This window comes from Micromonospora sp. ATCC 39149 (assembly GCF_000158815.1).
Classification (GTDB): Bacteria; Actinomycetota; Actinomycetes; order Mycobacteriales; family Micromonosporaceae; genus Micromonospora.
On the sequence record NZ_GG657738.1, the window covers coordinates 5,191,300 to 5,272,755 of the forward strand.

General features: G+C 73.1%; 63 protein-coding genes and 3 pseudogenes. 46 read left to right on the forward strand and 20 right to left on the reverse strand.

The window, feature by feature from the left end:
* Both MCAG_RS33845 and MCAG_RS22730 read right to left on the reverse strand, forming a co-directional pair.
* Positions 1 to 3,609: multicopper oxidase domain-containing protein (locus tag MCAG_RS33845; protein WP_007075324.1), on the reverse strand; the 3,609-nt coding region annotated here is incomplete at its 3' end.
* A gap of 173 nt (positions 3,610 to 3,782) precedes the next feature.
* Entirely contained in the window at positions 3,783 to 4,604 is an 822-nt protein-coding gene (locus MCAG_RS22730; RefSeq protein WP_007075325.1) for a DNA-formamidopyrimidine glycosylase family protein, read from the reverse strand.
* A 108-nt stretch (positions 4,605 to 4,712) separates the two neighbouring features.
* On the opposite strand from MCAG_RS22730, the gene MCAG_RS22735 reads away from it, so the two are divergent.
* Positions 4,713 to 6,020 (forward strand): hypothetical protein, encoded by a 1,308-nt coding sequence (locus tag MCAG_RS22735; protein ID WP_036374798.1) that lies wholly within the window; start codon positions 4,713 to 4,715, stop codon positions 6,018 to 6,020.
* 52 nt (positions 6,021 to 6,072) lie between these two features.
* Here MCAG_RS22735 and MCAG_RS22740 read toward each other — a convergent pair whose 3' ends face one another.
* Together MCAG_RS22740 and MCAG_RS22745 are read right to left on the reverse strand one after the other, a co-directional pair.
* Positions 6,073 to 6,315, reverse strand: coding sequence for a CPCC family cysteine-rich protein (locus MCAG_RS22740; RefSeq protein ID WP_007075327.1), 243 nt, complete (start codon positions 6,313 to 6,315; stop codon positions 6,073 to 6,075).
* Positions 6,316 to 6,413: 98 nt separating this feature from the next.
* Positions 6,414 to 7,190, reverse strand: coding sequence for an S-adenosyl-l-methionine hydroxide adenosyltransferase family protein (locus MCAG_RS22745; protein ID WP_007075328.1), 777 nt, complete (start codon positions 7,188 to 7,190; stop codon positions 6,414 to 6,416).
* Between MCAG_RS22745 and MCAG_RS22750 the strand changes: the two genes are divergently transcribed.
* From MCAG_RS22750 to MCAG_RS22785, 8 genes are all read left to right on the forward strand, one after another.
* Positions 7,168 to 8,052 carry a hypothetical protein gene (locus tag MCAG_RS22750; RefSeq protein ID WP_232290249.1) on the forward strand — a complete coding sequence of 295 codons (885 nt, stop codon included), beginning with the start codon at positions 7,168 to 7,170 and terminating at the stop codon, positions 8,050 to 8,052. The genes MCAG_RS22745 and MCAG_RS22750 overlap by 23 nt on opposite strands.
* A gap of 226 nt (positions 8,053 to 8,278) precedes the next feature.
* Positions 8,279 to 9,490 (forward strand): helix-turn-helix domain-containing protein, encoded by a 1,212-nt coding sequence (locus MCAG_RS22755; RefSeq protein WP_036374802.1) that lies wholly within the window; start codon positions 8,279 to 8,281, stop codon positions 9,488 to 9,490.
* 21 nt (positions 9,491 to 9,511) lie between these two features.
* On the forward strand, positions 9,512 to 9,880 hold the full coding sequence (locus MCAG_RS22760) for a hypothetical protein (RefSeq protein ID WP_007075330.1): 369 nt from the start codon (positions 9,512 to 9,514) through the stop codon (positions 9,878 to 9,880).
* A gap of 622 nt (positions 9,881 to 10,502) precedes the next feature.
* Complete coding sequence (locus MCAG_RS22765) at positions 10,503 to 11,573, forward strand: sugar ABC transporter substrate-binding protein (RefSeq protein WP_007075331.1); 1,071 nt, start codon at positions 10,503 to 10,505, stop codon at positions 11,571 to 11,573.
* Positions 11,570 to 13,111: a sugar ABC transporter ATP-binding protein gene (locus MCAG_RS22770; protein ID WP_036374804.1), complete on the forward strand. Its 1,542-nt coding sequence runs from the start codon at positions 11,570 to 11,572 to the stop codon at positions 13,109 to 13,111. The genes MCAG_RS22765 and MCAG_RS22770 overlap by 4 nt, the downstream gene beginning before the upstream one ends.
* Positions 13,104 to 14,144, forward strand: a complete 1,041-nt coding sequence (locus MCAG_RS22775; protein WP_007075333.1) for an ABC transporter permease — start codon at positions 13,104 to 13,106, stop codon at positions 14,142 to 14,144. The genes MCAG_RS22770 and MCAG_RS22775 overlap by 8 nt, the downstream gene beginning before the upstream one ends.
* 88 nt (positions 14,145 to 14,232) lie before the next feature.
* Complete coding sequence (locus MCAG_RS22780) at positions 14,233 to 15,561, forward strand: enolase C-terminal domain-like protein (protein WP_007075334.1); 1,329 nt, start codon at positions 14,233 to 14,235, stop codon at positions 15,559 to 15,561.
* Complete coding sequence (locus MCAG_RS22785; protein ID WP_007075335.1) at positions 15,558 to 16,439, forward strand: amidohydrolase; 882 nt, start codon at positions 15,558 to 15,560, stop codon at positions 16,437 to 16,439. Before MCAG_RS22780 ends, MCAG_RS22785 begins: the two co-directional genes overlap by 4 nt.
* 17 nt (positions 16,440 to 16,456) lie before the next feature.
* Here MCAG_RS22785 and MCAG_RS22790 read toward each other — a convergent pair whose 3' ends face one another.
* Positions 16,457 to 17,152, reverse strand: a complete 696-nt coding sequence (locus MCAG_RS22790) for a FadR/GntR family transcriptional regulator (RefSeq protein WP_007075336.1) — start codon at positions 17,150 to 17,152, stop codon at positions 16,457 to 16,459.
* Positions 17,153 to 17,420: 268 nt separating this feature from the next.
* On the opposite strand from MCAG_RS22790, the gene MCAG_RS22795 reads away from it, so the two are divergent.
* The 3 genes from MCAG_RS22795 (at position 17,421) to MCAG_RS22805 (ending at position 21,114) form a co-directional block, all read left to right on the forward strand.
* Positions 17,421 to 18,446 carry a zinc-binding dehydrogenase gene (locus tag MCAG_RS22795; RefSeq protein WP_007075337.1) on the forward strand — a complete coding sequence of 342 codons (1,026 nt, stop codon included), beginning with the start codon at positions 17,421 to 17,423 and terminating at the stop codon, positions 18,444 to 18,446.
* Positions 18,443 to 19,204 carry an SDR family oxidoreductase gene (locus MCAG_RS22800; protein WP_036374807.1) on the forward strand — a complete coding sequence of 254 codons (762 nt, stop codon included), beginning with the start codon at positions 18,443 to 18,445 and terminating at the stop codon, positions 19,202 to 19,204. The genes MCAG_RS22795 and MCAG_RS22800 overlap by 4 nt, the downstream gene beginning before the upstream one ends.
* A gap of 536 nt (positions 19,205 to 19,740) precedes the next feature.
* Positions 19,741 to 21,114, forward strand: a complete 1,374-nt coding sequence (locus MCAG_RS22805; protein ID WP_007075339.1) for a ricin-type beta-trefoil lectin domain protein — start codon at positions 19,741 to 19,743, stop codon at positions 21,112 to 21,114.
* 141 nt (positions 21,115 to 21,255) lie between these two features.
* Here MCAG_RS22805 and MCAG_RS22810 read toward each other — a convergent pair.
* Positions 21,256 to 25,926: pseudogene (locus MCAG_RS22810) on the reverse strand (ATP-dependent helicase).
* Positions 25,927 to 26,101: 175 nt separating this feature from the next.
* On the opposite strand from MCAG_RS22810, the gene MCAG_RS22815 reads away from it, so the two are divergent.
* Positions 26,102 to 26,449, forward strand: coding sequence for a hypothetical protein (locus MCAG_RS22815; protein WP_007075341.1), 348 nt, complete (start codon positions 26,102 to 26,104; stop codon positions 26,447 to 26,449).
* Positions 26,450 to 26,454: 5 nt separating this feature from the next.
* On the opposite strand, the gene MCAG_RS22820 is transcribed toward MCAG_RS22815, so the two are convergent.
* Positions 26,455 to 28,038, reverse strand: a complete 1,584-nt coding sequence (locus MCAG_RS22820; RefSeq protein WP_007075342.1) for a DUF4139 domain-containing protein — start codon at positions 28,036 to 28,038, stop codon at positions 26,455 to 26,457.
* 328 nt (positions 28,039 to 28,366) lie between these two features.
* Between MCAG_RS22820 and MCAG_RS22825 the strand changes: the two genes are divergently transcribed.
* The 12 genes and pseudogenes from MCAG_RS22825 (at position 28,367) to MCAG_RS22880 (ending at position 41,839) form a co-directional block, all read left to right on the forward strand.
* Complete coding sequence (locus MCAG_RS22825) at positions 28,367 to 29,491, forward strand: Rab family GTPase (RefSeq protein ID WP_036374813.1); 1,125 nt, start codon at positions 28,367 to 28,369, stop codon at positions 29,489 to 29,491.
* Positions 29,488 to 30,309, forward strand: coding sequence for a hypothetical protein (locus MCAG_RS22830; RefSeq protein ID WP_036374816.1), 822 nt, complete (start codon positions 29,488 to 29,490; stop codon positions 30,307 to 30,309). The genes MCAG_RS22825 and MCAG_RS22830 overlap by 4 nt, the downstream gene beginning before the upstream one ends.
* Positions 30,310 to 30,460: 151 nt before the next feature.
* Positions 30,461 to 33,304 carry a Na+/H+ antiporter subunit A gene (locus MCAG_RS22835; RefSeq protein WP_157548186.1) on the forward strand — a complete coding sequence of 948 codons (2,844 nt, stop codon included), beginning with the start codon at positions 30,461 to 30,463 and terminating at the stop codon, positions 33,302 to 33,304.
* A 16-nt stretch (positions 33,305 to 33,320) separates the two neighbouring features.
* Complete coding sequence (locus MCAG_RS22840) at positions 33,321 to 33,803, forward strand: Na(+)/H(+) antiporter subunit C (RefSeq protein WP_050778043.1); 483 nt, start codon at positions 33,321 to 33,323, stop codon at positions 33,801 to 33,803.
* Entirely contained in the window at positions 33,800 to 35,314 is a 1,515-nt protein-coding gene (locus tag MCAG_RS22845) for a Na+/H+ antiporter subunit D (RefSeq protein WP_036374819.1), read from the forward strand. The genes MCAG_RS22840 and MCAG_RS22845 overlap by 4 nt, the downstream gene beginning before the upstream one ends.
* Before the next feature lie 102 nt (positions 35,315 to 35,416).
* Positions 35,417 to 36,112, forward strand: coding sequence for a Na+/H+ antiporter subunit E (locus MCAG_RS22850; RefSeq protein ID WP_007075348.1), 696 nt, complete (start codon positions 35,417 to 35,419; stop codon positions 36,110 to 36,112).
* Positions 36,109 to 36,372, forward strand: coding sequence for a monovalent cation/H+ antiporter complex subunit F (locus MCAG_RS22855; RefSeq protein WP_007075349.1), 264 nt, complete (start codon positions 36,109 to 36,111; stop codon positions 36,370 to 36,372). Before MCAG_RS22850 ends, MCAG_RS22855 begins: the two co-directional genes overlap by 4 nt.
* A gap of 125 nt (positions 36,373 to 36,497) precedes the next feature.
* Positions 36,498 to 36,857 carry a monovalent cation/H(+) antiporter subunit G gene (gene mnhG / locus MCAG_RS22860; protein ID WP_036377850.1) on the forward strand — a complete coding sequence of 120 codons (360 nt, stop codon included), beginning with the start codon at positions 36,498 to 36,500 and terminating at the stop codon, positions 36,855 to 36,857.
* Positions 36,858 to 37,108: 251 nt separating this feature from the next.
* On the forward strand, positions 37,109 to 38,152 hold the full coding sequence (locus MCAG_RS22865; protein WP_157548073.1) for an IS630 family transposase: 1,044 nt from the start codon (positions 37,109 to 37,111) through the stop codon (positions 38,150 to 38,152).
* Between the two features lie 169 nt (positions 38,153 to 38,321).
* Positions 38,322 to 39,718, forward strand: a pseudogene (locus MCAG_RS22870) (hemolysin family protein).
* Positions 39,715 to 40,782 carry a hemolysin family protein gene (locus MCAG_RS22875; RefSeq protein WP_007075352.1) on the forward strand — a complete coding sequence of 356 codons (1,068 nt, stop codon included), beginning with the start codon at positions 39,715 to 39,717 and terminating at the stop codon, positions 40,780 to 40,782. The pseudogene MCAG_RS22870 and the gene MCAG_RS22875 overlap by 4 nt, the downstream one beginning before the upstream one ends.
* 121 nt (positions 40,783 to 40,903) lie before the next feature.
* Positions 40,904 to 41,839, forward strand: a complete 936-nt coding sequence (locus tag MCAG_RS22880) for a sporulation protein (protein ID WP_036374822.1) — start codon at positions 40,904 to 40,906, stop codon at positions 41,837 to 41,839.
* Positions 41,840 to 41,919: 80 nt separating this feature from the next.
* Here the strand turns inward: MCAG_RS22880 and leuE are convergent, their stop codons facing one another.
* Together leuE and MCAG_RS22890 are read right to left on the reverse strand one after the other, a co-directional pair.
* On the reverse strand, positions 41,920 to 42,621 hold the full coding sequence (gene leuE / locus MCAG_RS22885; protein ID WP_050778221.1) for a leucine efflux protein LeuE: 702 nt from the start codon (positions 42,619 to 42,621) through the stop codon (positions 41,920 to 41,922).
* Complete coding sequence (locus MCAG_RS22890) at positions 42,618 to 43,862, reverse strand: bifunctional pyridoxamine 5'-phosphate oxidase family protein/GNAT family N-acetyltransferase (protein ID WP_036374825.1); 1,245 nt, start codon at positions 43,860 to 43,862, stop codon at positions 42,618 to 42,620. The genes leuE and MCAG_RS22890 overlap by 4 nt, the downstream gene beginning before the upstream one ends.
* A gap of 38 nt (positions 43,863 to 43,900) precedes the next feature.
* On the opposite strand from MCAG_RS22890, the gene MCAG_RS22895 reads away from it, so the two are divergent.
* The 7 genes from MCAG_RS22895 to rny all read left to right on the forward strand — a co-directional run bounded on the left by MCAG_RS22895 (position 43,901) and on the right by rny (position 52,315).
* Entirely contained in the window at positions 43,901 to 45,238 is a 1,338-nt protein-coding gene (locus MCAG_RS22895) for an aminotransferase class I/II-fold pyridoxal phosphate-dependent enzyme (protein ID WP_007075355.1), read from the forward strand.
* Positions 45,239 to 45,412: 174 nt separating this feature from the next.
* The gene (locus MCAG_RS22900) at positions 45,413 to 46,117 is read left to right on the forward strand and encodes a UdgX family uracil-DNA binding protein (RefSeq protein ID WP_007075357.1); all 705 of its coding nucleotides are present in this window, start codon (positions 45,413 to 45,415) and stop codon (positions 46,115 to 46,117) included.
* A 252-nt stretch (positions 46,118 to 46,369) separates the two neighbouring features.
* On the forward strand, positions 46,370 to 47,695 hold the full coding sequence (locus MCAG_RS22905) for an MFS transporter (protein WP_036374829.1): 1,326 nt from the start codon (positions 46,370 to 46,372) through the stop codon (positions 47,693 to 47,695).
* Positions 47,696 to 47,698: 3 nt separating this feature from the next.
* Entirely contained in the window at positions 47,699 to 47,899 is a 201-nt protein-coding gene (locus MCAG_RS22910) for a DUF3046 domain-containing protein (protein ID WP_007075359.1), read from the forward strand.
* Between the two features lie 184 nt (positions 47,900 to 48,083).
* A complete protein-coding gene (gene recA / locus MCAG_RS22915; RefSeq protein WP_007075360.1) occupies positions 48,084 to 49,130 on the forward strand; it encodes a recombinase RecA in 1,047 nt (348 codons plus the stop codon).
* Between the two features lie 14 nt (positions 49,131 to 49,144).
* Entirely contained in the window at positions 49,145 to 49,873 is a 729-nt protein-coding gene (locus tag MCAG_RS22920; protein ID WP_007075361.1) for a regulatory protein RecX, read from the forward strand.
* Between the two features lie 675 nt (positions 49,874 to 50,548).
* Positions 50,549 to 52,315 carry a ribonuclease Y gene (gene rny, locus MCAG_RS22925; protein ID WP_036374832.1) on the forward strand — a complete coding sequence of 589 codons (1,767 nt, stop codon included), beginning with the start codon at positions 50,549 to 50,551 and terminating at the stop codon, positions 52,313 to 52,315.
* A gap of 79 nt (positions 52,316 to 52,394) precedes the next feature.
* On the opposite strand, the gene MCAG_RS22930 is transcribed toward rny, so the two are convergent.
* The 4 genes from MCAG_RS22930 to MCAG_RS22945 form a co-directional block, all read right to left on the reverse strand.
* Positions 52,395 to 53,267 carry an amino acid ABC transporter permease gene (locus tag MCAG_RS22930; protein ID WP_007075363.1) on the reverse strand — a complete coding sequence of 291 codons (873 nt, stop codon included), beginning with the start codon at positions 53,265 to 53,267 and terminating at the stop codon, positions 52,395 to 52,397.
* Positions 53,264 to 53,920, reverse strand: coding sequence for an amino acid ABC transporter permease (locus MCAG_RS22935; RefSeq protein WP_007075364.1), 657 nt, complete (start codon positions 53,918 to 53,920; stop codon positions 53,264 to 53,266). The genes MCAG_RS22930 and MCAG_RS22935 overlap by 4 nt, the downstream gene beginning before the upstream one ends.
* Before the next feature lie 77 nt (positions 53,921 to 53,997).
* Positions 53,998 to 54,930 (reverse strand): glutamate ABC transporter substrate-binding protein, encoded by a 933-nt coding sequence (locus tag MCAG_RS22940; protein ID WP_036374835.1) that lies wholly within the window; start codon positions 54,928 to 54,930, stop codon positions 53,998 to 54,000.
* Between the two features lie 58 nt (positions 54,931 to 54,988).
* Positions 54,989 to 55,744: an amino acid ABC transporter ATP-binding protein gene (locus MCAG_RS22945; RefSeq protein ID WP_007075366.1), complete on the reverse strand. Its 756-nt coding sequence runs from the start codon at positions 55,742 to 55,744 to the stop codon at positions 54,989 to 54,991.
* 161 nt (positions 55,745 to 55,905) lie between these two features.
* Between MCAG_RS22945 and selD the strand changes: the two genes are divergently transcribed.
* Positions 55,906 to 56,931: a selenide, water dikinase SelD gene (selD, locus tag MCAG_RS22950; protein ID WP_050778044.1), complete on the forward strand. Its 1,026-nt coding sequence runs from the start codon at positions 55,906 to 55,908 to the stop codon at positions 56,929 to 56,931.
* A 232-nt stretch (positions 56,932 to 57,163) separates the two neighbouring features.
* A complete protein-coding gene (locus MCAG_RS22955) occupies positions 57,164 to 57,643 on the forward strand; it encodes a hypothetical protein (protein ID WP_007075368.1) in 480 nt (159 codons plus the stop codon).
* 44 nt (positions 57,644 to 57,687) lie between these two features.
* Here the strand turns inward: MCAG_RS22955 and MCAG_RS22960 are convergent, their stop codons facing one another.
* Complete coding sequence (locus MCAG_RS22960; protein WP_036374838.1) at positions 57,688 to 57,924, reverse strand: DUF2277 family protein; 237 nt, start codon at positions 57,922 to 57,924, stop codon at positions 57,688 to 57,690.
* A 52-nt stretch (positions 57,925 to 57,976) separates the two neighbouring features.
* Here MCAG_RS22960 and miaB point away from each other — a divergent pair, with 52 nt between their 5' ends.
* Positions 57,977 to 59,512 carry a tRNA (N6-isopentenyl adenosine(37)-C2)-methylthiotransferase MiaB gene (gene miaB / locus MCAG_RS22965; protein ID WP_007075369.1) on the forward strand — a complete coding sequence of 512 codons (1,536 nt, stop codon included), beginning with the start codon at positions 57,977 to 57,979 and terminating at the stop codon, positions 59,510 to 59,512.
* Between the two features lie 49 nt (positions 59,513 to 59,561).
* Here miaB and MCAG_RS22970 read toward each other — a convergent pair whose 3' ends face one another.
* The 3 genes from MCAG_RS22970 to MCAG_RS22980 form a co-directional block, all read right to left on the reverse strand.
* Positions 59,562 to 60,527 (reverse strand): polysaccharide lyase family 1 protein, encoded by a 966-nt coding sequence (locus MCAG_RS22970; RefSeq protein WP_007075370.1) that lies wholly within the window; start codon positions 60,525 to 60,527, stop codon positions 59,562 to 59,564.
* A gap of 339 nt (positions 60,528 to 60,866) precedes the next feature.
* Positions 60,867 to 62,483, reverse strand: a complete 1,617-nt coding sequence (locus tag MCAG_RS22975) for a cellulase family glycosylhydrolase (RefSeq protein ID WP_007075371.1) — start codon at positions 62,481 to 62,483, stop codon at positions 60,867 to 60,869.
* 411 nt (positions 62,484 to 62,894) lie between these two features.
* A complete protein-coding gene (locus tag MCAG_RS22980) occupies positions 62,895 to 64,103 on the reverse strand; it encodes a DUF349 domain-containing protein (protein WP_007075372.1) in 1,209 nt (402 codons plus the stop codon).
* A 203-nt stretch (positions 64,104 to 64,306) separates the two neighbouring features.
* On the opposite strand from MCAG_RS22980, the gene MCAG_RS22985 reads away from it, so the two are divergent.
* The 3 genes from MCAG_RS22985 (at position 64,307) to dapF (ending at position 66,851) form a co-directional block, all read left to right on the forward strand.
* On the forward strand, positions 64,307 to 65,062 hold the full coding sequence (locus MCAG_RS22985; protein ID WP_036374841.1) for a hypothetical protein: 756 nt from the start codon (positions 64,307 to 64,309) through the stop codon (positions 65,060 to 65,062).
* A 72-nt stretch (positions 65,063 to 65,134) separates the two neighbouring features.
* On the forward strand, positions 65,135 to 65,992 hold the full coding sequence (miaA, locus tag MCAG_RS22990; protein WP_050778045.1) for a tRNA (adenosine(37)-N6)-dimethylallyltransferase MiaA: 858 nt from the start codon (positions 65,135 to 65,137) through the stop codon (positions 65,990 to 65,992).
* 7 nt (positions 65,993 to 65,999) lie between these two features.
* Entirely contained in the window at positions 66,000 to 66,851 is an 852-nt protein-coding gene (gene dapF, locus MCAG_RS22995; protein WP_007075375.1) for a diaminopimelate epimerase, read from the forward strand.
* Here dapF and MCAG_RS23000 read toward each other — a convergent pair.
* On the reverse strand, positions 66,848 to 68,371 hold the full coding sequence (locus MCAG_RS23000; RefSeq protein ID WP_198141608.1) for an NAD-dependent malic enzyme: 1,524 nt from the start codon (positions 68,369 to 68,371) through the stop codon (positions 66,848 to 66,850). The two genes, dapF and MCAG_RS23000, sit on opposite strands and share 4 nt — an antisense overlap.
* Before the next feature lie 156 nt (positions 68,372 to 68,527).
* Between MCAG_RS23000 and hflX the strand changes: the two genes are divergently transcribed.
* Both hflX and MCAG_RS23010 read left to right on the forward strand, forming a co-directional pair.
* Positions 68,528 to 69,979 carry a GTPase HflX gene (hflX, locus tag MCAG_RS23005; RefSeq protein WP_036374844.1) on the forward strand — a complete coding sequence of 484 codons (1,452 nt, stop codon included), beginning with the start codon at positions 68,528 to 68,530 and terminating at the stop codon, positions 69,977 to 69,979.
* Positions 69,980 to 70,086: 107 nt separating this feature from the next.
* Positions 70,087 to 71,967 carry a hypothetical protein gene (locus MCAG_RS23010; protein WP_007075378.1) on the forward strand — a complete coding sequence of 627 codons (1,881 nt, stop codon included), beginning with the start codon at positions 70,087 to 70,089 and terminating at the stop codon, positions 71,965 to 71,967.
* On the opposite strand, the gene lexA is transcribed toward MCAG_RS23010, so the two are convergent.
* Positions 71,850 to 72,632 carry a transcriptional repressor LexA gene (lexA, locus tag MCAG_RS23015; protein ID WP_007075379.1) on the reverse strand — a complete coding sequence of 261 codons (783 nt, stop codon included), beginning with the start codon at positions 72,630 to 72,632 and terminating at the stop codon, positions 71,850 to 71,852. The genes MCAG_RS23010 and lexA overlap by 118 nt on opposite strands.
* 614 nt (positions 72,633 to 73,246) lie before the next feature.
* Between lexA and nrdR the strand changes: the two genes are divergently transcribed.
* The 4 genes from nrdR to MCAG_RS23035 all read left to right on the forward strand — a co-directional run bounded on the left by nrdR (position 73,247) and on the right by MCAG_RS23035 (position 79,410).
* Complete coding sequence (gene nrdR / locus MCAG_RS23020) at positions 73,247 to 73,759, forward strand: transcriptional regulator NrdR (RefSeq protein ID WP_007075380.1); 513 nt, start codon at positions 73,247 to 73,249, stop codon at positions 73,757 to 73,759.
* A gap of 63 nt (positions 73,760 to 73,822) precedes the next feature.
* Positions 73,823 to 76,741, forward strand: coding sequence for a vitamin B12-dependent ribonucleotide reductase (locus MCAG_RS23025; protein ID WP_007075381.1), 2,919 nt, complete (start codon positions 73,823 to 73,825; stop codon positions 76,739 to 76,741).
* A gap of 132 nt (positions 76,742 to 76,873) precedes the next feature.
* Complete coding sequence (locus MCAG_RS23030) at positions 76,874 to 77,824, forward strand: DUF2332 domain-containing protein (RefSeq protein ID WP_050778046.1); 951 nt, start codon at positions 76,874 to 76,876, stop codon at positions 77,822 to 77,824.
* A gap of 164 nt (positions 77,825 to 77,988) precedes the next feature.
* Positions 77,989 to 79,410, forward strand: a complete 1,422-nt coding sequence (locus tag MCAG_RS23035; RefSeq protein ID WP_232290250.1) for an alpha/beta fold hydrolase — start codon at positions 77,989 to 77,991, stop codon at positions 79,408 to 79,410.
* Between the two features lie 193 nt (positions 79,411 to 79,603).
* On the opposite strand, the gene MCAG_RS23040 is transcribed toward MCAG_RS23035, so the two are convergent.
* Positions 79,604 to 80,647 (reverse strand): IS630 family transposase, encoded by a 1,044-nt coding sequence (locus MCAG_RS23040; protein WP_157548073.1) that lies wholly within the window; start codon positions 80,645 to 80,647, stop codon positions 79,604 to 79,606.
* Positions 80,648 to 80,799: 152 nt separating this feature from the next.
* On the opposite strand from MCAG_RS23040, the gene MCAG_RS23045 reads away from it, so the two are divergent.
* Both MCAG_RS23045 and MCAG_RS33850 read left to right on the forward strand, forming a co-directional pair.
* Positions 80,800 to 81,042, forward strand: a complete 243-nt coding sequence (locus MCAG_RS23045) for a DUF5522 domain-containing protein (protein WP_007075384.1) — start codon at positions 80,800 to 80,802, stop codon at positions 81,040 to 81,042.
* A gap of 147 nt (positions 81,043 to 81,189) precedes the next feature.
* Positions 81,190 to 81,456: pseudogene (locus MCAG_RS33850) on the forward strand (hypothetical protein); the annotation flags it as partial.

Genomic DNA, 81,456 nt, shown 5'->3' on the forward strand with positions numbered 1-81,456 from the left:
CCGCACCCGGTAGTGGTAGGTCACGCCCCGGGCCAGGCCGGTGTTGACGAACTCCCGCCCGTGCACCGTGAACGCGGCCACCTCCCGCTCGAACGCCGGGTCGACCGCACGCTGCACTAGGAATCCGGCCCCCGGCCCGCCTGGCGGGCCTGCCGCCCAGGTCAGGGTCACCGTCGCGGTGTCAGGTCCGGGCGCGCTCGCGACGGCGGCCAGGTCCGTGGGTGGGGCCGGCCGGGGTGGGCTGGTGACGGCGGCGACCGTCGACCACGGCGACGCGACCCCGAGGTACGTCGTGCGCACCCGGTAGTAGTACGTGGTGTCCGGGGCCACCACGTCGTCCACGTGCTGCTCCTGCACGCCGATCGCCGTGGTGGTCGGACCGCTGGTGAACGTCGGGTTGGTGGCCCGCTGCACGTCGACGCCGGTGGCGAAGGAGCGGTTCGCCCAGCGCAGCGCCACCCGCAGCGGGGCGGCCGGCGGGATCGCCGCGACCAGCCCGGCGGGCGCGGCGATGCGCACCGACGCCGGCACCCCGTTGGACCAGGCCGAGCAGCTCACCTCGTTCTCCGCCCGGATCCGGTAGTGGTAGGTGACCCCGGGGGTGACGGTCGCGTCGGTGTACCGGGTCGCGGCGGCGGCCACGGTGATCGCGGTGAGCCCCTCGGTGAACGCGACGTCGGTGGCCCGCTGGAGCAGGTGGCTGCTGGCCGGCGGCCGGCCGCCGTTGCCGGTCCAGGTCAGCGTGATCGCCGGCAGGACGGTCGCCGAGCCGGGCACCGGCGTGGCGGTCAGCCCGGTCGGGGCCAGCGGGGCGACCCGCAGCACCAGCGGTCGGCTCATGCCCTGGTCCCGGTGGCCGGCGAGCTGGCTGTGCCAGCGGTACTCCCACCCCATGTTGACGAGCTGGTTGACCACCGACGCGGGCCGCCCGTCCACCGGGCTCACCGCCGTCGAGTCGATCCGCGCGCCCGCCGGGCGGGTCGGGTCGAGCAGCCGCACGCTGTCGCCGATCTTGAACGGCAGGGCGGGGGCCACCGGCCGCAGCGCCACGATCACGTCCTCGCGGGGGTTGACCCGGATGGTCTCCTTCCAGCCCAGCTCGTTCGGCTCGGGCTGGCGGATCGCGCCGCCCCAGCCCACCCGGTTGACCACCTGCACGTCGCAGCCGCCGACGTGCACCGGGTGCGTGTGCAACGCGTTGCCGCTGATCCGCCAGAGCTGGGTGCCGTCGGCGGGCGTGCCGACCTGCACCGTCGGGTCGGCGATCACCAGGGTTTCGGTGGCCGGGTCGGCCGGGCCCAGCGGCAGGGTGGCCGAGCCCAGCGGCCCGGCGTGCGGGTGGGCCACCCCCAGCCGGCCGGTCACCCGCCCGTGCGCGGGCTCGAAGACGTGCTGCACCGCCTTCACGGTCAGCGGGAGGGTCACCGGCGCGGCGGACCCGGCCGGGGTGAAGGTGACCGTGATGGCGTGCGCCGGCACCACCGTGTCCCGGGACGTTCGGGTGCCGAACGCGCGGTCGTACGCCGGCTGGGGCACGATCGGCGGGCGCTGGCTGGCCGCGTACGCGCCGGGCAGCCGCTCGGCCAGCCGGTGGAGGTCGTACGGCTCGGCCGGCTCGCCGGCCACCCGGAACTGCAACAGGGTGCGGGTGTTCGGCCCGTACCCGGGCAGCGGCGCGGGCCCGCCGCCGACGCCGGTGCGGTCCGGTGCGCCGGTGTGGTGGTCGTAGCGGGGGTCGAAGCGGGGCAGCGGAGCCGGGCAGTCGTTGTACAGGATCAGGTTGGCCCCGGGCGGGACGGCGGAGAAGTCGACGACCACGTCGGCCCGCTCCCCGGGGGCGAGCAGCAGGGCGTGCCCGTCCACGTTGAGCACCGTCGGGTCCTGCCGGTCGTACCGGTAGCCGACCGGCCGGTTGGGCAGCACCGCCGGGGCCGGGAGCAGGCCGCACTCGTTGCCGACCTGGATCAGCGCCGGCCCATTGGCTGCCGGGTCGGGCACCCCGCCCTCGCGACCGTCCACGGGCCAGTGCGGCGGGCGGCCGGGGGCGCGGGCGGCCTCCACCATCGGCACCTCGCCCGCGTCGGCGTCGAGCAGCCCGCCGTCCGGGCCCCACATCGGGCCGTCGGAGCGGGCCCGGTAGAGCTGGAGGTTGAGGGCGCGGTCCGCGCAGGCGTTCAGGATCCGGAACCGGTACGCCTTCGGCGCGACCGTCAGGTGCGGGTACGCGACGCCGTTGACCAGCGGGGTGTCCCCGTACGCCTCGGGCACCGCCGACGGGTGCGGCACGCCCGGGGCCAGTGGTGGCTCGTCGGGGTCGGCGACGGGGTCGTGGTGCGGGTTCGGCACGGGCCCGCCCTCGGGCACCGGTGGCCGGTCGTCGGGCCCCGACCCGCCCGGCCTCGCGCCGGCCGGGCCACCCGCCGGCGTGGGACGCGTCCACGGGCCGTAGTCCCAGCGGCCGGTCGGGTTCGTCCCGGACGGCCGGTACGGGTGCTGCCGGGGCTGGTAGACGTGCGGGTGCCACAGGCTGCCCCGGGCTCCCCAGCGGTCCCGGTCCCAGGTCGGGTCCTGGCCGGCGAGTTGCGTGTCGTCCGGCACGAACGTGCGGTCGGTGATCACCAGCGGGAGCTGCTCGGCGGGGAGCACCCCGTCGGCGACGAGGTCCTCCTCGGCCTGGTCGGTGAGCAGGTAGAGGGCGAGCTGCCCGGAGCAGACGGTGAGCCGGGACAGGCCGAGGGTGTTGTCGTGCAGCCACATCAACCGGCCGCTCTGCTCGTTCGGGTAGTACAGGGTGGTCGCCCCGGGGCCGGGCGGCGGCATGTCCGGCACGTGGGTCAACCCCACCCCCGTCGGGTACGGGGTGATCTCCCCGGCCGGCGTCACCCACTGCCACGGGTTGCCGGCGCTGATCCAGCCGGTCTGCCCGCCGTACAGGTGCAGCACCGCCCGGTTCTGCGGGTACGGGGCCGGTCCGCCCAGCGGGCCCGCGCCGGCCCCGTCGACGGTCGCGTCCACGGGCAGGAACAGCTCGCCGGCCCGGCCGGTGGGTAGCTGGTTGATGAACTTGATCCGCACCGGCCGGCCGCGCCGGGCGACGATCACCGGCCCGCACAGGTACGGCCGGTCGGGCGGGACGACCGTGTTGTGCCCGGAGCCGTCGGTGCCGAGGTTGAGCTGCCGGTAGCCGCGCAGCCGGGTGGCGGGCAGGTCGCGGTGCAGCCGCTGCGTGTACTCCTGGAGGCCGATCTCGTAGTAGTCGCAGCCCGGCCAGGTGATCGTGTCCGGGGTCGCCACCGGCAACCACCCGCCCAGCTCGGTGCGGCCCCCCTCGCCGGGGCGGGGCAGGGCGTCAACGAACTTGCGCAGGCCGGTGCCGGGGACGACCCCGCCGCGCCCGTCCGGCACCGGCAGCGGGCTGGCGGCGAAGTTGGGCACCGGGCCGAAGCAGCGCGGGACGGCGGCCGGGTCGAGGCTGGCCGGGGCGGTTTCGGTCGCGTCGGCGTCGGTCGCCTCGGCGGTCCGGGCCGACGGCACGGTCGGCGCCGGTTCCGCGCCGGTACGCGCGGGCCGGTCGGTGAAGCTGGAGCGCAGTCTGCGGAACAGCACCATGGCTCTCCCCGGATCGTGGCGCGGCGACCGCCACCCCCTCGGGACGACCGCGCGCACCCGTTGACGCTCGGTGAGTACTCAACCGCAGCATGCGACGTCGGGTGCCTGGTGCGGAACTACCCATTCGTCCGTATCTGGGGGCGTCCCGGACGCTGGGAGGGTGTCGGCGCAGGTCAGGGCGCGGATGCGGGCGGCTCGGGCTGGCAGATTGGGCACCAGTAGGTGACCCGCTCGCCCAGCTCCTGTTTGCGGATCGCGGTGCCGCAACGCCGGCACGGCTGGGCCCGCCGGCCGTACACGTAGCTCGTCTCGCCCCGGCGTAGCGACCCGGTGGTGCTCTGGGTCCACCGCCCCCGGTTGGCCGCCAGCAGCCGCTGGGCGAGCGCCACCGTGCCGGCCAGGTCGGACACCGCGCCCACCGGGGTCCACGGCGACACGCCGCGCAGGAACAGCACCTCGCACTTGTAGAGGTTGCCCACCCCGGCCAGGTTGCGCTGGTCGAGCAGCGCCTCGCCGATCGTCGCCTCGGGATGGGCGGCGAGCCGGCGGACCGCCTCGGTCGGGTCCCAGTCCGCGCCGAGCAGGTCCGGCCCGAGGTGTCCCACCAGCGCGCCTTCCTCGGCGGTCGGCACCAGCGCCAGCTCGTGCAGGTGGTAGCCCACGGCGACCGCGTCGGGGGCGCGCAGCACCGCCCGGATCAGGTGTGCGGGCCGGGCCGTCCAGCGTTCCCCCGGCGCGTACGCCCGCCACGCCCCGTCCATCCGCAGGTGCGAGTGCAGCGTCCAGCCGGTGACCCCGCCCGAGCCGACCGGCGCGGGCGCGGCGAGCCGCAGCAGCAGGTGCTTGCCCCGGCTCGCCGACTCGCGCACCGTCCAGCCGGCCAGGTCGGTGCCGGCCAGCCGGGGCACCCGGAAGTCCGAGGCGGTCAACCGGGCCCCGCCGAGCGCCCGCCCCAGGACGCGGGCGGTATTCCAGACGGTGTCGCCTTCGGGCATCCCGCCATTCTCCCTCCCCTGAGCGGAACTCGCATGTATCGCCATTTGTGCTGCTATTCCCATCAATTGCTGCTGGCCGCACTATCAAGGAGTTCTGAGGAGAAATGCATGCGAGATGCCCGACGCACCGTCCGTCCGACCGTCCTCACCGGCGCCCTCGCCGCCCTGACCGTCGCCCTCGTCTCCCCCTTTGCCCCCGCGCCTGCCGGCGCTTCCGTGCCGTCGCCGGTGGCCCGGACCGTGGCCGTGCCGTCCGCTGCCACCCCTGCCGACCCGGTCGGTTCAATCGGTCCGGTGGCGCAGCGGTGGAGCCCTGACCTCTCCGCCGTCGACGCCGACGACGTGAACGTCCGCTTCACCGGCGGCCGGCTCCGGCTCGCCGACCGGGCGCCGCGCGCCGTCACCTCGGCGGCACTCGACCGGCATCCCGCGTTCGCCGAGGGCACGTACCTCAGCCGGGCGCACGACCTGGTCAGGCCCGTCACCCGGGTCCGCGCCGACGTCGTCGCGGAAACCGGCCAGGGCGGCGCGGTCGAGGTCCAGGTGCGCGGCCGGGGGGCCGCCGGCTGGACCGAGTGGCGGCGGGCCGTCCCGGCCGCCGTCTTCGACCGGCCGGTCACCCGGGTCCAGGCCCGGGTGCAGCTCACCGCCCGCACCCCCGCCGTCACCCCGGCGGTACGCGGCGTCCGGCTCACCGCCGACCGGCTAGCCGTCGCCGCCGCCACGCCGGGGCTCACCTACCGGGTCTTCGCCACCCGGATCGGCCTGGTCGGCGAGACCACCGCCAACGGGCACGTCGTCCAGCCCCGGGACCACTTCGCGGCCCTGCCCTCGCGGCGCTCGCTCGCCCCACCGGACACCGGCGACTACACCGTCCGGGTCTGCACCACCAGCGGCAGCCGGTGCGAGTACGCGCCGGTCTGGGACGTGGGACCGTGGAACACCCGGGACGACTACTGGAACCTGAGCGCCGTCCGCGAGAACTGGAAGGACCTGCCCCAGGGCCTGCCCGAGGCGCAGGCGGCGTACCAGCACGGCTACAACGGCGGGCGGGACCAGTTCGGCCGCACCGTGCTCAACCCGGCCGGCATCGACCTCGCCGACGGCACCTTCTGGGACGGCCTACAGCTCAGCACCAACGCCTGGGTCGACGTGGCCTACCTGTGGACCGGCACCGGGGTACGCGCCGTCGTCGGCGACGGGCCGCTCAACGTCCGCTCCGGCCCCGGGACGGGCTACGCCTCCCGTGGCCTGGCCGCCCGGTACGCCAACGTGCCGGTCCAGTGCTACGTCACGGGCCAGACCGTCAGCGGCCCGTTCCGCACCACGAACCGGTGGCAGCGCCTCGCCGCCGGGCAGTACATCAGCTACGCGTACGTCTCGGCGGTGTACGGCGGAAGCGTGCCGCCCTGCTGACCGGCGCGCGGCACCGGGCCAGGCGACCCCGGGCCGGTGCCGCGTGGCGGGTTCAGGGACGCTCCTCCGGGCGGGCCGGGCGCACCATGTCCTGGTAGCGGGGGTGACTGGCGCCGTAGACGGCGAAGTTGAGCCGGGCGAGGGTCAGGCTCAGGTCGCCGTTGGGCCCGCCGCGCACCACGTCGGCGTCGGCGTCGTTCTGACCGTCATCGGTCCAGAAGCAGACCGGGCAGGTGCCGCCCCCGGTCCGCGAGGCGCAACATGGACATGCCGAAGGAACCCACTGAACACCCACCGGGAGAGCATTCCACAACCGAGGATCCGGCATCACTCCGATGGTGGGCCGATTTCACCTTCTGCCCAGCCGGGGTCCGCCGCAGGTCCACCCGCCGCTCAGCCGGCGGTGACGGCCACCAGGTCGCCCGCGCCGACGCCTAGCACGTCAGCCGCCCGGCCGCCGTTCACGGCGGCGGCGACCAGACCGGCCGAGTCGACGTACACCACCAGCGCGCCGGGCGGGGCGTCGCCGAACGTACGCCCGTGCGCCGCCGCCCGCCCGGCCACCCGCAGCCGCGCCGGAAGCGGGGCGAGCCGGTCGCCCGGCGCGGCGAGCTGCACGTTGCCGAAGTGGTCCACCGTCAGCACCTCGGCGGCGAACCCGCCCGGCTCTGCGCGGACCACCGGCTCGGGCAGCCGGACCAGGGTGGCCGGGTCGACCGCCGGCCCGGCGTCGGCCAGCGGCGCGCCCAGCGCCAACCGGGCGGCCACCGGGGCGAACACGTCCCGGCCGTGGAAGGTGCGCGACACCTGCGGGGCCAGCCACCCGGGGTTGGTCAGCTCCACGGCGGCCGTCACCCCGCCGAGCGCGGCGGCGGCGTCGGGCAGCAGGCCGTTGTCCGGCCCGACCAGCGTCCCGCCCGGCGTGGCCAGGGCGACTCCGCGTCGACGGGTGCCCACCCCCGGGTCGACCACCGCGACGTGTACCCCCGCCGGCAGGTACGGCACCGTCTGAGCGAGCACGGCCGCGCCCCGCCGCACGTCGGCCGGCGGGACGAGGTGGGTCACGTCGATCACCCGGGCGGCTGGCGCGATCCGCGCGATCACCCCGTGGCAGGCGGCCACGAAACCGTCGGCCAGACCGTAGTCGGTGGTCAACGAGATCCACGCCATCGGGTCCCCCCTCGTGCTCGCTCCGCTGTGCCGCTGCGCCCTTGTGTCGCTGTCCGCCCGCTGCGCCCTTGTGTCGCTGTGCCGCTGTCCGCCCGCCGCGCGAGGCGCCGGGCTGCCGGCCGCTTCGCCGCGAGGGGGACAAGCCGTGCGACTGGCGACCCTGGTGGCGATGCTGACCCACGCCGTCATGGTCACCGCCAGTATCGCCATCACACTGTGGCTCTCCGGCGAGATCGCCTGGTTGCCGGCTCCAGCACCCGAATTGGTGCTCACTCCACCGTCGAGCATGTGGCGCACCACGTGGAACCTCGCCGGTTATGCCTGGTTGCCGGCCTACATCGAGCTCGTCCTCGGGAGCCGGCGCGTGGCCCAGGCAGTCGCCCTGCTTGCCATCGTGCCTTCCGCTATCACCACCGCGGTGGAACAAGCCGCCCGTGACGTACCGTTGTCCGCGTCGCCCTGGGCGATGTTGCTCATCGACGTCTTCCTGCCAGTAGCCATGGCGGCCTTTCACCACGACGCCCCGCCTGTACAGCGCCGGCCCTGGCTCCTCGCGCTGCCGATCGGCATTCTCCTCGTTCCCGTGCCGCTGTTCACCATCCAGGCAATCGAACCGGCGCTGAGGCTGCTGGACTGGCCGGGCCTGTCATGCGTGGCGGTCACTGTCGCCATAATGGTCCACCTGACCGTTCGAGGATCCCGTCGCCCATCCGGCACACTGCCATGGTCACTGGCGTTCACCCTGCTCGCCGTAACCGCGCTCGCCCTGCGAACCGTAACCCTGCCCGACGTCAACAACCAGGCACAGCGCACAACACTCGCCACGATGGCATCCGTGGAGATGTCGCTGTTCTCGCGGTAGGCGTACCGCTCGCGGTGCTGGCCATTCGAGCGCTGCGCCGGCTTCCACCGATCCCCGCCCCCGCCCCAAGACCCACCACACCGCCGTAGGAACTGGATGCCGCCTTCATGGTGCGCGCCGCCTGCTGTCGCTACCAGCAGGCCGAGCAAGGGTTACGAGCCGCCGTGCTCATGAGTACCGTGGGAAGGCGACCCTGGGTGGGTAGCGCGTCACGCTGGGAGGTCGGATGGACGCCATGCCGGAGCTGACCTTCGGGCAGCGGTTGAAGCTCTACCGTGAGCGGGCGGGCAAGACCCGCGCGGTGCTCGGCGGGCTGGTGGGCCGCAGTGCCGAGTGGGTGAAGGCCGTGGAGAACGATCGCATCCTGCCGCCGCGCGTGCACATGCTGGATCGGATCGCCCGCGCGCTCAAGGTCGACGTTTCCGCCCTGGTCGGGGAGCTGAGCGACCGGTCCGCCGTTGTCAACGGGCCGGAGCATCCCGCGCTCGCCTCGGTGCGCGCCGCCGTCAACCGTGTCGCGTTGCCCGGTGCCGCGACCGCGCCGCCGTTGGTGCAGCTCAGCGAGCGCCTTGCCGCAGCCTGGCGGGCACGACACGAGTCGTCGGACCACCGGACGGTGTTGGCAACCGTGTTGCCGAACCTGGTCCGGGACGCGCAGTTCGCCGCGCTGACGTACGAGGGAGACGACCGCCGTCGGGCACACGCGCTGCTGGCCGAAACCCTCGGGCTGGCCCAGATGTACCTCGCCTACCAACCTGCCGCCGAGCTGATCTGGCGCGTCGCCGACCGGTCGATGCTGGCGGCGCAGGAGTCCGGCGATCCGGAGGCGGTGGCCGGCGCGGGCTGGTTCCTGTGCCAGCTTCACCGGGACTCCGGGGACTGGGACACGGCTACGACGGTGGCCCTGGATCTGATCTCTGCGCTGGAAGCACGAACGGCCGATGCGAACCCGAACCTGCTCGCCCTGTGGGGCGCTCTGCACTTCGAGGCCGCCTACATCGCCGCACGGGCGGGGGAAGAGGGCCGCGCCTGGCGGTACTGGGATCGTGCCGACGAGGTGTCCCGGCGGCTGCCGCAGGGCTTCTACCAGCAACAGACGTCGTTCTCCCGGATCATCATGGCCGCGCACGCGGTGACCCTCGCCGTCGAGTTGCAGAAGCCCGGTGAGGCGCTGCGGCAGGCCAACGGCCTCGACCCGGCTGTCGTCCCGTCGAGGCCGCGGCGTGCCCGCCACCTGATCGAGGTGGCTCGCGCGCACCTTGCCAACAGAGACACCGAATCCACCGTGGAGACTCTCCGTCAGGCGTACGACGCGGCACCGGAGACGATCCGCTTCAACGGCTACGCCCGTCAGATCACCCTCGATCTCCTCGACGGGCCCAGGTCCGCGCGAAACGGCGTGCGCGATCTCGCGCTGAAGGTCGGCCTCGCCTCCTGACCCGGCGACCTGGCGCTACGGGTGGGTGACGGCCACGATCACCACCGGACGGCGTTCGGGCCGACGGCGGTCAACCTGGCCCGCGCCGCCGCCCTGGAGCTGGGCGCGGCCCGTGACGCGGTCGCCTGGCACGAGAGGACCACCCGCCGGGACGCCTGGCGGTGGCTGCCAGCCGAGCACCGCGCCGCCCACCTGCTCGACGCCGCGTGGGCGTACCTCCAGATCGACGACCCGCGCAACGCCGGCCGGGCCCTGCTCGACGCCGAACGTACCGCGCCGGCCGAGCTGCGCCACCGCCCTGCCGCCCGGGACGTGATCGCCTGGGTGGCCCGCGACCGACACGCCTCGGCCACCGTCATCCAGCTCGCCCTCACCCTCAACCTGACCTGACCTGAACCCGGCCGGACCGCTTCCGTCTCATCCCATCCACCCGCAGCCCTGACCCGGTCGGCTGTCCTCGCCTGCCGTCAGGGGCCTGCGAAAGACCTAGCAATGTCAGTGTTATCGATGTTAGCGTCCACGCAGTCGCTGGGTCGTGGGGCGATCCGCCTGTCGCGCCACACGCGGCTTCCTCGGGGCGCAGGTCGCCGCGACTCGCAGTCATAGGATGTATCGGATGCTCGCCGGGCGCATGCGGTTTATCTGCCAGGGCAATCTCGGTCTTCACCGGACATTCAAGCATTGACGTTACGCGTTGGAAACCTTTAACGTCTGATGTCTGAGTCGCCTCTCCGCGTCACCCCTGCTCTGGAGGGATCCCCATGTCCCACCCCCTTTCACCCGTCGTTCGCTGCTGGCCGGCCTCCGTGCGGGCGGTGTCGCAGGCGTGGCCGGTGGGTTGATCCGCGCGCTCCCCGCCCAAGCAGTGGACCTGGGACGGCAGCACCAACCTGCTGTGGCCATCGCGGCCGTCTGATCCTCGCAGTCTCCGTCCGACGTATGCGTCGCCGCGATCCGCAGGGGGTTGCGGCGACGCCGACAGCGGGGACGCCCCGGATATGGAGGAACCACAATGAACCGGAGAATTCTGCTGAGCGCGGGGCTGACCCTGCTGCTCAGTGCGACGGCTGCCGTCACCGCCGGCTGCGGCGACAACGCGGGCGACGAAACCGGCTCGGGCGGCGGCAAACCGCTCGTCGGGGTGGATTACCCCCGCTCCGACACGGACTTCTGGAACTCGTACATCAAGTACGTGCCGCAGTACGCGGGCGAACTGGGTGTCGAACTCAAGGCCACCAACTCGCAGAACGACATCGCGAACCTCATCTCCAACGCGCAGACCTTCATGAGCCAGGGCGTGAAGGGCGTGGTGATGGCCCCGCAGGACACCGCCGCCATCGCGCCGACACTGTCCCAGCTCGACAGCAAGAAGATCCCGGTGGTCACCATCGACACCCGGCCGGACACCGGCAAGGTGTTCATGGTCGTGCGCGCCGACAACCGCGCCTACGGCATCAAGGCGTGCCAGTTCCTGGGCACCAAGCTGGGCGGCCGGGGCAAGGTCGTCATGCTCCAGGGTGGCCTGGACTCGATCAACGGCCGCGACCGCACCGAGGCGTTCAACGAGTGCATGCGCAAGGAGTTCCCCGGGGTCACCGTGTTCGGTGAGGCCACCGACTGGAAGGCGGACGTGGCGGCGTCGAAGTTGCAGACCCGCTTCGCGTCGGATCCGGACATCAAGGGCATCTACATGCAGTCCTCGTTCGCGCTGTCGGGCACCCTCCAGATCCTCAAGCAGCGAGGGCTCCAGGTGCCGCCGACCGATCCCAAGCACGTCTTCGTCGTCTCCAACGACGGCATCCCGGAGGAGCTGAAGAACATCGGTAATGGCCTGATCGACGCCACCGTCAGCCAGCCGGCCGACCTGTACGCCAAGTACGGGCTGGAGTACGTGCAGGCGGCGATCGAGGGCAAGACGTTCCAGCCCGGCCCGACCGCGCACGGCAGCACCATCATCCAGGTGCGCGACGGCCTGCTCGAAGACCAGCTTCCGGCACCGCTGGTGACGCTGGACGGCGCGCCGATCGCGGGGCAACCCACCCTGAAGTTCGACGACGCGTCGCTGTGGGGCAACAACGCATGAGTGCCGCCCCGCCCCGCCCGACCGACGGGCCGTCCGGCGACGGCCGGCCCGTCGTCGAGGCGGTGAGCATCACCAAGCGGTTCGGGTCGACGGTCGCCCTGTCCGACGCGAGCATCGTGGTCCGCCGGGGTGAGACGCACGCCCTGGTAGGCCGCAACGGTGCCGGCAAGTCGACCTTGGTCAGCATTCTCACCGGCCTTCAGGCCGCCGATGACGGCGCGGTGGCCTTCGACGGGCGTCCGGCGCCGCCACTGGCCGACCGCGACGCCTGGCGACAGCGGGTGGCGTGCGTCTACCAGAAGTCGACGATCATCCCCACCCTCACGGTGGCGGAGAACCTGTTCCTCAACCGGCACGCCCGGGGGCCGGGCGGGCTGATCCACTGGTCGCGCCTGCGGCGTGCGGCAGAGCAGTTGCTGGCGGCCTGGTCGGTCGACGTCGACGTACGCCAGCCCGCCTCGACGCTCTCCGTCGAGCAGCGGCAGTTCGTCGAGATCGCCCGGGCGCTGTCCTTCGGTGCCCGGTTCATCATCCTCGACGAGCCGACCGCCCAGCTCGACGCGGCGGGCATCAACCGCCTGTTCACCCGGATCCGTGACCTGCGGGCCCACGGCGTGACGTTTTTGTTCATCAGTCACCACCTCCAGGAGATCTACGAGCTCTGCGACCGGGTGACGGTCTTCCGCGACGCCCGGCACATCGTCACCGCCCCGGTGGCGGAGCTGAGCCGGCAGGAGTTGGTCGCCGCGATGACCGGCGAGGACGTGACGATGCCGGAGGCCGACCACCCGCCCCTGCCGCCGGACGCGCCGGTGCTGCTGTCGGTGCGGGACCTGGTCACTTCGTCCGGCGCGCAGGTGTCGATGGAGGCCAGGGCGGGCGAGGTCGTCGGCATCGCGGGTGGCGGCGGCAGCGGCAAGGTCGAGGTCGCCGAGGCGATCGTCGGGCTGACCCGTCGGGCGGGCGGAACCGTCACCCTCGACGGCCGCGTGCTGCGTCCGGGCAGCGTGCCCGACGCCCTCGACGCCGGAGTCGGGCTGGTGCCCCAGGACCGGCACCGGGAGGGTCTCGTGCCGTTGCTGTCCATCGCGGAGAACGTCACGATGACCGTGCCGGACCGTGTCGGGCGGTACGGCCTCATCTCGTCGGCCCGGCGGGACGCCCTGGCGCGGGGGACCATCGCCGACCTGGCAATCAAGGCGTCCGGGCCGCAGGTGCCGGTCTCCGACCTGTCCGGGGGCAACCAACAGAAGGTCGTGATGGGCCGGGCGCTGGCCAGCGATCCGAAGCTGCTGGTTCTCATCACGCCGACCGCCGGTGTCGACGTGCGCTCCAAGCAGACCCTGCTCGGTGTCGTCGAGGACGTGCGCCGTCGCGGCACCGCCGTGCTCGTGGTCTCCGACGAGCTGGACGACCTGCGGATCTGTGACCGCGTGCTGGTGATGTTCCAGGGCCGGATCGTCGGCGAGATGGCCCACGGCTGGAGCGACAACGATCTGGTAGCCGCCATGGAAGGGGTGGATCTCCACCATGTCTGAGACGCTGTCCACCGCCACGGCGTCCTCGTCGTCGCCGCCGTCGCCCCCGTCGTCGCCGTCGCGGAGCCTGGCCATCGCCCGGCTGCGTGACCTCGCGCTGGTGCCGGCGATCATCGCCGTGGCGATCGTCGGGTCGATCGTCAACCCGGTCTTCCTCAGCTCCGACAACATCATCAACGTGTTGCAGAGCATGTCGGAGATCGCCATCCTGGTCCTCGCCCAGACCATCGTGCTGATCACCGGCAAGATGGACCTGTCGCTGGAATCCACCTTCGGCCTCGCGCCCGGCATCGCGGCCTGGCTGGTCGTCGACCCCGCGCTCACCCGGGGTCTCGGTCTCGACGCGCTACCGGACGCCTGGGCGGTCCCGGTCGTCCTGCTCGTCGGTGCCCTCGTCGGTGCATTCAACGGGCTGCTCATCGTCCGGTTCGGCCTCAACGGCTTCATCGTCACGCTGGGCATGCTCATCATCCTGCGCGGGCTGCTCACCGGCATCTCCGGCGGGCAGACCTTCTTCGCCCTGCCGGAGTCGATGACGTATCTCGGCTCCGCGACCTGGTTCGGGGTGCCGGCGTCGATCTGGTTGTCGCTGCTGCTGTTCGCCGCCGGGATCGTGGTGCTCGGCTACACCCGATCCGGCCGGGCGCTCTACGCGATCGGCGGCAACGTCGACGCCGCCCGCGCGGCGGGCATCCGCACCGACCGGGTGCTGTGGATCGCGCTCGTCGTGGCCAGCGTGCTCGCGGCCCTCGCCGGCCTGCTGATCAGCGGCCGGCTCGCGGCGGTGCCGGCGGCTCAGGGCAGCGGTGCCATCTTCCAGGTCTTCGCGGCGGCGGTGATCGGCGGCGTCAGCCTCAACGGCGGCAGGGGCAGCGTCTTCGGCGCGTTCACCGGCGTCCTACTGCTCTTTATGATCATCAATGTGTTGACCCTGGCCGGGGTGCCCGCGCAGTGGACGAACTTCCTCAACGGCGCGGTCATCCTGGTGGCCCTGGTGGTCTCCCGCATCACCGGGGGCAAGGCGCAGACATGAGGCGGACCGGCCCGCCGGTCGGGCCCACCGCCGAGGCAGATCCACGAGTCGGGGCACAAGGCGGCCGACGTTCTACTCCCCAGGAGTTCTGGTGACTGAGCTCATCTCGTCCGTAGCAACCATCGACGTACGGTTCCCCACCTCCCGGCACCGCGACGGGTCCGACGCGATGAACCCGTTCCCGGACTACTCCGCCGCCTACGTCATCCTGCGGACCTCGGCGGGCGCCACCGGGTACGGTCTGGTCTTCACCGTGGGCCGGGGCACCGAGATCCAGGTCGCGGCCGTGCAGTCGCTCGCCCCGATGGTGGTCGGCCAGCCGGTCGACGAGCTGGTCGCCGACCCGGGCGCCCTGGCCCGCAGGCTCGTCGGTGACAGCCAGATCCGCTGGCTGGGCCCGGAGAAGGGCGTCGTGCACATGGCCGCCGGCGGCCTCGTCAACGCGGTGTGGGATCTCGCCGCGCGGCGGGCGGGCAAGCCGCTGTGGAAGCTGCTCGCCGACCTCACCCCTGAGCAGCTCGTGGCGCAGGTCGACTTCCGCTACCTGCGCGACGCCCTCACCGAGGACGAGGCGCTCGGGCTGCTGCGGGGCGCCGTAGCCGGCCGGTCCGAGCGCGAGCGCCTGCTGCGGGCCGAGGGCTACCCGGCGTACACGACCACCCCCGGCTGGCTGGGCTACGACGACGAGAAGCTGGCCCGGCTCTGCGCGGAGGCGGTGCGCGAGGGGTATCGGCTGATCAAGCTCAAGGTCGGCGGGAACCTCACCGACGACGTACGCCGGTTGGGCATCGCCCGGCAGGCCGTGGGGCCGGACATCCGCATCGCGGTCGACGCCAACCAGATCTGGGGCGTGCCGGAGGCGATCCGGTGGATGCGCGAGCTGGCCGCGTTCGACCCGTACTGGATCGAGGAGCCGACGTCGCCGGACGACGTGCTCGGGCACGCCGCCGTGCGCAAGGCCCTCGCCCCGGTCAAGGTGGCCACCGGCGAGCACGTGCACAACGCGGTGATGTTCAAGCAGTTGTTGCAGGCCGACGCCGTCGACGTGGTGCAGATCGACGCCTGCCGGGTCGCCGGTGTCAACGAGAACCTGGCCATTCTGCTGCTCGCCGCGAAGTTCGGGGTGCCGGTCTGCCCGCACGCCGGCGGGGTGGGGCTGTGCGAGCTGGTGCAGCACCTGGCCATGTTCGACTTCGTCGCGCTCAGCGGCAGCACCGACGACCGGGCCATCGAGTACGTCGACCACCTGCACGAGCACTTCGTGGACCCGGTCCGGCTCAGCGGCGGGCGGTACCTCGCGCCCACCGCCCCGGGGATGAGCGCGGAGATCGTCGCCACCTCCGTGGCCGACTACCGGTACCCGGACGGCCCGCAGTGGACGACCACGCCCGCCACGGTGGGAGGGCAGACGGCGTGATCATCGACGCGCATCACCACCTGTGGCGGCCGGAACGCGGCTACGACTGGCTCGACGCGCCCGGGCTGGAAGTCATCCGCCGGCCGTTCACCCCACAGGATCTGACCACCGAGCTCGCCGCGGCCGGCGTGCACGGCACCGTGCTGGTGGAGGGCGGTCGCTGCCACCCCGACGAGGCGGCCGAGTTCCTCGGCTACGCCGCCGACACCCCGGCGATCCTCGCGGTGGTGGCCTGGCTCGACGTCGCGGCCGGCGACGTGGCCGCCACCATCGAGCGGTACCGCCGGCTGCGCGGGGGCGAGTTTCTGGTCGGGGTGCGCTCGCAGGTGCAGGGGGAGGCGGACCCCGACTACCTCGACCGGCCCGACGTGCGGCGTGGGCTCGCCGAGATCGGTGCCGCCGGGCTCGTGTTCGACCTGGTGATCCGCGCCGACCAGCTACCCGCGGCGGCCCGGGCGGCTCGGGCGGTGCCGCAGCTCCGGTTCGTCCTCGACCACCTGGGCAAGCCCCGCATCGACGAGGGCGAGGCGGGCCTGCGGAGCTGGCGCGGCCCGCTGGCCGCCCTGGCCGCCAACCCCAACGTCACCGGCAAGCTGTCCGGTCTGGTCACCGAGGCCGGGCCGGACTGGTCGCCGGACGAGCTGCGTCCGTTCGTCGAGGCGGCGATCGAGGAGTTCGGGCCGGAGCGTCTGATGTTTGGCTCGGACTGGCCGGTCTGCCTACTCAGATTGGACTATCCCGGGGTGCGCCGGGCGTTGACGGCCGCGCTGCCCCCACTGTCGGCCCGGGACCGACACGAGATCTTCGCCGGGACCGCCGTGCGCGCCTACGATCTGGCGCGGCGGGTCGAGCAGCTCGCCCCGGCGCCGCCCGCATGACCCCGGCCGGCGGCGGCTCACGCCTTCGCCGCCTGGGCCGCGAGCACCGTACGCAGCCACGCCTCGGAGGTGTTGACGTGTATCAGCGCGCTGGCCTGGGCCAGCAGTTGGTCACGCGAGCGCAGCGCGAGGTAGATCGCGTGGTGCTCGTCGATCGTCTTGTGTGCCGAGTTGCCCTCTATCAACCCGCGCCACACCCGGGCCCGCACCGTACGGCTGGACAGCCCGTCCAGCAGCGATGCGAGGGTCTCGTTGCCGGTCGCGGCGATGACGGTCTGGTGGAAGGCGATGTCGAACCGGATCAGCTTCTCGGCGTCGTCGGCCGCCGCCCGCATCTCCTCCAGGAGCCGGCTCAGCTCGGCGAGCTGAGCGTCGGTCATCCGCAGCGCTGCCAGGCCGGTCGCCACCGGCTCCAGCATCCGGCGTACCTCCACGACCTCCAGCAGCGTGTCGTCGCGCAGCAGCTCCACCGCCACGCCCAGCCCCTCCAGCAGCAGCCGGGGGGCGAGACTGGTGACGTACGTTCCGTCGCCGCGCCGTACGTCGAGCACGCGGGCCGATTCGAGCACCTTCACCGCCTCCCGCACCCCACTGCGCGACAGCCCCATCTGCGCAGCCAGTTGCGGCTCCGGCGGCAGCCGCGCGCCCGGCGGCAGCTCGCCGCTCTGGATCATGCTCCGGATCCGCGCGATCGCGTCGTCGGTCAGTGCCATCCACGTCTCCTTCCGACCGGGCCGTCGATCGCCGTCCTGATGGGCCCGCCGTCGGCGGCGGGCGGCGGCAGCCCCACCAATATAGAGACATCGGACGTTTGCCGCCGTCGTGGTTCCCGCGCCGTCGCGGCCCCGCGACCCGGGTCGACCGGAACCCGATCCGGGCGTGCGCACGGTCCTGTCCGGGCACCTGCCCACGGGAAGGCATCAGCGCCGTCCGCGCCAACGCCCCGGGGGCATGATGTTCGCACCTGACCGAGGAGATCGCGTGAACCGAAGCGCACACTACGTCGGCAAGCATACCTTCGTCGTCGAGGAGACCACAGCGGTGCCGCCCGGTCCCGGCGAGGTACGCATCGACGTCGCGTACACCGGCATCTGCGGCACCGACCTGCACATCGCGCACGGGGCGATGGATCAGCGGGTCCGCGTGCCGGCGGTGATCGGCCACGAGATGTCCGGCCGCGTCGCCGAGGTCGGCGCGGGCGTCGACGGTCACCGCGTGGGCGAACCGGTGACCGTCATGCCGCTGGACTGGTGCGGCGAGTGCCCCGCCTGCCGCGCCGGCCACACCCACATCTGCCACCGGCTCAACTTCGTCGGCATCGATTCGCCCGGCTCGATGCAGCGCTCCTGGACGGTGCCCGCGCGGATCCTGGTGCCGCTGCCTGAGGAGCTGCCCCTGGCACACGCCGCGTTGGTCGAGCCGACGGCGGTGGCCGTGCACGACGTGCGGCGCTCCCGGCTCGTCGCCGGCGAACACGCGGTGGTCATCGGCGCGGGCCCGGTCGGCCTGCTCATCGGCACGGTCGCCCAGGCGGCCGGCGCCGTGGTGACCGTGCTCGAACTCGACCCCCGCCGCCGTCAGCTCGCCGCCGACCTCGGGCTCTGCACCGTGGACCCGGCGGTGGTCGAGGTCACGTCGTTCGTCCGGGACGCCACCGGGGGAGCGGGCGCCGACGTGGTGTTCGAGGTGTCCGGCTCGGCCGCGGGGGTCCGCACCGCGACCGACCTGCTCGCCGTACGTGGGCGGCTCGTCATGGTGGCGATCCATTCCACCCCGCGCGAGGTGGACCTGCACCGGATCTTCTGGCGCGAGCTGGAGATGATCGGCGTGCGGGTGTACGAGCACCAGGACTACGCCGAGGCGGTCCGCCTGGTGCACGGCGGGCAGGTGCCCGCCGAGCGGCTCATCACCCGGATCGTGCCGCTGACCGAGGTGGCGCGGGCGTTTGAGGCGCTCGCCGCCGGCGGTGACGTGAAGGTGCTCGTCGACTGTGGAGGGGACGCGTGAACCCGTTCGACCTGAGCGGCCGGCTGGCCGTGGTGACCGGCTGCCGGCGTGGCATCGGCCTGGCGATGGCCGAGGCCCTGGCGGCGGCGGGCGCCGACGTGATCGGCGTGAGCGCCGCGCTGGAGGACACCGGCAGCGAGGTCGCGGAGCGGGTGGCGGCCCACGGCCGCTCCTTCGTCCCGTACCGGGCGGACCTGTCCGACCGGGCCGCCGTCCGCGCGCTGGCCGGGTGGCTCGGCGAGCGCGAACGGCCCGTCGACATCCTCGTCAACAATGCCGGCACGATCCGCCGCGCCCCGGCCGCCGAGCACACCGACGAGGACTGGGACCACGTGCTGGAGGTCGATCTCACCGCCCCGTTCGTGCTCGCCCGCGAGATCGGCCGGGACATGGTCCGGCGGGGCAGCGGGAAAATCATCTTCACCGCGTCGATGCTGAGCTTCCAGGGCGGCGTGACCGTGCCCGGCTACGCCGCCGCGAAGTCCGGCGTCGCCGGGCTGACCCGGGCGCTGGCCAACGAGTGGGCGCGGCACGGTGTCAACGTCAACGCGATCGCGCCGGGCTACATCGGCACGGACAACACCCAGGCGCTGCGGGAGCAGCCGGAGCGGAACCGGGCCATCCTGGAGCGGATCCCGGCCGGCCGCTGGGGTCGACCCGACGACCTCGCCGGGGTCACCGTCTTCCTCGCCTCCGATGCGGCGGCCTACGTGCACGGCACGATCATCCCGGTCGACGGTGGTTGGCTCGGCCGCTGAGTAGCGGGGCCGAACCAGGCGGGCAGCGCGCGGACCGGATCCCACCTGCCGGTGCGCATTCCGGCCCGCTGCACGTGGGCGAGCCGGGCGCGGGGTGCCCGTGGCGGTGGACCGTGGCGCCGTGGTTCGCGGGGCGCACGCGTTTCGGCGTGTGCGCGGCCGAGGCGGCGTGGGACGGCGCGCGGTGACCGCCGAACCGGCGAGCCAGCCCCTCGTTGACAGCAAACATCACACGTATTACGTTAACGTTAATCGATGTAAAGAGACTGCCTTCCCGGGTGGCGGGGGCCAACCAGCAGCGGGGATCGGGAGCTGACCCGCTGACCGGGGCCCATTCGGTCCGGACGCAAACCGGAGGGCGGGCCCGGCAGGCAACGAATCGGTCCGGTGGCGGGCAGCCGGCCAGTCGGCACACTGCCCGTCGGCGACGGTACCTGGTGACTCCGCGTCGCCTGCGCCGTTCTCATCCGTACCGCGGGTCGGTCGCATCCCCGGGGCCTACCCGCCGCATGCCTGATCCCAGAAGGAGATGCCCCATGTTGAGACATCGGCTCGTCGTCGGTGCTGTGGCGGGCGCGGCAGCGCTCGTCCTCGCGGTCGGCGGCGCGGCGATCGCCGCCGGAGCCGGCCCGGTCGCGTACGCGAAGGATGTCACTCCTCTCGCGGCGACCGCCGGGTGCGGCCAGGCCCCGACGTTGACCAGCGGCACGCGCACGATCTCCAGCGGCGGCCAGAACCGTTCGTTCATCCTGCGGATCCCCGACAACTACGACCGCAACCGCCCCTACCGGTTGATCTTCGCGTTCCACTGGAACGGCGGCACCGCCAACGAGGTCGACTCGGGCGGCACCAGCGGATACCCCTGGTCCTACTACGGGCTCCGGGCGCTGTCGAACAACTCGGCGATCTTCGTCGCGCCCCAGGGCATCGGCAACGGCTGGGCGAACACCAGCGGCCGGGACCTCACCTTCGTCGACGACATGATGAGGCAGATCGAAGCAGGTCTGTGCGTCGACACCACGCAACGCTTCGCCATGGGCTTCAGCTACGGCGGCGGCATGAGCTACGCCATCGCCTGCGCCCGGGCGACGGTCTTCCGCGCGGTCGCGGTCTACGCCGGCGCGGAGCTGAGCGGTTGCAGCGGCGGCACCCAACCCATCGCGTACATCGGCATCCACGGTCTCCGGGACAACGTCATCCCGATCTCGACCGGACGGTCGCTGCGCGATCGGTTCGTCAGGAACAACGGCTGCACCCCGCAGAACCCGCCGGAGCCGGCGCCGGGCAGCCTCACGCACACCCTCACCTACTACTCGGGATGCCGGGCCGGCTACCCGGTGGCCTGGGCGCCGTTCGACGGCCCGCACGCCCCCAACGCCGTGGACGGCTCCGCCGACCCCTTCGCGCCCGGCGAGAACTCCTGGACCAGGCCCGTGGTGTGGAGCTTCTTCACCCAGTTCGACGGCACCACCCCGCCGACCCCCACGCCGACCCCCACGGTGACCCCCACCGGCGGGCCCCAGCAGGGCAAGCAGATCGTGGGCGGCCAGTCCGGGCGCTGCGTCGACGTGCCCAACGGCAGCACCACCAACGGCGTCCAGACGCAGCTGTGGGACTGCACCGGCGTCACCGCCCAACGCTGGACCCTCACCGCGAGCAGGCAACTCCAGGTGTACGGCAGCAAGTGCCTCGACGCCAGCGGCGCGGGCACCAGCAACGGCACCCAGGTGATCATCTGGGACTGCCACGGCGGTGCCAACCAGCAGTGGAACGTCAACGCCAACGGCACCATCACCAACGCCCAGTCCGGGCTCTGCCTGGACGCCAACGCCGCAGGCACCGCCAACGGCACCAAGCTCATTCTCTGGTCCTGCAACGGCGGCGCCAACCAGCAGTGGAGCCTGCGCTGATCCGCGACCTTCTCCGTCACCGTCCCGCCGGGACGCCCCTCGGGCGTATCCCCCGTTGACGGCGGTCGGCCCGGCGTCTCGACCCGCCGGGCCGGCCGCGTCAGCTTCCCGGTTGCTCGCGTCGCCACCGCCGGGCAGCGGTCAGCCGCGCAGGCGCAGGCCGCGTGGGGTGGCCCGGAACCCGGCGGCGGTCAGCGCGTCGCGCAGCGGGGACGCCGAGACGGCCTCCCCGTCGGCCCGCTCCACCGAGATCGCGCCGAGCGCGCCGGTGTGCACCGCGCCGGCGAGCGCCTTGCCGGCCGCCGCGAGGGCGTCGGGATCGTCGGCGAAGGAGAGGATCGTCCGGCCGCCCCGCTCGACGTAGAGCACCAGCTCGCCGCCGACCAGCACCACCAGGGCACCCGCCTTGCGGCCGGCCCGGTGCCCGGTGGCCGTGGCCGCCCCGTCGCCGGAGTCGACCGCCCGCTCGGGCCAGGGCAGCGCCGCCCCGTACGGGTTGGCCGGGTCCGTGGCCGCCAGGACGAGCGTCGCCCCGCCCCCGCGACCGACACCCGCCCCGCCCGCACGGTCGGCGGCCGGGTCGGCGAGGGCGCGGATCCGGTCCACTGCCCCCGGCACCGCGAACTGGGCCGCGCCCAGCCCTTCCACGAAGTAGCCCCGCCGGGCCGCCCCGCGCTCCTCCAGCGCCGACAGCACCGGATAGACGGCCGCGAAGCCGCCGGTCACCTGCTCGGCGACGACCGCGCCCCGGGTGACGACGCCGTGCCGCTCCAGCAGCACGTCGGCGAGGGCGGCGGCCCGCCGGGTCGGGTCGAGGTCCCTCTCCGGCAGCCGGGACCAGCGGCCCGCCACGGTGGGTGGGCCGCTGCGGCTGGGCAGCGCCACCCGGCCGGGACGGCGGAACCGGGTGCGCGGCGCGGCCGGCCGGGACCGGTGCGCCCCGCCGCCGCCGAGCGCCGCCCGCAGTGGGGCGAGGGTGTCGTTGGTGAGGTGCCCGGCCCACACCAGGTCCCAGATCGCCGCGGCCAGCGCGGCGTCGTCGGCCGAGCCGACCCGGTCGGCCAGCGACCGGAAGAACAGCGCCTGCCCGTCGCCGAGCGCGTCGAGCACAGCGTCGTGCATCGGGGTACGGGTCAACGCGTCGTCGGGCGGGGGAAGCAGCAGCGGCGCGGCGTCGGCGTACGCCAGGGTGACCCAGCCGTCGCCGCCGGAGATCGCCCCGGACCCGGCCCACAACACCTCGCCGCCGGCGCACAGCTCGTCGAGTTGGGCGGGGGAGTAGTCGGCGACCCGGCCGGGCAGCACGAGCCGCTCCAGCGCCGACGCCGGCACGGCCGCCCCCTGCAACTGCTCGACGGCGGCGGCGACGGCCTCCACCCCCCGGGCTGACGAGCCGACCTGCTGCCAGCGGGGCAGGAACGCCGCGAGCGCGCTCGGCGGCACCGGCTCGATCTCCCGGCGCAGCGCGGCCAGGGAACGGCGGCGTAGCAGCCGCAGCACCTCGGCGTCGCACCACTGGGTGCCCACGGTGTCGGGGGCGAACTCGCCGGAGACCACCCGCCCGGCGGCGGCGAGCCGGCGCAACTCCTGCTCCACGACGGCCACGCCGAGGCCGAAGCGGGCGGCGCAGGTGGCGGCGGCGAACGGGCCGTGGCTGCGGGCGTACCGGGCGACCAGGTCGCCGAGCGGGTCGGCCACCGGCGCGAGGTACGCCTCGGCCACCCCGACCGGCAGCGCCACGCCGAGCGCGTCGCGCAGCCGGGCGGCGTCCTCGACGACGACCCAGCGTTCCTCGCCGGCGACCCGCACCCTCTGCACCTGGCGGGTCGCCGCCAGCTCGGCGAGCCAGTCGGCGTTTCGCCCTGCTCGGCCAGCTCCGCCTCCGACAGGTCGCCGACCGTGCGGAGCAGCTCGACGGCGTCCTCCGCGTCGCGGGGGCGGCGCTGCTCGGTCAGCCAGCGCAACTGCCGATCGGTCTCGGCGAGCACCGCCGGGTCGAGCAGCTCCCGCAGGTCGACCCGGCCGAGCAACTCGCCGAGCAGCGCCGAGTCCAGGGCCAGCGCGGCGGCCCGCCGCTCCGCGAGGGGGGCGTCGCCCTCGTAGAGGAACGCGCCCACGTATCCGAACAGCAGCGAGCGGGCGAACGGTGACGGGCGGTCCGTCTCCACCTCGACCAGGCGGACCTTCCGGGCAGCCAGGTCGCGCATCAGCCCGGCGAGCGCCGGCTGGTCGAACACGTCCTTGAGGCACTCCCGGGCGGCCTCCAGGGTGACCGGGAAGTCGGCGTACTCGCGGGCCACGTCGAGCAGCTGGGCGGCCCGCTGGCGCTGCTGCCACAGCGGCTGGCGGCGGCGCGGGTCGCGGCGGGGCAGCAGCAGCGACCGGGCCGCGCACTCCCGGAACCGGGACGCGAACAGCGCGGACGTGCCGACGGACTCCTCGACGAGCTGGGCGATCTCGTCGGGCTCGAAGACCACCACGTCGGCGCCGGGCGGTTCCTCGGCGGTGTCGGGCAGCCGCACCACGATTCCGTCATCGGACGGCATGACCTGCGCGTCGACGCCGTACCGCTCGGCGAGGCGGCGGCCGATGGCCAGGGCCCAGGGGCCGTTGACGCGGGCACCGAGCAGGCTGTGCACGGCGAGCCGCCAGTCGCCCAGCTCGTCGCGGAACCGCTCGACCAGCACGGTGCGGTCGTCGGGCAGGGACCGGGTCGCGGCCTGCTGCTCCCGCAGGTACGCCACCAGGTTGCCGGCGGCCCAGTCGTCGAGCCCGCCGGCGCGCAGCGCGGCCACCGCCGCCTCGTCGCCCTGCCGCAGCAGGGCCCGCACCCGGGTGCCGATGGCCCGACCCAGCTCCACCGGGCGGCCGAGCTGGTCGCCCTTCCAGAACGGCATCCGGGCGGCCTGGCCGGGGGCGGGGGAGACCAGCACCCGGTCGGGGGTGATCTCCTCGATCCGCCAGGACGACGAACCGAGCAGGAAGACATCGCCGATTCGCGACTCGTAGACCATCTCCTCGTCCAGTTCGCCGACCCGGGCGGCCCGCTCCGCCCCGGCGAGGAAGACACCGAACAGGCCCCGGTCGGGGATGGTGCCGCCGCTGGTGACGGCGAGCCGCTGTGCGCCGGGCCGGCCGGTGAGCACGTCGGCGGCGCGGTCCCAGACCAGCCGGGGCCGCAGCTCCGCGAACGCGGTCGACGGGTACCGGCCGGAGAGCATGTCCAGCACGGCGTGCAGCGCGGAGTCGGGCAGCTCGGCGAAGGGGGCGGCCCGGCGGACCACCACGGCCAGGTCGCCGACCCGCCACGGTTCGAGGGCCACCATCGCGACGATCTGCTGGGCAAGCACGTCGAGGGGGTTGCGCGGGTAGTGCAGCTCCTCGATGGCCCCGGCGGCCATCCGCTCGGCGACGACGGCGCAGGAGAGCAGGTCGCCCCGGTGCTTGGGGAACACCACGCCCCGGGAGACCGCGCCGACCTGGTGCCCGGCGCGGCCGACGCGTTGCAGGCCGGCGGCGACGCTGGGCGGGGCCGCGATCTGCACCACCAGGTCGACCGCGCCCATGTCGATGCCCAGCTCCAGGCTGGAGGTGGCCACCACGGCGGGGAGCTGGCCGGATTTTAGGGCCTCCTCGATGTGCTTGCGTTCTTCTCGCGAGACGCTGCCGTGGTGGGCGCGGGCGATCACCGGGGCCGCCCCGGCCGCCGTACCGGCCTGGGCCATCACCTCGGCCGGCGGTCGGGCGGGGGAGCGGCCCGGGGGCGCGGTGCCCGGCTCCTCGGCGGCCGGCCCCGCGCCGGCCAGCTCCTCGGCAGCCGGCCCCGCGCCGGCCAGTTCCTCGGCGGCCAGCTCGTTGAGCCGGGCGCAGAGCCGCTCGGCGCTGCGCCGGGAGTTGGTGAAGACGATTGTCGACCGGTGCGCCCGGACCAACGCGAACACGCGCTCCTCGACGGCGGGCCAGATCGAGGCCCCGGCGCCGGGCCGGGGCCCGCCCAGGTTCGTCGGGGGGTGGCTCCTGCTCGTCGAGGCGGGTCATGTCCTCCACCGGCACCTCGACGCCGACCTCGATGGTCTTGGCGCTGGGCGGCTGCACCACGTCGACGGGCCGGGCCCCGCCGAGGAACCGAGCGCACGCGTCGATCGGCCGGACGGTGGCGGACAGGCCGATGCGCTGGGCCGGGGCGGGCAGCAACTCGTCCAGGCGTTCCAGGGAGAGCGCCAGGTGCGCGCCGCGCTTCGTCCCGGCGACCGCGTGCACCTCGTCGACGATGACCGTCTCCACGCCGCGCAGCGAATCCCGCGCGGCGGAGGTGAGCAGCAGGAACAGCGACTCGGGGGTGGTGATGAGGATGTCCGGCGGGGTGCGCGCGAAGGCCCGCCGCTCGTCGGCGGGGGTGTCGCCGGTGCGCATCCCGACGGTGATCTCCGGCGGGGCGACGCCGAGCCGGGTGGCGGCCTGCCGGATGCCGGCCAGGGGCGCGCGCAGGTTGCGCTCGACGTCGACGGCGAGGGCCTTGAGCGGGCTGACGTAGAGCACCCGGCAACGCTGCCGGGGCTCGGCCGGCGGTGGTGCCCCGGCCAGCCGGTCCAGCGACCAGAGGAACGCCGCGAGGGTCTTGCCGGAGCCGGTGGGCGCGACGACCAGCGCGTTGCGCCGGGCCGCCACCGACCGCCAGGCACCGACCTGGGCGGGGGTGGGCGTCGCGAAGGCCGCCGAGAACCACTCCCGGGTCGCCGGGCCGAACCCCGCCAGCACCCGGGCCGCCTCCGCCGCGCCGAAGCCGGCCGTCACCTCCGCCACGGCATCCATCCTGCCTCGGGGGTGGGACATCCGCGTGGGCCGGACCGCCGGGCCGGTCCGGAGCCGTCCCGCTGGTCGGGTTAGGGATGAAATGAGAGCTTGCTCCGTTAAGCCTTACTTAACTGCTTGCTTCCATGCCGCAACCTAAAGTAACTTCACCGCAGCGAGTTGTGAAGGAGGTCGGATGGCCGTCGAGGAGCAAGGCGCCGGGCCGGGCACCGACGTGCTCATCCGCAAGGTCGACAGCCATCTTGCCGCACTCCGCGCCGGGCTGCACGGCCCCGAGCTGGAGCTCGCCGAACGGCTCGCGGCCTGCCTGCGCGAGCTGGTCCGCGAGACCGCCCAGTCCAGCGCCGCCGACCGGGGGCAGGTCCGCGCCGCCGTGCACTTCTTCGTCCTGCGCCGGGAGAGCCGGGGGCGACTGCTCTCCGTGCGTTCCCTCGCCGCCGCCCAGCGCGTGGTCAACAAGGTCGTCCTCCAGCTCGACCGCCCCGACCTGCTCGTGGAGAACCGCCGCGACCTGTTGGTGTGAAACCGTCACTCCCGCCAGCCGGCCAGCTCGACCCCCTTGGCGAGTTCGACCCGGAAGCCCATGGTGATCTCGCCGCTCGCCCCCGGTTCGAGCCGCAACCGCCAGGTCAGCTCGCCCAGCTCGGTGCGCTCGTCCGGCGGCGGGGCGAGGGTGGCCTCCCGGACGACCACCGACTCGTCGCGGGACACCGGCAGTTGGTCGCGTACCTCCACGGTCGCGGGCCGGGGCGTGTGGTTGGCCACGCTGATCCGGTACTCCACGTCCCGCCGTCGGGTCGAGCCGAGCGTGGCCCGGGCGTCGGCACGGCGGCCCAGCTTCCGTTCCACCCGTACCCGATCGTCCACCCCGAGCGCCAGCTCGGTCTCCTCGCCGGGCGCCCATGTCGGCAGCCGGGTCGCGGCGACGAAATCGGCGCCGTGGAAGACCGCCGCCGGGCCGGGGAGCAGCGTGTGTGCCGAGGTGTTGCGGACCGTGGCCCGCAGGTGCGCCTCGGCCGCGCGGACCGGCACGGTCACGTGGTCCAGCCGGGCGGGCAGCTCCAGCACGGCGATGGTGGCCCGGTACGCGCTGCCGTCAGCCGGCACCGCGACCGGGCGGGCCGGCCGGTAGGTGGCCGCGCTGACCCCCTGCTCGACCCTGGCCACGCTCTGCCGCACCTTGGGCTGAGGCACGCCGGTCCGGGCCGACCCACCGACCGCGTCGGCCGCCGCCCCGGAAGGCGGCGCGGGCGCCGGCACCGCGCCGAAGCTCGCCGCCGGCATGGCCGCCCGCGGCATCGGCCGGACCCGGTCGAGATACCAGGTCGACAGCTCGGGTACGCCGGTCGCCGCCGCCGGACGGGCCGTCGAGAGCTGGAGTACGCACTCCGGCCAGTCCTCGCCGGTGTCCTGACTGACCAGGCCGAACCAGGTCACGGTCACGGTGTCGTCGACCAGCCGCAGGTCGTAGGAAGGCTGCCAGCGGGCCCCGTCGACCAGGTAGGTCAGCTCCAGGTCCAGCTCGGCGTCGTCGACGTCCACCGACACGGTCACCTCGGCGGCCAACCGGTCCGGCTCCCGCTTGCCGCTCGCGGCCTCAAGCTGCCGTTGCACGACCGCCAGTTCCTCGGTCAGCTCCGTCCGCCGCCGGGTCAACCCGCGTCGGCGGCCGTGCGAGTCGGCGAGCTGGCCGGCCACCGAGTCGGTGAAGGTGACCACGTCGGCCGGCTCGGCGTCACCGGCGGCGAGCGCGCGGGCGTACGTGCCGCCGGCCCGCTCGGCGAGCCCGGCGAGGAACTGCCCCCGCTGCGCCTCGATCCCGTACGCGTCGTCGACCTCGGCCAGCTCGTCGGCCAGTTCCCGGCTCCGCTGCTCCCACTCGCGGATCTGCCCGTCGGCGCTGCGTGCCTGCCGCCACGTGGTCACGTCCACGCCGAGCACGGTGGCCGCGCCCCGGCCGCCGACCCGCAGCGAGTCCCGCCGCAGCCCCAGCGGCAACGGCGCGACGCGTACCCGGTGCTCACCGGCGGCCAGTCGGGCGCTGCCGCGGCGGGTGACCCGGGCCCGGTCCGGATAGACGGTGACGCCGACGACGGGTGCTTCGATCTCCACTGCCCTCACGGCGGCGACGATAGCCGGACCGTGCTCGTGCTCCCGACCCTTTGGACCGGCTGCGGGGCGGGCGGTCCGGTGCAGCGAGTCGACCCGCGATGTCGTCGGAGGAGTCGTTCTCCGGACACTGTTATTGCTAGAAAAGCCCATAGAGCCCACCAATCGGACGGGCGCTGACCGTCCTGCTTGTCCACCGCCGCCATGATGCTTACGTCACCCGGCGCCGTCCTGACAGGTCGTGACGACACGCGGTGAAGACCGGTTCGCGTTCCACGGGGTACGCCAGGAAAGAGCGGGGCTACGTCAAGTGCGGGCACTGAAGCGCGGAATGGCCTTACTCGTCGTCATCGCGGCCCTGCCGATTGCGGCATGCGACAGCCCGCAAGCCGATTCGGGGGATTCCACTCCAGAGCCGCGGGGCGCCTACGTCGTCACGACCGACTGGTCGCAGGAGGGGGCGACCCTGAAGGGCGTCTCCGTCGGCGCGGTCGTCGCGGTCACGGTCGACGTCTCGGGCCTCGATGTCGATCTCGACTGCGCCCGGAGGTTGGCGTACCGGAAAGTGGAGGAGGTGCGCTGGCAACTGCTGCGGCAGGGCTGTGCCGAGATCACCGGTCCGGCCGGGGACGAGGAGGAGAAGGCGGCGCAGGAGGCCGCCGTCCGGGACGGACTGGGCCGGTGGGACCCCGGCCTCTGGGCGCGGACGACTCGTTGGTTCACGGAGCACTGGCAGGTCGTCAAGGACGTCTTTGGATTCGTCGTCAGCATCCTCGGGCTGGGCTTCGTCACCGCCTTCATCGGCAGGATGTGGGCCAAGCGCTACGAGAAGCGCATCCACGTCGTGCTGTTGGGCTCGCCGGGTTCCGGCAAGACGCAGCTCTGGCGGAAGTGGAAGGACGACAGCGCTCCCTTCGCGGACTCCCGACCGACCGTCGGGGTGGCGCGGACCCCGGCCTTGGAGCCGGTTCCGTACGGGAAGTACACGCTGATCCCGCGCATCACCGACACGGCCGGAAGTGAGCCGTGGGAGATCCGGAACCAGCTGAACCAGTCGCCGCGCCGAGCCAAGCGCGTCCTCGTCTTCGTGCTGGCTCCCCGCGCGGACAACGCGGCCGGGGTCGGGGCGGGCTTCGATCCCCGCTACGTTGCCGAACAGAAGGGGTACGCCAGCGTGCCGCGTGCGGTGCTCGGAGATCGCAGGCTGAACCGAAAGCTGGACCTGGTGATCGTCTTCGGTACCAAGTTCGACCTACTGTCGAACAGTTCCCCGGAGGATTCCAGCGCCAAGGGCATCCGGGATCAGTTCGACAGCCAGTTCCAGGAGCACCGCAACCTGATCGAGGGCATCTGCAAGAAGAACAGGATTCCCTTCGTCTGGATCGTGGGGAGCGCCAAGACCGGGTGGGGCGTGCAGCAAATCCGCGAGAGCATCCGGAAGGTGGTCATGTCGTGAGCGTTCGGACGCTGTTCGCCGGCTCAGCCGGCGGGACGGGCGGCGGGCCGCCGTCGGTCGCGCCGCTCGTCTTCGGATTCATGCCCGGGGTCCAGCACGGGCTGGTGATCGGCGAGCTGGGCACCCTCTCCGAGGCCCAGAACCACCGGGTCCATGAGCTGGCGGGATTCCTCGCCGGCGAGGTGGGCGCGACGCGCCTGCCGGCCGGCGTCTCGTGCGGACTGGGAGGAGCCAGGCTCCTTCTGGTCAGCATCCCGGTCGAGGCGGTGGAGAGCGGCTCCGGCCGGGCGGGCCTCTGCGTGACCCTCGGCTTCGTCGTCTCGAGCCGGGCCGAGCCGGAGCTGTGGGTGCACATTCTCGCTGCCATGGTCGCGGCCGTCGCCCGGTCGTGCGCGGTGACGCGGCCCGGTACTCGGAGGGCCGCCGACGCGCTGGCTAACCGGCTACAGGGCCCGGACGGCGACGCGGTCCGACGCGAGCTGGCACCGGCGCTGGCGGGGCTGGGCACGTTCTTCTCCGGTCTGATCGGCAAGCGGGTGGTCGGCGACGCCGCGCCCGCCCTCGGGGAATCGGGCCACGACCCCGCCTACCTGCTGGCGGAGCTCCTGGCGGCAGCCTTCCGGCACGGGGAGGGTGAGGTCGTCGCCAGGTACCTGCCATTCGGTGGCCTGCCGGGCCCTGGCTCGACGCAGTTCGCCGATGCCTCCCTGCTGCGCTTCTTCGCCGGCGGGGCGGTGGTGGGCGAGTACCTGCCCCCGGGATCTGGCGGTTCCGCCTCGGGTGGGATCAGGGGTGTGATCGGGAAGCTTCTCAGGTGACCACGGGGCGTGGCCGGCGGACGCCAGCCGCGCACTGCCGCCAACTCCCGCGAATTCCGGTAAAACCGCCCGTCGGGCCGGAAACTGGCGTCTGATCGCTGTTAGGCGTCTCCCCTCGGGCGCGCTGCTGCCACCTCGACCGGGAGCGCGGGTGCTCGTACTGCTGATCCTTCACCTGGTGGCGGCGCTCGTCGCGCCGCTGCTGGTCCGGTGGTGGGGTCCGCGCGCCTGCTACCCCCTCGCCCTCGCGCCGGCCGCCGCGTTCGGCTGGGCCGTGGCCCGTACGCCGGCGGTACGCAACGGCGGCGCACTCGTCGAGACGTACCCCTGGGTGCCGCAACTGCGGCTGGAGCTGGCCTTCCGGCTCACCACCCTGTCCTGGCTGATGACCCTGCTGGTCGGCGGTGTCGGCGCGCTGGTGCTGGTCTACTGCGCGCGGTACTTCGCCGCCGGATCGGTCGGGCTGGCCCGGTTCGCGGCCGTGCTCGTCGCCTTCGCCGGCGCGATGCTCGGCCTCGTGCTCGCCGACGACCTGCTGCTGCTCTACGTCTTCTGGGAGCTGACCACCATCTTCTCCTACCTGCTGATCGGGCACAGCACCGAGCGGCGGGCCAGCCGGTGGGCCGCGGCGCAGGCGCTCACCGTGACCACGTTCGGCGGGCTGGTGATGCTGGTCGGGTTCCTGATGCTCGGCCGGCACGCCGGCGGGTACCGCTGGTCGGAGCTCGCCGGGGCCGGGCTGCCGGCCGACGGCTACCTGGCCACCGCCGTGCTGCTGGTGCTGGCCGGGGCACTGGCCAAGTCGGCGGTGCTGCCGTTCAGCGGCTGGCTGCCGCAGGCGATGGCCGCGCCGACGCCGGTCAGCGCGTACCTGCACGCCGCGGCGATGGTGAAGGCCGGTGTCTACCTGCTCGGGCTGCTCGCCCCGGTGCTGGCCACCGTCGGCCCGTGGCGGCCCGTGACGGTCACCGCCGGGCTGCTCACCATGCTGGGCGCCGGCTGGACCGCGCTGCGCCAGTGCGATCTGAAGCTGCTGCTGGCGTACGGCACCGTCAGCCAGCTCGGCCTGCTGACCGTGGTGCTCGGCGCGGGCACCCCGAAAGCCGCCCTGGCGGGCGCGGCGATGCTGCTCGCGCACGCGCTGTTCAAGGCGGCACTCTTCCTCGTCGTCGGCGCGATCGACCACACCACCGGCACCCGCGACCTGCGGGAACTGTCCGGGCTCGGGCGGCAGGCCCCGTTGCTGGCCGCCGTCGCGGTGCTGGCCGCCGCCTCGATGGCCGGGCTGCCCCCGATGGTCGGCTTCGTCGCCAAGGAGGCCGTCCTCGCCGCGTTCGCCGACCAGCCGCTGGTCCTCGCGGGCCTCGTCGCCGGCACCGCGCTCACCGTCGCGTACACGGTCCGTTTCGTCTGGGGCGCGTTCGGCGCCCGCCCGCCCGCCGAGCAGACCGAACCGCAGCCCGTCCCCGCCGCCATGCTGGGGCCGCCCGCCCTGCTGGCCGCCGCGGGGCTGGTCGTCGGCCTGCTCGCCGGCCCGCTGGGCGCGCTGCTGCGCCCGTACGCCGAACTCTTCGGCCCGATGCCCGAGCGCCTCGCGCTCTGGCACGGGCCGACCCTGGCGCTCGGCATGTCCGCCCTGGCCCTCGCCGGCGGCGCGGCCCTGTTCGCGTTGCGCGGCCCGCTCGTCCCCGTGCTGGCCCGGGTGCGCGCGCCGGTCGACAGCGCGCGCGGATACGAGTGGCTGAGCCACGCCTTCGACCGGCTCGCCATCGAGGTCACCAGCGCCACCCAGCGCGGCTCCCTGCCGCAGTACCTCGGGACGATCCTGCTGGTTCTCGTCGTCGTGCCCGGCGGGGCGATGCTGACCGCCGGCCCGTGGCGGCAGCGGGTCGCGCTCTGGGACACTCCGCTGCAACTGGTGGTCGGCCTGGTGACGGTGGTGGCCGCGCTGCTCGCCGTCGGCGCCCGCCGCCGACTCACGGCGATGCTGCTGGTCGGGGTCACCGGCTACGGCTCCGCGATGATGTTCGTCCTGCACGGCGCGCCCGACGTGGCGCTGACCCAGTTCCTGGTGGAGACGGCGACCATCGCGGTCTTCGTGCTGGTGCTGCGCCGGTTGCCCGAACGGTTCTCCACCCGCCCGCTGCGCCGCAGCCGGTGGGTGCGCCGGTCCGTCGGGGCGGCGGTCGGGGTGGTCCTCGCCGGGCTCTGCCTGGTCGCGGTCGGTGCCCGCACCGCGTCGCCGATCTCGCTGGCCTTCCCGGGCCTCGCGGTGAGCGATGGGTACGGGCGCAACGTGGTCAACGTGGTCCTGGTCGACATCCGGGCCTGGGACACCATGGGGGAGATCTCCGTGCTCGTGGTGGCCGCGACCGGGGTGGCCAGCCTGATCTTCCAGCGCTCCCGCACCGGCCCCCGGCCGCGCCGCCCCCGCCGCCCCGAGCGCTCCCCGCGGCGGGGACCGCGGCGGGGACCGCAGCGGCCGGTGTGGCTGCGCGGCGGCCCCACCCTCACCAAGCGCCGCCGGTCCATCGTCTTCGAGGTGGTCACCCGGCTGATCTTCCACACCATCGTGCTCTTCTCCCTGTTCCTGCTCTTCTCCGGGCACAACGCCCCCGGCGGCGGTTTCTCCGGTGGCCTGGTCGCCAGCCTCGCCCTGACCCTGCGCTACCTCGCCGGCGGCCGGTACGAGCTGGCCGAGGCGGCCCCCGTCGCCGCCGGCACGGTCCTCGGTGCCGGCCTGGCGGTGTCGGTCGGCGCCGGCGTGGTCGCCCTCGTCGTCGGCGGATCCGTGCTGGAAAAGCGCGAAGGTCGACCTTCTGGCTGCCCGGGCATACGGAAACTTCTACCGTCGTCACGTCGGATTCTTCTTTCGGACGGTCGGGGGTCTTACCTGAATCGTGGTCGGGCCTGGATGCTGGAACATTCTGCGCCAGCCTCGGCGCCGAGGTCGACCGCCACATCGAGGCGACCGGCAAGACCGAGGGCGGGCTGATCGTCGACCCGCAGGGATGGCGACCGTGAGCGAGACCAGGCCGACCCTGGTGCTGATCGTCGTCGTCGGGGCCCTCGCCGGCACCGGCGTCACCCTGCTGCTGGAACGCAGCCTGACCCGCATCCTGCTCGGCGTCATCCTGCTCGGCAACGGGGTCAACCTGCTGATCCTGCTCGGCGGCCGGTCCGGGGACGCGCCCACGGTCGGCACCGCACCGGTGGACCGGATGAGCGACCCGCTGCCGCAGGCGATGATCCTCACCGCCATCGTGATCACCTTCGGGTTCACCGCGTTCCTGCTCGCGGTCGCCTACCGCAACTGGTATCTGACCGGCAACGACGAGGTGCAGGACGACCTGGAGGACCGCCAGGTCGCCACGCTGGCCGCGCACAACGAGCTGCCCGCGCCCGACCTCGGCGGCGAGGGCCCCGGCGGCGACCCGGAACAGGTCGACCCGGAGCCGCACCTGCGCCGGCAGCACCGGGGGGAGACACCGTGACGGGGTACGCCTGGCTCGTCCCGCTGCCGGTGGTGGTGCCGTTGCTGGGCGCCGCGCTCACCCTGCTGCTGGCCAACCGGCCCGGGCTCCAGCGCGCCGTCAGCGTGGTCGTGCTGGCCGTCGGGGTGGTGGTCGCCGTGGTGCTGCTCGTCGAGGCGTACCGGCACGGGCCGGTGGTGGTGCGGATCGGCGGCTGGCCCCCGCCGGTGGGGATCGTGCTGGTCGCCGACCAACTCGCCGCGCTGATGCTGGTGGTCTCCTCGGCCGTGACGCTGTGCGTGCTGCTCTACTCGATCGGGCAGGGCCGGGGGGACATCGGCGAGTCCGCGCCGGTGACCATCTACCACCCCACCTACCTGGTGCTCACCGCCGGCGTCACCAACGCCTTCCTCGCCGGCGACCTGTTCAACCTCTTCGTCGGCTTCGAGATCCTGCTGGCCGCGAGCTTCGTGCTGATCACGCTCGGCGGCACCGAGAGCCGGATCCGGACCGGGTCGACGTACGTGGTGGTCAGCATCCTGTCGTCGATGATCTTTCTGGTCGGGGTGGGCCTCGTGTACGCCGCCACCGGCACCCTCAACATGGCCCAGCTCGCCGGGCGGCTCGACGCGCTGCCCGACGGCGTACGGCTCACCCTCCAGCTCATCCTGCTGCTGGCCTTCGGGATCAAGGCGGCCGTGTTCCCGCTCTCGGCCTGGCTGCCGGACAGCTACCCGACCGCGCCCGCCCCGGTCACCGCGGTCTTCGCGGGCCTGCTCACCAAGGTCGGCGTGTACGCGATCATCCGCACCGAGACCCTGCTCTTCCCCGGCGGCGACGTCAACGGGCTGCTGATGGTGGTGGCCGGGCTGACCATGGTGGTCGGCATCCTCGGCGCGGTCGCCCAGTCGGACATGAAGCGGCTCTTCTCGTTCACGCTGGTCAGCCACATCGGCTACATGATCTTCGGGGTGGCGCTGAGCAGCGTTGCCGGCCTTTCCGGGGCGATCTTCTACGTGGTCCACCACATCACCATCCAGACCACCCTGTTCCTGGTCGCCGGGCTGGTCGAGGCGCGGGCCGGCAGCACCGACCTGCGCCGGCTCGGCGGCCTGGCCCGGGTGGCCCCGCTGCTCGGGGTGCTCTTCTTCGTGCCGGCGATGAACCTCGCCGGGGTTCCGCCGTTCTCCGGGTTCCTCGGCAAACTTGGCCTGCTCCAGGCCGGAGTCGGCGCCGGGGGCGTGCTGCCCTGGGCGCTGGTCGCCGCCGGTACCGCCACCAGCCTGCTCACCCTCTACGCCGCGTCCCGGGTGTGGAGCATCGCGTTCTGGCGGGCCCCCCGGCTGGTCGCCGCCGCCCCGCCGAGCCGGCTGCCCACCCTGATGGTCGGCGCCACCACGGCCCTGGTGGCGCTGGGCCTAGTGCTCACCGTGACCGCCGACCCGCTGTTCGGGGTGACCACCGACGCGGCGACCGACCTGCGCGCCCGCACCCCGTACGTACGCGCCGTACTCCCCGGCGGCGCGCCGTGACGGGGCGGGCCGTTCTCTCCGGGGTGTCCCCGTGACGGGGCGGGCTGTCGTGTCCGGCGGTACCCCGGTCACGGGGCGGGGCGCGCTCTCCGGCGGTGTCCGGTGACCGGGCGGGTGACCGGCCCCGACGACCCGGTGACCCGCGTACACGGCCGGCTCGGCCGCTGGCGGGACCGGCTGCTGGCCCTGGTCTGGATGGTGCTGATCTGGTGCCTGCTCTGGGGCCGGTTCTCCTGGGGCAACCTGCTCGGCGGGCTGCTGCTCGGCGCGGCCGTACTGCTGTTCTTCCCGTTGCCGCCGGTCACCTTCGGCGGCCGGCTACGCCTGTGGGCGCTGCTGGTGCTGGCCGGTCGATTCGTCACCGAACTGGTCAGTGCCAGCGTCCGCGTGGCCTGGATCGCGGTGCGGCCGGGCTACCGGCCCCGGAGCGCGGTCATCGCGGTGCAACTGCGGGTACGTACCGACCTGAACCTTGCACTCACGGCCGAGTTGATCACGCTGGTACCCGGCACCCTGATCATCGAGGTGAACCGGGAGCGGGGCCTGCTCTACGTGCACGTGCTCGACGTACGCGGGCCGGAGGACCTGACCGCCAGCCGGGAACGCATCCTCGCCGTCGAGGCCCGGATCATGCGCGCGATCGGCTCGGCCGCCGAACTCCGTCTCCTCACCCCCGCTCCCGCCGCTGCCCCCTCCGGTCCTTCCGCTCCCGCCCCTTCCACGGGTTCCGCCTCTCCCGCCGACTCCGCCCGTCCCACCGACTCTGCCCGTCCCACCGAAAGGGGGGCCGACCAGTGACCGTCGCCCTTGCCACCGTGCTCACCGTGCTCCTGTCGGTCACCGCGCTGCTGGCGCTGGCCCGGATGTACCGCGGCCCGTCGCTGCTGGACCGCGTCATCGCGTCCGACGTCCTGCTCAACACGATGGTCGGTGCGGTCGGGACGGAGGCGGCGATCAACCGCCACGCCACCACCCTGCCTGTGCTCGTGGTGCTCTCCCTGTTGGGCTTCGTCGGCGCGGTGGCCCTGGTCCGCTTCGCCGTCGGGGAGGAGTCGTGAAGGCCGCCGTCGCTCTCGATGCCCCGCTGGACGTGGCTGTCGTCTCCTGCCGCGACTGGCCGAGCGCTGGCGCTACCACCTTCGAGTGGCTGAGTGTCGGCACCGCCACCCGGGACTGGCCGAGCATGGCCGCCGCCGCCGACTGGCTGAGCCTTGGTGCCGTGGCGGATTGGCTGGGTGCGGGCTGTCTGGTCGCCGGGGCTCTGCTCAGCCTCGCCGCCGGGATCGGCGTGCTGCGCTTCCCGGACGTGCTCGACCGGATGCACGCGGCGACCAAGCCGCAGGTGCTCGGCGTAATGCTGCTGCTCGCCGGGGTCGGGCTGCGGCTGCGTACCTCCGAGGACCTCGGCATGATCGCGCTGGTGGCGGTCTTCCAACTGGCCACCGCGCCGGTGGCAGCCCAGATGGTCGGCCGCGCCGCGTACCGCTCGGGCGGGGTCAACCGCTCCCTCCTCGACGCCGACGAACTCGCCGACGGGAGGTAAGGAAGGGCCCCTTGTTAACGCATTTGGTATAGGAAGGGCCCCCTGTTAACACGTCGGCCCCGGGGAACGCGCAGGACTGCTCGTCCACCAAGGGGGTGAGAAGGGTTCCTTTCTCTACCTCAGGCGTTAAGCAGGTTGCCGTAAGTCTTGTCGGTAACCGTCTGGGTTGAGGCTCGTCGTGCGGTGTGGACCTCGCTGGGTTTGCATGGAGTTTCCGACAACGTGCAAACACCAGCGAGGCCACGATCAGTATGCGACCGGCACAGACCTACGCCAACCCGACCGACGCCGAGTACCAGCAACTGCTCACCGCGTTGCACCACCAATGGCGCGTCGCCATGCGCACGGTGATGATCCTGCTCTCCGCCGACGGCATGTCCCCGGCGGAGATCGCCGAACTCCTGCACTACGACGACCCCGTCACCGTGCGCCGCTGGATCCGACGACACAACGCCGAAGGCCTGGCCGGCCTACCCGACCGGCCTCGTTCAGGCCGGCCCCGCCACGGCAGCACCGGCCTCGGCCGACGGATCCGCGTCCTCCTGACCACCCCGAAGGCCTGGACCACCCTCCGGATCTGGCGAGCCCTCGACCGACCCGCGATCAGCCTGCGCACCACCTACCGGCGCATCCGCGAACACGCAAACTGGCGCCGGCCCCGCCTGGTCGCCAAGACCGACCCCGACCACGACACCATCTGCACCCGTATCCGCGCTCACCTGCGACACCTGCCCGCCGGGACGGTCATGCTGGCCGAGGACGAAACCTACCTCGAACTCCTCGCCAAAGTCCGCGCATGCTGGCAGCCCACCGGCATCCGCCACCGCATCCCCACCCCCGGCCGCAACCAACGCCGCAGCATCTACGGCGCGATCAACCTCACCACCGGCGTCTTCCACTACCACGCCTGCGTCAAGGCCGTGTCCGAGGTGTTCTGCTACTTCCTCCAGCAACTCCTCGACGCCTACCCCGACGCCCCGGCCGTAGTCGTGCTCTGCGACAACGACACCACCCACACCAGCCGCCACACCCAGGCGTGGCTCGCCCAACACCCCCGCCTACACCTGATCACCGGCGCCCGTTACAGCCCCCAGGACAACCCCGTCGAACGCATCTGGGCCGCCCTCAAACACCACATCGCCAACACCGCCGTCACCACCCTCGCCGACCGACTCCGCCAAGCCCACACCTTCTTCCGCCACCGCACCTCCGACCAGAACCTCACCACCGCCGCACCCTGGACCAGCCCATGGCTACCCCACGAATACCGACAGAACTTCTGGCCAGGCGCTTAACAAGGGGCCCTTCCTTGCACCTTCCGCAGCCCACCTTCAGCGGGCGCTCAGTCGACGCCGATAAAATGGGCTGCATGATCGACTCTTCTGCCCAGGAGGGCAGCAGTAGCCAGCCGGGTCGTGCCCGGCATCTTCCCGTCCTGACGTCCCCGGGAGCCCTGAGCGACCCGTGTTGATCGTCGTCGGACTCGTCCTCATCATCGTTCTCACCGCCGCCACCGGTTACTTCGTGGCCCAGGAGTTCGGTTACGTCGCCGTGGACCGGGGCCGGCTCAGGCAGCTCGCCGACGAAGGCGACCCGGCCGCCGCCCGGGCCTTGGAGGTCACCGGCCGGCTGTCGTTCATGCTCTCGGGCGCGCAGCTCGGCATTACCGTGACCGCGCTGCTGGTCGGGTACGTCGCCGAGCCGTACCTGGGCGCGGGGCTGGCCGAGCTGCTCGGCGTGGCCGGGGCCTCCGCGGCCGTCGCCCTGCCGCTGTCGGTCGCGCTGGCCCTGCTCATCGCGACCGTCGTGCAGATGGTCCTCGGCGAGCTGGCCCCGAAGAACCTGGCCATCGCCCGCGCCGAGCCGCTGGCCCGGGCGCTGAGTCGGTCCACCCTGATCTACCTGAGGGTCGCCGGGCCGGTGATCACCCTGTTCGACAAGGCCGCCGTACGGGCTGCTGCGCCGGGTTGGCATCGAGCCGATCGAGGAACTGCCCAGCGGCGCCCACCCCGGAAGGACCTGGGAGCAGATCATCGCCCGAGTCCCCGCGAGGAGGGGGCACCGACGAGATGTCGACCTGCTCGATCGGAGCTCGACTTCCGGGAGCTGAACGCCGAGAGGCCATGATGCCCGGGTCGACGTGCACATCGTCCGGCGCACGAGCCGTTGAGCCGGGTTGTGGAGCTGCTCGACACCGGGCATTCCGGCTTTCCGTACGCGGGGCCGAGGGCGTGGACGACCTGGCCGGCGTGATCGTCATCGCCGACGTGCTGGCCGTGCCCCCGGCCGAGCGCGCGACGACCCCGGTCAGCGCGGTGGCCGTACCCCCGTTGCTGGTGCCCGAGACCCTGCCGCTGCCGACGGTGCTGGACCGGCTCCGGGTCGGCCACCGGCAGCTCGCCTGCGTGGTGGACGAGTACGGCGGCTTCGCCGGCGTGATCACGCTGGAGGACATCGCCGAGGAACTGGTCGGTCCGATCCGCGACGAGGACGACCCGCCGGAGCGTGCCCCGGCCCGGCAGGACGACGGGTCCTGGGTGGTGCCGGCGCGCTGGCGGATCGACGAGGTCGCCGACAGCACTGGTATCGCCCTGCCCGAGGCGCCCGAGTACGACACCGTCTCCGGGCTGGTCATGCGGGAGTTGGGCCGGGTGCCCGAGGTGGGCGACCGGCTGGAGATCGTCCTTCCCGTCGACGGCGACGCCGAGACCGAGCCGCGTGCCCTGGTCGAGGTGCTCGCGGTGGACCGGCACGTCGCCGACTCGGTCCGGCTCCGCTTCACCGGCGAGGCGGCGGGCCGGTCGAGTGGCGAGGCGGCGGGTGGCGCGGGTGGCCGCCGGGGCGGGGAGGAGGCGGCATGAGCCCGGGGGTGGCCCTTGTCGTCTCCGTCGTGCTGCTGGCGCTGAACGGGTTCTTCGTGGCCGCCGAGTTCGCGCTGTTGGCCAGCAAGCGGTACCGGCTGGAGCAGGCCGTCGCGACCGGCGGCGGCCGGGGGGCGCGGGCGGCGCTGGACGGTGTGCGCGAGCTGTCCCTGATGCTGGCCGGCGCGCAGCTCGGCATCACGTTGTGCACCCTGGGCCTCGGCGCGCTGGCCGAGCCGGCGATCGAGCACCTGCTCAGCCCGCTGCTGCACGCGGTGGGGCTGCCGGACGCGGCGAGCCACGTCGTGGCGCTGGTCTTCGCCCTGGGCCTGGTTACCTTCCTGCACCTGGTGGTCGGCGAGATGGCCCCGAAATCGTGGGCGATCACCGACGCGGAGCGGTCGGCGACCCTGCTGGCGCTGCCGTTCCGGGCGTTCGCCCGGGTGGCCCGGCCGCTGCTGTCGGCGCTCAACGCGCTGGCCAACGCGATGCTGCGGCTGGTGCGGGTGCGCCCGCAGGACCAGCTCGCCCAGGTGCACGGCCCGGACGAACTGCGCATCCTGCTCGAGCAGTCCCGCGAGCACGGACTGCTCGGCGCGGAGCAGCACCGGATGCTCACCAGCATGTTGGAGCTCCAGGGCACCACGGTCGCCCAGGTGATGGAGCCTTTCGACCGGATCGTCACGGTCGGCCGGGAGGACTCGGCCGAGCGGATCGAGCAGGTGTCCCGCGACAGCGGCCGGTCCCGGCTGGCCGTACTGGACGCCGGCGGCGAGGTGTGCGGCCTGGTGCACGTCCGGGAGGCCGTGCGGGTCACCACGACCGGCCGGGCGGCCACCGCCGGGGAGCTGATGAGCGACGCGTTCACGCTGCCGGCGTCCGCGTCGGTGACGGAGGCGGTGGCCGCGATGAAGGGCCGGCAGGCCCAGCTCGCCCTGGTCCGCAACGGCGGCGGCCCGACCCGGCCGATCGGGTTCGTGGCGCTGGAGGACCTGTTGGAGGAGGTCATCGGCGAGTTCGACGACGAAACCGATCCGGTGCCTCGGGGACGCCGGATGCGCTGAGGCCCGCGCGGCAGGTCCGGCGGCGCCGGGCCGGTCCCGGCGTCCGCGCCGGTCCGGCAGGACTGTCCGGCCGCCGGCCGGGAAAGCCGTGCCACCACCGAGTGGGTACGGAGGAAGCGCCGTGCGGCTGACCGGGGTGTCGCCGGAGTCCGGCTGGACCGGGCTGTCGGTGCGGACCACGCTGCCCAATGCGAGCACCCGACCCGGGCTGCGGCTGCCCGGCCGGGTCACGTTGCGCGCGGGGCCGCACGACGTGCCGGTCCGGCAGCTCCGGCTCGGCCTGGTCAGCCAGGTCGAGCCGGACGACCCGGGCGCGCCGCGGCGGCTCGTCCAGTTCCACCAGGTGACGATCGCGGGTGCGTTCGTGGTGCCGGCCGGGCGGCGGCGGGCGGTCGACTTCGCCGTTCCGTTGCCCTGGGAGACCCCGGTGACGATCTTCGGTGGGGTGCCGCTGATGAGCCTGCGGATGGGGCTGCGCACGGAGGCGTCCCTCGACGTGGACCTGGACCAGGGCGCGCTCGTGCCGATCTTCGTGCATCCCCTGCCGACCCAGCAGCACGTCCTCGCCGCGCTGGACGCGCTTGGCTTCAGCATGCGCCAGGCCGGCCTGGTAGACGGCCGGCTGCCCGGAGTCGAGCAGGGTCTTCCGCTGCACCAGCGGCTCGGCTGGTGGGTGGCGCCGCTGTACGCCGGGCCGATCACCGAGCTAGAGGTGATCTTCGTGGCGAACGCGGCCGGCCTGGAGGTGCTGCTGTGGGCCGATCGCCGACTCTCCCTGGCCGGCGTCACCCACCAGAGCATCAGCCGATTCCGGGTCTGGCACGCGGGCGCGGACCGCGTGGACTGGGTCGCGGTGGTGGACGGCTGGCTGCGGTACGCGATCGACCGGCACGCCGCTGCGGCCGCGCACGCCGACTGGTCGGCCCGGATCACCAAGTCGGCGCACGTCAGCCGGCCTCCGGACCAGCCGGTCCACCCTGGCTACGGTCTTGGCGGCACCGCTGGTGGCGCCGGCATTGGTGGTGGCGGTGGTGGCGGTGGTGGCGACGGCACCTGACACCCGCCGCCCGCCGCGCCTCGTCGCCCGCCGCGCCGCCCGTCGCGTGCGCCGGGGTGGCGGTTGAGAAGGGGACCCTTCTATACCGCAAGCGTTAACAAGGGGCCCCGCCTTACACCGAGGCGGTGGCGAAGCTTGACGCTGAAGCCGAGGAAGAGCGCCGCCACCCCGGTGGTCGCCCCGGCGGCCAGCCGCCGGCGCTGCCGGAACTGGACCGCCAGGAACGTGCCCGCGAAGATCAGCGCGGTCAGGTACAGCGCGCTGGTCAGCTGTGCGATCAGCCCGAGCAGCAGGAACGACAGCGCCGGCCACGCGTACCCGGGGTCGACGAACTGGATGAAGAACGAGACGAAGAACAGGATCGCCTTCGGGTTGAGCAGGCTGACCACCAGCGCCCGCCGGAACGGGCTGCGCAACTGCGCCGGCTCGGCGGCGTCGATCAGGCGCGGCGCGGTCGGGTCGTTGCGGTCCCGCCAGCGCCGCCACGCGCCGCGCAGCATGGTCAGCCCGACCCAGCCGAGGTACGCCGCGCCCGCGTACTTCACGACCACGAACAGCGGTGGGTACGCCTTGAGCAGCGACGCCACCCCGGCGGCGGAGAGGGTCATCAGCGCCGCGTCGCCGAGGAAGACCCCGCCGGCGGCGCGGTAGCCGGCCCGTACCCCGTGCTTGGCGGCGGTGGAGAGCACGAAGAGTGAGTTGGGGCCGGGGAGCAGGACGATCGCCACGGTTCCCAGCACGTACGTCCAGATGTCGGTGATGCCCAGCACGCCCGCCATCATCGCGCCGGCGCTGGCGCAGGGCAAAGCCGTTCCCGCAGCCTGCCCTGTGCCTTCGGCCACTCCTCGTCGGTCATCGAGTACTGCACGGTGTCCCGCCAGGAGCCGTCGGGGCGGAGGCGGTGCCGGCGCAGCACCCCCTCGCGGGTGGCGCCGAGCCGCTCGATGGCCCGCTGGGAGCGCTCGTTGCGGATGTCGGTGTGCCAGACCACCCGCACCGCGCCCAGTTCCTCGAAGGCGCGGGTGAGCAGCAACAGCTTCGCCTCGGTGTTGATCCCGGTCCGCCACCAGGGTCGGCCCAGGTAGGTGTAGCCGATCGCCACCGCCCGGAGTTCGGGGTCTACCTCGTAGAACGAGGTGGTGCCGACCACCGCGCCGGTCGCGGCGCACCGCTGCACCCACGGCACCCGTTCGCCCCGGTGGTGGGCGTCGAGGGCGGTCCGGATCGTCTCGGTCATGCCGGCCGGGTCGGCGGGCCGGCGGCTGCCCAGGTGCTGCCACACCTGCGGGTCGGCGGTGGCGGCGTACAGGTCGTCGGCGTGTGCGAGGTCCAGTGGTTCGAGGACGACGTGCGCGCCCCGCAGCACCGCCGGCTCCAGCCAGGGCGAGCGGGCCGGCCGTAGGTACGTCGGCAGCGGCGCGGTCACCCCCGCGTCGGGCTCGGGCCGCCCGGCGGTCAGCCGCAGCGGCACCATCCCGGCCCAGTACGGCAGATCGTGGTCGTCGGGCGAGTCACGGACGCCGCCGTCGCGGGCGCGGACGGAGACCTCCCGCAGCGGCAGCGCCAGCACGGCGGTCTCGGCCAGTTCCCGGCGGCTCGGCGGGCGGCTGTCCGCGCTGCGCCCGGCGGCGGCCTTCTCCACCAGGGCGGTCAGCGCGGCGGCCTTCTCGCTGGCGTCGGTGACCAGGTGCGCGGTGCCGTGCGCGACCACCGACCGGTAGTTGGCGCTGTGGTGGAACTGGGAGCGGCCGTAGATCAGCCCGTCGAGCAGAGTGACCGCCACGCAGACCGGCAGGCCGTCGCCCCGGGCGGCGAGCAGTGGCCGGCTGCCGGTGGAGCCGTGCAGGTAGAGCGTGTCGCCGATGCGGACGTGCAGGGTGGGCAGCACTCGGGGTTCACCGTCGGCGGTGAACGCGAGCGCGCAGTGGTACGCCTCGTCGAGCACGGCGTGCGCGGCGGCCCGGTCATAGCTCATCCGGTCGCGAGTGCGGGTGGCGGTGGTCCGGGGGGTGGGTGGGTACATGCGAGGACCCGCTTTCGTACTAGTACAATCCTCGAATTGTGTCAGCACGCTATCAGGTCACCGGCGGGACGGCCGCCGAGATTTCCGCCAGCATCGAATCGGGCATCCGCGTCGGCGACCTGACGGCCGGGGCCGCCCTGCCCCCGGTGCGGACCCTCGCCGCCACGCTGGGGGTCAGCCCGGCCACGGTGGCCCGCGCGTACCAGGACCTGCGCCAGCGCGGCCTGCTCGCCACCGCCGGCCGGCACGGCACCCGGGTCCGCCCCCGCCCGCCGGTGGCCACCCGCCGGGCGCTGCACCCGAGCACCGCGCCCGGCACCCGCGACCTGTCCCTCGGCGAGCCCGACACCCGGCTGCTCCCGCCGCTCGGCCCGCACCTGGCCGCCCTCGCCGCCGAGTTCGGCGCCCCCCTCGGGTACGCGTCGGCCGGCGTCCTGCCCGAACTGGCCGACGCGGCCCGGGAACGGTTCGCCGCCGACGGGGTGCCGGCCGACGACGTCACCGTCACCGGCGGCGCGCTCGACGGCATCGAGCGGCTGCTCGCCGCCCACCTGCGTCCCGGCGACGCGGTCGCCGTCGAGGACCCGGGCTGGGCCAACCTCCTCGACCTGGTCGCCGCGCTGGGGCTGCGCACGATCGGGGTGCCGGTGGACGACGAGGGCCCGGTCGAGGCCGGGGTACGGGTCGCGCTGGCCGCCGGGGCCCGCGCCCTGGTGGTGACCAGCCGGGCGCAGAACCCGACCGGGGCGGCCGTCTCGGCCGACCGGGCCGCCGCGCTGCGCGCCCTCCTCGCCGGCCGCGAGGACCTGCTGCTCATCGAGGACGACCACGCCGCCGAGCTGGCCCGCGTACCGCTGCACCCGCTCGCCGGGGCGACCCCGGCGTGGGCCTTCGTCCGGTCGGTGAGCAAGCCCTACGGGCCGGACCTGCGGCTGGCCGCGCTGGCCGGCGACGAGGCCACCGTCGCCCGGGTCGCCGGCCGGGCCCGGGTCGGCGCGGGCTGGGTTTCCACCGTGCTGCAACGCCTCGTGCTCGCGCTGTGGCGCGACCCGGCCACGGCCGCCCTGGTCGACCGGGCCGGCACCAGCTACGAGCGCCGCCGGGGCGACCTGCTCGCCGCGCTGGCCGCGCGCGGGCTGGCCGGGCACGCCCGCACGGGCATCAACGTCTGGATTCCGGTGCCCGACGAGACCAGCGCCCTCACCGCGCTGCGCGACGCAGGCTGGGCGGTGGCCCCGGGCGCGCTGTTCCGGATCGCCGCCGGGCCCGGTCTGCGGATCACGGTCAGCCAGCTCGACCCTCCCGACCTGTCGGCGCTGGCCGACGCGGTCGTCGCCGCCGTCCGTCCCCGCCCATCGACGGCCTTCAGGGCCTGACGGCCCCGGCTGCCTCGCTCAGGTTGATCAAGAGAGAGGTATGTCACCTCCAGCCGGATCCTGACGCAAACCTCTTGATCAACCTTCTCCAGGGCGGGCGGAACGGGGCCGGCGGAGGACGCGCCGGGCCGCGGTGTCCGCGTGGGCGGGGCGGGGAGGGGTAGAAAGATCGCCATGACCGACAAGACCGACACCGCCCCCGGTGCGCAGCAGTTCATCCCGCCCCGGGCCGACACCATCGACGAACTGCGCGCCGCCGCGGGCGGCTGCCGGGGCTGCGAGCTGTACCGGGACGCCACCCAGACGGTCTTCGGTCGCGGCGACTCCGACGCGCGGGTGGTGCTGGTCGGCGAGCAGCCCGGTGACATGGAGGACCAGCGGGGGCTGCCGTTCGTCGGCCCGGCCGGCCGGCTGCTGCGCCGGGCGGTCGACGACGCCGGGCTCGACCCGACGCGGCTGTACCTGACCAACGCGGTGAAGCACTTCCGCTTCGAGCTGCGCGGCAGGCGGCGCATCCACCAGACCCCGGACCGGGTGCACGTCACCGCGTGCCGTCCCTGGCTGGTGGCCGAGTTCGCCCGGCTGAGCCCGGAGGTCGTCGTGGTGCTCGGCGCGACCGCCGCGAAGGCGCTGCTCGGCCCGTCGTTCCGGGTCACCCGGCAGCGCGGCACGCTGATGCCCTGGCCGGCCTCGGCCGAGCGGCCGGAGGACTTCACCCGGGTGCCGGTCGACTCGGCCGGCGGGATCGCCGACGCCCCGGCGGCCCGGCTCCTGGCCACCATCCACCCGTCGGCGGTGCTGCGCGCCGACGACCAGGACACCGCGTACGCCGGGCTGGTGGCCGACCTGACGGTCGTCGCCGGCGTCCTGTCCGCCTGACCCCGCCCCTTTCCGCCGCCGATCGTGGACAGTCGTCGTTCACCGGAACCCCAACTGTCCACGATTTATCCGTGCCGCCCGGTGAGGTCGGTGCGTGGGTTGGCTCGGGCTCGCCAGTGGGGGAGCCGGGGTGTCGGCCCAGCTTGCTCAGTAGGGGAGCCGGGGTGCCGGCGCGGGCCGGGCTGCGCAAGGATGGGGCAGCCCGACGCCCCTTACCCGAGAGCCGCCGCCGCCCGTCACCGAGGAGCCCCGATGGCCACCGACCTCACCGCCCCGGCCCCGAGCCGGGCCGACGTCGCCCCGATCCAGCGCCGTACCCTGCGGCTGCTCTTCGTGACCCAGATCATCGGCGGGGTCGGGGTCACCATCGGCATCTCTGTCGGCGCGCTGCTCGCCGCCCGGGTCGCCGGCACGGCGGTCGCCGGCCTGGCACAGAGCGCCGGGGTGGTGGGCGCCGCGTTGCTGGCCGTCCCGGTCACCCGGATCATGACGGGGTACGGCCGCCGGCCGGGACTGGTCACCGCGTACCTGGTCGGGGCGGTGGGGGGCGTGCTGGTGGTGCTCGCCGCGGCGACCCGCCAGGTGCCGCTGCTCTTCCTCGGGATGCTGCTCTTCGGTGGTGGTTCGGCGGCCAGCCTCCAGGCCCGCTACACGGCCGTGGACCTCGCCGAGCCGGCCCGCCGGGGTCGCCAGTTGTCCCTGGTCGTCTGGGCCACCACGGTCGGGGCGGTGGCCGCGCCGAACTTCGCCGCGCTGGCGGACCGGACCACCCGGGGATGGGGGCTGCCGTCGCTCGCCGGACCGTTCGCGTTCAGCGCGGTGGCGTTCACCCTCACCGCTGCCGTACTGCTGGTGCTGCTGCGGCCCGACCCGCTGCTCACCGCCCGCCGGCTGACGGCGGCCGAGGCCCCCGCCGCCGCCGACGTTGTCCCCGACGCCGCCGGGCCGACGGTGACCGGGCGGCGCGGCGCGGGCATGCGGGCCACCTGGCGGGTGGTCCGCGAACGGCCGGCGGCCCGCCTGGGCATCGCCGCCGTCGCGGTCGGCCACCTGGTGATGGTCGCGGTGATGTCGATGACCCCGGTACGCCTCGGCGAGTACCACGACGACTCCGTCGTGCTCGGGGTGGTCGGGGTGGTGCTCAGCCTGCACATCGCCGGCATGTACGCGCTCTCCCCGGTCGTCGGCTGGCTCACCGACCGGCTCGGTCGGCGGCAGGTGATCATCGGCGGCCTGGCCGTGTTGCTGGCCGCCTGCGCGGTGGCGGGCAGCGCGGGGCACCACACGCCCGGCCTCTCGGTCGGCCTGGTCCTGCTCGGGCTGGGCTGGTCCGGGACCATGGTGGCCGGCTCCACCCTGCTGTCGGAGTCGGTGCCCGCCGCCGTTCGGCCCAGCGTGCAGGGGCTCTCCGACCTGACGATGGGCCTGGCGGGGGCCGCCGCCGGGGCGCTGAGCGGGTTCGTCATGCAGGTCGCCGGGTATCCGACACTGGCCCTGCTGGCGGCGATCGCGACGGTGCCCCTGCTGGCGCTAGCGTTGCGCGTGGTGCCCACGCGGGTGCCGGACGAGGAGGACTGACAGGTGCGGCTGACCGACTTCTGGGCCCGGCTGGAGGAGGCGTTCGGCCCGGGGTACGCGACCAGCATCGCCTCCGACCAGGTGCTGTCCCAGCTCGGCGGGCGGACCATCGAGCAGGCGCTCGGGTCGGGTGAGCAGACCCACGTCGTGTGGCGGGCGGTGGTCGCCGCGTATCCCGACCGGGTGCCCACACGACTACGCTGAGCAGGCTTTTCCTTCCCTCCGCGTGTCGCTTGCCGAGTCGTACACCTGTTCGGCTATTGTCCACAGCGGGGTGCTCGTCCACAGCTCGCGGCCCGTCGGCTGGTTTTCTGTCGGACCCAGCGCCTAGCGTGTCCGCGTGACGCGAAGCTCAGGAAAGACGCCGGCGAAGGCAGGGGTGGCAACGATGGCGGCAGGTCCTGACCGGGAGAAGGCGCTCGACCTTGCTCTCGCTCAGATCGACAAGCAGTTCGGCAAGGGCTCGGTGATGCGCCTGGGGGAGCGCCCTGTCGTGCAGACCTCGGTCATCCCGACCGGGTCGATCGCCCTCGACGTGGCCCTCGGCGTGGGGGGTCTGCCCCGGGGCCGGGTGGTCGAGATCTATGGTCCGGAATCAAGCGGTAAGACGACGGTGGCCCTGCACGCGGTGGCCAACGCCCAGCGGGCCGGCGGCATCGCCGCGTTCATCGACGCCGAGCACGCGCTCGACCCGGAGTACGCGAAGGCCCTCGGCGTCGACACCGACGCCCTGCTGGTCTCGCAGCCGGACACCGGCGAGCAGGCGCTGGAGATCGCGGACATGCTGGTCCGCTCCGGCGCGATCGACATCGTCGTGATCGACTCGGTGGCGGCCCTGGTGCCGCGCGCCGAGATCGAGGGCGAGATGGGCGACAGCCACGTGGGCCTCCAGGCCCGGCTGATGAGCCAGGCGCTGCGGAAGATCACCGGTGTGCTCAACAACACCGGCACCACGGCGATCTTCATCAACCAGCTCCGCGAGAAGATCGGCGTGATGTTCGGCTCGCCCGAGACGACCACCGGCGGTCGGGCGCTGAAGTTCTACGCCTCGGTCCGGCTCGACGTGCGCCGCATCGAGAGCCTGAAGGACGGCACCGACGTGGTCGGCAACCGCACCCGGGTCAAGGTGGTGAAGAACAAGGTCGCCGCGCCGTTCAAGCAGGCCGAGTTCGACATCATGTACGGCAAGGGCATCTCCCGCGAGGGCTCGCTCATCGACGTGGGCGTGGAGCAGGCGATCATCCGCAAGTCCGGGGCCTGGTACACGTACGACGGCGACCAGCTCGGTCAGGGCAAGGAGAAGGCCCGCGAGTTCCTCCGGGAGAACCCGGACGTGGCGGCCGAGATCGAGAAGAAGATCCTGGAGAAGCTCGGCGTCGGGGTCGGCGCGGGCGACGCCGCCGGTGGCCCGGAGCTGCCGCCGGTCGACTTCTGACCGGTCGCTGACTCGTGGCAGGACGACGTGCCCGGACGGGGCGGGGCTGGGATGCCAGCCCGCCCCGCTCGGGCGACGCCGACGGCGACCCGCCCCGTCCCCGGCGCGGCCGGCGTGGTGGCCCCAACGACGAGGACATCCCCCCGGAGGCCCGAGCCGAGGTGTCACGCGACGCCGGGGCCCCACCCCGCGACGAGGCGGAGTTGGCCCGGGAGATCTGTCTGCGCCAGCTCGCCCTGCGCCCGCGTACCCGGGCCGAGCTGGCCGCCGAGCTGGCCAAGCGGGGGATCTCCGCGGAGGTTTCCGCCGAGGTGCTCGACCGGTACGACGAGGTCGGCATCGTCGACGACGCCGCGTTCGCCCGCGCCTGGGTGTCCAGCCGGCACGCCGGCCGGGGGCTGGCCCGCCGGGCCCTCGCCACCGAGCTGCGCCGGCGCGGCGTGGACGGCGAGGTGGCCAGCGAGGCCCTCGGCGAGCTGGACGAGGAGACCGAGGCCGAGACGGCCCGGGTGCTGGTCGAGCGGAAGCTGCGTACGGCCCGGGGGGAGCCGGACGCCGTCTTCCGTCGCCTTGTCGGCATGCTCGCCCGCAAGGGTTACCCGCCGGGGGTGGCGATCCGGGCGGTGAAGGACGCGCTCGCCGCGCAGAGCGCCGAGGCGGCCGAGTTCGCCGATCGCATCGACGCGGACGCGCTCGCCGACGCGGAGGGCGACCTCGACCGCGAAAGTCGTCCGCTCGACTGAGCGACCGGCGGTGGGGTGGGCGGAGTAACCGCCTTCTTTGTCCGGCCGTGTCCGGGCTGACGGCAGCGGTGGGTGACCCGGCGACTTCTCTCCGTTCGGGGGGTTTGATCATGAGTCCTTGACCAGACGGCACCCGGCGACCTAGCCTCGCCATACAGGCTCACATTGCCCGACCAAGCGCAGGCAAAGCGCACAACATAGATCGCGTAACAGAACAGCATCACTTTGGCCGGCTCGCCGGCCTGCGGTGCCAGCTTCGGACAGGCCGGTCCGACGCTGGCGCGACAATTGCACCCGGCCGTCGGCGATGCCCCGTGGGCACCGCCGACGGAGAGCTACCCACGGCCAGTCGCTCAGGTCGGGCGTCTCAGAGCCGCAGCGCGCGTGCCCATCGGCACGGTCACTGCGGCGCCGACGTTCAGGGGAGGCGGCCATGGCGGGGCGGCAGAGGTTCACCGGTGGTCCCGGCAGGATGGCGGTCGGTAACGGCGCGCGTCGCGGCGCAGAGGCGGCGGTCGGTGGCGGCGCGCCGACGGGCGGTGCAGGTGGCGACCGGCTCGCGTGCGGCGGGCTGGCACGGTCCCGGGTGGCGCGCAGGTGCCCTGCGGAGCGTGCGACGGCGACGATGACCGTGCTGTTCACGGCGGGGTCCCGGCCCGGCGCGGAGCCCCGGCCGTGACCGCCTTCGACACCGTCCTTCTGGGGGTGGTGCTGCTCCTCGTGCTGGTCGTGGTCGGCGCGGTGCTGGCGGGGCTGCGGACGATGCGCCGGCTCAGCTCGGCGCCCCGCCCGGAGGATCCGGCCTTCATCGCCGAGAAGGACCGCCAGGAACAATCGCTGGCCGCCCTGCGTACCGCCGCCGACGAGGTGAACAGCACCATCGACGTGGCCAAGTCCGCCGCTTCGGCGGCGCGCGCCGAGGCCGCCGCCGCGAAGGCTGAGGCGAAGGCGGCCCGGGCCGAGGCCCGCCGGGTGCTCGACGACGCCCGCGCGGAGGCCGACACCGTCCTGGAACGGGCCCACAAGCAGGCCGAGGCCGACGCCGAGCAGCTGCGCACGGCGGCCCGGCGCAGCGGGGAACGCGAGGTCGCGGTGCTCGCCGCGACCACCCGGGAACAGGCCGCCGAGGTGGAGCGGCGGGCCACCCGGATGGACGAGCGGGAGCGGCTGCACACCGAGGAGGTGGAGCGGCTGGCCGACCGGGAGCGGCAGCTCACCGCCGCCAGCGCCGCCCTCGCCGCCCGAGAGTCCGCGCTGGCCGAGCGCGAGCGGGAGGTCGCCGAGGCGGAGGCGCAGCGCCGCCGCGAGCTGGAGCGCATCGCCGGGCTCACCGCCGACGCCGCCCGCGCCGAGCTGATCGAGGTGATCGAAACCCAGGCGAAGCGGGAGGCCGCCCTGCTGGTCCGGGACATCGAGTCCGACGCCCGCAACACCGCCGAGCAGCGCGCCCGGCACATCGTGGTGGACGCGATCCAGCGGGTGGCCAGCGAGCAGACCGCGGAGAGCGTGGTCAGCGTCCTGCACCTGCCCGGGGACGAGATGAAGGGGCGGATCATCGGCCGGGAGGGGCGCAACATCCGCGCCTTCGAGTCGGTCACCGGGGTCAACCTGATCATCGACGACACCCCGGAGGCCGTGCTGCTGTCCTGCTTCGATCCGGTCCGCCGCGAGGTCGGCCGGCTGACGCTGGAGAAGCTGGTGCTCGACGGCCGGATCCACCCGCACCGGATCGAGGAGGTGTACGACCTGGCCCGGCAGGAGGTGGAGCAGCTCTGCCACCGGGCCGCCGAGGACGCCCTCGTCGAGGTCGGCATCACCGAGATCCACCCCGAGCTGGTGAGCCTGCTCGGGCGGCTGCGCTATCGCACCTCGTACGGGCAGAACGTGCTCAAGCACCTGGTGGAGACCGCGCACATCGCCGGGATCATGGCTGCCGAGCTGCGACTCGACGTGCCGACCATCAAGCGGTCGGCGTTCCTGCACGACATCGGCAAGGCGCTCACCCACGAGGTGGAGGGCAGCCACGCGATCATCGGCGCGGACCTGGCCCGCAAGTACGGCGAGAGCGAGGACGTCGTCCACGCGATCGAGGCGCACCACAACGAGGTGCCCCCGCAGACCATCGAGGCGGTGCTCACCCAGGCGTCGGACGCCTGTTCCGGCGGGCGGCCGGGGGCGCGGCGGGAGAGCCTGGAGGCGTACGTCAAGCGGCTGGAGCGGATCGAGGAGATCGCGGCCGGGAAGCTCGGCGTGGAGAAGGTCTTCGCCATGCAGGCGGGCCGGGAGATCCGGGTGATGGTCAAGCCCGACGACGTCGACGACATCGGCGCGGCGGTCCTCGCTCGGGACGTGGCCAAGCAGATCGAGGAGGAGCTGACCTATCCGGGTCAGATCCGGGTGACCGTGGTCCGCGAGTCCCGGGTCACCGAGATCGCCCGCTGACCGCTCCCGCCCCGGCAACCCGGCCTCCTCGGCGACGGGCGGTATCCCGGTCGTCGGATACCCCCGTCGCCGAGGAGGGTCAGATCATCCGGCCGGCGTCCTCGCCGGCGTCCTGCGCCGGCAGCACCTCGCCAGCGGTGCGGGGAATCCGCCCCAGCCGCCTCTGCAACCACCACGCGAAGATCGACAGCAGCCCGCAGATCGCGATGTAGATCGCCCCGACGATCAGGTACGTCGGCACGTAGGGCAGCCCGAACGCCAGCCGGCCGCCGATTTGCTTGCCGACGAAGAGCAGCTCCGGGTAGGTGATGATGAATCCGAGCGCGGTGTCCTTGAGCAGCACGACGAGTTGGCTGACGATCGCCGGCAGCATCGACCGGAACGCCTGCGGCAGCAGGATCAGCCGCAGCACCTGGTTTTTGCGCAGGCCGATCGCGTACGCGCCCTCGGTCTGGCCGTAGGGCACCGCGTTGATGCCGGCCCGGAAGATCTCCGCCAGCACTGAGCCGTTGTAGAGCATGAGGCCGATGACCAGGGCCCACAGCTTGTCGATCGCCCAGCCGTACTGCAACGGCACGTAGTAGCCGAAGAAGATCAGAATCAGCAGCGGGATGGCCCGGAACAGCTCGACCACGAAAGTGGCCGGGGCCCGTAGCACCCACCGGTCGCTGAGTCGGGCGCTGGCGAAGATCGCGCCGAACAGCAGGGCCAGCACTGCGGCGATGCCGGCGGCCTTGAGGGTGGCCCACAGCCCGGCAAGGAGTTCGCGCTGCACGGCCGCGTACTGGAACTGCTCCCACTTGCGGGCCTCGAACTGGCCCGTCTCGTAGAACTTCCAGCCGACGTAGGCGAGCAGCGCCACGATGCCGACGATCGAGGCGACGCCGAGGATGGCGTTGCGCCGTCGGGCCTTCGGGCCCGGCAGGTCGTAGAGAACCGAGGCCTGGCTCACCGGGCGACCCTCCACTTGCGCTCAAGGAACCGCTGGAGCGCCACCAGCGGCAGGATCAGGATGAGGAAGCCGATGGTGATCCAGAGCAGGACGGCGAACTGCGGCTCGCCGCGCTCGGACATGTACGACGGGATCGCGCCCGCCTCCAGCACCGAGAAACCGGCGGCGATCGTGGTGTTCTTCAGCATCGCGATGAACACGCTCATCATGGGCGGCACCATTGCGCGCAGCGCCTGCGGCAGCACGATCAGGGTCAGCACCTGGGCGAAGGTCATGCCCAGCGCGCGGGCCGCCTCGGCCTGCCCGGTGCCGACCGTGTTGACGCCGGAGCGGATCACCTCGCAGACGAACGCCGCGGTGTAGACGGTCAGCGCGATGCAGGCGCTGTCGAAGTAGTCGATGTTCACGTCCAGCTTCGGCACGCCGAAGACCAGGAACGCGAAGACCAGGGTCAGCGGGGTGTTCCGGACGATGTTGACGTACGTCGCGCCGGACGCCCGCAGCGCCGGCACGGGGGAGACCCGCATCGCGCCGAGGAGGGTGCCGAGGACGAGGCTGCCGACCGCGGCGATCAGGAACAGCTGAACGGTGTTGGTGAACCCGTCCCGGTACAGGGTCCAGTTGTCCGTCAGGACACGGAAGAACTCGCCCATGCCTCGCTCTCAGTCCTCGGGCGGGCGCCGGGCGGGAAGGATCCCACCCGACGCCACGTCACGTGGTGAACCGACGATCAGTAGCGCTCGAGCGCCGGCGGGCTGCCCGCCGAGCCGGACTTGCCCAGCGTGCCGTCGTAGATCTTCTGCCAGGTGCCGTCCTTGGCCGCGGCCTCGATTTGGTCGTTGACGTAGTCCCGCAGGGCCTTGTCGTCCTTCGGCAGGCCGATGCCGTACTTCTCGGTGCTGAACGGCTGGCCGGCGACCTTGAGCTCGTCGGGGTTCTGCGCGGCGTAGCCCTTGAGGATGGCGTCGTCGGTGGTGACGGCGTCGACCTTCTTGTCGAGCAACTGCGAGACGCACTCGGAGTAGGTCTTGAACTCGACGATGTTCTCCGGCTCGGTCAGGCCCTCGTCACGGACCTTCTGGATCGGGGTCGAGCCGGTGGCCGAGCAGACCTTCTTGCCCTTGAGCGTGTCCTTGCCGGTGATCGTCGTCTCGTCCTTGCGGACCAGCAGGTCCTGGCCGGCGATGAAGTACGGGCCGGCGAAGGAGATGTCGTTCTTGCGCTTGTCGGTGATCGAGTAGGTGCCGACGTAGTAGTCGATCTCGCCGCCCTTGATCGCGGTCTCTCGGTTGGCGGAGGCGATCTCCTTGTACTCGATCTTCGCCGGGTCCACGCCGAGCGTGCTGGCGACGTACTGGGCGATCTCGATGTCGAAGCCGCACCGCTTGCCCTGGGCGTCCTTGTAGCCGAGGTTCGGCTGGTCGAACTTGACGCCCACGGTGACCTTGCCTGAGGACTTGATCTTGTCGAACGTCGGGCTGCCCGCGACGTTGGCGTCCCCCTTCGGGGTGAAGGTCGCGCCCGAGGTCGTGCAGGTGTCGCCCTGGGCGCCGCCGGAGGCGTTGCCGCCGCTCGGGGCCGGGGTGCCCTCCTTGCCGCAGGCCGCAGCCGACAGGGCGAGCGAGGCCATCATGGCGACCGCCGCCACGCGCTTCATACGCATACTTTTCTCCTTCTTCGACGGAGCCCGCCGGGGGACGACGCGCTCCACGGACGGACGCCTAGTGCGTCAGGATCTTCGACAGGAAGTCCTTGGCGCGCTCGCTGCGCGGGTTGGCGAAGAACTCGGCAGGGGGAGCGTCCTCGACGAGCCTGCCGTCGGCCATGAAGATGACCCGGTTCGCCGCGTGCCGGGCGAAGCCCATCTCGTGGGTGACCACGACCATGGTCATGCCCTCGCCGGCCAGCGAGGTCATCACCTCCAGCACCTCGCCGACCATCTCCGGGTCCAGCGCACTGGTCGGCTCGTCGAAGAGCATCGCCTTGGGCTGCATGGCCAGCGCGCGGGCGATCGCCGCCCGCTGCTGCTGGCCGCCGGAGAGCTGCGCCGGGTACTTGTCGGCCTGGTTGGCGATGCCCACCCGGTCCAGCAGGGACAGTCCGCGCTCCCGCGCGTCGGCCGTCTTCTCCTTGCGGACCTTGATCGGGCCGAGGGTGACGTTCTCCAGGATCGTCTTGTGCGCGAAGAGGTTGAACGACTGGAACACCATGCCGACCTCGCTGCGCAGCCTGGCCAGGGCCCTGCCCTCGGCGGGCAGCGGGGTGCCGTCGAAGGTGATGGTGCCGGAGCTGATCGGCTCCAGCCGGTTGATCGCCCGGCACAGCGTCGACTTGCCCGATCCCGACGGGCCGATCACCACGACGACCTCGCCCCGACCGACCGAGAGCGAGACGTCCTGCAGCACGTGCAGCGGCCCGAAGTACTTGTTGACCCCGTCCAGCACGATGAGCGGTTCGCCCGTCGTCACGTCGTCCACCGTCCCTGTCGTCACGTACGCCTGAGTCGGATGACCCCCGGTTCCGGCCACTGTAGGCGGGACGACGTGGCGGAGCGCCACTCATCTGGTCACGGTGCGGTAACACCGGTAACGATCCGTGCCGACAGTCCGGTATCCGTGTCCGCGCCCGGCCCGCCCGGATGGCGGCGAGGCCGGATCAAGGCGATCATGGGGAAGTGACCGAGCCGGTGCGCCTGACCGACTACGCCCGCGGCGGGGGCTGCGCGTGCAAGATTCCGCCCAGTGAGCTGGAGGCGATGGTCGCCGGGCTGGGCCCGGCCGGCGGCGTGGTGGAGCTGCTGGTCGGCCTCGACCACGGCGACGACGCCGCGGTGGTCCGCCTCGACGAGCGGACCGGCCTGGTCAGCACCGCCGACTTCTTCACCCCGGTGGTCGACGACGCGTACGACTGGGGGCGCATCGCCGCCGCGAACGCGCTCTCCGACGTGTACGCCATGGGCGGCACCCCGCTCGTCGCGCTCAACCTGCTCTGCTGGCCCCGCGAGCGGCTGCCGCTGGAGCTGGCCCGGGAGGTGCTGCGCGGCGGTCAGGACGTGGCCCGGGAGGCCGGCTGCCACCTGGCGGGCGGGCACAGCGTCGACGACGACGGTCCGAAGTACGGGCTCGCGGTCACCGGCGTGGTGCGGCCGGAGGAGCTGATCACCCTCGACGCCGGCCGGGCCGGGCTGCCGCTGTCGCTGACCAAACCGCTCGGTGTCGGCGTGCTCAACACCCGGCACAAGGCCACCGGCGAGCGGTTCGCCGAGGCGGTCGCCTCGATGGCGGCGCTGAACCGCGACGCCGCCCACGCGGCGGTCGCCGCCGGGATCCGGTGCGGCACCGACGTGACCGGGTTCGGGCTGCTCGGGCACGCCTCGAAGCTGGCCCGGGCCAGCCGGCTCACGGTGGCGATCGACGCGGCCCGGGTGCCGTACCTGCCGGGCGCGCGGGAGGCCGTCCGCGACGGGTACGTCAGCGGCGGCACCCGCCGGAACCTGGACTGGGTCGCCCCGTGGACCGACTTCGGAGCGGCCGGCGAGGCGGAGCGGCTGCTGCTGGCCGACGCGCAGACCTCGGGCGGGCTGCTGGTGGCCGGGGAACTGCCGGGGGCAACGGTGATCGGGGAGCTGCTGCCGCGCGGCGAGCACCTGCTGGTCGTGCGCTGACCCCGGTCGCGGCCACCGCCGACCCGCGTGGCGGCCGGTGTCGGAGGCCCCGGCCGGCACCATAGCCGATAAACTGTCGTCTTTCCGCCACTCAGTGCGACGGCGGCCAGGAAATTTTGCCCGGAATGGTCACAGACCGGTAACTTGCCCCCGGCTGCGGTCATATGCCCCCCACCATCGTCAGTAAGGCCCGATCCGGAGGCCGGTGGGACGAACGCAGCGAGGAGGCGGCATGACCGAGCTGTGGAACTGGAGAATCGATGGGGCACCCCCGGTGGAGGTGTACCCGGCGCTGGCCGAGGCCCTGGGGCGGGTGGTGATGCCGCTCGCGGTGGCCGACCCGGCCCGGCTGCCGACGTACGCGGTGATCTGCGACGTCTGGGAGGCGCCGGGGGCGTTCGGCACGGTGGTGGACTGCTATGGGGTGCCCGAGAGCCTGGCCGAGCTGCCCTGCGTGGCCGCGCTGGCCCGGCTGCTCGGCCGCAACTGCGTGCTGCGCGACGACACGCTCGACGCCGGCCGGCACCTGCTGGTCGCGCCGGACGGCACGATCCGCCCGGTGCACTTCGACGTGCGGGAGACCGACGACGGCGAGGTGCTGAGCAACCAACGGCTGTGCACCGTGGCCCACCCCGGTTGCCGGGGCTGGTCGCGGTGTCACCGGTCGAGGTGGGCCCCGGACTCGGTCTTCCCGGCCCTGGCCGCGGCCTGACCGCTCGGGCCGGCCGGGCCCCCGGCCGGCCCCGAGCGGCCCGCTCAGCCCTCGGTGGCCGGTCGCTGCGGGCCGCCGCCGCGCACCACCAGCTGGCCCAGCAGGGTCGCGGTGGCCTCGGCGACGGCGGCCACCGCCGCGTCGAACGCCGCCGCGTTGTGCGCGGCCGGCGCGCGGAACCCGGAGATCTTCCGGACGTACTGCAACGCCGCCGCCTCGATGTCGGCCCGGCTCACCTCCGGCACGTACGGCTCACGCAGGGTCTTGATGCTGCGGCACATGGCTCCTCCTCGTTCGGGTCGATCTGCTCGGTGCGGATACGCTGTGTGGGTCATGACTACCGCAGCCGCGGGCAGCCCGCGCACCTACCAGGTGCGCACGTACGGCTGCCAGATGAACGTGCACGACTCCGAGCGCATCTCCGGCCTGCTGGAACAGGCCGGGTACGTGCGCGCCGCCGAGGCCGACGACAACCCCGACGTGGTGGTGTTCAACACCTGCGCCGTCCGGGAGAACGCCGACAACCGGCTCTACGGCAACCTGGGTCACCTGCGCCCCGTGAAGGACAAGCACCCCGGGATGCAGATCGCCGTCGGTGGCTGCCTCGCCCAGAAGGACCGCGGCGACATCGTCCGCAAGGCCCCCTGGGTGGACGTGGTGTTCGGCACGCACAACATCGGCTCGCTGCCGGCGCTGCTGGAGCGGGCCCGGCACAACGCCGCCGCCGAGGTGGAGATCCTGGAGTCGCTCGACGTCTTCCCCTCGACGCTGCCGACGCGGCGCGAGTCGACGTACGCCGGGTGGGTGTCGATCTCGGTGGGTTGCAACAACACCTGCACGTTCTGCATCGTGCCCGCCCTGCGCGGCAGGGAGAAGGACCGCCGCCCCGGCGACGTCCTCGCCGAGGTCCGCGCCCTGGTCGACTCCGGCGTGCTGGAGGTGACCCTGCTCGGGCAGAACGTCAACTCCTACGGCGTGGAGTTCGGCGACCGGTACGCGTTCGGCAAGCTGCTGCGCGCCTGCGGCGAGATCGACGGGCTGGAGCGGGTCCGGTTCACCAGCCCGCACCCGAAGGACTTCACCGACGACGTGATCGCCGCGATGGCCGAGACCCCGAACGTCTGCCACTCGCTGCACATGCCGTTGCAGTCCGGCTCGGACGACGTGCTGCGGGCGATGCGCCGGTCGTACCGGTCAGAGCGGTACCTCGGGATCATCGAGAGGGTCCGGGCGGCGATGCCCGACGCGGCGATCACCACCGACATCATCGTCGGCTTCCCCGGCGAGACCGAGGCTGACTTCCAGCGCACTCTGGACGTGGTCCGCGAGGCCCGGTTCTCCTCGGCGTTCACGTTCCAGTACTCCAAGCGCCCCGGCACGCCGGCCGCCACCATGCCCGACCAGCTGCCCAAGCAGGTGGTGCAGGAGCGCTACGAGCGGCTGATCGCGACGGTGGAGGAGATCACCTGGGCGGAGAACCGGAAGCTGATCGGCGAGACCGTCGAGGTGCTGGTCGCCGTCGGCGAGGGCCGCAAGGACGAGCGCACCGGCCGGATGTCGGGCCGGGCCCGCGACGGCCGCCTCGTGCACTTCGCCACGGGCGCGCTCGGGGCGAGCGGCCGGCCCGGCGACGCCGGGTTCCTCGCGGGGCGGATCCGCCCGGGGGACATCGTGCACACCACCGTCACGTACGCCGCCCCGCACCACCTCAACGCCGACGGTGAGCCGCTGTCGCACCGGCGCACCCGGGCCGGCGATGCCGCCGAGGCCGGCCGCTCCCCGCGTACCCCCGGGGTGTCGCTCGGCCTGCCCACGGTCGGCGTGCCGGCTGCGGTGCCCCCGCCGGCGACCGGCTGCGCCGCCGGATGACGCGATCGGGGCCCACCGCGCCGGCGGGCCCCGACCAGCTCATGGCGGGTCAGACCGAGATCTTGCCGGCGCCCGCGCCGCCCGTCACGATCGACTTGACGCTGCTCGCGCCGTCCAGCGGGTACGGGTACGGGATGCTCTTCACGCTGCCGCCTGCCTGGCCGCTGCCGGAGTTGACGAAGTAGTTGTTCCGGGCGACCAGGGTGCCCGGCCCGGAACTGCCCTCACCGAGGTGGAACGGGTCGGCGACGTTCTCGAAGTAGTTGCCCTCGACGAGGACGCCGGCGCTCATGGTGGAGGCCACGCCGTAGCCGCCGTTGGCCCGGTAGTAGTTGTTGAACACGTGCACCGGGTTGCCGAAGCGGACCCGGGGGTGCCGCTGGTTGCTGCCGTCGAAGTAGTTGTGGTGGTAGGTCACCCGCAGGTGGCCGATGTCCTGGTTGCCGTTGTCGTCGCTGTGCCCGAGCAGCATCGACTTGTCGTGACCGTAGACCCGGTTCCACGAGACGGTGATGAAGTCGGAGCCGCGTTTGATGTCGACCGCGCCGTCGTAGCCGCTGGTGAAGGTGTTGTGGTCGATCCAGATGTTGGTGGCCGACTCCTGGACGTTGATCGCGTCGTCGTTCCAGCTCTTGAACGTGATGTTCCGGATGATCACGTTGCGGTCGCCGCTGATGTTGAGGCCGCAGCCGGAGATGGTCGCGCCCGAGTTGCCGAGGATGGTCTTGTTGGACCGGACCCGGAGCATGCCCGAGCAGGAGATGGTGCCGGAGACCCGGATCACCGCCGCGCTGCTGGAGCCGAGGGCGCTCGACAGCGCGGAGGCGCTGGTGACCGTGGTCGTCGGGGCACCGCCCCCGCCGGTGGTGCCGCCGTTCTGGGTGGCCCAGCCGACCATGTAGTTCGGCGCGGCCCAGGCGGGCGCGGTGGCGGCGGTGAGGGCCCCGGCGACGAGGGCGGAGGCGGTTGCGGCTGCGGCGAGCAGCGTGGTGCGGCGTCGTGCCGTGATGCGCATGTGCTTCCCTTCGGTGGTCGCGGGTGCGCGACCGATCGGTCGATCGCTGACGCCGGTGCCCTGTGTGGCGTCGGAGTCGGCCGGAGACGGTGGTCGTGCGCCCCGCCGGTGTGGACGTGCCTGGGGTGAGAAGCGGCTCCCGTGCTGGCGCCGCCGGGGATTCAGGCAAGCGCTTTCCCGATATAAACACAGATATCCATCAATGTAAACCCTTTGCCCCACTGCCACGGAACTGGGGAAAATCGGCGGCCGGCACCGGGTGGTGCCGGCCTCCGAGGCTCGGTTACGGATCAACGGGGAGCGGATCGCCCGGCCGGGTGGGGGGCCGTCCGCCGTGGCTCAGCAGGCGACGCCGTTCAGCTTGACCGTGGTGGGCGCGGAGGCGGCGCCGTTGGCGGTGAAACCGACGGTCACCGAGGCACCCGCCGCGAGCGAACCGGACCAGATCGGCGCGGCGGCGGTGACCGTCGTGCCGGACTGGGTGACGGTGGCGTTCCAGCCGCTGGCCAGGGTCACCCCGGACGGCCAGCTCCAGGTCACCGACCACGGGTTCACGGCGGCGGTGCCGGAGTTGGTGACCGTCAGCTCTCCCTGGAAGCCGCCCTGCCACGAGTTGACCTGCTTGTAGGTGGCGGTGCAGGCCCCCGCCGGGGGCGGGGTGGTCGGGTTGGCCGTCGGCGTCCCCGTGGGGGTGCCGGTCGGGGTCGGGTCGGTCCCGCCGCCCACCGGCGCGATCAGGTACGGCTGGAGGATCGCCTGCTTCGCGGTGTTGATGTTGGTCCAGTCGTCCAGCGCGATGCCGCCGGTGTCACCCGAGTTGGGGTTCCACGACCAGTAGGTGAAGGACATCCCGTTGACGCCGGTGCCGGTGTACGCCATCAGCTTCTCCAGCCACACCTTGTCGCGCGGGTCGGCCAGGGTGCTGCCGAACTCGCCCATCATGATCGGGGCGATGTTCTGCTTGTACAGGTAACCCCAGTACTTGTCCCAGATCGCCGGCAGGTTCGCCGGGTAGTCCGGGGCCTTGAACCAGGACTGCTCGTAGACCGAGGTGGCGTACTCGTGCGGGGAGTAGACCAGCCGGTTCGCCACGTTCAGCCGGACCGGGAACTGGCCGGCCTTGGAGAGGTTGCCGCCCCACCAGCCGCAGTCCTCGTCGTTGCTCGGGTCGTTGTCCCAGACGTTCGACAGTCCGCCGCTGGGGCAGCTCACGCCTTCAACGAAGATCAGCCAGTTCGGCTGCACCCCGAGGATCGCGTTGCCGGCCCGCTCGGCGGCCAGCCGCCAGTCCCGCGCGGTGTCCCCGCAGCCCCAGCAGGCGCCGGTGGCCGCCGGGTTGGTGCCCTCGGCGTGCGGCTCGTTGTGCAGGTCCGCGCCGATGACGGTGGGGTTGTTCGCGTACCGCTGGGCCAGCATCTTCCAGTCGTTGATCCAGGTCGTCTCGGAGACCGTGGACGTGTACCAGAGCGGCGACTGCCCGGCCGCGGTCGGCCGGTGCCGGTCCAGGATGACCCGCATCCCCTTGCTGCCCGCGTAGCCGATGACCTTGTCGAGGATCTGCAACGGCGACAGCCCCACCAGGTCCGGGTTCACGAAGTCGTTGACGCCGCTCGCCGTCGCCCCCGGCTTCAGCGCGTCGTTCGAGTACGGGATGCGCAGCGTGTTGTAGCCGAGGCGGGCCATCGTGTCGAGCTGGCCGCGCCACGGGTTGTTCGACCACAGGCCGTGGAAGGTCTTGTTGTCGGTCTCCATGCCGAACCAGTTGATGCCGGTCAGGCGGACCGTCGCGCCGGTGCTGTCCACGATCTTGTTGCCGTTGGTGCGCAGGTAGCCGGTGCCGGTGCCGCCGGTGGCGGCTGCTGCCGGGGCGGTGCCGACGGCGGCGGCGACGAGGACGCCGGCCGCGGCGGTGGCGAGCGCGGTGAGCGCGCCGCCGAGGGCGGTGAATCGGTGCATGCGGACTCCACTTCGGATGCCGGCTGCCGCACGAGGGCGGCGCGGGCGGGGAACCAGGGGAGGGCCGTTGCCCGCAGTGCGTGCCGACCGGCAACCACGGCGTGCGCCGACCGGGAACGCGAAATGCGGGAACGACGGCGACGCGGACGACCGCTCGCGGTGAACCGGCGACTCGCGACGGCGAACCTGCCGTCGGTGCCCCTCGCGCCGGTGCTGCTACCTAGCTCCGCGGACCATTGTCATCAGCTCGCCTGGATGCGTCAACCTGCCCGGGCGCACCCGGCGGATCGCGGTGCCCACCGGCCCGCAGAGCGCGGGTCGCGGACGTGACGGGGGGGAAGGTCGGCCGGGGCGCGGGCAGACGGGAGCCCCCGGTCCCACGTGGGACCGGGGGCTCCCGGGTGGTTCAGCTCAGCCGGCCTGCTCCGCGAGCTGGAGGAACTGCCGCTTCGACGCGAGGGCCTGCTCGGCCTCCTTGATCCGCCGGTTGTCTCCGGCGGCCTGGGCCCGGGCCAGCCGTTCCTCGGCCTCCGCCACCTGCGAGCGCATCTGGGCCAGCAGCGGGTTGTCCTCCTTGGTGGTTCGGCGCCACGCCGAGTCCATCACCTCGCGGACCTTGTCGTCGATCGCCCGCAGCCGCCGCTCCAGCCCGGCGGCGGCCTCCCGCGGCACCCGACCGGCCTCGTGCCACTGCGCCTGGATCTCGCGCAGCTTGGCCTGGGCGCCCTTCGGGTCGGCGTCGACGTCGAGCGCCTCCGCCTCGGCGAGCAGCGCCTGCTTGCGCTCCAGGTTGGCCCGCTGCTCGTTGTCCCGTGCGGAGAACACCTCGCTGCGCCGGGTGAAGAACGCGTCCTGGGCCGCCCGGAACCGTTCCCAGAGCTTCTGCTCGGCCTCCTTGGCGGCGCGCGGGGCGGCCTTCCACTGGTTCATCAGGTCCTTGAGCTGGTTGGCGGTGGCCGCCCAGTCGGTGGACTCCCGTAGCTTCTCCGCCTCGGCGACCAGGTCCTCCTTGATCTGCTGCGCCTGCTTGCGCTGCGAGTCCAGGGAGGCGAAGTGGGCGCCCCGGCGGCGGGTGAAGCCGTCCCGCGCGGCGGCGAACCGCTTCCACAGCTCGCCATCGGCCTTCTTGTCGACCCCCCGGATGGTCTTCCACTCGTCGAGGATCTCCTTGAGCCGGTCACCGGCGGTCTTCCAGCCAGTCGACTCGGCGGCCAGCTTCTCCGCCTCCTCCACGAGGGCGGTCTTGCGCGCGAGGGCCTCGCTTCGGGCGGCGTCGCGTGCGGCGCGTGCCTCGCCGGCCTTCTCCTCGGCGACCGCGGCGAGCTTTTCCAGCCGCGAGGCCAGGGCATCGATGTCGCCGACGACGTGCGCCTCGGCCAGGGAGGCGCGGATCCGGCGGATCGTGGTCAACGAGTGTCCGGCGTCCGCCGCGCCCGAGTTGAGCCGTGCCTCGGTCAGGTCCACCTCGGTGACCAGGTCCGCGAAGCGGCGGGCGAAGTGGGCCAGTCCCTCCTCCGGAGCGCCCGCCTGCCAGGATCCGACCACTCGCTCGCCCTCGGCGGTCTTGACGTACACGGTGCCGTCCGCGTCCACCCGTCCGAAGGCCGTCCAGTCGCTCATGTGCCCATCCTCGTTCTCCCGGCGTCGACGGACCAGGGCCCGCGATCGCCGCCACGGCGCAGCAAACTTACTCCCGGCATTGTCACAGGTCCGCCCCCGTCCGCGTCGAGCGCCTGTCGTCGACCGTGACCATACGGTGTCCTAGCCCCCGCAAGACCGGATCGGCGCGGGGACGCACCGGTGGGTCCCGCTACGGTGAACGGGTGCCTGTGGTCGCCGCCGCCGTCTGCCCCCACCCGCCCCTGATCGTGCCCGAGCTGGCCGGTGCCGCCGCCGCTGAGCTGGACGATCTCCGCGCCGCCGCCGACGCGGCGGTGGCCTGGTTGCTCGCCTCGGCACCGGACGGGCCTGGTGCTGCTGGGGTCCGGCCCGGCGACCGGTGGATCGTGCCGCCGGCCATCGGCACCTTCCGCCCGTGGGGAGCGGACCTGTCCGTCCCGCTCCCGGCAGGGCCGGACGACGCCCGGGCGCGGCCCGACGACGCTCCGGCGCGGCCCGACGAGGTCCCGGCGCTGCCGCTGAGCCTGACCGTGGGCGCGTGGCTGCTCGCCCGGCACCGGGTCCGGCTACCGGTCGACGCCGCCCAGGTGGACGCCGGGGCGACCCCCGCCGAGCTGGCCTCGCTGGCTCGGCAGGTGCACCAGCACCGCCCCCGGCTGGCGCTGCTGGTGCTGGGGGACGGGTCGGCGTGCCACGGGACGAAGGCGCCCGGCTACGACGACCCGCGCGCGGGGGCGTACGACGACGGGGTGGCCCGGGCCCTGGCCGGCGCGGACGCCGAGGCGCTGCTCGGCCTGGACCCGGTGCTGTCGGCGCGGCTGAAGGTCGCCGGGCGCGCGCCCTGGCAGGTGCTGGCCGGCGCGGCCCGGGCGGCGGGCGGCGACTGGCACGGCGACCTGACCTACCACGCGGCGCCCTACGGGGTCGCCTACTTCGTGGCCACCTGGGAGCGGGCGTGACCACGGAACGGGCCCGCCGGGCGCGGCACGGTCGTCGCCGTCGTCGGGCCGACGGCCGCCGGCAAGTCGGCGCTGAGCATCGCCCTCGCGCACGCCCTCGGCGGCGAGGTGGTCAACGCCGACTCGATGCAGCTCTACCGGGGGATGGACATCGGCACGGCGAAGCTCACCCCGGCCGAGCGGGACGGGGTGCCGCACCACCTGCTCGACATCTGGGCGGTGACCGAGCCGGCCAGCGTCGCGGAGTACCAGCGGCTGGCCCGCGCGGCGGTCGACGACATCCTGGCCCGGGGCCGGGTGCCGCTGCTGGTCGGCGGCTCCGGGCTGTACGTGCGGGCGGTGCTGGAGCGGTTCGAGTTCCCCGGCACCGACCCGGGCGTGCGCCGGCGGCTGGAGGTGGAGCTGGCCGAGTCCGGCCCGGCCCCCCTGTACGCCCGCCTACGCGCGGTGGACCCGGCGGCGGCCGAGGGCATCCTGCCGGGCAACGGCCGGCGGATCGTCCGGGCCCTGGAGGTCATCGAGCTGACCGGGGCGCCGTTCACGGCGGCGCTGCCCGAACCCACCCCGTACTACCCGTCGGTGCAGCTCGGCGTCGACCTGGACACCGCGGCGCTGGACGAGCGGATCGCGCTGCGGGTGGACCGGATGTGGGCCGACGGCCTGGTCGCCGAGGTCCGGGGCCTGGTGGGCCAGGGTCTGCCCGAGGGCCGTACGGCCAGCCGGGCGCTCGGCTACCAGCAGGTGCTGCGTTTCCTCGCCGGCGAGCTGACGGAGGCCGAGGCGCACGACGAGACGATCCGGGCCACCCGGCGGTTCGTCCGCCGGCAGCGCTCCTGGTTCCGCCGCGACCCGCGGATCCACTGGCTTGACTCCGCCAACCCGGGGCTCACCGAGGAGGCTTTGCGCCTCGTCGGCGCGGCTGCGCGATGATGGGGTCGTGGAGTTCACCAAGGGACACGGCACCGGCAACGACTTCGTCATCCTCCCCGACCCGGACGGCGCGCTGGAGCTGACTCCGGGCCTGGTCGCCGCGCTGTGCGACCGGCGGCGGGGCCTCGGCGCGGACGGCGTCCTGCGGGTGGTGCGGGCCGCCAAGCACCCCGAGGGCGCGGGCCAGGCCGGCGAGGCCGAGTGGTTCATGGACTACTGGAACGCCGACGGCTCGTTCGCCGAGATGTGCGGCAACGGCGCCCGGGTCTTCGTCCGCTACCTGGTCGAGACCGGGCTGGCGGTGCCCGAGGGCGCGGCCCTGTCGGTGGCCACCCGGGCCGGCGTCGTGCGCGCGCTGGTCGCGGGGGAGGCGATCTCCGTCGAGGTGCGCCGCCCCCGGGTGTACGCCACGTCGACCGCCGCCCTGGGCGGGCTGACCCTCGCCGGCAGCGCCGTGGACGTGGGCAACCCGCACCTGGTCTGCGCCCTGCCGGCCGGGCTGGAGCTGGGCGCGCTCGACCTCACCCGGGCACCCGGTTTCGACCCGGCCGTCTTCCCGGCCGGGGTGAACGTCGAGTTCACCGCCCCCGGCGGCCCGGTCGACGGCACCGACGGCCACGTGCTGATGCGGGTCTACGAGCGCGGCTCCGCCGAGACGCTGTCCTGCGGCACGGGCGCCTGCGCGGTCGCGGCGGTCGCCCTGCACGACGCGGGCCGCAACACCGGCACGGTCGCGGTCGACCTCCCCGGTGGCCGCCTCACGGTCACGATGACCGACGACTCCTGCTGGCTCGCGGGCCCGGCCCTGCTGGTCGCCAGCGGCACCCTGCACCCTGGCCCACCCTTCGCCCCTGACTAGGGGGTGGCGCTGGCGGTGGCGGCGATCTCCGGCAGGTCGGCCGGGCCCGGGTCGGCCGCCGGCGGGGGCGTCGCGGCCGGGGTCTGGGCGGCGGCGCGAACCGCCGCCGCGACCGCCGGGGCGACCCGGGAGTCGAAGACGCTGGGCACGATGACCGTCGGGTTGATCTTGTCCTCGCCGACCACGTCCGCGATCGCCCGGGCGGCGGCGATCGCCATCTCCTCGGTGAACTCCTCGGCGTGCGCGTCGAGCATGCCCCGGAACACGCCCGGGAAGGCGAGCACGTTGTTGATCTGGTTCGGCTGGTCGGAGCGGCCGGTGGCCACCACGGCGGCGTGCTTGCGCGCCTCTCGGGGGTCGACCTCCGGGTCCGGGTTGGCCAGCGCGAAGACGATCGCGTCCTTTGCCATGGTGGCGATGTCCTCGCCGGTGAGCAGGTTGGGCGCGCTCACCCCGATGAACACGTCCGCGCCGCGCACCGCCCCGGCCAGGTCACCGGAGTAGCCGTCCCGGTTGGTGTTCTCGGCCAGCCACTGCCAGGCCGGGTTGAGCCCGGTCAGGCCGCGGTGCAGGGCACCCTGCCGGTCGTACGCGATGATGTCGCCGACGCCCTGGCGGAGCAGCAGCTTCATGATCGCGGTGCCGGCCGCGCCGGCCCCTGAGACGACCACCCGGACGTCCGCGAGGCGCTTGCCCACGACGCGCAGCGCGTTGGTCAGCGCGGCCAGCACGCAGATCGCGGTGCCGTGCTGGTCGTCGTGGAAGACCGGGATGTCCAGCGCCTCGCGCAGCCGGGCCTCGATCTCGAAGCAGCGCGGCGCGGCGATGTCCTCCAGGTTGATCCCGCCGTACGCGGGCGCGATCGCCTTGACGATCGCCACGATCTCGTCGGTGTCCTGGGTGTCGAGGACCACCGGCCAGGCGTCCACCCCGCCGAAGCGCTTGAACAGCGCCGCCTTGCCCTCCATCACGGGCAGCGACGCGGCCGGCCCGAGGTTGCCCAGGCCGAGCACGGCCGAGCCGTCGCTGACCACCGCGACCGTGTTGCGCTTGATGGTGAGCCGGCGGGCGTCGGCCGGGTTCTCCGCGATGGCCATGCAGACCCGGGCCACCCCCGGGGTGTACGCCCGGGACAGCTCGTCGCGGTTGCGCAGCGCGACCTTGGAACTCACCTCGATCTTGCCGCCGAGATGCAGCAGGAACGTGCGGTCGGAGACCTTGCGCACGTCCACCCCGTCCAGCGCGGTGAGCGCGTCGACGACCTGGTCGGCGTGGGTGGCGTCGGCGGTGTCGCAGGTCAGGTCGACCAGCACGCTGGTCGGATCGGAGTCGACCACGTCCAGCGCGGTGACGATCGCCCCGGCCTCGCCGACGGAGGTGGTCAGCCGGCCGATGGAGGAGGCGTCCGCGGGCACGGCGATCCGGATCGTGATCGAGAATCCCGCGCTCGGAAGTCGGGTGATGGCCACAGGATTCCCTCCGTCAACGCTGATCGGGGTCGGTCTTGCCTTGCCCCGCATTTCTACTCGCCCGCCCGGATCGCGAAGCACTCGCCCCCACGTTGCGTGGTCCACGCGATGGGCATAAAGCGGGTGCGTCCGGCGTTGGCACATGTCAGGATTGGTCGTACGCGACAGAATCCGTCGCTACGGAACAGAACGGACAGGAGGCGCAGCTTGCGCGACCAGGAGACCTACGTACCCTTCACGGACGACGAGCTCGAGGCGACCACCGGGGAGTTCGAGCTGTCGGAGCGGCAGGCGCTGCGGCGGGTCCCTGGCCTCTCCACCGAGCTCGCCGACGTCACCGAGGTCGAATACCGCCAGCTCCGGCTGGAGCGGGTCGTACTCGTCGGCGTCTGGACCGAGGGCACCCAGGCCGACGCCGAGAACTCCCTCACCGAGCTGGCGCAACTGGCCGAGACGGCCGGCTCGCAGGTGCTGGAGGGGCTGATCCAGCGCCGCGGCCGCCCCGACCCCGCGACCTACATCGGCCGGGGCAAGGTCGACGACCTCGGCGCGGTGGTGCTCTCCAGCGGCGCCGACACGGTGATCTGCGACGGCGAGTTGTCGCCGTCCCAGCTGCGCAACCTGGAGCAGCGCACCAAGGTCAAGGTGGTCGACCGCACGGCCCTGATCCTCGACATCTTCGCCCAGCACGCCAAGAGCAAGGAGGGCCGGGCGCAGGTCGAACTGGCCCAGCTCGAGTACCTGCTGCCCCGCCTGCGCGGCTGGGGCGAGACGCTGTCCCGGCAGACCGGCGGCTCCGGTCGCGGCGGCGGCGCGGGCGGCGGCGTGGGCGTGCGCGGCCCCGGTGAGACCAAGCTGGAAACCGACCGGCGCCGCATCCGGCACCGCATCGCCCGGCTGCGCCGGGAGATCAAGGCCATGCGGACGGTACGCCAGACCAAGCGCGCCCGCCGGTCCCGCAACTCCGTGCCCGCCGTGGCTATCGCCGGCTACACCAACGCCGGCAAGTCCAGCCTGCTCAACCGGCTGACCGGGGCCGGCGTGCTGGTGGAGGACGCCCTGTTCGCCACCCTGGACCCGACCACCCGCAAGGCCACCGCCCCCGACGGTCGGATCTACACCCTGTCCGACACCGTCGGGTTCGTCCGGCACCTGCCGCACCAGATCGTCGAGGCGTTCCGCTCGACCCTGGAGGAGGTCGCCGAGGCCGACCTGGTGGTGCACGTCGTCGACGGCGCCCACCCGGACCCGGAGGAGCAGGTCCGGGCGGTCCGCGAGGTCCTCGCGGAGGTCGGCGCGGACCGGCTGCCCGAGCTGCTGGTGATCAACAAGACCGACGCGGCCGACGAGGAGACCCTGCTGCGGCTCAAGCGGCTCTGGCCGGACGCCGTGTTCGCCTCGGCCCGCTCCGGGCGGGGGCTCGACGAGGTGCGGGCGGCGATCGAGGCGCGCCTGCCCAGGCCGGCGGTGGAGGTCCGGGCGGTGCTGCCGTACGACCGGGGGGACCTGGTCGCCCGCGTGCACCGACAGGGCGAGGTGCTCAGCACGGCCCACCTGCCGGAGGGCACGCTGCTGCACGTACGGGTCGGCGAGGCGCTCGCCGCCGAGCTGGCGCCGTTCGTCGCGGACGAGGGGCGCGTCGCCGCCGGCGCGCGGTGAGCCGGGCCGGGCCCCGCACGGGGCCCCGGCCGCGAGGGGCCGTCGCCGCCGGACCAGGCATCGCGGCGTGCCCCTCGCGTTTACACAGGCATGCGACACTGACTCCCATGCGCCGCGCTGTCTCATCGGTCACGGTTGCCCTCGGCCTGCTCGGGGCGACCGTGGCGCTCACCGGAGTCGCTCTGGCCGCGCCCGCCCTCGGGGCCGCAGCCCCCGAGCCGAAGCCCGGCAAGAAGCGCTGCGCGATCACCGACGAGCGGCTGCGGGAGCTCTCCGGCCTGGTGGCGACAAAGACCGGGTACGTCGTGATCAACGACGGCACCACCATCGAGCAGCGTAAGCGGGTCTTCTTCCTCGACACCAAGTGCAAGCTGGCGGGGGAGCCGGTCCGCTACTCGGGCAACGGGCCGCTGGACACCGAGGACCTGGCCCTCTCGCCGGACGGCGAGAAGCTCTGGATCGCCGACATCGGTGACAACATCACCAGCACCGAGCGGCGGGAGCGGGTGGCGGTGTGGAGCATGCCGGTCGACGGGTCGGCCCGGCCGGTGCTGCACCGGCTGTCGTACCCGGAGAAGAAGCCGCACGACGCCGAGGCGCTGCTGATCGGCGACGACGGCAAGCCGCTGATCATCACGAAGGTGGCCACCGGCAAGGCCGAGATCTTCACCCCGGAGGGCAAGCTCAGCAGCGGCGACACCGACCCCGTGCCGATGAGCAGGGTCGGCGAGGTCTCGCTGCCGAAGACGAACACCCCGAACGTGCTCAACACGATCGGCCGGGTCGCCATCACCGGTGCCGCCCGCTCGCCCGACGGCACGAAGGTGGTGCTGCGCACGTACGCGGACGCCTTCGAGTACGACGTCACCGGCGGTGACATCGTCGGCGCGCTGACCGGCGGTAAGCCCCGGGTGACCCCGCTGACGGATCCGTTCGGCGAGGCGATCTCCTACACCCCGGACGGCAAGTCGTTCGTGACCGTCTCCGACGGCGGCGAGCTGGGCCAGGACGAGGCCATCGAGATCCTCGCCTACACCCCCGCCACCACCGGTGCCGAGGCGCTGACCGGCGGCGACGCCGGCCCGCCGAAGCCGGCGGCGGAGAAGTCCTGGATGGAGGGGCTGAGCCTCGACGAGATCACGTACCTGATCGCGGCGGTCGGCGTGATCGGCGCGCTGATGGTCGGCGCGGGGATCTTCGGCATCCTCCGGGCCCGCCAGCGCCCCGTGCCGCCCGACGAGTCCAGGGGCGGCCCCGACCTGCCCGAGCGGGACGAGTTCCCGCTTAACGCCGGCCCGGGTGGGCCCGGCCGGGGGCGGCCGGTCGACGGCCCGCCGCCTGGGGGCGACCGTGTTCGGAGCGGGGTCTACGGAGGCGTGCAGGTCGGCGGCTACGGTGCCGCCCCAAGCACCGCGCCGGAAGCGCCGGCGCCTCCGGCGGCGTGTACGGCGGCAACCGCCGGCCGGCCGGTGGCGGCCGACCCTCCGGCGGCGGTGTGTACGGCGGAGGCGGGGGCCGCCCCGCCGGCGCTGGCGGGTACGGCGGCGCGCAGCCCGGGGGCGTTCCTCCCGCCGGCGGCGGGGCGGCTCAGCCCGGCCGGGGTGGTGGTGGGGTGTACGGCGGCGGGCGAGCCGAGCCGCCCCGGCGGGGACAGGCCCCCCGGGACCCGCGCGGGGGTCGGCGCGGCGCCGGCGGGCCCGGCGACGAGCGCGGCGGCTACGGTCAGCCGCCCGGCGGCGGTCGCGAGTACCGGGGCGACCGGTACTGACGCCGCGGGCACCGACGGTCGACCGGCCAGGCTGGTCGCTCAGCTTCGCTGGTGGATCAGCTCTGCTGGTGGATCAGCGCCTGAGCCGGTCCGCGGCGGCGGTCAGATGCGGCGCAGGACGGCGACGACCCGGCCCATGATGGTGGCGTCGTCGCCGGGAATCGGGTCGAACGCGGGGTTCTGCGGCATCAGCCAGACGTGGCCGTCCCGGCGGCGGTAGGTCTTCACGGTCGCCTCGCCGTCGAGCATTGCGGCGACGATGTCGCCGGCATCGGCGGTCGGCTGCTGCCGGACGACCACCCAGTCGCCGTCGCAGATCGCGGCGTCGAGCATCGAGTCGCCCTTGACCTGGAGCATGAAGACCTCGCCCTCGCCCACCAGCTCACGGGGCAGGGGGAAGACGTCCTCCACCGCCTGCTCGGCGAGGATGGGGCCACCGGCGGCGATCCGGCCGAGCATCGGCACGTACGCCGGTGCGGGGCGCTGCGAACGGCTCGCCTCGTCGTCGAGCGTCTCGTTGGGGGACCGGACGTCCACGGCACGCGGGCGGTTCGGGTCCCGCCGCAGGAAGCCCTTCTTCTCCAGCTCCTTGAGCTGGTAGGCGACGCTGGACGGGGAGACGAGGCCGACGGCCTCGCCGATCTCCCGCACGCTCGGCGGGTACCCGTGCCGCTCGACCCAGGTGCGGATGAACTCCAGGATGCGGCGCTGCCGGGTGGTGAGGTCGACCGTGGCCGGGTCGGGGAAGCTGCTGACCACCGGGGTGACCGGGCGCACGGCCGGCTGAGCGGCCCGACTGCGCGCGGCGCGGGGGCGTCTGGCCGGCGGACCCGCCTCGGTGCTCTGCTGCGGGTTCTTCGGCCGGCTGGCCCGGTCCTCGGTCACGTCCGTCCTCCCTGGTCGGCGCTGCTTGCCCGGCGGCCCGTGGGCGTGCGGGGTCGAGCCGCGCGGGTTGCCTCGGTGGCCGGTCCGCGTGCTCGCCGGCCCGGTTGTTCTCGACCGTATAGGTGGGATCGGTCATTTTCAAACATCTGTACGACCTTCGTTGGCGTGTCGGAGCCGGAAAGCGGGGAATCCGAACGCCTGTTCTGGTAAATGGTACGCGCATTCGAACGTCAGTTCGACGGCCGCGTTGTTTCCTGACGCCGCGCCGCCCGATCCGTGGCGGGCGGTCCCGTTCGGGTGGCGGGGCGTGACCGGGGGGAGGCATGTCGCGTTGGGGCTTTCGGCGGCTTCGGGGCGCGGGGTGGCGACGTGATCCTGGCGACGCGCCGGACACGCCGGCGAACTTGACCACGGTCCGCCGGGCGCATACGGTCGACCCCTAGATGTAGTAGTCACACTGGCGTAAGTCGCCTACAGGTTGGGTTCGACTACCGACCGCACTTCCCGCTACCGCACCCGGTGGCGGCCCCCGGGCGGGGCCGGCGCCGCGGTTCCGCGTGCCCGGGGATGCCTGTCGGTCTGGCGGCCCGCCCGTCGATGAAGGAGGTCAGGCGATGCGGTGCCCGTACTGCCGGCACGCCGACTCCCGGGTCGTCGACTCGCGGGAGGCCGACGACGGCCAGCTGATCCGCCGGCGGCGGTCCTGCCCCGAGTGTGGCAAGCGGTTCACCACAGTCGAGGAGGCGGTGCTCGCGGTGGTCAAGCGCAGCGGGGTGACCGAGCCGTTCAGCCGCATCAAGATTATCGGCGGGGTGCGCAAGGCGTGCCAGGGGCGGCCGGTCGACGAGGACTCGATCGCCCTGCTCGCCCAGAAGGTCGAGGAGACCATCCGGGCCAAGGGGGCCGCCGAGATCCCCAGCCACGACGTGGGCCTGGCGATCCTGGGCCCGCTGCGGGACCTGGACGAGGTGGCTTACCTGCGCTTCGCCAGCGTCTACCGCTCGTTCGACTCGCTGGCGGACTTCGAGCGCGAGATCGAGACCCTGCGGGCCGCCGCCCGTGCCCGGGAGGGCGCCGGCGACGGCGACGGTGTGGCCGCGGCGGGGGCCGCCGGCCGTACCAATTGATTTTTCCTGGTTTCTGACAGTTGGACGCGCGGCGGGTGACCGCGCAGACGAGGGGCGGATGAGATGGCGGGGGACGGCGTGACAGCCAGCCGGACGCGGACGAAGGCCAGCACCGGTCTGAAGATCGAGCGGGTGTGGACGACCGACGGGGTCCACCCCTACGACGAGGTGTCGTGGGAGCGTCGCGACGTCGTGATGACGAACTGGCGGGACGGCTCGATCAACTTCGAGCAGCGCGGGGTGGAGTTCCCCGAGTCCTGGAGCGTCAACGCGGCCAACATCGTCACCACCAAGTACTTCCGGGGCGCGGTGGGCACCCCGGAACGGGAGTGGTCGCTGCGGCAGCTCATCGACCGGGTGGTCAGCACCTACCGCGCCGCCGGCGAGGAGCACGGCTACTTCGCCACCCCGGCCGACGCCGAGGTGTTCGCCCACGAGCTGACCTGGATGCTGCTGCACCAGGTCTTCAGCTTCAACTCGCCGGTCTGGTTCAACGTCGGCACGCCCTCGCCCCAGCAGGTTTCCGCGTGCTTCATCCTGTCCGTGGATGATTCGATGGATTCGATCCTCGACTGGTACAAGGAGGAGGGGCTGATCTTCAAGGGCGGCTCCGGCTCCGGGGTCAACCTGTCCCGGATCCGCTCCTCCCGGGAGTTGCTCTCCTCCGGCGGCACCGCCTCCGGCCCGGTCAGCTTCATGCGCGGCGCGGACGCCTCCGCCGGCACGATCAAGTCCGGCGGCGCCACCCGGCGCGCGGCGAAGATGGTCATCCTCGACGTCGACCACCCGGACATCGAGGAGTTCGTGATCACCAAGGCGCGCGAGGAGGACAAGATCCGTGCGCTGCGGGACGCCGGCTTCGACATGGACCTCGGCGGCAACGACATCGTCAGCGTGCAGTACCAGAACGCCAACAACTCGGTACGCGTCTCCGACGAGTTCATGTCGGCCGTGGAGAACGGCGGCGGCTTCGACCTGCGCGGCCGGCTCGACGGGCAGACCATCGAGACCATCGAGGCCAAGAAGCTGTTCCGCACCATCGCCCAGGCCGCCTGGGAGTGCGCCGACCCCGGCCTGCAGTACGACGACATCATCAACGACTGGCACACCTGCCCGGAAACCGGGCGAATCACCGCATCTAACCCTTGTAGTGAGTATTTGCACCTGGACAACTCCTCGTGCAACCTGGCCTCGCTGAACCTGATGAAGTTCCTCCGCGCCGACGGCGGGTTCGAGGTGGAGAAGTTCGTCCGGTCGGTCGAGTTCGTCATCACCGCGATGGACATCTCGATCTGCTTTGCCGACTTCCCGACCGAGAAGATCGGCGAGACCACCCGCGCCTACCGTCAGCTCGGCATCGGGTACGCCAACCTCGGCGCGCTGCTGATGGCCTCCGGCCTGCCGTACGACTCGGAGCAGGGCCGCTCCGTCGCCGCCGCCATCACCTCGCTGATGACCGGCACGGCGTACCGCCGCTCGGCCGAGCTGGCCGGCATCGTCGGCGCGTACGACGGCTACGCCCGCAACGCCGAGCCGCACAAGCGGGTCATGCGCAAGCACGCCGCCGCCAACGACGCGATCAAGCCGGCCGGCACCGTGGCCACCGCCATCCAGCGGGAGGCCACGAAGCAGTGGACCCAGGGCAACAAGATCGGCGACAGGTACGGCTGGCGCAACTCGCAGGCCTCGGTACTCGCTCCGACCGGAACCATCGGCCTGATGATGGACTGCGACACCACCGGCGTCGAGCCGGACCTGGCGCTGGTCAAGTTCAAGAAGCTGGTCGGCGGCGGCTCGATGCAGATCGTCAACCAGACCGTCCCGCGCGCCCTGCGCAGCCTCGGCTACCCCGAGGAGCAGGTCGAGGCCATCGTCGAGCACATCGCCGACCACGGTCACGTGGTGGACGCCCCCGGCCTCAAGCCGGAGCACTACCCGGTCTTCGACTGCGCCATGGGCGAACGGTCCATCGCGCCGATGGGCCACGTGCGGATGATGGCGGCCGTCCAGCCGTTCATCTCCGGCGCCATCTCCAAGACGGTCAACATGCCCGAGCAGGCGACCGTCGAGGACGTCGAGAAGATCTACTTCGAGGGCTGGAAGCTCGGCCTCAAGGCCCTCGCGATCTACCGGGACAACTGCAAGGTCGGCCAGCCGCTGTCGGTGGCCAAGCCGAACAAGGCCGTCGTCGAGGCGGCCGTGGAGGCCGCGGTCGAGGCCGCCGCCGTCGAGAAGGTCGTCGAGAAGGTCATCGAGTACCGCCCGGTGCGCAAGCGGCTGCCGAAGAAGCGCCCGTCCCAGACGGTCAGCTTCTCCGTCGGCGGGGCCGAGGGGTACCTCACCGCGTCGTCCTACCCGGACGACGGCCTCGGCGAGGTCTTCCTCAAGATGTCGAAGCAGGGCTCGACCCTGGCCGGCGTGATGGACGCCTTCTCGGTGGCCATCTCCATCGGCCTCCAGTACGGCGTCCCGCTGGAGACGTACGTCAGCAAGTTCACCAACATGCGCTTCGAGCCGGCCGGCATGACCGACGATCCGGACGTGCGGATGGCCGCCTCGGTGATGGACTACATCTTCCGTCGCCTGGCCCTGGACTTCCTGCCGTACGAGCGCCGCGCCGAGCTGGGCATCTTCACCGCCAAGGAGCGGGCCGCCCAGCTACGGGCCGAGGCGGAGGCGGAGAGCGCGACGGTCAGCGGTGCGGACCTCACCGCGATGGCCTCGTCCGCCCCCGTCGAGGCGCCCGAGCCGAGGACGGGCGTGGAGGCCACGGCCGGGGCGGTCGCCCAGCCGGCCCGGGAGGTCGCCGACGTCGCCGCCGCCAAGCCGGCCCCGTCGGTCGGCTCCAGCACGGAGCTGCTGGAGGCCGTGATCAGCAAGGCCGCCGACGCGCCGCTCTGCTTCACCTGCGGCACGAAGATGCGCCCGGCCGGCAGCTGCTACGTCTGCGAGGGCTGCGGATCGACCAGCGGTTGTAGCTGAGTACACAACCGTCGAGCCCCGGGCCCGCCAGCGCCCGGGGCTCGACGGTTGTGTAAGGAAGGGCCCCTTGTCAACGCCTGCGGTAGAGAAGGGCACCCCTCTCACCCCCCGCAGATCGACTAGCCTGTCCGGATGGCCGGTTCGGACGCGACGGTCGCCGCCGGCTACGTGGAGTTCGCCGACCGCGAGGCGCGCGGGGTGTCGCCCGCGTACGAACGCCTGGCCCGCGCGGTCGCCCGCGACGACCGGCTGCTCGCGCTGCTCGGCGCGCTCCCGGCGGCCAAGCGGCAACCGAACCTGCTGTTCGGTGTCGTCCGGCTGCTCGGCGGCCCGGTCGAGGACCCGGCCGCGTTCGGCGAGTTCACGGCGGCCCACTGGCCGGCGGTCGCGGCGGAGCTGCGTACCCGGGCCACCCAGACCAACGAGGCCGGCCGGTGCGCCGCGCTCCTGCCGGTGCTCGCCGCGCTGCCGCAGCCGCTCGCCCTGCTGGAGGTCGGCGCGTCCGCCGGCCTCTGCCTCTACCCCGACCGGTACGCCTACCGCTACGGCGACCACCGGATCGGCGCCGGGGAGCCGGTCCTCGACTGCGCGCTCACCGGCGCCCCACCGCCGACCCGCCGGCCCGAAGTGGCGTGGCGGGCAGGGCTGGACCTGAACCCGCTCGACGTGACCGACCCCGCCGACATCGCCTGGCTCGACGCCCTCGTCTGGCCCGAGCACACCCACCGCCGCGCCCGGCTGCGGGCCGCGGCGGCCGTGGCGGTGGCCGACCCGCCGCTGCTCGTACGCGGCGATCTCGTCGCCGACCTGCCGGCGCTGGCCGCGCGGGCGCCCGCCGGGGCGACCCTGGTGGTGTTCCACACCAGCGTGCTCTACCAGGTGCCGGTGCCGCGCCGGGCGGCCTTCGCCGATCTGGTACGCGCACTGCCCGGCCGCTGGCTCGCGAACGAGGCCCCGGACGTGCTCGGGCACGACGCGCTGCCGGCGCCGCCGGACGACGCGTTGCACAACGTGCTCACGCTGGACGGCACGCCGCTGGCCTGGACCCGGTCGCACGGTCAGGCGGTCACCTGGTTCGCGTGACGCCCCGCTGAGGCGGTCGTTCGCTGGTGGACCCGGTCACGTCGCCGACCTGACGAGGGCAGGGACATGCGGAGAGGCGTTCCTGACTACGCTGGGTCTCCCGGCCGTACCTGGTGGAGGGTGAGTTCGTCGACATGAGACCGACCGGTCGTGTGCTCCTCGCGGTGTCGCTTCCCGTGCTCTGGGGGTTGGCCGCCGGGTGGTGGACCCCGCGCGGGCCCGGCTCCACTGGCCCGGCGCTGGCCTCGATCGGCGTCAGCCTCGCCGTCGGGCTGGCCGCCGGCTGGTTGAGCCGGTCCCGGTGGGCGGCGATCGCCGCGCCGGTGGCGTACGCGGTGGCGGTCGAGCTGGCCCGGCTGCGGCTGGGCGGGCCGAGCGTCGACCGGCCGCACCTGAGCGGCCTCGGCGTTGTCGTGCTCCTCACCGTGCGCGGGGTGCACGGCGCGCTCTCCCTGCTGCCGTTGTTCGTCGGCGCCGCGTACGGGGCCGGGATCGCCCGCCGGGCGGCCGGCGGCGACGGTCGCGGGCCGGTGCTGCGCTGGGCCGGTCGCGCCACGGTGGGGGTGCTCGCCGCCGTGCTCGCGCTGGTCACCGTCGGTGTGGCGCTGCCGGCCCGCACCGACCGGATCCCCGGCGGGGTCGCCGAGCTGACCACCGTCACCACCGCCGGCCGCCACCTCGGCCTGCTGATCCGGGGTCAGGATCCGACCGCGCCGGTGCTGCTCGTGGCACCCGGCCCGCCCGGAGGCTCGGAGATCGGCTCGGTGCGCCGCCACCTGGGTGGCCTGGAGCGGCACTTCGTCGTCGCCACCTGGGACCGCGCCGGCGGGCCGAAGTCCTGGTCGGCCTTCCCGCCGGCGCCGACCCTGGAGAACGAGGTGGCCGACCTCGTCGCCGTCGCCGAGCACCTGCGGCGGCGCTTTGGCCGGGACCGGGTCCACCTGCTCGCCCACTCGGGCGCCAGCATCCCGGGGCTGCTCGCCGCGCAGCGCCGCCCCGAGCTGTTCGCCTCCTACGTCGGCGTCGGCCAGGTGGTCAGCCTGCGCGAGGCCGACGCCAGCCAGCACGCCGACACCGTGGCCTGGGCCCGGGGCACCGGCCGGGCCGACCTTGCCGACCGGATGGCCGCCCAGGGCCCGCCGCCGTACGGCGACATCTGGGCGTACGAGCCGCTGCTGGCCAACGAGGCGGGAGCGTTCGACTTCGACCGCTCCGGCAACAGCGAGGGGGCCGCCGGGGTGGTGGAGAACCTCGGCGTGCCGGAGTACACGCCGCTGGAGAAGGCGCACCTGCTCCCCGGCTTCATCGACGGTTGGGACGCGCTCTACCCGCGCCTACAGGACGTGGACTTCCGCACTCAGGTCCGGCAGCTCGCCGTCCCGGTGTACCTGGTGGACGGTGAGCACGAGGTGCCGGGGCGGCTCCGCCTCCTCGACCAGTGGTACGCCCAGCTCCAGGCGCCCCGCAAGGAGCACGTCGTCATCCCCGGGGCCGGGCACCGGTCGCTGTTCCAGCGGCCAGGGCCGTTCGTCGAGCTGATGGCCCGGGTACGCGCGGAGACGGAAGGCGCGAACGCCCCCCGCTGAGCCCCTGGCCGACGACGCCCGCCCCCGCATCCGGCCGCGTCGGCACCCCGTCACGCCGACCCCGCCCCATCAACCCGACGGCGCATCACGCCGGCCCCGGGGCGCAACGGCGTGCGGCGTGCGGCGTGCGGCGTGCGGCGTGCGGGAGCCTGCGGTGGGGCGTTAGGAAGGGGCCCTTCCTATGCAGAATGCGTTAAGCGCCTGGCCAGAAGTTCTGTCGGTATTCGTGGGGTAGCCATGGGCTGGTCCAGGGTGCGGCGGTGGTGAGGTTCTGGTCGGAGGTGCGGTGGCGGAAGAAGGTGTGGGCTTGGCGGAGTCGGTCGGCGAGGGTGGTGACGGCGGTGTTGGCGATGTGGTGTTTGAGGGCGGCCCAGATGCGTTCGACGGGGTTGTCCTGGGGGCTGTAACGGGCGCCGGTGATCAGGTGTAGGCGGGGGTGTTGGGCGAGCCACGCCTGGGTGTGGCGGCTGGTGTGGGTGGTGTCGTTGTCGCAGAGCACGACTACGGCCGGGGCGTCGGGGTAGGCGTCGAGGAGTTGCTGGAGGAAGTAGCAGAACACCTCGGACACGGCCTTGACGCAGGCGTGGTAGTGGAAGACGCCGGTGGTGAGGTTGATCGCGCCGTAGATGCTGCGGCGTTGGTTGCGGCCGGGGGTGGGGATGCGGTGGCGGATGCCGGTGGGCTGCCAGCATGCGCGGACTTTGGCGAGGAGTTCGAGGTAGGTTTCGTCCTCGGCCAGCATGACCGTCCCGGCGGGCAGGTGTCGCAGGTGAGCGCGGATACGGGTGCAGATGGTGTCGTGGTCGGGGTCGGTCTTGGCGACCAGGCGGGGCCGGCGCCAGTTTGCGTGTTCGCGGATGCGCCGGTAGGTGGTGCGCAGGCTGATCGCGGGTCGGTCGAGGGCTCGCCAGATCCGGAGGGTGGTCCAGGCCTTCGGGGTGGTCAGGAGGACGCGGATCCGTCGGCCGAGGCCGGTGCTGCCGTGGCGGGGCCGGCCTGAACGAGGCCGGTCGGGTAGGCCGGCCAGGCCTTCGGCGTTGTGTCGTCGGATCCAGCGGCGCACGGTGACGGGGTCGTCGTAGTGCAGGAGTTCGGCGATCTCCGCCGGGGACATGCCGTCGGCGGAGAGCAGGATCATCACCGTGCGCATGGCGACGCGCCATTGGTGGTGCAACGCGGTGAGCAGTTGCTGGTACTCGGCGTCGGTCGGGTTGGCGTAGGTCTGTGCCGGTCGCATACTGATCGTGGCCTCGCTGGTGTTTGCACGTTGTCGGAAACTCCATGCAAACCCAGCGAGGTCCACACCGCACGACGAGCCTCAACCCAGACGGTTACCGACAAGACTTACGGCAACCTGCTTAACAGGGGGCCCCTCCTTACACTGCGGCGGTGAGTGGGAAGCGGGTGCCGCTGGCGGCCCGGCCGTTGACCGAGCCGCACCCGTCGCGGCTGCCTCCGGAGCACCCGCACCGGGGGCGGATCCTCGCTGCGCACACCGCCGCCCTCGCGGCGGGGCAGGCCGGCTACCCCGACCCGGAAACCGGCCTGTTCGTGCTCACCGCCGGTTTCCTGGCCCGCCGGGGCACCTGCTGCGGGCGAGGCTGTCGACACTGTCCGTACGTGGCCGACTGAGGGCCGCCGGCCCGACAGGGACCACCGCCGGCCGAGGCTTCCGGCCCGGTGCGCGAACCGCCGGCCGAGGGCTTCCACCCGACGCGGACAACCCGTACGGTGTCGGGCGAACATCGGCGGGAACCGCTGAGGAGCGCGGAGGTAGGGGTGCGCGGTCGGATCTGCCTGGCGGGCGTGACGGTGCTGCTGGTGGCGGGGTGCGGGACGGAGCCGGCGGAGCCGGTGGCGGTGCCTCGGGGCGCGCCGGTGGTGGTCGACGTCCCGGCGGCGTCCTCCGGTGGCGCCTGCCTGCTGCTCGACTTCGGGGTGGTCGAGGAGCACACCGGGGAACGGTTCGACGTGGCGGCGTCCGGCGCGCGCGACGACACCCGTACCTGCGTGCTGCGCGCGGAGCAGGCGCTGCTGCCCGAGCTG

Coding starts and splice junctions, on each gene's coding strand:
- MCAG_RS22730 (WP_007075325.1), bottom strand. CDS start 4,604: ATGCCCGAAGGCGACACCGTCTGGAATACCGCCCGCGTCCTGGGGCGG.
- MCAG_RS22735 (WP_036374798.1), top strand. CDS start 4,713: ATGCGAGATGCCCGACGCACCGTCCGTCCGACCGTCCTCACCGGCGCC.
- MCAG_RS22745 (WP_007075328.1), bottom strand. CDS start 7,190: ATGGCGTGGATCTCGTTGACCACCGACTACGGTCTGGCCGACGGTTTC.
- MCAG_RS22755 (WP_036374802.1), top strand. CDS start 8,279: ATGGACGCCATGCCGGAGCTGACCTTCGGGCAGCGGTTGAAGCTCTAC.
- MCAG_RS22765 (WP_007075331.1), top strand. CDS start 10,503: ATGAACCGGAGAATTCTGCTGAGCGCGGGGCTGACCCTGCTGCTCAGT.
- MCAG_RS22770 (WP_036374804.1), top strand. CDS start 11,570: ATGAGTGCCGCCCCGCCCCGCCCGACCGACGGGCCGTCCGGCGACGGC.
- MCAG_RS22775 (WP_007075333.1), top strand. CDS start 13,104: ATGTCTGAGACGCTGTCCACCGCCACGGCGTCCTCGTCGTCGCCGCCG.
- MCAG_RS22790 (WP_007075336.1), bottom strand. CDS start 17,152: ATGGCACTGACCGACGACGCGATCGCGCGGATCCGGAGCATGATCCAG.
- MCAG_RS22805 (WP_007075339.1), top strand. CDS start 19,741: ATGTTGAGACATCGGCTCGTCGTCGGTGCTGTGGCGGGCGCGGCAGCG.
- MCAG_RS22815 (WP_007075341.1), top strand. CDS start 26,102: ATGGCCGTCGAGGAGCAAGGCGCCGGGCCGGGCACCGACGTGCTCATC.
- MCAG_RS22825 (WP_036374813.1), top strand. CDS start 28,367: ATGGCCTTACTCGTCGTCATCGCGGCCCTGCCGATTGCGGCATGCGAC.
- MCAG_RS22840 (WP_050778043.1), top strand. CDS start 33,321: ATGGCGACCGTGAGCGAGACCAGGCCGACCCTGGTGCTGATCGTCGTC.
- mnhG (WP_036377850.1), top strand. CDS start 36,498: ATGGCCGCCGCCGCCGACTGGCTGAGCCTTGGTGCCGTGGCGGATTGG.
- MCAG_RS22865 (WP_157548073.1), top strand. CDS start 37,109: ATGCGACCGGCACAGACCTACGCCAACCCGACCGACGCCGAGTACCAG.
- MCAG_RS22875 (WP_007075352.1), top strand. CDS start 39,715: ATGAGCCCGGGGGTGGCCCTTGTCGTCTCCGTCGTGCTGCTGGCGCTG.
- leuE (WP_050778221.1), bottom strand. CDS start 42,621: ATGATGGCGGGCGTGCTGGGCATCACCGACATCTGGACGTACGTGCTG.
- MCAG_RS22890 (WP_036374825.1), bottom strand. CDS start 43,862: ATGTACCCACCCACCCCCCGGACCACCGCCACCCGCACTCGCGACCGG.
- MCAG_RS22900 (WP_007075357.1), top strand. CDS start 45,413: ATGACCGACAAGACCGACACCGCCCCCGGTGCGCAGCAGTTCATCCCG.
- MCAG_RS22905 (WP_036374829.1), top strand. CDS start 46,370: ATGGCCACCGACCTCACCGCCCCGGCCCCGAGCCGGGCCGACGTCGCC.
- recA (WP_007075360.1), top strand. CDS start 48,084: ATGGCGGCAGGTCCTGACCGGGAGAAGGCGCTCGACCTTGCTCTCGCT.
- MCAG_RS22935 (WP_007075364.1), bottom strand. CDS start 53,920: ATGGGCGAGTTCTTCCGTGTCCTGACGGACAACTGGACCCTGTACCGG.
- MCAG_RS22940 (WP_036374835.1), bottom strand. CDS start 54,930: ATGCGTATGAAGCGCGTGGCGGCGGTCGCCATGATGGCCTCGCTCGCC.
- selD (WP_050778044.1), top strand. CDS start 55,906: ATGGCGGCGAGGCCGGATCAAGGCGATCATGGGGAAGTGACCGAGCCG.
- MCAG_RS22955 (WP_007075368.1), top strand. CDS start 57,164: ATGACCGAGCTGTGGAACTGGAGAATCGATGGGGCACCCCCGGTGGAG.
- MCAG_RS22960 (WP_036374838.1), bottom strand. CDS start 57,924: ATGTGCCGCAGCATCAAGACCCTGCGTGAGCCGTACGTGCCGGAGGTG.
- miaB (WP_007075369.1), top strand. CDS start 57,977: ATGACTACCGCAGCCGCGGGCAGCCCGCGCACCTACCAGGTGCGCACG.
- MCAG_RS22970 (WP_007075370.1), bottom strand. CDS start 60,527: ATGCGCATCACGGCACGACGCCGCACCACGCTGCTCGCCGCAGCCGCA.
- MCAG_RS22975 (WP_007075371.1), bottom strand. CDS start 62,483: ATGCACCGATTCACCGCCCTCGGCGGCGCGCTCACCGCGCTCGCCACC.
- MCAG_RS22980 (WP_007075372.1), bottom strand. CDS start 64,103: ATGAGCGACTGGACGGCCTTCGGACGGGTGGACGCGGACGGCACCGTG.
- MCAG_RS23000 (WP_198141608.1), bottom strand. CDS start 68,371: ATGCGGGGCAAGGCAAGACCGACCCCGATCAGCGTTGACGGAGGGAAT.
- MCAG_RS23010 (WP_007075378.1), top strand. CDS start 70,087: ATGCGCCGCGCTGTCTCATCGGTCACGGTTGCCCTCGGCCTGCTCGGG.
- nrdR (WP_007075380.1), top strand. CDS start 73,247: ATGCGGTGCCCGTACTGCCGGCACGCCGACTCCCGGGTCGTCGACTCG.
- MCAG_RS23025 (WP_007075381.1), top strand. CDS start 73,823: ATGGCGGGGGACGGCGTGACAGCCAGCCGGACGCGGACGAAGGCCAGC.
- MCAG_RS23030 (WP_050778046.1), top strand. CDS start 76,874: ATGGCCGGTTCGGACGCGACGGTCGCCGCCGGCTACGTGGAGTTCGCC.
- MCAG_RS23040 (WP_157548073.1), bottom strand. CDS start 80,647: ATGCGACCGGCACAGACCTACGCCAACCCGACCGACGCCGAGTACCAG.